This window comes from Bacteroides sp. AF34-31BH, assembly GCF_003602795.1.
GTDB lineage: Bacteria > Bacteroidota > Bacteroidia > Bacteroidales > Bacteroidaceae > Bacteroides > Bacteroides uniformis.
In genome coordinates, this window is record NZ_QTLV01000001.1 from 242,929 (window position 1) to 358,271 (window position 115,343).

Annotated in this window: 85 protein-coding genes and 1 pseudogene (2 of these 86 only partly in view); 44 read left to right on the forward strand and 42 right to left on the reverse strand. The window is 46.4% G+C overall.

The annotated features are described in order from the left end of the window. The 5 genes in view from DWZ67_RS01060 to DWZ67_RS01080 are tightly spaced (at most 45 nt apart) and all read right to left on the reverse strand, a layout consistent with a single transcriptional unit that may run on beyond the window. Positions 1 to 647 carry the 5' portion of a hemolysin family protein gene (locus DWZ67_RS01060; RefSeq protein ID WP_005831951.1) on the reverse strand. Its footprint begins 610 nt before the window's first position, so 647 of the gene's 1,257 nt are visible here — the first part of the coding sequence; it begins with the start codon at positions 645 to 647; the stop codon falls past the left edge of the window. A 4-nt stretch (positions 648 to 651) separates the two neighbouring features. Further along, a complete protein-coding gene (lptC, locus tag DWZ67_RS01065; protein ID WP_005831952.1) occupies positions 652 to 1,278 on the reverse strand; it encodes an LPS export ABC transporter periplasmic protein LptC in 627 nt (208 codons plus the stop codon). 4 nt (positions 1,279 to 1,282) lie between these two features. Then, on the reverse strand, positions 1,283 to 2,608 hold the full coding sequence (locus DWZ67_RS01070; RefSeq protein ID WP_005831953.1) for a tetratricopeptide repeat protein: 1,326 nt from the start codon (positions 2,606 to 2,608) through the stop codon (positions 1,283 to 1,285). 45 nt (positions 2,609 to 2,653) lie between these two features. Further along, positions 2,654 to 3,916 (reverse strand): hypothetical protein, encoded by a 1,263-nt coding sequence (locus DWZ67_RS01075; RefSeq protein WP_057089747.1) that lies wholly within the window; start codon positions 3,914 to 3,916, stop codon positions 2,654 to 2,656. Then, positions 3,903 to 4,634, reverse strand: coding sequence for a type III pantothenate kinase (locus DWZ67_RS01080; RefSeq protein ID WP_044468995.1), 732 nt, complete (start codon positions 4,632 to 4,634; stop codon positions 3,903 to 3,905). Before DWZ67_RS01080 ends, DWZ67_RS01075 begins: the two co-directional genes overlap by 14 nt. A 505-nt stretch (positions 4,635 to 5,139) precedes the next feature. Between DWZ67_RS01080 and DWZ67_RS01085 the strand changes: the two genes are divergently transcribed. From DWZ67_RS01085 to DWZ67_RS01105, 5 genes are all read left to right on the forward strand, one after another. Continuing rightward, complete coding sequence (locus tag DWZ67_RS01085; protein WP_044468557.1) at positions 5,140 to 6,360, forward strand: DUF4105 domain-containing protein; 1,221 nt, start codon at positions 5,140 to 5,142, stop codon at positions 6,358 to 6,360. Beyond that, a complete protein-coding gene (locus DWZ67_RS01090; protein WP_057089745.1) occupies positions 6,360 to 7,928 on the forward strand; it encodes an alkaline phosphatase family protein in 1,569 nt (522 codons plus the stop codon). Before DWZ67_RS01085 ends, DWZ67_RS01090 begins: the two co-directional genes overlap by 1 nt. Before the next feature lie 97 nt (positions 7,929 to 8,025). Then, entirely contained in the window at positions 8,026 to 11,361 is a 3,336-nt protein-coding gene (gene secA / locus DWZ67_RS01095; protein ID WP_005831963.1) for a preprotein translocase subunit SecA, read from the forward strand. Between the two features lie 170 nt (positions 11,362 to 11,531). Then, positions 11,532 to 12,632, forward strand: a complete 1,101-nt coding sequence (locus tag DWZ67_RS01100; RefSeq protein ID WP_016272897.1) for a DUF6340 family protein — start codon at positions 11,532 to 11,534, stop codon at positions 12,630 to 12,632. A 66-nt stretch (positions 12,633 to 12,698) separates the two neighbouring features. Further along, entirely contained in the window at positions 12,699 to 13,145 is a 447-nt protein-coding gene (locus DWZ67_RS01105; RefSeq protein WP_016272898.1) for a hypothetical protein, read from the forward strand. Positions 13,146 to 13,251: 106 nt separating this feature from the next. On the opposite strand, the gene DWZ67_RS01110 is transcribed toward DWZ67_RS01105, so the two are convergent. The 6 genes from DWZ67_RS01110 to DWZ67_RS01135 form a co-directional block, all read right to left on the reverse strand. Further along, the gene (locus DWZ67_RS01110; RefSeq protein WP_120137979.1) at positions 13,252 to 16,254 is read right to left on the reverse strand and encodes a glycoside hydrolase family 55 protein; all 3,003 of its coding nucleotides are present in this window, start codon (positions 16,252 to 16,254) and stop codon (positions 13,252 to 13,254) included. 29 nt (positions 16,255 to 16,283) lie between these two features. After that, positions 16,284 to 19,298 carry a glycosyl hydrolase family 28-related protein gene (locus tag DWZ67_RS01115; protein ID WP_057281665.1) on the reverse strand — a complete coding sequence of 1,005 codons (3,015 nt, stop codon included), beginning with the start codon at positions 19,296 to 19,298 and terminating at the stop codon, positions 16,284 to 16,286. Positions 19,299 to 19,369: 71 nt separating this feature from the next. Continuing rightward, positions 19,370 to 20,086, reverse strand: a complete 717-nt coding sequence (locus DWZ67_RS01120; RefSeq protein ID WP_005831972.1) for a DUF3823 domain-containing protein — start codon at positions 20,084 to 20,086, stop codon at positions 19,370 to 19,372. 25 nt (positions 20,087 to 20,111) lie between these two features. Then, complete coding sequence (locus DWZ67_RS01125; RefSeq protein WP_120137980.1) at positions 20,112 to 22,103, reverse strand: RagB/SusD family nutrient uptake outer membrane protein; 1,992 nt, start codon at positions 22,101 to 22,103, stop codon at positions 20,112 to 20,114. Positions 22,104 to 22,115: 12 nt separating this feature from the next. Further along, the gene (locus DWZ67_RS01130; protein WP_057281727.1) at positions 22,116 to 25,517 is read right to left on the reverse strand and encodes a TonB-dependent receptor; all 3,402 of its coding nucleotides are present in this window, start codon (positions 25,515 to 25,517) and stop codon (positions 22,116 to 22,118) included. Between the two features lie 235 nt (positions 25,518 to 25,752). Beyond that, entirely contained in the window at positions 25,753 to 26,766 is a 1,014-nt protein-coding gene (locus DWZ67_RS01135; RefSeq protein ID WP_057089738.1) for a FecR family protein, read from the reverse strand. 137 nt (positions 26,767 to 26,903) lie between these two features. On the opposite strand from DWZ67_RS01135, the gene DWZ67_RS01140 reads away from it, so the two are divergent. The 4 genes from DWZ67_RS01140 (at position 26,904) to DWZ67_RS01155 (ending at position 31,677) form a co-directional block, all read left to right on the forward strand. Continuing rightward, positions 26,904 to 27,482 carry an RNA polymerase sigma-70 factor gene (locus DWZ67_RS01140; protein WP_120138132.1) on the forward strand — a complete coding sequence of 193 codons (579 nt, stop codon included), beginning with the start codon at positions 26,904 to 26,906 and terminating at the stop codon, positions 27,480 to 27,482. A gap of 354 nt (positions 27,483 to 27,836) precedes the next feature. Then, positions 27,837 to 28,331, forward strand: coding sequence for a hypothetical protein (locus DWZ67_RS01145; protein WP_016272905.1), 495 nt, complete (start codon positions 27,837 to 27,839; stop codon positions 28,329 to 28,331). After that, entirely contained in the window at positions 28,328 to 29,257 is a 930-nt protein-coding gene (locus DWZ67_RS01150; RefSeq protein ID WP_039162911.1) for a ThuA domain-containing protein, read from the forward strand. Before DWZ67_RS01145 ends, DWZ67_RS01150 begins: the two co-directional genes overlap by 4 nt. Positions 29,258 to 29,262: 5 nt before the next feature. Then, positions 29,263 to 31,677 (forward strand): glycoside hydrolase family 9 protein, encoded by a 2,415-nt coding sequence (locus tag DWZ67_RS01155; protein ID WP_120137981.1) that lies wholly within the window; start codon positions 29,263 to 29,265, stop codon positions 31,675 to 31,677. 78 nt (positions 31,678 to 31,755) lie between these two features. On the opposite strand, the gene DWZ67_RS01160 is transcribed toward DWZ67_RS01155, so the two are convergent. Beyond that, complete coding sequence (locus tag DWZ67_RS01160; RefSeq protein WP_120137982.1) at positions 31,756 to 34,389, reverse strand: valine--tRNA ligase; 2,634 nt, start codon at positions 34,387 to 34,389, stop codon at positions 31,756 to 31,758. Positions 34,390 to 34,490: 101 nt separating this feature from the next. On the opposite strand from DWZ67_RS01160, the gene DWZ67_RS01165 reads away from it, so the two are divergent. Together DWZ67_RS01165 and mazG are read left to right on the forward strand one after the other, a co-directional pair. Further along, the gene (locus DWZ67_RS01165; protein ID WP_057281659.1) at positions 34,491 to 35,537 is read left to right on the forward strand and encodes a DUF3810 domain-containing protein; all 1,047 of its coding nucleotides are present in this window, start codon (positions 34,491 to 34,493) and stop codon (positions 35,535 to 35,537) included. Between the two features lie 11 nt (positions 35,538 to 35,548). Further along, entirely contained in the window at positions 35,549 to 36,370 is an 822-nt protein-coding gene (gene mazG / locus DWZ67_RS01170) for a nucleoside triphosphate pyrophosphohydrolase (protein ID WP_120137983.1), read from the forward strand. An 86-nt stretch (positions 36,371 to 36,456) separates the two neighbouring features. Here mazG and DWZ67_RS01175 read toward each other — a convergent pair whose 3' ends face one another. The 6 genes from DWZ67_RS01175 to rpsA form a co-directional block, all read right to left on the reverse strand. Next, entirely contained in the window at positions 36,457 to 36,930 is a 474-nt protein-coding gene (locus tag DWZ67_RS01175) for a hypothetical protein (protein WP_035449335.1), read from the reverse strand. Between the two features lie 25 nt (positions 36,931 to 36,955). Continuing rightward, the gene (locus DWZ67_RS01180) at positions 36,956 to 37,321 is read right to left on the reverse strand and encodes a hypothetical protein (protein WP_005831990.1); all 366 of its coding nucleotides are present in this window, start codon (positions 37,319 to 37,321) and stop codon (positions 36,956 to 36,958) included. A gap of 47 nt (positions 37,322 to 37,368) precedes the next feature. Then, positions 37,369 to 37,923 (reverse strand): RNA polymerase sigma factor, encoded by a 555-nt coding sequence (locus DWZ67_RS01185; protein WP_005831992.1) that lies wholly within the window; start codon positions 37,921 to 37,923, stop codon positions 37,369 to 37,371. A gap of 54 nt (positions 37,924 to 37,977) precedes the next feature. Further along, on the reverse strand, positions 37,978 to 38,892 hold the full coding sequence (locus tag DWZ67_RS01190; RefSeq protein WP_120137984.1) for a ribonuclease Z: 915 nt from the start codon (positions 38,890 to 38,892) through the stop codon (positions 37,978 to 37,980). A 34-nt stretch (positions 38,893 to 38,926) separates the two neighbouring features. Beyond that, entirely contained in the window at positions 38,927 to 39,718 is a 792-nt protein-coding gene (locus DWZ67_RS01195; RefSeq protein ID WP_005831995.1) for a hypothetical protein, read from the reverse strand. A 175-nt stretch (positions 39,719 to 39,893) separates the two neighbouring features. Then, complete coding sequence (gene rpsA / locus DWZ67_RS01200) at positions 39,894 to 41,690, reverse strand: 30S ribosomal protein S1 (RefSeq protein ID WP_005831997.1); 1,797 nt, start codon at positions 41,688 to 41,690, stop codon at positions 39,894 to 39,896. Between the two features lie 196 nt (positions 41,691 to 41,886). Between rpsA and DWZ67_RS01205 the strand changes: the two genes are divergently transcribed. Next, positions 41,887 to 42,708 carry an alpha/beta hydrolase gene (locus DWZ67_RS01205; protein WP_005832910.1) on the forward strand — a complete coding sequence of 274 codons (822 nt, stop codon included), beginning with the start codon at positions 41,887 to 41,889 and terminating at the stop codon, positions 42,706 to 42,708. A gap of 3 nt (positions 42,709 to 42,711) precedes the next feature. On the opposite strand, the gene coaW is transcribed toward DWZ67_RS01205, so the two are convergent. Both coaW and DWZ67_RS01215 read right to left on the reverse strand, forming a co-directional pair. Then, entirely contained in the window at positions 42,712 to 43,542 is an 831-nt protein-coding gene (gene coaW, locus DWZ67_RS01210; protein WP_005832001.1) for a type II pantothenate kinase, read from the reverse strand. A gap of 167 nt (positions 43,543 to 43,709) precedes the next feature. Then, positions 43,710 to 46,031: a DUF5686 family protein gene (locus DWZ67_RS01215; RefSeq protein WP_034522728.1), complete on the reverse strand. Its 2,322-nt coding sequence runs from the start codon at positions 46,029 to 46,031 to the stop codon at positions 43,710 to 43,712. A 416-nt stretch (positions 46,032 to 46,447) separates the two neighbouring features. On the opposite strand from DWZ67_RS01215, the gene DWZ67_RS01220 reads away from it, so the two are divergent. Beyond that, on the forward strand, positions 46,448 to 48,637 hold the full coding sequence (locus tag DWZ67_RS01220; protein WP_005832915.1) for a glutamine synthetase III: 2,190 nt from the start codon (positions 46,448 to 46,450) through the stop codon (positions 48,635 to 48,637). A gap of 292 nt (positions 48,638 to 48,929) precedes the next feature. Next, on the forward strand, positions 48,930 to 49,631 hold the full coding sequence (locus DWZ67_RS01225) for a Crp/Fnr family transcriptional regulator (RefSeq protein ID WP_005832010.1): 702 nt from the start codon (positions 48,930 to 48,932) through the stop codon (positions 49,629 to 49,631). A gap of 83 nt (positions 49,632 to 49,714) precedes the next feature. On the opposite strand, the gene trxB is transcribed toward DWZ67_RS01225, so the two are convergent. The 5 genes from trxB to DWZ67_RS01255 all read right to left on the reverse strand — a co-directional run bounded on the left by trxB (position 49,715) and on the right by DWZ67_RS01255 (position 56,415). Continuing rightward, a complete protein-coding gene (gene trxB / locus DWZ67_RS01230) occupies positions 49,715 to 50,665 on the reverse strand; it encodes a thioredoxin-disulfide reductase (RefSeq protein ID WP_120137985.1) in 951 nt (316 codons plus the stop codon). A gap of 37 nt (positions 50,666 to 50,702) precedes the next feature. Next, positions 50,703 to 51,353: a LolA-like putative outer membrane lipoprotein chaperone gene (locus tag DWZ67_RS01235; RefSeq protein WP_016272914.1), complete on the reverse strand. Its 651-nt coding sequence runs from the start codon at positions 51,351 to 51,353 to the stop codon at positions 50,703 to 50,705. Between the two features lie 3 nt (positions 51,354 to 51,356). After that, entirely contained in the window at positions 51,357 to 53,861 is a 2,505-nt protein-coding gene (locus DWZ67_RS01240) for an FtsK/SpoIIIE family DNA translocase (RefSeq protein WP_005832921.1), read from the reverse strand. Positions 53,862 to 54,132: 271 nt separating this feature from the next. Beyond that, the gene (locus DWZ67_RS01245) at positions 54,133 to 54,744 is read right to left on the reverse strand and encodes a winged helix-turn-helix transcriptional regulator (RefSeq protein ID WP_005832923.1); all 612 of its coding nucleotides are present in this window, start codon (positions 54,742 to 54,744) and stop codon (positions 54,133 to 54,135) included. Positions 54,745 to 55,071: 327 nt separating this feature from the next. Then, positions 55,072 to 56,415: an ATP-binding protein gene (locus tag DWZ67_RS01255; RefSeq protein ID WP_005832925.1), complete on the reverse strand. Its 1,344-nt coding sequence runs from the start codon at positions 56,413 to 56,415 to the stop codon at positions 55,072 to 55,074. 427 nt (positions 56,416 to 56,842) lie between these two features. Between DWZ67_RS01255 and DWZ67_RS01260 the strand changes: the two genes are divergently transcribed. The 13 genes from DWZ67_RS01260 to DWZ67_RS01320 all read left to right on the forward strand — a co-directional run bounded on the left by DWZ67_RS01260 (position 56,843) and on the right by DWZ67_RS01320 (position 75,524). Beyond that, positions 56,843 to 59,662 (forward strand): glycoside hydrolase, encoded by a 2,820-nt coding sequence (locus DWZ67_RS01260; RefSeq protein WP_117748919.1) that lies wholly within the window; start codon positions 56,843 to 56,845, stop codon positions 59,660 to 59,662. Between the two features lie 89 nt (positions 59,663 to 59,751). Next, positions 59,752 to 61,842 (forward strand): BT4734/BF3469 family protein, encoded by a 2,091-nt coding sequence (locus DWZ67_RS01265; protein WP_117748918.1) that lies wholly within the window; start codon positions 59,752 to 59,754, stop codon positions 61,840 to 61,842. A 64-nt stretch (positions 61,843 to 61,906) separates the two neighbouring features. Continuing rightward, positions 61,907 to 62,461: a DUF5063 domain-containing protein gene (locus DWZ67_RS01270; protein ID WP_008665189.1), complete on the forward strand. Its 555-nt coding sequence runs from the start codon at positions 61,907 to 61,909 to the stop codon at positions 62,459 to 62,461. A gap of 3 nt (positions 62,462 to 62,464) precedes the next feature. Beyond that, a complete protein-coding gene (locus DWZ67_RS01275) occupies positions 62,465 to 63,088 on the forward strand; it encodes a 3'-5' exonuclease (RefSeq protein WP_005826911.1) in 624 nt (207 codons plus the stop codon). A gap of 39 nt (positions 63,089 to 63,127) precedes the next feature. Continuing rightward, positions 63,128 to 64,309: a class I SAM-dependent rRNA methyltransferase gene (locus DWZ67_RS01280; protein WP_005826914.1), complete on the forward strand. Its 1,182-nt coding sequence runs from the start codon at positions 63,128 to 63,130 to the stop codon at positions 64,307 to 64,309. Positions 64,310 to 64,623: 314 nt separating this feature from the next. Next, the gene (locus DWZ67_RS01285; protein WP_009038063.1) at positions 64,624 to 65,880 is read left to right on the forward strand and encodes a nucleoside permease; all 1,257 of its coding nucleotides are present in this window, start codon (positions 64,624 to 64,626) and stop codon (positions 65,878 to 65,880) included. A 26-nt stretch (positions 65,881 to 65,906) separates the two neighbouring features. After that, entirely contained in the window at positions 65,907 to 66,491 is a 585-nt protein-coding gene (locus tag DWZ67_RS01290; RefSeq protein WP_005832936.1) for a bifunctional nuclease family protein, read from the forward strand. A 1-nt stretch (position 66,492) separates the two neighbouring features. Further along, positions 66,493 to 67,191, forward strand: coding sequence for a 16S rRNA (uracil(1498)-N(3))-methyltransferase (locus tag DWZ67_RS01295; RefSeq protein WP_120137986.1), 699 nt, complete (start codon positions 66,493 to 66,495; stop codon positions 67,189 to 67,191). A 22-nt stretch (positions 67,192 to 67,213) separates the two neighbouring features. Next, on the forward strand, positions 67,214 to 68,767 hold the full coding sequence (locus DWZ67_RS01300; RefSeq protein WP_120137987.1) for a DUF4836 family protein: 1,554 nt from the start codon (positions 67,214 to 67,216) through the stop codon (positions 68,765 to 68,767). Positions 68,768 to 68,808: 41 nt separating this feature from the next. Continuing rightward, positions 68,809 to 69,453, forward strand: coding sequence for an ATP-binding cassette domain-containing protein (locus DWZ67_RS01305; protein WP_120137988.1), 645 nt, complete (start codon positions 68,809 to 68,811; stop codon positions 69,451 to 69,453). Between the two features lie 119 nt (positions 69,454 to 69,572). After that, entirely contained in the window at positions 69,573 to 70,778 is a 1,206-nt protein-coding gene (locus DWZ67_RS01310; protein WP_117720859.1) for an ABC transporter permease, read from the forward strand. A 2-nt stretch (positions 70,779 to 70,780) separates the two neighbouring features. Next, positions 70,781 to 73,087, forward strand: coding sequence for an AraC family transcriptional regulator (locus DWZ67_RS01315; protein WP_410492074.1), 2,307 nt, complete (start codon positions 70,781 to 70,783; stop codon positions 73,085 to 73,087). 85 nt (positions 73,088 to 73,172) lie between these two features. After that, on the forward strand, positions 73,173 to 75,524 hold the full coding sequence (locus DWZ67_RS01320; protein ID WP_207888796.1) for a TIM-barrel domain-containing protein: 2,352 nt from the start codon (positions 73,173 to 73,175) through the stop codon (positions 75,522 to 75,524). 147 nt (positions 75,525 to 75,671) lie between these two features. On the opposite strand, the gene DWZ67_RS01325 is transcribed toward DWZ67_RS01320, so the two are convergent. Together DWZ67_RS01325 and DWZ67_RS01330 are read right to left on the reverse strand one after the other, a co-directional pair. Next, positions 75,672 to 77,531, reverse strand: a complete 1,860-nt coding sequence (locus DWZ67_RS01325; protein ID WP_005832990.1) for an SLC13 family permease — start codon at positions 77,529 to 77,531, stop codon at positions 75,672 to 75,674. A gap of 78 nt (positions 77,532 to 77,609) precedes the next feature. After that, positions 77,610 to 77,885: a putative quinol monooxygenase gene (locus DWZ67_RS01330; protein WP_120137990.1), complete on the reverse strand. Its 276-nt coding sequence runs from the start codon at positions 77,883 to 77,885 to the stop codon at positions 77,610 to 77,612. Positions 77,886 to 78,051: 166 nt separating this feature from the next. Here DWZ67_RS01330 and DWZ67_RS01335 point away from each other — a divergent pair, with 166 nt between their 5' ends. After that, positions 78,052 to 78,345: a YtxH domain-containing protein gene (locus DWZ67_RS01335; protein ID WP_005826938.1), complete on the forward strand. Its 294-nt coding sequence runs from the start codon at positions 78,052 to 78,054 to the stop codon at positions 78,343 to 78,345. 169 nt (positions 78,346 to 78,514) lie between these two features. Here DWZ67_RS01335 and DWZ67_RS01340 read toward each other — a convergent pair whose 3' ends face one another. Beyond that, complete coding sequence (locus DWZ67_RS01340) at positions 78,515 to 78,865, reverse strand: winged helix-turn-helix transcriptional regulator (RefSeq protein WP_005832992.1); 351 nt, start codon at positions 78,863 to 78,865, stop codon at positions 78,515 to 78,517. Positions 78,866 to 79,078: 213 nt separating this feature from the next. On the opposite strand from DWZ67_RS01340, the gene ung reads away from it, so the two are divergent. Beyond that, the gene (ung, locus tag DWZ67_RS01345; RefSeq protein WP_120137991.1) at positions 79,079 to 79,741 is read left to right on the forward strand and encodes a uracil-DNA glycosylase; all 663 of its coding nucleotides are present in this window, start codon (positions 79,079 to 79,081) and stop codon (positions 79,739 to 79,741) included. Positions 79,742 to 79,745: 4 nt separating this feature from the next. Here ung and DWZ67_RS01350 read toward each other — a convergent pair whose 3' ends face one another. After that, the gene (locus DWZ67_RS01350; protein WP_120137992.1) at positions 79,746 to 80,453 is read right to left on the reverse strand and encodes a TIGR02757 family protein; all 708 of its coding nucleotides are present in this window, start codon (positions 80,451 to 80,453) and stop codon (positions 79,746 to 79,748) included. Positions 80,454 to 80,646: 193 nt separating this feature from the next. Here DWZ67_RS01350 and DWZ67_RS01360 point away from each other — a divergent pair. Both DWZ67_RS01360 and DWZ67_RS01365 read left to right on the forward strand, forming a co-directional pair. Further along, positions 80,647 to 81,503 (forward strand): annotated as a pseudogene (locus DWZ67_RS01360) (GyrI-like domain-containing protein). Between the two features lie 342 nt (positions 81,504 to 81,845). Further along, positions 81,846 to 82,742 carry a DMT family transporter gene (locus DWZ67_RS01365; protein WP_009038040.1) on the forward strand — a complete coding sequence of 299 codons (897 nt, stop codon included), beginning with the start codon at positions 81,846 to 81,848 and terminating at the stop codon, positions 82,740 to 82,742. 6 nt (positions 82,743 to 82,748) lie between these two features. Here the strand turns inward: DWZ67_RS01365 and DWZ67_RS01370 are convergent, their stop codons facing one another. Further along, the gene (locus DWZ67_RS01370) at positions 82,749 to 83,765 is read right to left on the reverse strand and encodes an N-acetylmuramoyl-L-alanine amidase (RefSeq protein WP_120137993.1); all 1,017 of its coding nucleotides are present in this window, start codon (positions 83,763 to 83,765) and stop codon (positions 82,749 to 82,751) included. Between the two features lie 137 nt (positions 83,766 to 83,902). Between DWZ67_RS01370 and DWZ67_RS01375 the strand changes: the two genes are divergently transcribed. Beyond that, complete coding sequence (locus DWZ67_RS01375) at positions 83,903 to 85,183, forward strand: O-acetylhomoserine aminocarboxypropyltransferase/cysteine synthase family protein (protein ID WP_005826957.1); 1,281 nt, start codon at positions 83,903 to 83,905, stop codon at positions 85,181 to 85,183. Positions 85,184 to 85,247: 64 nt separating this feature from the next. Here DWZ67_RS01375 and DWZ67_RS01380 read toward each other — a convergent pair whose 3' ends face one another. Next, on the reverse strand, positions 85,248 to 87,752 hold the full coding sequence (locus DWZ67_RS01380) for a family 20 glycosylhydrolase (RefSeq protein WP_120137994.1): 2,505 nt from the start codon (positions 87,750 to 87,752) through the stop codon (positions 85,248 to 85,250). A 175-nt stretch (positions 87,753 to 87,927) separates the two neighbouring features. On the opposite strand from DWZ67_RS01380, the gene DWZ67_RS01385 reads away from it, so the two are divergent. The 3 genes from DWZ67_RS01385 to DWZ67_RS01405 all read left to right on the forward strand — a co-directional run bounded on the left by DWZ67_RS01385 (position 87,928) and on the right by DWZ67_RS01405 (position 93,285). After that, positions 87,928 to 90,216 carry an NADP-dependent malic enzyme gene (locus DWZ67_RS01385; RefSeq protein ID WP_034522738.1) on the forward strand — a complete coding sequence of 763 codons (2,289 nt, stop codon included), beginning with the start codon at positions 87,928 to 87,930 and terminating at the stop codon, positions 90,214 to 90,216. A 363-nt stretch (positions 90,217 to 90,579) separates the two neighbouring features. After that, positions 90,580 to 91,917 carry an NADP-specific glutamate dehydrogenase gene (locus DWZ67_RS01400; RefSeq protein ID WP_016272954.1) on the forward strand — a complete coding sequence of 446 codons (1,338 nt, stop codon included), beginning with the start codon at positions 90,580 to 90,582 and terminating at the stop codon, positions 91,915 to 91,917. Positions 91,918 to 92,103: 186 nt separating this feature from the next. After that, complete coding sequence (locus DWZ67_RS01405) at positions 92,104 to 93,285, forward strand: GTP-binding protein (RefSeq protein ID WP_005826968.1); 1,182 nt, start codon at positions 92,104 to 92,106, stop codon at positions 93,283 to 93,285. Positions 93,286 to 93,380: 95 nt separating this feature from the next. On the opposite strand, the gene DWZ67_RS01410 is transcribed toward DWZ67_RS01405, so the two are convergent. The 5 genes from DWZ67_RS01410 to DWZ67_RS01430 all read right to left on the reverse strand — a co-directional run bounded on the left by DWZ67_RS01410 (position 93,381) and on the right by DWZ67_RS01430 (position 98,024). Further along, positions 93,381 to 95,585 carry a beta-N-acetylglucosaminidase gene (locus DWZ67_RS01410; RefSeq protein WP_120137996.1) on the reverse strand — a complete coding sequence of 735 codons (2,205 nt, stop codon included), beginning with the start codon at positions 95,583 to 95,585 and terminating at the stop codon, positions 93,381 to 93,383. Between the two features lie 120 nt (positions 95,586 to 95,705). Continuing rightward, complete coding sequence (gene nadD / locus DWZ67_RS01415) at positions 95,706 to 96,284, reverse strand: nicotinate (nicotinamide) nucleotide adenylyltransferase (RefSeq protein ID WP_005826971.1); 579 nt, start codon at positions 96,282 to 96,284, stop codon at positions 95,706 to 95,708. A 22-nt stretch (positions 96,285 to 96,306) separates the two neighbouring features. Continuing rightward, positions 96,307 to 96,543: a hypothetical protein gene (locus DWZ67_RS01420; RefSeq protein WP_005826972.1), complete on the reverse strand. Its 237-nt coding sequence runs from the start codon at positions 96,541 to 96,543 to the stop codon at positions 96,307 to 96,309. Next, positions 96,540 to 97,103 (reverse strand): guanylate kinase, encoded by a 564-nt coding sequence (gene gmk, locus DWZ67_RS01425; protein ID WP_005826973.1) that lies wholly within the window; start codon positions 97,101 to 97,103, stop codon positions 96,540 to 96,542. Before gmk ends, DWZ67_RS01420 begins: the two co-directional genes overlap by 4 nt. A 36-nt stretch (positions 97,104 to 97,139) precedes the next feature. Continuing rightward, positions 97,140 to 98,024, reverse strand: coding sequence for a YicC/YloC family endoribonuclease (locus DWZ67_RS01430; RefSeq protein WP_008665165.1), 885 nt, complete (start codon positions 98,022 to 98,024; stop codon positions 97,140 to 97,142). 91 nt (positions 98,025 to 98,115) lie between these two features. Between DWZ67_RS01430 and tsaB the strand changes: the two genes are divergently transcribed. The 7 genes from tsaB to rseP all read left to right on the forward strand — a co-directional run bounded on the left by tsaB (position 98,116) and on the right by rseP (position 104,946). Next, a complete protein-coding gene (tsaB, locus tag DWZ67_RS01435) occupies positions 98,116 to 98,808 on the forward strand; it encodes a tRNA (adenosine(37)-N6)-threonylcarbamoyltransferase complex dimerization subunit type 1 TsaB (protein ID WP_005833019.1) in 693 nt (230 codons plus the stop codon). A gap of 100 nt (positions 98,809 to 98,908) precedes the next feature. Next, positions 98,909 to 99,529, forward strand: coding sequence for a DUF4290 domain-containing protein (locus DWZ67_RS01440; RefSeq protein ID WP_005826977.1), 621 nt, complete (start codon positions 98,909 to 98,911; stop codon positions 99,527 to 99,529). Between the two features lie 91 nt (positions 99,530 to 99,620). Beyond that, positions 99,621 to 100,928: a UDP-N-acetylglucosamine 1-carboxyvinyltransferase gene (gene murA, locus DWZ67_RS01445; protein WP_005833020.1), complete on the forward strand. Its 1,308-nt coding sequence runs from the start codon at positions 99,621 to 99,623 to the stop codon at positions 100,926 to 100,928. A 1-nt stretch (position 100,929) separates the two neighbouring features. Beyond that, positions 100,930 to 101,466 carry a ribosome maturation factor RimM gene (gene rimM, locus DWZ67_RS01450; protein WP_005833021.1) on the forward strand — a complete coding sequence of 179 codons (537 nt, stop codon included), beginning with the start codon at positions 100,930 to 100,932 and terminating at the stop codon, positions 101,464 to 101,466. Beyond that, entirely contained in the window at positions 101,463 to 102,320 is an 858-nt protein-coding gene (locus tag DWZ67_RS01455; RefSeq protein ID WP_005826982.1) for a M23 family metallopeptidase, read from the forward strand. The genes rimM and DWZ67_RS01455 overlap by 4 nt, the downstream gene beginning before the upstream one ends. A 36-nt stretch (positions 102,321 to 102,356) precedes the next feature. Continuing rightward, entirely contained in the window at positions 102,357 to 103,502 is a 1,146-nt protein-coding gene (locus tag DWZ67_RS01460) for a 1-deoxy-D-xylulose-5-phosphate reductoisomerase (RefSeq protein ID WP_005826984.1), read from the forward strand. A gap of 112 nt (positions 103,503 to 103,614) precedes the next feature. Then, complete coding sequence (rseP, locus tag DWZ67_RS01465) at positions 103,615 to 104,946, forward strand: RIP metalloprotease RseP (RefSeq protein ID WP_005826988.1); 1,332 nt, start codon at positions 103,615 to 103,617, stop codon at positions 104,944 to 104,946. 132 nt (positions 104,947 to 105,078) lie between these two features. On the opposite strand, the gene DWZ67_RS01470 is transcribed toward rseP, so the two are convergent. After that, positions 105,079 to 105,978, reverse strand: coding sequence for a diaminopimelate dehydrogenase (locus DWZ67_RS01470; protein WP_022401162.1), 900 nt, complete (start codon positions 105,976 to 105,978; stop codon positions 105,079 to 105,081). A gap of 195 nt (positions 105,979 to 106,173) precedes the next feature. Between DWZ67_RS01470 and ruvA the strand changes: the two genes are divergently transcribed. Then, on the forward strand, positions 106,174 to 106,776 hold the full coding sequence (ruvA, locus tag DWZ67_RS01480; RefSeq protein WP_005833022.1) for a Holliday junction branch migration protein RuvA: 603 nt from the start codon (positions 106,174 to 106,176) through the stop codon (positions 106,774 to 106,776). 23 nt (positions 106,777 to 106,799) lie between these two features. Further along, a complete protein-coding gene (locus tag DWZ67_RS01485; RefSeq protein ID WP_044467619.1) occupies positions 106,800 to 107,792 on the forward strand; it encodes a DUF3843 family protein in 993 nt (330 codons plus the stop codon). Between the two features lie 195 nt (positions 107,793 to 107,987). On the opposite strand, the gene DWZ67_RS01490 is transcribed toward DWZ67_RS01485, so the two are convergent. The 5 genes from DWZ67_RS01490 to DWZ67_RS01510 form a co-directional block, all read right to left on the reverse strand. After that, positions 107,988 to 109,151, reverse strand: a complete 1,164-nt coding sequence (locus tag DWZ67_RS01490; RefSeq protein WP_057255747.1) for a M24 family metallopeptidase — start codon at positions 109,149 to 109,151, stop codon at positions 107,988 to 107,990. Between the two features lie 137 nt (positions 109,152 to 109,288). After that, entirely contained in the window at positions 109,289 to 110,626 is a 1,338-nt protein-coding gene (gdhA, locus tag DWZ67_RS01495) for an NADP-specific glutamate dehydrogenase (protein WP_044467620.1), read from the reverse strand. Between the two features lie 377 nt (positions 110,627 to 111,003). Continuing rightward, positions 111,004 to 113,151 carry a glycoside hydrolase family 97 protein gene (locus DWZ67_RS01500; RefSeq protein WP_057097531.1) on the reverse strand — a complete coding sequence of 716 codons (2,148 nt, stop codon included), beginning with the start codon at positions 113,149 to 113,151 and terminating at the stop codon, positions 111,004 to 111,006. A 3-nt stretch (positions 113,152 to 113,154) separates the two neighbouring features. Further along, a complete protein-coding gene (locus DWZ67_RS01505; RefSeq protein ID WP_044468601.1) occupies positions 113,155 to 114,492 on the reverse strand; it encodes an alpha-amylase family glycosyl hydrolase in 1,338 nt (445 codons plus the stop codon). Positions 114,493 to 114,802: 310 nt separating this feature from the next. Continuing rightward, positions 114,803 to 115,343, reverse strand: partial view of a hypothetical protein gene (locus DWZ67_RS01510; RefSeq protein WP_005833032.1) — the end only. The gene runs 638 nt beyond the window's last position; 541 of the gene's 1,179 nt are visible here — the last part of the coding sequence; its start codon lies off the right edge, out of view; its stop codon occupies positions 114,803 to 114,805.

Consider the following 115,343-nt stretch of genomic DNA (forward strand, 5'->3'; position numbering starts at 1 on the left):
GGTACAATACAGTCGCGTATCTTTATATTCGAAAAGTCAAGCGCATTTTGGAATATCTTTACCTCTGCATCCAGTTCTTCTTCACTTTCCGCATTCTCTATGCTCGACTGGATGAAGTAATCCAAATCCACTTTGCCAAAAGCCTTGGCCGACGCCTCCTTGTTTACTTTCATCCCAAATATCCGAAGGAACAGATACGACAATCCCGATGCAAACTTTGAAACAGGAAACAGAATGACATAACATATGAATAAAGGAATGGCACATACCCTCAGCATCAGATTGGGATTGATTTTAAACAAAGTCTTCGGCAAGAACTCACCGGTTACCAAAATAATAAGAGTGGAAATTACAGTCTGCACCAACACCATTACAAAATGATTGGAAATAATTCCGGCAAGAAGATTCACCTCTATGATTTGTGCCATCAAGATACCATAAATGACAAGCGCGATGTTATTACCCACCAGCATGGTCGAGATGAAGTTATTCGGGTTGCGAAGGAAATAGGAAATGATACCGGAAGTGACGCCTGACTTCCTTTCCATCTCAAAGCGCAGTTTATCTACGGAAACAAAGGCAATCTCCATTCCTGAAAAGAAAGCAGAGAAAGCCATGGTTATCAATAAAAAAATAACGGTATCCATTTTATCAATTTATGGTATCAGTCTGCAAGCTGTCTGCTGCGGCAGTCTCCTCGTCAACATAGAAGATACCCTCCGGCTTGCGAATCGTGTAAACAGTCATCTGCTGATTGGATTCAAAGCCATGTCCCGTAATGATACGGTCAGGCTGCTCGATACGGATAAACTCATCCGAATAAATTCTTTGTGCCCGCTGGTCCCAATACAGCAGCTCTGTATCAAACTGCTCACCTTTCAAATTCTGTATATGCACATTCCCCATCAGTTTCCACAACTCCTCCTTATTAAAGAAGTAGGCTGTATCAGCCTTGATACTTGCCTCCACTTGGAAGATAGAGTCGAACTTCTCCAAATAGACCCCCTTTTCAAAAGCCCAGTAAGGAGGATTCTTCCGGTCAAAGACCAGCCACTCTTCCGTATTGATGCGGTAACGCGTTACACCGGAATCAGAAACCAGTGTAGTCACCCCGCGGGTATCCATCACTGCCATAGAGTCACGCTCGGTAATGGCATCTCCCAGCTCCTTCTTCTTCCCGGAACACGAAGAAAATAAAAGAAGCATAACCATTGCCCCAAGGACAATGGTTATGCTCGCATTTTTATGATAAACAATGTTGATGGGTTGTAGCAACATGATTTTATCTGATAGTTGTAGATTCACCTATCCATCCACCGATAGTGATACGGTCACCAGCTTTGTAACCCAACATAAAGAGGTCTTTAGCCTGGGGAGTGTGGCGGGAATAAGTACTAATCAATTCGTTAGCACGTTCTGTAACTGAAGGATCTACAGCTTTAGCTCTCTGCAGCTTGTCAATTACTACAAAGTAAGTACACTTATTCAGAGCAGGCTCATCGGTCCAGTTAGGATTGGAGCCGTAAAGCTGTGCCAGTAAAATATAAGGCTCTCCATAGTTCTCCTTAAAGCTCATAGCCTTTTGGCAGTAGCTTCTTGCCTGAGAGAGTTTCTTGGCCTGCATCAAGGCTGCGGCAGTAGCGTATGCCATTTCAGCCTTCTTGTCATTATCTGTTTCTTTAGCCAATGCTTCATCAAAATACTTCACGGCATTGTCATAGTCACCTTTCTTATAGTACATGTATGCTACACCTACAGCTGCATCGGCAGTCGGGTCAATCTGATACATGTACTCAGATGCCTTGAAGTAAACTTCGCTTTCGTTGCACTTCATCAATTTCAGGATGTTCAATGCCTTCTTCAAGAAAGCGGAGTCAGTCTTGCTTGCTTCCACCTTAGGACCATAGATATTCTGCAAAGATTCACAATCAGCTACACCACTCTGAATGAACATGGCCACGAGGTTATCCTTGATAGCTTGCAAGTTAGCCTTCTTAGCTTCCTTGGTTTCAGCAGCAAGTGCGTCATCTGCATACTTGGAAGCATCAATATAATCCTGGAAGAACTGGTCGGTATGATTATCATCAGCCTTTACCTTCTGCATGGAAGTATCCAGGAAATAGTGCAACACCGCACCTTTGGAACCACCCTTTTCAGCATGAACAGATTCTTTCAGCCAATTATAAGCCGTATTAAGGTCCGGAGCAGGAGCGAACTGAAGATAATCCACAGCTTTGGCACCCAAGGCATCAGCCACACTCGGCACGCCCTTCATTCCCTTACCAATGAATTCAGGAATGTACTTCATTCTCAAATCATATACATCCATCAACTCATCAAAATACTTCTTGTAATCAGCAGAATTTCTATCCTTAATCTGACTCAAGAAACCCACTAAAATCTTCTGAGCATCTGTAAATGTGTAATACCGCAGTGTAGGACAATCCTTCAATACAGCCATACAAGGAGCGTATGCATCCTTAAAGTTACCAGCTCTCACTGCTTCATGAGAGATACTACTGTTCGAATTACAATTTTCAGTCTGTGCGAAAGTGCTGGTCACTCCACCCGAAAGGAGCAAGACAGCCACAAGCGTCTTAATTTTCATTGTATTTAAATTTTAGTTGTTATATTTTTGTCTATTCAATTTCCATTAATCCACTTTACGCTTGAAGAACCAACGTTCGTTAAAGGTTACTCCGATACAAATGCGCAATGTATTTTCGTTCAAGAACGCTGCTTGGGTTCCTTTGGTTCGCACGTATTGCGCAGAAAGGCTCAATACAGAACGGGTTCTCGGTATGGGTAATCCAAAACCGGCAGTAACACCATATTCATCAGCGGCACGTACACCGTCTATCTTATAATAAGGTTTGGAATAATAAGCTCCCAAACGATACTTCACATGAGACAAATAACTTCTTCCCATAGGATTCGGCAGATACTCTGCACCAACGGATATTCTTCCACGGTCGCAAAACGCCTCGTCATTGTTCATATAGCTCACTTTGCTCCAATTCTGGAACATCACATCCGCTCCTACCGTCAGACGATTGTCGTACACGTACGTCACACCTGCGCCAAATGTTGTCGGAATGCCGCAAGTAACAATAGTATCCCTCGTTGCCGAAGTAGCTCCCGTATTGCTATCACCAGTCTGCGTAACTTCGTACGCATCGTTACTCAAATCATGCCCCGGAGAAAAGACGACTCCCAACGTTGCAACATGCTTTTTCCCAAACTGATGGGTGTACTGCGCTCCAAAATCCAACTTATAACTCTTTACAGCCACATTAGACTGTATTGTAATAGGAAATACACTTGAACTGGACGGAAAGGTTTCCGCAGCGGTTCTTGTTATATCTCCCCAAAGATACGAAAAATTCGCACCGACAGAAAGATTTTTAATTATTTTAAAGCCCGCACCTAAATAAAGCTGATGCAGACCTCCTTCTCCCGAATAGCTTACCGTCGTAGATTTGTCTGGGAATTCCGTATCTTCCCGGTACTCTCCCATGCTGTATCCCACATTCGAATAAGGCAACAATCCCAAGCTTATGGCAGCCCATTTACTTGCACGAAACTGCATCGTGATGTAATCAAAACTGGAATTCTTGGCATTTCGTTTCAGAGTACCGTTACTGAGGTTTGTATTCTGTAAAGAGACTGCTCCATCAAAGATAAAAGTCAGCGAATCTACCGCCGTATAGGATGCTGGATTAGCGAAGTTTGTCTGATACTTGTCTCGTAAACCATAGGCAATACCACCCATCGCCCTGCTGTTACTTGAGCCTTGTTCAGATAACTGTCCATATCCATATCGTGTATAGGGAGAATTTGTATTATTTTGAGCGACTGCCGCTCCTGATAATATCGTGAGCAAGAGCACTAACAGTGTTTGTCTATAGCCTGTCATTATTATAGTTTAAAATTCTATTTAATCCTTTCAACACTAAAAATCTGTCTGCAAAGATGATACTTTTTAAGTTTGTATCAAAAGAAAAATCATCCCCGCCCGTTAAAAAAACCAAAAGTTCAGGATATTTATGCTTCATAGCCGTAACGTAACCTGAAATTTCATATTCAATACCCTTCAGTACTCCGGCACGGATAGCTGTATCGGTATCCTTCCCCATGGGCACCATCCGCCCCTCAAGAGCCACCATTGGAAGCCGTCCGGTAAACTGATGAAGCGCCTTGAAACGCATCTGCAGGCCGGGAGAGATATTCCCGCCATGATAGCGGGCAGCAGCATCAACAAACTCATAAGTGATACAGGTACCGGCATCAATCACCAGTATATCCCTGCCAGGAAATTGCTCATTGGCTCCTACCACCGCCGCCATACGATCATACCCCAGCGTCCGGGGAGTTTCATAGAGGTTTTCTACCGGAAGAGAAGTCTTTTCATTGAGCCACAGAATGGGGACAGCCATATCTTCCAGTTGCGACAACACCTCTCTACTCAAATCAATGACAGTAGCCACTATCGCTTTTTCAATCGTATATGTACGGCATACTTCAGGCAACCGTTCCAACGTCAGATTGGAGTCATACACCACCTCCACGATACGTCCACCATCAAACACCGCCATCTTGGCGATTGTATTTCCTATATCAATAATGAGATTCACCGTATTGCATAAATTTAGCGGCGCAAAGATATAACATTAATATTGAAATTCAGCAGAAACCATCTCTTTATTAGAAGAACAACTGCACAAGAATTCTTATTCACATCCACACCAAACAACCACAATGCCACTTTTACATTCTGTTGAGATTTATTAAAGCCGCAACATCATACCACAACCACCTGATTATCAATACAACTAAATGCGCTACATTCAGTATACGACTGAGCCCTATTCAGTATACGATTGAATGGCATTCAGTATACGACTGAATCAGGTTCAATATACCACTATTTCTTGCACCCGTATCGTTTGTAAATAGAAAATACCTACCACTCGTACTCGACAGTTGATTCAAAACAACCAATAATGCGAATTAAGAATTGTATCAAGTTCATAATTAAAAAAGATTCTTCGGACACAGATGACCGGAATAACGCGAATAATCGCTTTAGTTCCTAATCACAAATTGGGATAATATTAGTTTTTTCCGTAAGTTTGCAGCATGAAACGAAGCCTACTTATACATATATATATAGTAATCTTTTTCTTCTGTTTGCCTTCAGCAAATGCCCAGGTGACACAACAGCAAAAGACTGCTGCAACAGACTCCGTACGCGTCAGCCTACTGACTTGCGCTGCAGGAGGAGAGATTTATTCCCTATTCGGACACACTGCCATACGGTACGAGAACTATACACGTGGCATTGACGCCGTCTTCAATTACGGCATGTTCAACTTCAACGCCCCTAACTTCATCTTCCGTTTTGCCTTGGGAGAAACGGATTATCAACTTGGAGTAACCGATTATGAGCATTTCGCCGCCGAATACAACTATCTGGGACGCGATGTCTGGCAACAAACGTTAAATCTAACAGAAGAGGAAAAAGAACGCCTGATAGCACTATTGACAGAGAACTACCGCCCTGAAAACCGAGTATACCGCTACAATTTTTTCTACGACAATTGTGCCACCCGCCCGCGGGACCAGATAGAGCGTGCCATCAACGGCACTCTGCAATACGCTGACAATATGACTGCTAACAGTACGGGAATCTCTTTCAGGGATTTGCTGCATAAATACAGTGAAGGCCATTTGTGGTCACGTTTCGGCATGGACCTATGCATGGGCAGCAAAGCAGACGAACCCATCAACCGGCGGCTGGCAATGTTCGTCCCCTTCTACATGCAGGAGTATTTCAATAAAGCGCAGATTGTGGACAAAGAAGGACAAGCACGGCCACTGGTTGCCAAAGAAGAAAAAATCGTAGTAACGGGTAAAACACCAGCCGACTTCGTCAGCAGAGGCATCACACCGATGCAGTCGGCTTCGCTATTACTGATACTTGTAGCAGGCATCAGCATTTACGGCATACGAAGAGGGAAAACTCTTTGGGGCATAGACCTCATACTCTTCTTGGTTGCCGGAATGGCTGGATGTATACTGGCATTTTTAGCACTATTCTCACAGCATCCGGCAGTAAGTCCCAATTATATATTATTTGTATTCCATCCATTTCACCTTTTCTGCCTTCCATTCATGCTATCCAGGGTACGAAAAAGGGAAATAAGCCGCTATATGCTGGTTGATTTTGTAGTTTTAACACTTTTTATAGGGCTTTGGACAATAATTCCGCAGAGAATTCCGCCAGCAGTATTACCTTTGGCACTGTGTTTGCTGATACGTTCTGCAAGCAACCTCATTCTAACATACAAACGAAAGTAATGAAAAAAGGACTGATAACTTCCATACTCGCACTTACATTCAGTGGTCTGCAAGCCCAACCGCTGCCTGCCTCCCCAAAGCTGGTGGTAACATTGACCATTGACCAGTTGCGTACAGACTATATGGAAGCATTTTCGTCCTTATACGGAGAAAAGGGGTTTAAGCGCTTACTGCGTGAAGGTAAAGTATTCCGTCAAGCAGAATTTCCTTTTTGCGGAACGGACCGAGCCTCGGCCATTGCCGCCATCTATACCGGGACAACACCGTCCATGAACGGCATCATTGCAGAGCAGTGGCTGGATGCAGGTACACTACGCCCCATAGACTGTGTAGAAGACCCCAACTTCATGGGCAACTATACCGACGAAAGCACTTCCCCCTCCCTATTACTGACCTCCACCATTGCCGACGAGCTGAAAATAGCTACCCGCAACAAAGGTCTGGTCTACGCCATCGCACCTTTCCGCGATGCCGCCATATTGGGTGCCGGGCACGCGGGGAACGGTGCTTTCTGGCTTAATAACAATACCGGAAAATGGTGCAGTACGACTTATTATAATGAATTTCCGTGGTGGCTGAGCCAATACAACGACCGAAAATCTCCTGACTACCGTATCAAGGATATGGTATGGACACCTGCACTTCCTTTTACCAACTATACATTTCTGCCCGAATGGCGCAACGAGCCATTCAAATACAAGCTGGATGGTGAACGGACAAACAAGTTCCGCCGCTTGATAACCAGCCCTTTCATCAATGAGGAAGTCAACCTGCTGACCGAAGAGCTGCTGAATAAGAGCACTATCGGACAAGATGACGTGCCCGACCTATTATCGCTGACTTACTACGCAGGAAATTATAACCACCGAAGTACGCAGGAATGTGCCATGGAAATGCAAGACACCTACGTGCGACTGGACCGTAGTATAGCTTCCTTATTAGAGCTCATAGAACGTAAAGTTGGGCTCCACAACGTACTTTTCTGCATCACCTCCACCGGCTATGCCGACCCGGAAGCAGCCGACCCGGGCGTATACCGGATACCGGGTGGTGAATTCTACCTGAACCGCTGTGCCGCCCTGCTAAACATGTACCTCATGGCATCCTATGGCGAGGGACAATATGTGGAAGCTTATTATGACCAACAAATCTATCTCAACCATAAACTTATTGAGAACAAGCAGTTGAGCCTGACTGAAATTCAAGAAAAATCTGCCGAATTTCTGGTTCAGTTTAGTGGCGTGAGCGAAGTATATTCAGCTCATCGCCTGCTTTTGGGCCCCTGGTCACCGCAAATAGAACGTATACGCAATAGTTTTCATCGCAAGCGCTCTGGCGATTTGCTCATTGAAATACTCCCGGGCTGGACTATCATGCAGGAAAATAGTACTGATAACCGTGTAGTACGTACGGCCGATATTCCTGCTCCCCTCATTTTATTGGGAGGAGGAATGAAGGCTGAAACCATCCGTACCCCCATCAGTATTGACCGCATTGCCCCTACCTTGGCAAGTGTAATGCGCATCCGCGCCCCTAATGCAAGTACAGCATCTCCCCTTGACTTTTGATTCTAAAATAATCTGTGCAAATCTGGATAATCTGTATAGAAATCAGTAACTTTGCACGCTCAACTAACTCAGCAATAATAATAAAAACAAATATATAATGGGATTTAATGAATTTTTAAGCTCGATTTTCGGCAACAAATCCACACGCGACATGAAAGAAATACAACCGTGGGTGGAGAAAATCAAAGCCGCTTACCCGGAAGTAGCCAAACTCGACAACGACGCCCTACGCGCCAAGACAGAAGAACTGAAAGCCTACATCCACGATTCGGCAGCCGAACAACGCGCCAAAGTGGAAGAACTGAAAGCCAGCGTTGAAGATACCGAACTGGAAAAACGCGAAGACCTCTTCAACCAAATCGACAAAATCGAGAAAGAGATATTGGAGATTTATGAAAAAGCGCTGGACGAAGTATTACCCACCGCTTTCTCTATTGTAAAGGAAACAGCCAAACGATTCTCTGAAAATGAAGAAATAGTGGTTACAGCTACCGATTTTGACCGCCAACTGGCTGCCACTAAAGACTTTGTACGCATCGAAGGCGATAAAGCCATCTACCAGAACCATTGGATAGCAGGTGGTAACGATACTGTATGGAACATGGTACATTATGATGTACAGCTATTCGGTGGTGTGGTTCTACATAAAGGTAAGATTGCCGAAATGGCAACCGGTGAAGGTAAGACATTGGTAGCTACCCTACCGGTATTCCTCAATGCCCTGACTGGTAACGGCGTGCACGTGGTAACAGTGAACGACTATCTGGCAAAACGTGACTCCGAATGGATGGGTCCTCTTTACATGTTCCACGGTTTGAGTGTAGATTGCATCGACAAGCACCAGCCCAACTCTGATGCCCGTCGCAAAGCTTATCTGGCAGATATCACGTTCGGTACAAACAATGAATTCGGTTTCGACTACCTGCGTGACAACATGGCTATCAGCCCCAAAGACCTGGTACAACGCCAACATAATTATGCCATTGTCGATGAGGTGGACTCAGTATTGATTGATGATGCCCGTACTCCGCTGATTATCTCCGGACCGGTTCCCAAAGGCGATGACCAACTCTTCGAACAGCTCCGCCCGCAAGTGGAACGTCTGGTAGAAGCTCAGAAAAAACTGGCTACCCAATACCTGGCCGATGCCAAGCGCCTGATTGCATCAAACGATAAGAAAGACCAGGAAGAAGGCTTCCTCGCTTTGTACCGCAGTCACAAGTGCCTGCCCAAGAACAAGGCACTCATCAAGTTCCTCAGCGAACAAGGCATCAAGGCCGGTATGCTGAAGACCGAAGAAATCTACATGGAGCAGAACAACAAGCGCATGCACGAGGTGACTGACCCGCTGTACTTCGTTATCGAAGAGAAAATGAACAGCGTGGATTTGACGGACAAGGGCGTAGACTTGATTAGTAGCAATGTAGAGGACCCCACTTTCTTCGTACTCCCCGATATCACAGCGCAACTCTCTGCCTTGGAAAACGAAACAGAGCTGACAGACGAACAGCGCCTTGAAAAGAAGGATGCCCTGATGACCAACTATGCCATCAAAAGCGAACGTGTGCATACCATCAACCAACTGTTGAAGGCATACACCATGTTCGAGAAAGATGACGAATATGTGGTAATTGACGGCCAAGTGAAGATTGTGGATGAGCAGACGGGACGTATCATGGAAGGACGTCGTTATTCTGACGGTTTGCACCAAGCCATCGAAGCCAAAGAAGGCGTGAAAGTAGAAGCTGCCACCCAGACTTTTGCCACCATTACATTACAGAACTATTTCCGTATGTACCACAAACTATCCGGTATGACCGGTACGGCAGAAACAGAAGCCGGCGAGTTGTGGGACATCTACAAACTGGATGTAGTGGTTATTCCGACTAACCGCCCCATTGCCCGTAATGACATGAATGACCGCGTTTACAAGACAAAACGTGAAAAATATAAAGCAGTCATCGAAGAGATAGAAAAAATGGTGGCAGCAGGACGCCCCGTACTGGTGGGTACCACTTCTGTTGAAATCTCTGAAATGTTGAGCAAAATGCTTACCATGCGTAAGATTGAACATAGTGTATTGAATGCCAAACTGCATCAGAAGGAAGCGGATATTGTGGCTACTGCCGGTTTGAAATGTGCTGTAACCATCGCTACCAATATGGCCGGCCGTGGTACCGACATCAAGCTGAGTCCGGAAGTGAAAGCTGCAGGCGGTCTTGCCATCATCGGTACAGAACGCCACGAATCACGCCGTGTGGACCGTCAGTTACGTGGTCGTGCAGGACGTCAAGGCGACCCGGGTTCTTCTGTATTCTTCGTATCTTTGGAAGATGACCTGATGCGTTTGTTCTCCAGTGACCGCATTGCCAGTGTAATGGACAAACTGGGTTTCAAAGAAGGTGAAATGATTGAACACGGCATGATTTCCAAATCCATTGAACGTGCGCAAAAGAAAGTTGAGGAAAACAACTTCGGCATCCGTAAGCGTCTGTTGGAATATGACGACGTGATGAACAAGCAACGTACAGTAGTCTACACCAAACGCCGCCACGCTTTGATGGGCGAACGTATCGGCATGGATATCGTGAACATGATTTGGGACCGTTGTGCCAATGCCATTGAAGCGCCCGACTACGAAAACTGCAAGATGGATGTGCTCCAGACACTTGCCATGGAAGTACCTTTCACCGAAGAGGAATTCCGTAATGAGAAGAAAGAAAAACTGGCAGACAGAACTTTTGACGCTGCCATGGAACTCTTCAAACGCAAGACAGAACGTATGGCACAGATAGCCTATCCGGTCATCAAACAAGTATACGAAACGCAGGGACACATGTACGAAAACATACTTATCCCCATCACAGACGGAAAACGTATGTACAACATCTCCTGCAACCTGAAGAGAGCTTATGAGACAGAATGTAAGGAGGTGGTGAAGTCATTCGAGAAATCCATCTTGCTGCACGTCATCGACGAAGCATGGAAAGAAAACCTGCGCGAGCTGGACGAGCTGAAACACTCCGTGCAGAATGCAAGTTACGAGCAGAAAGACCCGCTGCTGATTTACAAGCTGGAATCTGTGAACTTGTTTGATGCCATGGTGAATAAGATTAATAATCAGACTATCTCTATCTTAATGCGTGGACAAATCCCGGTACAAGAGGCTCCGGCTGAAGCCCCTGAGGCTCCCCAGGCTCCCCGCCAAGTAGAGGTGCGCCAGGCTGCTCCGGAACAACGCCAGGATATGAGCAAGTATCGCGAACAGAAGGTTGATTTGAATGACCCGAACCAGCAGGCCGCTGCGGCACAAGATACACGTGAACAACCAAGACGCGAACCTATCCGTGCCGAGAAGACCGTAGGACGCAATGATCCTTGTCCTTGCGGAAGCGGTAAGAAATACAAAAACTGCCACGGAAGGAATGCATAAAGCAAAGCTATAAAATGATAAGGCGATAGGGTGATAAGATGATACCGTCAGGTATCTTTTATCACCCTATCACTTTTTCTCCTACCACATTATCACATTTTTTATTCGTTCCAGCTTTTGAATATTCAGCTAAAAGAGTACTTTTGCTCCGAAGAACAAAACCAAAGACTATGACCAAATATCACTATTGTCTGTTATTGATGGGTTCTCTGCTGTTAGGCAGCTGTCAGAGTGTAGAACAACTGTCCATTGATTATATGCTTCCGGCAGAAGTCAGTTTCCCGGCAACACTGAAACGTGTGGCTGTTGTCAACAACATGCCAAACGTACCGGACAACAAACTCATCATCAGTGAGGAAGAACAGAAAAAAAGCGAGAATGAGGTGGCACGCCTCACCAACTACTACAATGGAGACGCCGCAATAACAACCGAATCCCTTGCAGAGGCCCTTGCCAACGAAAACTACTTTGAAGAGGTTGTGATATGCGACTCTGCCCTCCGGAGTAAAGACATCAATCCCCGCGAAAGCACATTATCGAGAGATGAAGTACTGGAACTTACACAGAATTTGGACGTAGATTTCCTGATAGCCCTGGAAAACATACAAATGCGTTCCAATCGCAAGATAAGTTATATGCCCGACTGGGGTGTGTTCCTCGGCACAGTGGATGTAAAGGTATATCCTACCGTCAGAATATATTTACCTAACCGCAAAGGTCCTATGGTGACCATCAACAGCAATGACAGTATTTTCTGGGAAGAGGCAGGAAATGGTGAAGCGTCAGTACGTTCCCGCCTCATCAGCGAAGAAGACATGGTGAAGCAAGCATCTGAATTTGCAGGAACGGTTCCGGTAAGACATCTACTCCCCTATTGGAAAACCAGTAACCGCTATCTCTTCAGTGGTGGTTCTGTAAATATGCGTGACGCAGCCGTATATGCCAAAGAAGAAAATTGGAGTAAAGCAGTAGAGCTCTGGAAGCAGACCTACGAAACAAAAAAAGGAAAACAGAAAATGTATGCAGCCTATAACACCGCTTTGGGCTACGAAATGCAAGACAGCATAGATACTGCCTTGGAATGGGCATTAAAAGCGCAAACCCTTGCCCGTGAGAAAAGCAAGACAGACAAAAAAGAGACAGGCGAAATACATGATGGAACCATCTCCTATTATATCTTTATCAGCATGTATGTAGACGAATTGGAGAAACGAAAAGAGGGAATGGCACGCCTGAACATGCAAATGAACAGATTTGATGATGATTTTTAGTCAAATGATGCAGAGATAACCGTTTTTTTTATACCTTTGAACAACCATTAAGAAAAGAAAGTTATTATGAAGCTCAGTCAATCGTCATTAGCACTCTTGGAGGACACTCTTAAAAAAGCAATCGGCAAATACACCTGCGGTTGCGAACAGACTATCGTTACAGACATTCATCTGCAACCGAATCAGAATTCGGGCGAACTGTCTATCTTTGATGATGAAGATGAAGAGCTTGCCAATACTTCCATTGAAGAATGGATGACATACGAGGGGGATGATTTCTACGAAAATGTAGAGCGTATCTTGTCCTCACTGCTCTGCAACATGAAAAATGAAGGAAAGTTCGACAAGCTGACTATCCTGAAACCATTCTCTTTTGTACTGGTGGATGATGATAAAGAAACAATAGCAGAACTGTTGCTGATGGATGATGATACTCTATTGGTCAATGAAGAGCTACTGAAAGGATTGGATGAGGAACTGGATTCTTTTCTGAAAGAGCTGCTGGAAAAATAATATTCCAAACAATCAGCCTATAAGGAAAAGAGACCTTCTTATAATAAATTAGCCCCTGCGATATAAAACGACCGCAGGGGCTAATTCTTTTTTACCTATACAATACCTAACGTATCTTAATTCCATAGAAAGAACTTGAGGTGGTAACAAAAAGCATATCCTTCTGCCTTCCACCAATTGCCAAGGAAATCGGGCGTTCTTCTATCTGAATACGTCTCTGCTCTTTACCATATTTGTCATAGACAAATATTTCACCATCAGCAACATAGACATTTCCGTCAGCATCGGTCACATTACTGTATTGGCCATAAGGACATATTATTCCTTGTTCTGTCAAACGGCCATCCCCACCAACGGAAAGTTGTACTGTCGTTTTATTCATCTCATTTACAATATAAACCGGTTCTGACTGACCGGGAACTGTAACAGTCAAAGCACAAGAACGTCCCAAATCATAGGTATCCGGAATAATTGTCACGCCATCCGGAGCGACAAAACTATACTCAGGCATACTGGCAACCACCTTGTCAAAGTCACCTCTCCAACGACTGGAAGGGTGAATGACTTTCTGTATATTCTTCATACCGGCTGTAACGACACGTGGCATAGGCTTCATCGTAGCATCCACGTTATCCGGATTAAAAGAATACCCCCAAGCACTCCAGCCACTGTTACCCCAACCACTGTACATCGGATTATCATCCGGCAAGCGCACTACCGTTTCCTGCTTGCCGTTCACCAGATAACCCGGCTGAGGGTCATAGCGGAAAATAACCAGCAGATTGTCTTGCGTATCAGTAGTCAATGTAAAAGGCTTCCAGGGATAATCGGCTATCAAAGTAATCTGCTCCGTGTCTGCCGACCATCTATAGATTTTCTTCAGACGGTTTTCACAGAAGTAGATATTTCCTTTACTGTCGGTAGTAGCTCCGGAGGCCAGTTCAAAACCGGTAGCCAGCTTCACAGGCTTGTCCATGACCGTGCAGGAAGGGCGAAGGCTCTTCTCGCTACCCGAAACAGTGAGACGGGCAAAGTCCCACGAATAAACGGGCAACTTCTTATTCATATCATATATAGGAAACTCTATGACTGGCAATATCTGCGTATAATTGTGCATATTACGGAAAGTGATATTCTTGCAATCCCATATGCGGAAACCTATCCTCTTCGGCATAAAGGCACGGATAACGCGATACATCCACACATTTACCATTTCGATATTTTGACAATTGGACATTTCTGCCATATAACAATCAGGCCCTTCACGACCTTCTTCCTCAAACTGGAAAGCATAAATTTTCCAGTTGGCCACATTATGGAAACGGGCTTCAGTACGGACATGATGCTCCAAAGACATGGCATAAATACGTCCCGGAGTCTTCGTTTCGCTAATATAAAGCCCACTGGCAGCATACGTACTGGCTGTCCAAACATCCTTAATTGTCCCGCCACCATTGTTTGTAATCCACAAACTCCAATACTGGTTGTCCCAAGCCATATCCTTACCGGTCTCCATGACCGGAGAAGACGGGGAACTAATTCGACGCTCGCCCCTGCGGTAAGACGACTGTCCGGAAACATTCGGAGCCGGTTTGCGCAAGGTGCCGTGCCCGCCTACAAACTTCACATCATTCAAGTACGAACGCTCACCCGCCATCCATTTACAGCCGACAGCACGGTAATTATACGCACCGGTATTAATACCTATACCATTCAGCATGTCGTCGCCGCCTTCGGAAGATTCAACCAAAGGCACAGGCACGCCGAAACCACTGAATGCAGGCTCGCTTTCCTTCAACAGAAATTGAGTCCCAAAAGGATGCAGCCCAATCAGCTTAGTACCGGGAGACAGCTTCAACGTTCTCGTCAGACGATACCAACCCTGGGGCACATAGATGTTTTTATGCAAAGAGACAGCTTTCTCAAAAACTTCCGTATCATCAGTCTCGCCATCACCTTTTGCCCCTAAGTCTCGGATATTGACCCATGTCTCCATTGCCGGAAGAACCGGAAGGTCCTTGCCAAGTGTAACCGGCAGTTTTGCCACCGGCTCTATTTCACATATTTCCCTGAAAGAAGAAGCATCATTCAAATCCTGATACACCAGACCGTAAGTAAACTCCTTGACTCTGTACATTTTTGCTTTTCCGGCAACTTTCTTTCCACTTTGAGCATAGCCCACCAGTACGGGAACATTCCTGCAATCCACATTCACCAGATTCAATTGCGAAAAAGTATTTCCCTCTACGCTCACCCTGACACCGGCTTCCGAAACATTCTCCCACAACGAATTCTCCACATGAAGACGGTCTGCCAGATTCTCTGCCATTTCAAAGGCAACGGGCGTATTCTTCACATGCATATTGACGATGGCAAACCCCACCTCTTTTGAATAGACAGCCGCCTTTCTCTGCCCCTCAAAGTAAGTATCGACCATCATCATAGGCCATCCCGGAGAAGTCCTGGAGGAAATTATCCCATATTCACCGCCATAAAACCTGACGTCTTCCAGTTCATTGCCAACATCATACATGCCGGCTTTCCCCGAACCAATCCGAATGTCGCAATGATTGATAAATCCATGCTGGGCAAAATGCGCACGAATGGCGACGGCTTGAGGATTACCTTTGTCTATACGGAAATCCACATTGGACACCGCACTATAGAAAGTACCTGCACCGGCATCCGAAGGCTTCCTGCCCTCTTGTGCCAGCCCTCCCGTAAACCATATCATATAATTTTGAGTAGTCTGGAAACCGGGTGTATCGGCTCCCAAATAAATCACCGGCCGTTTCTTCCCATAACCAATCAGCCGAATGGATGAGGGAATTTGAATCGTCTTGCTAATACGATAATTTCCTTCCGGCAGAAACAGTATCCCAAAGTTCTTTTCGCGCTTCACCTGATTGATTGCCTCTTGAAGTGCATCGGTCACGTCGGACTTTCCATCAGCCTTGAAGCCGTAATTCTCCGGGGTAAAGTAGAATGCTTCCGGATCGTCCGGTCTTTGCGTATAGGCGGAACCACCCTCTGCCGCCCACCCAGACGGCATATTACCGATAATCCAACAGACTATCAGCAGGTATCTCATTATTTGATAATTTCTCATTACACAGATTGTTTTAATATGGATTTTCCTTATTTAATACGTACACCAAAGAACTTGGAACGGCCTGTGACAAACAATGTATTGCCATCCTTACCGCCAAACTGTAATGTGGACGGACGTTCGGGAACACGAATCATCCCTTTCTTCTTGCCATCCTTATCAAATACATATATTTCTCCGTCAGCCACATACAAGTTCCCTTCCTTATCTACAGCAGAACCAAATTCGCCCTGCTCCACAAAATAGCTCAAGTTGGAGAGCGTGCCGTCATTGGCCACATCCATCTTCACCATTCTGCGGTCATATTCATCAGATGTATAGAAAGGCTTTCCCGGATAGGCTTCCAGCAGGGAAGAACTACGTGACAAGTCGAAATAATGAGGAATGATAGTTTTTCCATCCGGTGCCAGGAAGCACATTTCAGGAACATAGACCGACACCGCATTGAAATCGTGGAAGTCTCTCCAACGGTTAGAAGGATAAAGAGCCTTATACACGTTCTTCACTTGACCCATCGGAACACGCGGCAACAGTTTGATGGTCTCTTCCGGATTTTCCGGGTCAATGGAGTAGACTCTCATTGTATATGCGGAATTACCATATCCGCTGAAAGAAGTACCTTTTGTATCAGGCATTACCGGCATTTCCTCCGGCTTACCATTAATCAGATATCCCGGCTGCGCATCATATCTGAACAATACCAATAGATTATCTTCTGAATCAAAAGCCAGGTTGGAGGGTTTCCACGGGAAATCTGCCAGCAGCGACAAGCTGTTTGTCTCTACCGACCACTTAAAGATACGACGCATCCGATGGTCGCAGAAGTAAATGTTACCTTTACTGTCGCGCGCAATGCCTTCGGCAAATTCCAAATCGGAAGCCAATTGGTTCACCTTACCTATTTCATTGCCTAACGATTGCTGATGAGGTTCTTTTCCGGTTACAATCAAGCGAGAAAGTTCCCACGGGCGGATGTCAATGTCTTTGTTGACATCGAACACTGCAATGTTATTCGTATATTTAATCTGAGAATAGTTATGCAGGTTCAGAAATGCGATGTTCTCGCAATTGCGGATACGTACAGAACTGTGATACGGTTCATTGACACGGATAACGCGGAACATATACAAGTTTGCAAAGGTCACATCTTTGCAGTCGTCCATCTCTATCGGTTGGCAATCGGTACTTTCGCGGCTCTCTTCCTCGGTTTGCATGCAATACACCTTCCAGTTGGACACCTTGCTGAAACGTACTTCATTTCTTACATGATGCTCGATGGACATGGCATAGATACGCCCCGGAGTAGAAGTATTGTTGGCATAGAAACCATTGGTGGCATATGTGCTTGCTGTCCAGATATCTTTAAAGGTGCCACCACCGTTGTTGGTCACCCACAGACTCCAATACTGGTTGTCCCAAGCAAGGTCCATGCCCGAAGCCGCTACCGGATTATCGGGAGAACTGATACGAGCCGGTCTGTTCCACCGGCCACGTGGTTCCTCAACACCCGGTTTAGGTTTCCATAAACCGCCATGCCCGCCTACAAACTTCACGTCATTCATATAAGAATCTGCATTTGCCATCCACTTCACACCTACAGCACGATAGTTATAACCGCCGGTATTGATACCAATGCCCATCAGCATATTTGCACCGCCTTCCGAAGATTCCACCATCGCTTTCGGACCGCCAAAACCACTGAATGCAGCAGTACTTTCATCTAGCCGGAACTGAGTGCCAAAAGGATGCAGGCCTATCAACTTGGTATCGGGCTTCATCTTCAAAGTTTCGGTAATGCGATACCAGCCCTGGGGCACATAGATATTATCGTACTTGTCAATAGCCTCCTGGATGACCTTCGTATCATCCGTTTCCCCATCTCCCTTTGCACCGAATTCGCGCAGATTTACCCATGTTGCCATTGCAGGCAGTGCAGGGATGTCCATCAGTTGGGCAACCGGCATCTTCTGTATCGGTTCAATATCAACCAACGTTTCATATTCCGGCATATCCACCATGTTATCCATCTGCAAGCCGTGGTCGTATGACTTTACCTTATAGATTTTATGAGCAACATGGGTGGCCGTATTGCTACGGGTATATTTCGCCAAGGTCGGTACATTCTTACAATATACATTGCGAAAGGTTATCTGATTGTTGCTGTTGTTCTCGTTGGTAATCACCACTGCCGGACCACTTACATTTTCAAAATAGCTGTTTTCCAAAAATAACTTGTCGCAATAATTAGGGTCAATATCAAATACAGCCGGAACATTCTTGGCATACAGATTCACCATTGCCAAACCGGACTCCTGGCAACGAAGAGCAGCTACACGCTGTCCCTCAAAATAAGAGTCGACCATCATTACCGGCCATCCGGGAGAAGCTTTTGTCGTATAAATGCCATAATCTCCCCCGTAAAAAGCAACGTTTTCCAACTCATTGCCCACATCGAACAGACCAGCCTTGCCTTTACCTATGTATACGGCCACATAACTGATAAAACTGTGTTGGGCAAAGTGTGTGCGTAGCGCCACTGCATGCGGATTGCCATCTTCTATACGCAAGTTGATATTCGACATGGCACTGTAGAACGTACTGGCACCGGCATCACGGGGTTTCTCACCTTCCTTGACAACGGCTCCCGTAAACCAGAACATGTATTTAGCTTTTCCTTTATCATCAGCTACTTCCTCCTGAAAACCCGGAGAATTCTTAGCCAGAATAAATTCCGGGCGATTCTTTCCATAGCCAATCAAACGAATAGCCGTAGGAATATAAATGGTCTTGCTGATTTTATATTTACCTTCAGGGATAAAAAGGATTCCGAAATTCTTTTCTTTCTTCACTTGATTAATCGCTGCCTGCAAAGCATCCGATACATCCATCTTTCCATCCGCCTTTATAGGATAGTTCTCGGGAGTGAAATAAAAAGCTTCGGAGTCATTGGGTTTTAGAGGATATATCGAATTCAATTGTACAGCATACAACTGAGTACATATCATCCCCAGCAAAATTAAAATAATCGTGTTCAATTTCTTCATGGTCTTATTTTTAATGTATGGATAAAAAAAGACGTTCTGCCGTCAAGCAGAACGTCTCCCTCTGCTATAAATTACAATTTTATAACTACTACCGGCGCATAATTATGCCGTACAGTGCCCACACCCGAAACATCAGCCAGAGCGCCAATACGGAAATAATAATTCTTGCTGTATTTCAAGACATCAGCATTTTGTCCCAGATCGATGGACAATGTATAAATATCAGCGCTATTTATAGCAGTACTCGGACTAAACACTTGCTTATCAGTCCCTCCATTCAACGTCAATTTCACATTGTTACCTACCCACATATCTGAAAAAGCAAACAGCTGAATCTCTTTCAATTTCACTTCTTGTTTACCAGCTTCCAACGAGAATGTAGCAGTAATTACATTGCCATTCTTTTCTACTTTTGGACTTTTAACGCGAATATAAGGAATAACCTTGAAATCATACACATTATCCCCTGACTTAACAACAAAATCCTTCACTTCAAATGGATAAAAATTCCCATTTTCAAAACGGACATCATAAGTGGCAGCAAAAACCATATTGTTACGATATTCTCCAGTATTTGTGATGTACCAGGTTTGATCCGTAGCATTAGTAAATCCATGCTCCCTCACTTTAATTGCATTACCGTTTTCCATATCAGAACCTACAAGTTCACCAGTCTGTTCGTCAAGGATAGAACCATGTATGGAAGCATCCGGTCCCTCATAATTATCAATTTCACAAGATGTCAATGCGAATAAGAAGCATGACACAAATAACAATATCTTTTTCATAACTTTCTACTTAATATTATTCAAATTAATGACCTGGATTCTGAACTAAACCATTCGTGGCAATATTAGGTATGCCCCTATAGTAATTGATGTTCTGGAAAGTACGCCCTCCTCTTGTTTCGTCACCAAAGTAGTTCACCCTTGCAAAGACATATTTAGGCTCTGCACCACGCAAGTCAAGCATCGGCACCAAAGCTTTACGAATTCTATTATTGCTGAACTCAGTATGGAATTCCCTACGACGATTCATATCCCAAAAACGCTTTCCTTCAAACGCCATCTCCACACGACGTTCCTTCAGGACATTCTCCAATGTCAAAGATATCCGGTCGGTGTGTCCGGCTCTACGTCGCAAAGCATTCAAACAGTTCCCAGCCAATTCCTTATCGCCCAATCCACTACCATTTTCCACAACAGCCTCAGCATAATTCAGGTAGACTTCTGCCAAACGCATATCAATATAAGAGGTAGTGGACGAAAGACGGTCGGGAGACATGCTCTCGCCCTCGGGCATATACTTACGAACTCCAAAACCTGTAGCAGTCCAATTGGCATCCTCACCACTGTTCACATTATTAAATCCGGAGAACATGGTTTCACCTTCGGCTCCTAAAGCATAATATGTTGTTCCATTTTTCTGAGTAGACTCGTTTGAATAAGCCACATAGCTATTATTGTCCTTGATAAATCCGCCCTGGATAATAATCTCAGTGCCGGCATAAGATGAACCCGGCACAACCACACTTGCCAACAGACGTGCATCCTTGTTGGCAAACGGTTCATACAAATCGTTGTATTTAACAAAAGGTACCGACATCAAGGTGTTCACTACAGAAGCATTATTCATATTATGGAAATTAGCGATATAAGCATCTTCATTCCCATCCGTACGAGTTACAATCTTTGCACTTTTTCCCGTGCCGTCATCCGTATAATCTTCAAACAAATCAACGATTTCCAACATCGGATTGAAACGTCCATATTTCAGAGCGCCCGGATTGACTTGAGGAAGGATATTAAACTGAGCATAGCTATGTCCCTGATTAGTATTGGTTGTTCCATTAAGATACGCTTTACTGAAAATAATCTCTTCATTCTGGTCATTCAGGAACAAGGCCTGGAAGTTTGATGCAGCCTCCTTAACAGTAGCCGGAGCAGGCTTATAAAGAGATTTACCGGAATTCTCTATAAGGAACTTAGATGCTTCAATACATTCTTTATAGAATGCATCGGCATCGGCAGAAGTCATTCCACCCACCAGTTTCTGAGTGACAGCCTCACCAGCCAAAGGTGCCAGATTCCAATACTTGGCTACAGAAGCTGCATGAAGTGCAACTCTTGACTTCAACGCATAAGCTGCCCACTTGGTTACGCGATACAAATCCGAACCAGAAGTCGCATCGGGCAAAGTAGCAGCAGCAAGGGTACACTCATTCAATACAAATTTCCAAGTATCCAACTCTGTACTGCGGGGAACTGCCACAGCACCCGGTCCACCATTGGCATAATCATCGTCCTGCACTTTGTCAATCAGAGGAACACCGCCATATCTTTTTACAAGCCCATAATACATATAAGCACGTGCAAAATGGGCTTCACCAGTCATACGATCCGCATCTGCAACAGAAATTGTTCCGGCTTCCTTGGCTTTTTCTACATTCTGCATAAAGATATTCACCTGACGAATATCTCCATAGGGCCAATAATTGAATCCTTCATAACCTATACCCACTCCTCCGTCACTACGGGTAGCTTCGTCGGTGAGAAATGCCAAATTAGTAGTTTCATTCACACCATCATAACCGCGTTGATTAAAACCAGCATTCGGACGATAATTAAAATCTTCCATAGGAATCATGGTATATATGTTTGCCAATAGTGCCTTTACACCACCTTCTGTCTCCAATAACTGCTCGGGAGACACTTTATCCAGCGGTTCAAGTTCCAAGAAGGCATTACAACCGGACAATCCCATCAATGCACATAATGAGAATATCGATAAAATATTTTTTTTCATGGTATTTCAGAATTAAAAGTTTATGTTTAACCCAAAGTTATAAGTTCTCATCAACGGATATGCCAGGTTGGCTCCCCAATCCCTTTCCTCACGTTCGGGGTCAGCATCCTTCAAAGCCTTGTTACAGAACGTAAGCAGATTTGAACCATTGACAAAGATACGGGCACTGTTCAACCCGATTCTTTTCATAAATGATTTTGGCAGATTGTAACCGATCTCCATACTCTTCAAACGGAGATAAGTAGCTTGCGGAAGCCAAACGGAAATACCATAATTCCATCTACTACCATTATCCGAAGTATTGGAGAAATTGTGGCGTAATGCCGGATAATAACCGGCTACCCATTGTGTGGCAGGATTATACGGATCATCTGTTATATTTGCAGGATGCCAACGATCTACATACTTCGCAATTAAATAAGATTTATTTGTCTTGCCACCATATCCCCAAACATCATCATTGGCATATCCGATGGAGTAACCGGAAGCTCCTTGAAACAGCATATTGAGATCAAAATTCTTATAAGAAGCCGCCAAAGTCAACCCATACTGGATAGGAGGATTTGCACCGGTTGCCCAAAACTCCGGAACACGGTCACTGCTGTTAATCCTGCCATCACCATTCAAGTCAAGCAATCTGTAACTACCCGGAAGCATCTTAGAGTTACCCAAGTTTCCACCAATCAAAGGAGCCGTTTCATACTGTTCCAAAGAAGTATATTGGCCATCGTATTTATACAACCACATCACATTACTGTTACGGTTTTCCTTTCCATTCAGCCATCTATCCATAGAACTGGTATATTCTGCATGTTCCACATGCAGACTTCTTTCACGGGCATACGTAAAATTAGCACTTACTGAATATGAGAAGTCCTTACCGATTTGTCCTCTGTGTCCCAATTCAATCTCAAAACCCCGGTTCCGGTTAGAATTCAGATTTTCCTTCGGGAAACTTGCACCAAATGTATCAGGAGCAGATTGTGCACGGTCGGCCAAAATGCCTTCATTCTTACGATTGAACCACTCGATAGTACCACTCAACTTACCGTTCCATAAGTCAAAATCCAGACCTACATTGGAAATAGAAGATGTAACCCAAGAAAGCCGGTCAGTCACTACACCAGGAGCTACCATACCCATAATCTGGCTGGCACCATCAAAAACATAACCATTAGAAGCTGAATTATAAGCAGATACATATTGGAAAGGATCACCGGCATCATATCCACTTTGCCCAAAAGAGCCCCTGATTTTCAAATTAGTAATAAACGGCAAATTGTCCTTGATGAAACTTTCTTCCGAAAGTCGCCATCCGGCACTTACCGACGGGAAGAACGTCCAACGCTTAGAAGGAGCATAACGATAAGAACCATCATAACGTCCTACTACCTCCAACAAGTATTTACCGGCATAATCATAGTTCGCACGCATCAGATAGGCTGCCAAACGGCCAAAACTACGATACCCTGAATTGGTAGCTGTACCCGGACTTGCCTGATTCAAAATATCATTAGTAAACAACTCTGAATATTGCCGGGAACCGGATAATTCATCGCGTCGTGTACTGCTCAACTCTGCTACAGCTGTCACATTCAAATTGTGCTGATTGAAAGAACGCATATAATTAGCCTGCAACCTACCATAAATCTTCTGATATATTCTCATCGTATTGGAATAAGCATCAGTACTACCTCCCGTACCGGCAGGCGCATCTGTATAATAATCATACAACGGATAAGAACGATTTAAAGAAGAGTTGTTACGATTGTTACCGTCAAATGACCCCAAAAGACTCAATGCCAACCCTTTTACAAAAGGAACTTGCCAATTCAATTCCACATCGGCAGAATACGTCAGGCCTCTGTTCTTGCGATAACCGTCTATATCCGGATCAACCAACGCAAAAGGATTCTTGTTTTCAGGACCGATTGCAGACAAATGATTGGGATTATTAATCGTATGAGTACCGATACCACGGTCATTAACCATCAAAGTCTTAAAAGTCCACATAAAATCCTCTCTCGGCCTTTGGGTTTCATCCCAACGCCCGGACAGATTCACATTCAGTTTCAGCCCTTTCGTAAGCTCTGCAGTCAAGTTACTTCTCAGATTATATCTATGATAGTATTGGATACCACTCTTCAGCAAACCATTATCGCCATTATAGCCGAAGCTCACATAATATTTCACCTTATCCGTTCCGCCTCTCACAGAAACAGTATGCGATTGCTGGAACGCCAGTTTATTCATAAACATGTCAATCCAGTTATTGTCTGTATAACCCTTAGCCCCGGTTCTATACAGTTCCAGAATATCGTCAGTGTATTCAGGGGCAGCCTGGTCATTACGTGCCCTTTCATTGGCCAACATGCGATAAGTATAAGCATCTACCGTTTCTTCCATACCCGTGGCATTCTTCATACCGAACAATGCCGAGTAAGATACTCTGGTCTTTTCGGCCACACCTTTTTTGGTAGTAACAATGATTACGCCATTAGCCGCATTCATACCATAAATAGCGGCAGAAGCATCTTTCAAAATAGAGATACTTTCTATATCCTCAGAATTCAGCTGTGCAAGTTCTTCAGTACCTTCACGCGTGATACCATCAATTACCACCAACGGGTCACCATAACCGCGAATGCTCACCATATTGTCGAAAGTTCCCGGCTCTCCGGTTTTCTGGCGAATCAATAGTCCCGGCATCTTACCTTGAATATTGCTAATCAGATTCTCGGTCTTGGTCGTAGCTATTTCATCAGCACCAATGGCTGCAATGGCACCGGTCAGTGATTCTTTCTTCTGTACACCATATCCTACAACAACCACTTCATCCAATATCTCAGCATCTTCTACCAAAACTATCTTGAACGAATTTCGGCCTGCAACCTTTATGTTTTGTGTCTTATAACCTACATAGCTTATTATAAGAGTAGCATCAGAGCCCACATTGGTCAGAATGAAATTACCGTCAATGTCTGTTATGACACCGTTGGTAGTTCCCTGCACCAAGATACTGGCACCAATCACCGGTTCACCGGTTGCATCGACCACAGACCCTTTCACCGTCGCAGCCTGCAAAGCCATCTGTACCCCATCAGCTCCTACAGCTTTATCATAAAGGATTATATTACGGTCCAATATCTTATAGCCTATATTGGTTCCTTTGAATACATCGTTCAGAACCTTGAATATGGTTTTGTTATTTGCCCGGACCGATACACGGCGCTTAACGTCAATCTGCTTGTTGTTGTAGAAGAAAACAAATTCGGTACCTTGTTCCAGCTCCGTCAGTACTTCATCAACAGTCTTGTTCTCAAGAGCAATGTTTACCATTGTCTTTTGAGCATAACCTTCATTGGCAAAAGTCATACCAACCAAACAAAACAACATAAATAATGTGCATCTCATAGCAAGAGGAATTTTTTTCATGCATCTCATCAGGACACTTTTTGCCCTAAATGATTGGATACAATAGTGTTTTTTCATAATTTTGTATTGATTTCTAGTGAAAAAATAAAGTTACTTTATCTGTCGCCAAACAGATATTTAAAAGTTACTGTGTTTCATGCAGGAAAATGCGCCAACATTTTCCTGCATGTTTTTCTAAACGGACTTGTGTTTCATCATACTACTTTTTAAAGGGTTAATAAACTTCTATTACCTGTCTCTCGGCATCCACATCACCATCTTCAACAAACTTGAAATGAATATTCGAGGATATTCGGAAGTGCTCCAATATTCGCTCCAAACGTTGTTTGGTAAATGTAGCCGTAAAGGAATTCTGCTTCAATGAAGCCTTTTTCAGAATGAATTCCACATTATATCTTTTGCTCAAACTCTTCAATATATCTTCAAACGGAGTGTTCCTGAAAATCAAACGTCCGTCCTTCCAACATGTTTCCACGTCTACATTGACTTCTTTCACAACGACCTTTTCCCGCACTATATCATAAATAACCTTTTGCCCCGGTATCATCATTACATTATTTCTCCTGCCGTTATTCACATAGGAGAAACTGACTTTACCCGAAACCAAAGTGGTCTGTACTGTCCTGCTCCCTTTGTAAGCCTCTACGTTGAACTCCGTTCCATGTACCACTATCTTGGAATTGTTCAGCGTGCCGACAATGAACTTCTTTTCATCTTTTGCGACAGAAAAGAATGCTTCACCCACCAACTTCACTTCCCTTTTATCATCGGCAAATCGGGAAGGATAGCGCAACGACGACGACGAGTTCAGAACGACTTCCGTTCCATCCGGCAATTCGACAGAAGTAGTCATTCCCGGATTTGTCCTGACTTCCATCATATGTATCTCTTCTTTATCCTTGTCCCAATAAAGGATAGACCACGATACCATCAAAGGGATGAATAAAATGGCGGCCGCCCGTTGCATCCCTCTAAATAATACCTGATACCTATTGACCTTTTTCTGTTTCATCTTACGATGTACATCCTCCAAGGCCTTCTTTACATCCAGCCTGGATGAAATCTGCGCCATGTCCGCCGCCAGACCGAGTGTCTGAACCTGGCGGGCTGTCCTGCGGTTCTCTTCCGATGCTTCCAGCCACTCCTCTACCAGAGCAGTTTCATCCTCCGTTGTCTCTCCTTCATAATACCTGAGAAGCAGGTTCTCCATTCCCTCTCTTTTTACCATAATTTTTATTGCTAGCTTTAATCTAAAGACAAACGGGTGAAAAGAACTCCTAAACAAAAAGCTAAAAATATTTTATATACTTAGATTATAATAGGAAAAAAAGCTATTTTTGCCCAACAATAATGAACCCCCACCCTATGAGAAACATACCATTAGAAGATACATCTTTATTATCCGCCATACAAAAAGGAGATAGAAGTGCTTTTGATGTGTTATTTCAAAAGTACTATTCAGTGCTCTGCACCTACTGCTATCGTTTTGTCCGGTTGGAAGATGCAGAAGAGATTGTTCAGGACGTCATGCTATGGCTTTGGGAAAACCGAGAAAGACCCATTATCGAATATTCGCTCAAGCAATATCTGTTCAAGGCTGTCTACCATCGTTGCATGACCCGGATTGCCCAAAATGAAGTGAAGCAACGGGCAGACACCGCTTACTATGAACGAATGTTCGCCATGCTGCAGGAGGTGGATATCTATCAAATCAACGAATTAAGCAAGCATATACAAAAGGCCATCAACGAACTGCCGCCTACTTATAGGGAAGCTTTCATCATGCATCGTTTCCAGAATCTGAGTTACAAGGAAGCTGCCGAACTACTCAACGTTTCCCCAAAAACGGTAGACTACCGCATCCAGCAGGCTTTGAAGATTTTAAGGGTCAAGCTGAAAGATTATCTGCCACTGATATTGATGCACCTGCTCACCTCGCATTAAGACCATACATAAGCGGAACGTCCCCTATACCTTGTCGGCTACACACCGGGACTTAGCCCTAAAGAGTATAGAACTGAGAGGTCAAAACATCCGGATGTTTTACCCCAATACATGGGGATGTTTTCACCCAAAACACCCGGATGTATTACCCCAAAACATCCGGGTGTATTAATGGAAAGGATGCGGATGTTATGACCTCTCAGTATACGGGTCAGACCGGTTCAGTCCTGATGGGAGAGGCACTAAGTCCCTATACATCCCGTATTCATTAATTATTCTAAAAAAAGTTAGGGAAAACTCCGGGCCACCGGTCATATAAGCAAGAAGTACCCCTATTATTATCATAACCTCAAAATGCACGCAATGAGAAAACTGATTATCCTATTGTCGGCGCTGGTGTACGTCATCCATGCACAAGCGCAATTTTCAGTGACAGCCCATCAGGAAGGATGGGACAATATCCCTCCACAAGTACAAAAACCGGGATTTTCCTTTCAGCAATCCGTACTTGCCAATATGGACGGGGACGATGCCCTTGAAGAAGTAATGCTTTTCGGACGTGACAACGGGCACTACCCCACTTTCGACCTTTTCAAGGCCTACTATGCAATCGTAGACAACTATACCAAAGAAATACAATACATTTCCGACGAGATTTATGTCACCGACAAGTACAATCTCCTTGTAGAAGACCGCAACAAGGACGGCATCTCCGAGCTCTACATATCCTACTTCAAAGATGGAAAGTTCAGCGTAGACGAACAAGGTTACAATCTGCGCACCACACGCTGCTACGACCGTATAGAATGGAACCCTACTGGCAAAAACTTTAAATCTTCCGGAAAATGAAAACAAGACTGACACTTATCCTGGTACTCCTTATTTATATAGGAGCTGCCTCGCACACACACGCACAGCAAAAGAAAGTAATCAAAACCATGATGATAGCCGGGCAGGACGGCAGCCATTACTGGCAAGGCGCCTGCGAAGCCATGAAGCAGATATTGGAAAACAGCGGAATGTTCAAAGTGGACTTCGCCTTTACACCCGACTTTGGTGGAGACATCGCTACCTTCAAACCCGATTTCCACCAATATGATTTAATCGTCATCAACTACGGCGGAGCTACATGGACAGAGCCCGTACGCAAGAATTTCGAGAAATACGTTGCCGATGGAGGCGGTGTGGTAGTGATACATTCTTCCGTCGTCCCGATGGCCGACTGGAAAGAATACAACGAGATAATAGGCATGGGGGCATGGGACGGACGAAACGAAAAGGACGGTCCGTATCTGTACTGGAAAGACGGACAATACGTCTACGACTACTCTCCGGGGTATGCCGGCTACCACGGCTTGCAGCACGAAACCGTCATAGAACACCGCGCCCCCCATCATCCTATCCTGCAAGGATTGCCTCCTCAATGGAAACACTTCAAGGACGAGATATATACCCGCCTACGCGGTCCGGTAAGAAACATGGAAATATTGGCAACCGCCTACGAACGCGGACGGCATGAACCGTTGATGTGGACAGTAAGCTACGGGAAAGGGCGCATATTCGTCGACCTCCTGGGGCACTGCGGCAACGACCCGAACATGACTTATTCCATGCGCTGCACCGGTTTCCAGGTGACTTTACTCCGGGGATGCGAATGGGCTGCCACCGGCGCCGTCACCCAAGAAGTTCCCACAGATTTCCCACTGAAGGATACTTATACATTACGTCCGGAGTTCAAGGCTCCTTTTCATGCTTACCCTGAAACCAAACACTGAATACCATGAAATACATCATCCGAACACTGCTGCTGGCATGCTGCTGCATGCAGGCACAAGCACAAGCTCCGTGGAAACCCGATACGGAACTGGAGAAACAATTACAGCAAAGCAATCATGTGCACCGCATAATGAAAGCTAATCCCGCACACGCCGGACTGACGCGGTGGGAAAAGAAAAAGGTATTGAAAAGCAGGGTACTCCCCCTGGCCGAAGATTTCGGCGCTCTGCGCCACACCGGACCCGGAACCATACATGTGGACCGTAAAGTCACTGTCTCAGGCAAAGGAAGTGTCCGTCTGGACACTCCTGCCTCCCTGGGCAAGAAGAATCCAACAAACCGGAATTACGCCACCCCGGAGATTATCCGTCCCCTCGACCGGGAAGACTTGCGGGAATACAACCGCTTTTCCGTTTGGGTATATGTGGATGCACCGGGCGTTTATCTGACCTTTGCCGGATTCACCCTATACAATGAAGGAGAGAAAATCATGCCGACTCCCGGACGCTTTGAAGGACAACACTTCGAGACTGTCTATCCCAACAAATGGCAGCACATCATATGGGAGATACCGGACCTATACCGTGACTGTGTCACCGGCTTTTCGGTAAACATCATGCTGGCAGGTGCTCCTGCAGGAGCCAGCGAATGCATGAGCCTATACATAGACGACATGCGCATCGAAAAGGTAGAAGCGGAAAACAGCCGGGGATTCGACCTGCGAAAAGATGCAATGGCCTACTGCCACAGCGGATACAAGCCGGGAGCACGCAAGCAGGCTTTGGTGCAGCACATGCCGGAAAGGGCTTTCAGCCTGCACGATGCCGCCACGGGACAAACCGTTTATCAAGGTACGGCCAGTCCTCTGAATCAGGACAAGAAGCTGGACAAAGGATTTCTTGTACTGGACTTCAGCAGTTTCAATACGCCCGGACAATACTTCCTCTCCATCGGTGATGTACAATCAAAGCCTTTCCCCATCGGAAATGATGCCTACCTGTCTACCGCCTGGCACACGCTGAACTTCTTCTTTTCCGAACGTTGCGGTTTCGACCAGCCCGGCATTCATCAGGAATGCCATCAGGATGTATTCGCCTATCATCCCGACGGACGGAGCATGAGTATTGCCGGAGGATGGCACGATGCAGCCGACCTGACTCAAGGAACGGGAAATACAGCCGAATCGTGCATCGCCCTCCTCGAAATGGCCGGTGCCGTACAAGGCAAAGACAGTATCTTCTACGAACGCCTGCTGGAAGAGGCACGCTGGGGAGTGAACTGGATTCTGCGTACCCGCTTCGGTGACGGCTACCGACTGGGTGGACTGATTATCGGCATTTGGACAAAGAATATCCGTGGTGACAAAGACGACATGCAGACAGAAGCACGAAATACGCCTACGGACAATCTGAAAGCCGCTTCCAGTTGCGCACTCGCCGCCCCTCATTTTGAAAAGAAAGACCCAGTGTTTGCACGGTGGTGCCGGAACAGTGCCATTGAGGACTTCCAATTCGCCATCGACCTGCTGGATACGCAAAGGACGGAACAGAACGAAACCGAACTTTATGCCCTTGCCACCGTCACAGCCATGCGTTTGTACCGCCTTACACAAGATGTTTACTATCTGGACTGGGCAACCCGGCTGGCACGTACCGTCATGGCGGGCCAACAGTTGGAAAAGCGTACCGACTGGAAAATCCCCCTACGAGGTTTCTTCTATGAATCTTCCCGGAAAAAACGTATTCTGGCCTATTATCACCAAAGCCAAGAGCACTTGATGGCCGAAGGACTCTCGATGCTACTGACAGATGCCCCTACCCATCCGGACGTCCCGTTGTGGAAGGCATCCTGTGAAGCCTATGCAGACTATCTACGCGGGATTTCACAACTGATTGAGCCGTACGGCATACTGCCAAGCGCCGTATACGAGGTGGATAATACCGATTATAAGAATCTGTACCACGAAGGAGAGCAGGTAGGGCTTCCCAGCCTGGAAGAATACAATGCACAAGTGCGCAACGGCATCCCTCTCTCGAAGGATTTCTATCTGCGCCGTTTCCCCGTCGCCTATCAGTTCAGGGGATTCCACGCTGTTGTCATGGGCAAAGCCAAAGCTGCCTTTATTCTTGCACGCCTATTCAACGACAAAGCGTTAAGGGATATTGCAACCCGCCAGGTAGAGTATATATTGGGCTACAACCCGTTTGCCATGAGTACCGTTTATGGAGACGGATATGACTACCCGCCACTTTACGGAGCCTATGCCGGAGATGTGGTGGGAGCTGTACCCGTAGGAATCGAAACATTCGAAAATGAGGACGAACCCTACTTCCCGATGCAAAATAACTGCACTTACAAGGAAATCTGGACACACACCACCGCACGCCTAATGTGGTGTGTAGTAGAACTGTTCAAATAAACAGTTCATTATACCGCTAAAAAAAGCTCCGGAGTTGAAGGTTCCGGAGCTTTTTCTCTGTTTTTATGTGACGGACAGTTATGCCTTTTTCAATGCTGCAATACTTTCCTTGAGAGATTTGATGATACTTTCAGCATCTGCCTGCTTCTTGCGTTCCATCTCAAGAACGGCGGCAGGAGCATTATTCACAAACTTCTCGTTACCCAGTTTCTTCAGCACACCCTGCAAGAATCCTTCCTTATGCTTCAGTTCGGCCTCCATACGGGCTATCTCGGCTTCCACGTCAATCATATTACCCAAAGGTACGGCATATTCCGTAGTACCTACCATGAAGGAAGCAGCACCGTCGGCCTTGTTCTCCACTATATTGATGGAGGAAAGGTTACACATTTTCATGATAACCGCGTTGAATGCCACAACCGGATTCTCACCGATAACCTGCAACTCAAGTGCCTCTTTTTGGGCGATGTTCTTCTGCAAACGGATGGAACGGATATTGCTGATAACCTCTTTCACCACTTCAAACTCCCGGATGATATCCTCATCTACCAATGCCGACATTGACAACGGGCTTACCATCAAGCTCTCACCGTCTGTACGGTCGCAAAGATGCTGCCACAACTCCTCTGTAATAAATGGCATGAACGGATGGAGCAGATGCAACAAGTTATCAAAGAAACCGATAGTTGCTTCATACACTTTCCGGTTGATGGGCTGGCCGTATGCCGGTTTAATCATTTCCAGATACCAGGAAGAGAATTCGTCCCAGAACAGTTTGTAAACAGCCATCAGCGCTTCACTCAAACGGTACTTGCTGAACAAATCAGCCACTTCGGCAGCTACTTCATTCTGCTTGGCCTCAAACCAGCGTACTGCCAGTTCTGAAGCTTCCGGTACCGGAACTTCCGCACTGACTTCCCAACCTTTAATCAGACGGAAAGCGTTCCATATCTTATTATTGAAGTTACGTCCTTGCTCACACAATGCATCGTCAAAGAGGATGTCGTTTCCGGCAGGAGCTGAAAGCATCATGCCCATACGTACACCGTCGGCACCGTATTTCTCAATCAAATCCAGCGGGTCGGGAGAATTACCCAACGACTTGGACATCTTACGTCCCAGCTTGTCACGGACAATACCCGTAAAATAAACATTCTGGAACGGCATCTTACCTTCATATTCATAGCCTGCCATAATCATACGGGCTACCCAGAAGAAGATAATGTCCGGACCGGTCACCAAGTCGCTGGTAGGATAATAGTAGTTTATCTCCTCGTTACCCGGATTGTTGATACCGTCAAACAAAGAGATGGGCCACAACCAGGAGGAGAACCAAGTATCCAGGCAGTCCTCATCCTGACGAAGGTCTTCCAGTTTAAGGTCTGCATTACCCATTTTCTCTTTTGCCAATGCCAAGGCTTCTTCGGGAGTGGCAGCCACTACATAACCACCTTCCGGCAAAAAATAAGCAGGAATGCGATGCCCCCACCATAACTGGCGGCTGATACACCAGTCCTTGATATTTTCCAACCAGTTCTTGTACGTATTCTTATATTTGGCAGGATAGAACTTCAACTCATCATTCATCACCGGCGGCAAAGCCATGTCGGCAAAGTGCTGCATCTTCAAGAACCACTGCATGGAAAGTTTCGGTTCGATGGGCACGTTGGTACGTTCGGAGAAACCTACCTTGTTGGTATAGGCTTCCACTTTCTCCAACAGACCGGCAGCAGCCAGGTCCTTCTCAATCTGCTCGCGCACATCGAAACGGTCCATACCGATATACAGGCCGGCAGCTTCACTAAGCGTTCCGTTATCATTGAAGATGTCGATGCTCGGCAGATTGTACTTCTCACCCAGCATGTAGTCGTTCACATCGTGGGCAGGAGTTACCTTCAGACAACCGGTACCGAACTCTATATCTACGTAATCGTCCTCGATAACCGGAATAACACGTCCTACCAACGGAACAATCACCTTCTTACCCTTCAACCAGGTATTCTTGGGGTCATTCGGATTGATGCACATGGCTGTATCTCCCATGATGGTTTCAGGGCGGGTGGTAGCAACCACTGCATAACGTCCTTCGGGGTCACCTTCTACCATATACTTCAGATAGTACAGCTTGCTGTGCTCTTCTTTGTAGATTACTTCCTCGTCACTAAGTGCGGTCAGTGCCTTAGGGTCCCAGTTCACCATGCGGACACCACGATAAATCAGACCTTTGTTATACAAGTCAACAAAAACCTTGAGCACGCTTTCACTGCGTTTCTCATCCATAGTAAAAGCTGTACGATCCCAATCGCAAGAAGCACCCAGCTTGCGGAGCTGCTTCAAGATGATGCCGCCATGTTCGTCAGTCCATTCCCAGGCATGCTTCAAGAACTCGTCGCGGGTAAGGTCTGTCTTCTTGATGCCTTGTGCGGCAAGTTTGTTCACCACCTTGGCCTCGGTAGCAATGGATGCATGGTCGGTTCCCGGCACCCAGCAGGCATTCTTGCCTTCCATGCGGGCACGGCGTACCAGAATATCTTGTATGGTATTATTAAGCATGTGTCCCATGTGCAACACACCGGTGACGTTGGGGGGTGGAATGACGACGGTGTAAGGCTCACGACCATCGGGTTTCGAACTGAATAATTTGTGGTCCAACCAATACTGGTACCACTTTCCCTCCACGTCAGCGGGATTGTACTTACTTGCTAATTCCATGTTTTTAAATCTCTATAATTAATTTATTGCGAATAACGGGCGCAAAATTAATGAATTAAAATTTAAATATATATTTTTGTCCCTACAAAACAGTATATAAAATGAGGGGGAAGCTAAAAATCCGGTATGTCATATTAATCGTGTTACTGTCTGTCACATGGGCAACACAGCTCATACCAAGTTTGGGAGAAGTATATGCGCAGTCTGTATATCCGGTAATCTCCCATATTCTGTCCTCCTTTTCAAAACTCATACCTTTTGCCGTAGGCGACTTGTTTATTTTCCTCAGCATCATCGGACTCCTTTTCAATCCCATCAGGGCACGCTATATCCAGAAAAAGAAGTGGAAACAGATTCTGCTGAACGAGATGGAATACTTGCTGTGGATATACGTATGGTTCTATCTGGCATGGGGACTGAACTACTCACAGAAAGATTTCTACGGCAGGACAAACATACCTTATACTGCCTATACTCCCGAAATCTTCCGGACATTTGTAGACAACTATATAGACAAGCTAAACGCTTCTTATACGGACATCACCTCCATTGACGAGCCACTTGTCTGCCGGGAAAGCGTATACGGATACAACCAAATCAGTGATACGCTGGGGGTACACCGCCCTCCTCACTCTTCTCCACGTGTGAAAACCATGCTTTTCACCCCGTTCATTTCCATGGTAGGCGTCACGGGAAGCATGGGACCCTTCTTCTGCGAATTTACACTGAACGGTGATTTGCTCCCGTCGCAATATCCCGCTACTTATGCCCACGAGCTGGCCCACCTACTGGGCATCACCAGTGAGGCTGAAGCAAACTTTTACGCTTATCAAGTCTGTACCCGTTCGCAAGTGAAAGAGATTCGTTTCAGCGGGTATTTCTCTGTACTCTCACATGTGCTGGGTAACGCCCGCAGGCTGATGACCGAAGAAGAATACGCAGAGCTTTTCAGCCGGATACGTCCTGAAATCATAGAACTGGCCCAAAAGAATCAACAATACTGGATGGAGAAATACAGTCCACTCATCGGAAACATTCAGAACTGGGTGTATGACTTGTACCTGAAAGGAAACAAGATTCAAAGCGGACGCAAGAACTATTCGGAAGTAATAGGCTTGCTTATCTCATACGAAGAATGGAAAAACTAAATTTCAAAACCATGCATACAAGAAAAGAACAGATGGAGGCTTTCGGCCGCTTCCTCGACATACTCGACGAACTACGCGAGAAATGTCCCTGGGACCGCAAGCAGACCAATGAAAGTCTGCGCCCTAATACTATCGAAGAGACTTATGAACTTTGTGACGCCTTGATACGCGATGATAAGAATGACATCTGCAAAGAGTTGGGCGATGTGCTGCTGCATGTAGCTTTCTACGCAAAAATAGGCTCCGAAACCGGTGATTTCGATATGAAAGACGTATGCGACCGACTTTGTGAGAAACTTATCTTCCGCCATCCCCATGTATTCGGTGATGTAAAGGCCGAAACCGCAGGCCAGGTTTCTGAAAACTGGGAACAGTTGAAGTTAAAGGAAAAAGATGGAAACAAGACAGTATTGAGCGGTGTACCCGCCGCCCTACCCTCACTCATCAAGGCTTATCGTATCCAGGACAAGGCCCGCAATGTAGGATTTGACTGGGAGAAACGCGAGCAAGTGTGGGATAAGGTAAAAGAAGAAATCCAGGAATTCCAGGCTGAAGTCGCCCACATGGATAAAGAAAAGGCTGAAGCCGAATTCGGCGATGTCATGTTCAGCCTCATCAATGCTGCCCGCCTCTACAAAATCAATCCGGACAATGCACTGGAACGCACCAACCAGAAGTTCATCAACCGATTCAACTATGTAGAAGCACACAGCATCAAGGAGGGTAAAAATCTCCATGACATGACGCTGGAAGAAATGGATAAGCTATGGAATGAAGCGAAAGCATTGGAAAAAGAAAGCAAACAAGATGATTCTTCTAAAGGTCAGGTTTAGCTGGCTAAAGCGAGGTATCTATCATTAACAAAAGAAGGTTGCTCACATCATTGTGGCAACCTTCCTTATTTGTATTCATTCACTATTCATCTTTTTCCTTGTGTTTTTCGTGGAGAAGCATCCCCCTTTTTATGCATGCCTTTCAGTAATTCACGGTGGAAACGCATTTCAGCCCTTTGCACCAGATAAATCTTTTTACAAGGCAATATTTTCTTGAACTTATCAAAGTAGGTCTTGTCCAACCGGTCAGAAGCGATACGGGCATCATATACACCTTCCATAATTTCCTCATACTGGGCTTCGGTTGTTTTTTCATCTTTCCCTTGTCGAAGCAACTTCCAAGCCTCGTCATTTAGCTGCTTTTTCCGGTCCTGCAATTCAAAATACAATGGGAAGAACTTGGCTGCCTCCTCACTCGTCAGTCCGGCTTTCTCCGTTATAAACGCTTTTTGTTTGGCACGAAACTCTTCAGGTGACAGATGCTGGTCACATCCATCGCTAGCCCAAAGCAGAGGCATAATGCCACATATCATAACCAATAAAACAATTAGTTTCTTCATTTTTAAATAGTTGAGTGTTGTTACCTTATTCTGCATCAGAGTCTGCCAAATAAACATACAATGAATAATCATCCAGCATGGAATTCTCTACGGCCATATTAATATATTCCATTTCTGTTTCCGTATCATCAGCAGCCATACGCTCTACAGATGGAGTATGCTCCGAAGAAGCTACACGGATAATCAATGCCGCACCTATAAACATGGCGGTCATATACAACCAAGGCCTTACCTTCTGCCACATTGTAGGCTCTGTCTGCACAGCAATGAGTTTCTCTTTTTCGGGAAGCCGGTTCATTACCTCTGAAGTAAGATTCTCAAAGTAGCCTTCAGGAACGCGGAAAGGATTTTCCGTCCCTATCTTTTTCTGTATTTTATCTTCTTCTTTCATAAGCTTTCTCCTTTCTGTTTAATTAGACATTGTTTTGTGGCAAAGGTTTAATACTCCTCACCCAAAAACTTTTCTATTTTCTTCACGGCATGGTGATAGGAAGCCTTCAAGGCACCTACGGAAGTACCAAATATATCGGACATCTCTTCGTATTTCATTTCCTGGTAATACTTCAGGTTAAACACCATACGTTGTTTTTCCGGCAAGGCAAGCAAGGCTTTTTGCAAAGCCATCTCTGCTTTATCACCGGAGAAGTAAGGATCACTTTCAAGCTTTTGAAGTGCATCTGCCTCGGGGTCATCCAAAGAGACTGTGGAAGCAGCCCGTTGTTTGTTCAGAAAAGTGAGGCATTCATTCAAGGCTATGCGATAGAGCCAGGTAGAGAGTTTAGCCTCTGCCCTGAAATAATCTATATTAATCCATGCTTTAATGAAAGTATTCTGAAGTAAATCATTGGCATCTTCATGAGAGAGGACCATACGACGAATCTGCCAATACAACTGCTCGCTATATTGGGTAACAATCATCTCAAATCCCCGCTTTTGTGTGCTTTCTTCTTGTAGAAGAGCCAACACTTCGCGTTCATTATAGGAAGGGGTCATAAATTTCTATTCGCATTTGTTGTTTTAGACTGCCAAAGATACGAAAAGTTTAATTCATACCGATACACAAAGTGTTTCTTTGGCAAGCTGAGTATCCGGAAAAATAGCGGATGCTTCTTGAAGCAAGACATTTTCATCTTCGTATCGTGCCGAAAAATGTCCTATCAACAACTTCTTCACCTCAGCCCTCCTGGCTATTTCGGCCGCTTGTGTAGCAGTTGTATGAAATGTTTCTTTGGCACGCGGTGCATCCTCATTCGCAAATGTCGCCTCATGAAAAAGTAAATCAACCCCTTTTATCTGCTCCACGATAGAAGGAAGATAGATGGTATCCGAGCAATAAGCATAACTGCGGGACGGAGCAGAAGGACGGGTCAACAAGTTGTTGGAAACCGTTTTTCCCTCCGGTGTCACGTAATCGGCCCCATTCTTTATACGATTCAATTCGTATACCGGCACTTGGTAGAAATCGACCATTTCACGGATAATATGGTTAGGACGCCGCTTTTCTGCAAACAAAAAGCCACAACACGGCATACGATGACGCAAAGGAATAGTAGTAACCGTCAACGAACGGTCTTCATAAATCTGCATCGGTTCTTTCGTATCAAACTCATGGAAAAGGACCTTGTACGTCATCTGCCTATTAAAAAAATCCAGCATAGGTGTCAGCAATGTTTCCAGCCCTTTTGGAGAATGGATATGCAACTCGGCTGTACGTCCTAAAAGGTTAAGTGTAGAAATCAGTCCCAATAAGCCAAAACAATGGTCTCCATGCAAGTGAGAGATAAAGATATGATTCAAACGCGAAAACTTCAGATGTGATTTACGGAACTGCAACTGCGCCCCTTCCCCACAATCAATCATAAACAGCTTGTCGCGCACGTTCACAATTTGAGACGTAGGGAAATGACGCGTTGTGGGTAAAGCGGAACCACAACCAAGAATATGTAACTCAAATTTTTCCATTCCAAACCTTCCGAACTGATTTCTACTCCTTGATTTATAGAAGAGCCTTTATCTCTGAAACTCCAAAGGATATTTCAAAAGTTTCTCCGGATTTATTCCCTTTATACAGATAGCCCACCCCTTTATCACACTTCACACATACTTCCAAGAACATGTGCAAGGCTGGATCGGAGGAGTTCAAAGAGTTCTTCACATTTGCCTTCATCTGTTCGGCATTTTCCTTCAAAGCAGACATCTGTACTACAGATTCGTCAATCGTATAATGATAAAGCACCTTATCCGACTCGATTGTCAGTTTATTGAGCATAGTGGCTTCATCCACCTGCATCGGGCACGATACGTTGGTCATCTTCACTTGCTCTTCCAGTTTCTTCTTATCACTGCTTTCAGCAGTTGAACCGCCATTCAATATATCTTTCAAGTCCTGAGTAGTCAGATAACATTCCACTTCGTTACCGGATGTCTTTCCTTTATATATGAACTTTATACCGGAATCAGTACCGACAACCAAATCCAGCATCTCTTTAATGGACCCTTGTGGATTACCGAACATAACAGTCACAGCAGACTTCATTGCATCAGGATTCTCTTTCAAAGCGTCTATATTGAGGAAACTTTCATTCATAAGCAGTACATATACCACATCCGCCCCATCAAAAGTAATACTGGATATTTCGCCGGAAGCTCCCATATCCATGGGACATTGTTTGTTGGCAGCTGCGATAGCCAGCTTGAGTTTAGACTTCTGGCCGCATGCGGTTAGTAACATCAGCGACAGGCAAGTGAACAACACCATCTTCCCTGCATTTTTGAACATGTTTTTCATAATAAATGAAAATTAAATTATTGAATATTTCTATGATTGCAAAAGTAACCACCCTGCAAAGATAAACATTTATGGAAAAACCATCCTTAATTCCATAAAATTCTATTGACAAATCATAAAAAAGAAGGGCACTTGTTTGCGCAAGTACCCTTCCTTCATTTATAGAACGGAGTAATTATTTCTTTCCAGCTTCCATCTGTTCCTTCAAGGCAGCCAAAGCATCAATGTCACCCAGAGTAGTAGATGCAGCCTGGTTTTGGATAGCAGGAGCAACGTCTTCTCTCTTACCGGTTGACTTCTTAGTAGCAGCCTTCTTTTCAGCTCTTTCTTCTGCCTTTGCAGCATCTTCGAAGATACGGCTGTGAGAAAGGATGATACGCTTAGCGTCCTTGTTGAACTCAATTACCTTGAATTCAAGCTTCTCGTCCAACTGAGCTTGTGATCCGTCTTCCTTAACGAGGTGCTTCGGAGTAGCGAAGCCTTCTACACCATAAGGCAGAGCAACTACAGCACCCTTATCCAGCATTTCGATGATAGTACCTTCGTGTACAGAACCTACTGTAAATACAGTTTCGAATACATCCCAGGGATTTTCTTCGAGTTGCTTGTGGCCAAGGCTCAAGCGACGGTTTTCCTTGTCGATTTCCAGAACTTGTACGTCGATGTCTGCACCAATCTGAGTGAATTCAGACGGATGTTTAACCTTCTTCGTCCAAGACAGGTCAGAGATGTGAATCAAGCCGTCAACACCTTCTTCGATTTCAACGAATACACCGAAGTTAGTGAAGTTACGAACCTTTGCAGTGTGCTTGCTGCCGATAGGATACTTCTCTTCGATAGTTTCCCACGGGTCAGACTTCAGCTGCTTGATACCCAAAGACATCTTACGTTCTTCGCGGTCCAAAGTCAGGACTACTGCCTCTACTTCGTCACCTACCTTCATGAAGTCTTGTGCAGAACGCAAGTGTTGTGACCAAGACATTTCAGATACATGAATCAAACCTTCAACACCCGGAGCGATTTCGATGAATGCGCCGTAATCAGCCATAACAACAACTTTACCCTTCACGTGGTCGCCAACCTTCAGGTTAGCATCCAGTGCATCCCAAGGATGCGGAGTGAGTTGCTTCAAGCCGAGAGCGATACGCTTCTTCTCATCATCGAAGTCAAGGATAACGACGTTGAGTTTCTGGTCGAGTTCAACCACTTCTTTCGGATCGCTGACACGGCCCCAAGAAAGGTCTGTGATGTGAATCAAACCGTCTACGCCACCCAGGTCGATAAATACACCATAGGAAGTGATATTCTTAACGGTACCTTCGAGAACTTGTCCTTTTTCGAGTTTACCGATGATTTCCTTCTTCTGTTGTTCCAGTTCGGCTTCGATAAGAGCCTTGTGGGAAACAACCACATTCTTGAATTCCTGGTTAATCTTAACAACCTTGAATTCCATAGTTTTGCCAACGAATACATCGTAGTCGCGGATAGGCTTCACGTCGATTTGAGAACCCGGCAAGAAAGCTTCGATGCCGAATACGTCTACAATCATACCACCCTTTGTGCGGCACTTGATGTAACCCTTGATAATTTCTTCGTTTTCCAAAGCTGCGTTTACGCGATCCCAAGAACGGGTAGCACGAGCTTTACGGTGAGACAGAACGAGCTGTCCTTTCTTGTCTTCCTGATTTTCGATGTATACCTCAACAGTATCACCAACCTTCAGCTCAGGATTGTAACGGAATTCACTCATCGGAATGATACCGTCTGATTTGTAACCGATGTTCACAACTACTTCACGCTTGTTCATTGCGATTACGGTTCCATCAACTACCTCGCGGTCGTTAACCTTGTTCAACGTATTGTCATACGCCTTTTCCAGTTCTTCGTGGCTTGCACTGGCTACTGATTCGCCGTTCTCATAAGCATCCCAGTTGAAGTCTTCAATAGGAGCTACATTCTTTAAATTTTCCATTAATAAATAAATTGTTTAACTCGTTAATTAAGTGAGACTTTATGTTGACTCATTGTAAATCGGGCGCAAAGATAGAAGTATTTTCTTGAACTACAAAACAAAAAGCATTCAAAACAGCAGTGGAATAATCAATTAAAGAATAAAAAAAATGTTACCTTTGCATCGTTTCATTTATACATAATCTCAATAATTTATCATGAAAAAGATAATCGCATGCATTTCCATCATTTGCTATACATTGTTATGTTATAGCCAAAATCAGACAACGGACAACAACTACCGTACGCAAAAGAACATTTCCTATCTTCATCCCGGCGAAAAAGACAGTTATAAGCTGGAGCGTTGCAAGCTCGACCTCCATTATCCTACTGATAAAAAAGGATTTGCCACCCTTATCTGGTTCCACGGCGGAGGACTGGAAGCCGGAGAAAAACATTTTCCGAAGGAGTTCCTGGAGCAAGGCTACGCCGTGATAGCCGTAAACTACCGACTCAGCCCGCGTGCCCAAAATCCTGCCTACACGGAAGATGCCGCAGAGGCCGTTGCTTGGACTTTCGAGAATATAGAAGAATTCGGAGGAGATAAAGACAAAATATACATAGCCGGTCATTCAGCCGGTGGTTATCTCTGTCTGATGCTCAATCTGGACAAGAGTTACCTGGCAAAGTGGAATATTGATGCCAACAGCCTGGCAGGCGCTTTCCCCATCAGCGGACAGACCACCACTCATTATACCATCCGCAAAGAACGCGGACTGCCTTCCGACACTCCGATTATAGATAAATATGCCCCTTCCAATAACGTAAGAAAAGACGCTTCACCCATGATACTTATCACTGGCGACAAAGAGTTGGAGATGCTGGCACGCTATGAGGAAAACGCCCATTTATATGCCCTCCTCAAAGCATTGGGACAAAAAACCACCCTCTATCAGATGGAGGGATTTGACCACGGTACGGTGGCCGCTCCCGCATGTACCTTGATAAACAGCTATATGAAGAAGGCAGGCAAGAAGTAACCACTACCCTTGCCTTTCTTTTATATATGCCAATGCCGCTCCTATTGCTGTTCTATATTCAGCATAGGGCGGTATATGAAAATGTACATGATAGATGGCTTCCATTTTAGAAAACACCTCCCGGCACTGGGGCAGTTGGGTGAGATTTCCTATCAGAACGAAATCCTTGATAGGACTGTTCAAAGCTGACAGTACAGCAGCTCCTCCAATGGTTTGAAGTACCGTATAAATTATACCGCAGGCAATATCTTCTTGAGAAGCATTGCTATCCGCTTTCCCGAAAAGAGAGGCGGTAGCACTCACTGGCAAGTCAGGCAAAGCAGTGTTGCAAATATCACCTATCTGCAAGTTGACACGAGTTACATCCCCTTTCTCAGCCAACTCGGACACCTGATGAATATCATGAGTTTTCAACAGCAACCTCGATAATCCCTGCAAGGTACCTCCACCAATCCCCAAGCCGCCAATATGCTGCACCTTGTCTCCGTCTATTTTCACAAAAGAAGTGCCGGTACCCATGCTGACTACAATCAGTTGGTCTATATCCGTTGCATGTCTGGCTCCCAAACCATTGGCAATAAACTCATCCGTTTTGCGAGTAGGCAGTCCATATAGAGGGCTGTTGACAAATGCGCTTCCCACTCCCGTCAGCATCACCTGCTCCACATCGGCCAGCTGTATACCATTGTCATAAATATACTTACCGAATGCTCCGAATAAGGAAGTCACCGGGTCGGTAGCCGTAATAAACATTGGAGACTGTATCTGTTCTCCATTGATTCCAACGATTTTCGTGGTACTTCCACCCACATCTATTCCTATTACTATACCCATAGCTCCAAGTAATTTGCAGCAAAGTTACAAAAGAATCAATAATTGACAATTGATTAATGTGATAATGTGCCAATATGCTAATTGGCTAATTGGCTGCGCTATGTTTATGCTACGCCATCACGCCCTGGTCATTGACACATTGGCACATTAATCACATTACCACATTGCTATCTGTTAAACAGTTCGAAGGTAAATTTGCAACCTATTTCTTGATACTTCCAGTTTGCAAAGCTGGCAAACAAGCCAAAGTCAAATATATGTGTACCAATACCATACCCTACTTCCAGATAAGGTTTCAAGTGAGGAACCACCAATGCATTCAGATACAGACGTTCATTCAATACATATTGGGTATATTTCATCAGATGGCGGAGCAGGAGGAAAGGCGCTTCATAGGTAAGGTGTCCGCGGATATATTTACGGGAAGAGTTATACCAGCGGCCGTCCAGCAACTGGAACACCCCGCCAATATCATCACTCCAACCCATAGGAAGATTGGAACGCCGCAAATTGGCAAAGTCCACAAAGTACAGTTCCTTCTGATTGGTAAACTCTCCCCAACCAAAACGCCAATAAATATCACGCATCAAGCCCAAAGAAACCTGATGCTGCAAATCAATCTCTACACGCTCGTACGAACCACTGCTCTGCAACACTCCACTGAGTCCCCGCTCCCAATCTACTGAGATGGAAGGATACTTGGAATGAAGATTTACTTTACGGTCGCCATTCATATAATAGTATTGTCCCGGAGTCCAGGTGAGGCGGACGCGGGGAGCAAAACTATTATAGGTATGGCGGAACTTGTTCAGGATATTCGGGTCAAAATTCGGAAAGAAGGATGAACCTCCGGAACCGGCACGGGTGGCCGACTTGGTAGGCGGCATGCTCGGGTAGTTCAGTTCAAACCGGGAGCGGTTCACTTCCGTACGTCTGTGCATGGATACACCCACTTCCAGCGACAGACCGTTTACTATTTCCCAGCTATGACGCAGATTCAGATACAAATCCTTGAAATAATCCAAGTGTATCTGGTTGAAGTCAAAAATACTGTCGGGGATGGCTTTCAGGTCGTCCAGCACATCACTGCTGTAAATCCGGTTACCGTTACCAAACTCCAGATGCAATGCTGCACGCTTACGGGGCCAATAATCAAAATCGGACCTCACCCTCCAGTAAAACTCTTTTTCCTTAAAATTATAACCTATCCGGGGAACGATGCGCAGCAGGCGATCACCGGTAAAAATACGGTTGTACTTGAACTCCTGCCGATACGAAATTCCATGCTTGCCGCTATAGCTCAAAAGAAAAGGATTGATTAGTGGTGAACAGCGCACACTCCCCAATTTATCAAGGTCTACCGTATAGCGACTGATCAATGCATCTCCAATCTGCCCCCAAAACTCCAAGTTCTTATTCACCGGTTTCTTTTTCCGGGCGAGCGTATCCCGACGCAAGAAGAAATCCTGATACAGTGTCTCCTCATGCGGAGTCAAAGGAATGGGACGCAAAGTTTTAAAGTAAGCAGTATCACGTAGATAAGCATTCGTATCAGTACGCAACGTGTATGAATCGGACAAGTCATATTTACTTTTCTTCACCGACCTCCGTATATCACTGCCAGAAGTTTTCTGAATGATGTTCTTATAATCGAGTACAGCTTCATAAGTGCCATCTACCACATTTCCCAAAAAACGAAACGTTGCATCCACATCATACTGCAACGGAAGAAATTCGTCCGAATCGCCCACATTACCCATCTTCACCAGATTATTGAACCGCACCATCTCATTACGTCCGGAAAAACGCATCTCGCGTACACTCCACACGTTATCACTCACAATCAGATAACCGCCCACCAGCTGAAAGCTTTTGCTTTTTGGCATAAAACGGATTTTATACTGAAGGGCATGCCGTTCCCCCATCACCGTATCAATCCGATAGGTATAATATTTTTTGGCATTGGGTGCTAAAGGAGAGAGTAGTTTGTCATATAATAAGGTAGAAGAATAGATGTTGATGTGAAAATATTCCGGCAGCCGTCCGTCCATTTCCCAAAACTCGGAAGCAGTACCGACACTTGCCTTTACCTTCTGGTCATAGATGTCGGGAGCAGTAAAATGCAAATCGCTATAAGTTTCCATCATATATTCCCGCACCCCTTTCTTGGGCCGGAACATGGAAGGGATGTAGCGGAGAATATGATTCTTCTTACGGATATTCACCCAGCCCTTTATGTAAAGCTCAGCCTTGTAACTTTCAATAATACGTTCATAAAGGGGGGCAAAGAAGATGACTTTCTCCATGATGGAGTCTGCCGAACTCACATGTTTGTCAACCGGATAAGATACACGCTCCGCCCCTGCCTTCTGTACAAAAGAAAACAAGAAGCAAATCCAAATCCATATAAACAACAAACGTTTCAACCGCAATTTCTCCTTATAGAATCGGGACAAATATACGGAAGAATTTGTGTAATGCAAAAACATGTTCCATAAAGAAGCGGGAATGACACTTGTGACACCCTTTATTATAAAACATATGTTACGCGCGAGAGACAATAATACACAAGCACACATAGTTTGTGCGAGATAAATACGAACCTATATTAATTGTTATAAAAAGGGTGCCACAAGTGTCATGTACAGAATGATTCGTAATTGTGACACATGAAAATTACTAATCACGACGCACTAAGATTACTAATCGTGATGCGGAAAGATTACTAATCATGGCATGTAACAAACGCAAGCTTTGGGTCGTTTTTCCATAACAAGCAGGCTTTTTCAGGGGGTCTATTCTCAAAAAACACTAATATTTTCGAGAATACCCCCTAAAAAAGAGGGGGTAGTTCAGAAAAAACATGTATTTTTGCGCCCAACAACCAATAAAAGGAGAGACTTATATGTCAAAAATGCGATTTTTTGCTTTGCAAGAACTTGCCAATCGGCAACCTCTTGAAGTGACCACCCCTTCAAACAAACTGTCCGACTACTACGGCAGCCATGTCTTCGACCGTAAGAAAATGCAGGAATACCTGCCCCGTGAAGCCTACAAAGCCGTAACCGACGCCATTGAAAAAGGCACTCCCATCAACCGCGAAATGGCAGACTTGATTGCCAACGGCATGAAAAGTTGGGCAAAATCCCTCAACGTCACCCACTACACGCACTGGTTCCAACCCCTAACGGATGGAACTGCTGAAAAGCATGACGGCTTCATCGAATTCGGCGAAGGAACAGAAGTGATCGAACGTTTTTCCGGCAAACTGCTCATCCAGCAGGAACCGGATGCATCCTCTTTCCCCAACGGAGGTATCAGAAACACATTCGAAGCACGAGGATATACTGCTTGGGATGTTTCCTCACCTGCCTTTGTGGTAGATACCACACTTTGCATCCCCACTATCTTCATCTCTTATACCGGCGAAGCGCTCGACTACAAGACTCCATTGCTCAAAGCCTTGGCAGCCGTAGACAAAGCAGCGACAGACGTATGCCAGTTGTTCGACAAGAATATCACACGCGTTTATACCAATTTAGGCTGGGAACAAGAATATTTCCTCGTCGACTCGGCACTGTACAATGCCCGCCCGGACCTTTGTCTGACCGGACGTACCCTGATGGGACACTCCTCGGCCAAAGACCAGCAGCTGGAGGACCACTATTTCGGCTCCATCCCCCCACGTGTCACAGCTTTTATGAAAGAACTGGAAATCGAATGTCACAAACTGGGTATCCCGGTCAAGACCCGCCATAACGAAGTAGCTCCCAACCAGTTTGAGCTGGCGCCTATCTTTGAGAATGCCAACCTTGCCAACGACCACAACCAGCTTGTGATGGATCTGATGAAACGCATCGCACGCAAGCATCACTTCGCCGTACTGCTTCACGAAAAACCCTACAACGGCGTGAACGGCTCCGGCAAGCACAACAACTGGTCGCTTTGCACCGATACGGGTATCAATTTGTTTGCACCGGGCAAGAATCCGAAAGGGAACATGCTGTTCCTTACCTTCCTGGTAAACGTACTGATGATGGTATACAAAAACCAGAACTTGCTGCGCGCCTCCATCATGAGTGCCGGAAACAGCCACCGTCTGGGAGCCAATGAAGCGCCTCCCGCCATTCTGTCCATCTTCCTGGGCAAACAGCTGTCTTCCATCCTCGACGAGATAGCCCGCCAGATAAGCAGCAGCAAGATGACATCGGAAGAAAAGACAACACTGAAATTAGGCATCGGACGTATTCCCGAAATATTACTGGATACCACCGACCGTAACCGTACTTCCCCATTCGCCTTCACCGGCAACCGCTTTGAGTTCCGTGCCGCAGGTTCGTCCGCCAACTGTGCCGCCGCCATGATTGCCATCAATGCAGCTATGGCAAACCAGTTGAACGAATTCAAAGTCTCCATCGACAAACTGATGGAAGAAGGAGTCGGCAAGGATGAAGCCATCTTCCGCATTATGAAAGAGACCATCATCGCCTCCGAGCCTATCCGCTTTGAAGGTGACGGCTACTCCGAACAATGGAAGCAGGAAGCCGCCCGCCGTGGGCTGACCAACATCTGCCACGTTCCCGAAGCCTTGATGCACTACATGGATAACCAGTCCCGTTCCGTACTCATCGGCGAACGTATCTTCAACGAAACGGAGCTTGCCTGCCGCCTGGAAGTAGAACTGGAGAAATACACCATGAAGGTACAGATAGAAAGCCGTGTATTGGGTGATCTTGCCATCAACCACATCGTACCGACTGCCGTTATCTACCAAAACCGTCTGCTGGAAAATCTCCGTGGCCTGCGCGAGACCTTCTCTCCCGAAGAATACGAAGTCCTCAGTGCCGACCGGAAAGAGCTTGTACGCGAAATTTCCAAGCGCGTAACCGCCATCAAGGTACAAGTACGCGAAATGACCGAAGCCCGCAAAGTAGCCAACCACATGGATAACTACAAAGACAAGGCTTTCGCTTACGAAGAAACCGTACGCCCTTATCTGGAAAGTATCCGTGACCACATCGACCACCTTGAGATGGAAATTGATGATGAAATCTGGCCGCTTCCGAAATATAGGGAGCTGCTGTTTACAAAGTAGGCCTCTCCCTAGCCCCTCCCCCGTAGGGAGGGGGATAGAGATACTACGATAAACAATTAAGTTACTACGATTTACGATTTGACGGTTTACGGTTGGAGTTACTCATACAATCATAAACCCACCTGCTAATGAGCAGTTGTTTAACAATACAAACTTCAATCGTAAATCGTCTAATCGTAAATATATAGATTTTCCTTTATCTCCCCCCCTACGACATCTTTTTGTCATATTTGTGCAATATTTAATTTTTTCTTTTTACATTTGTGCTGTATAACACAGTTTTGCAGCAGTTATGGTAAAAGTAAACTTGTCTGATATTAATGTTCCGGAGTTGATTGCAGATATATGGTCTCCCTTGAATGACGAACAACGGGAATTCCTCGCCAACCACTTCACACTCCAGAACTACAAAAAAAACGAAGTCATCCATTGCGAAGGCGAGACACCTACGCATTTGATGTGTCTGCTGAGTGGAAAGGTCAAAATCTATAAAGACGGAGTCGGTGGTAGAAGCCAGATTATCCGTATGATTAAACCTGTCGAATATTTCGGTTACCGCCCTTACTTTGCAAAAACAGACTATGTCACGGCAGCATCTGCATTCGAGCCGTCTCTTGTTTGCCAAATCCCCATGACTGCCTTGATGACTCTGCTCACACAAAACAACGACCTTGCCATGTTCTTCATCAAGCAATTGTCCGTTGACTTGGGCATTGCCGATGAACGCACTGTAAACCTGACGCAGAAACATATCCGCGGAAGACTCGCAGAATCCCTACTATTCCTCAAAGAAAGTTATGGTTTGGAGGAAGACGGCTCCACCTTGAGTATCTATCTCTCGCGTGAAGATCTGGCCAATTTGTCAAACATGACCACTTCCAACGCCATACGTACGTTGTCACAGTTTGCCACAGAACGGTTAATCACCATCGACGGGCGTAAAATCAAAATCATAGACGAAGAAAAGCTGAAGAAAATCAGCAAGATAGGATAAGGAATAAGTGACAAGGGATAAGCGATTAGGGGTTAGCATAATAAAAACACATTGTTACCATCCTAACCCCTAATCACTAATCACTAAATCAGTCCTTTCGCAGACAAATATCTTTCCGCTTCAATGGCTGCCTGGCAACCAGTTCCGGCAGCGGTGATGGCTTGACGATAGTGAGAATCAGCAACGTCTCCGGCGGCGAATACGCCCGGCACTTTCGTACGCGGTGTTCCCGGCTCGGTGACGATATAACCTACTTCGTCCGTATCTACATAAGGTTTGAAAATATCTGAGTTGGGTTTATGGCCGATAGCCAGGAAGAAACCGTCAATAGCTACATCATAGCGCTTCTCATCAGGTTCACCCATACGCTGTACCAAATGTACACCTTCCACACCGTTCTCTCCAAACAAGCCTACGGCATTATGTTCGAACAGTACTTCAATCTTGTCATGCTTCATCACACGCTCCTGCATAATCTTGGAAGCGCGAAGATAAGGTTTGCGGACAATCAGATAAACCTTGGCAGCCAGTCCGGCAAGGTAAACAGCTTCCTCGCAGGCAGTATCTCCACCCCCTACAACAGCTACCGTTTTCTTGCGGTAGAAGAAACCATCACAAGTGGCACATGCGCTGACACCCATCCCCGCATATTTCTTTTCATCCTCCAGTCCCAGATACTTCGCTGCGGCACCCGTAGCAATAATCAGCGTTTCAGCCTCAATCACCTTTTCGTCATCAATTGTAATCTTGTAAGGTGCTTCAGCAAGATTGGCAGCAGTAGCGACTCCATAACGCAAATCTGCACCAAAACGTTCGGCTTGCTTCCGCAAGTCTTCCATTAATTCCGGACCAGCGATACCTTGGGGATAACCGGGAAAGTTCTCCACATCAGTGGTGGTCGTTAACTGGCCACCGGGCTGCAATCCTGCATAAAGCACCGGTGAAAGATTGGCACGGCCTGCATAAATAGCGGCAGTATAGCCGGCAGGACCCGAACCGATAATCAGACATTTTACTTTTTCTGTTTCCATCATTATATTATTTACTATTTGACTATTTACAATTTACTATTTAGCGCATGTCGATGACTTCAGCTGTGGGATAGGCTTTTTTGTCAAAGACAAAGAAACTATCCGGATAGGATTGTCCGGTCTGGTAGCTATCAATAAGGATAGTAGTCATATACTTACTTCCCCGTGGCGCCAAGTGCACTTGATGCAGACGATACGTATCCTTTGTCACAAACAGATAGACACTTTCAGGGTCTTTCCTCTTGTCGGCAGCAGTCATGATGACATAATAAACAGATTTGTCCCGCTTACCACCGACACTGCCCAACTTCAATCTGTATCCCTGCTTGTAGAGGGACAACCAGGCATACGGATTAAGAGTCTGCAATTCCTCCTGCGTAGGTTCCGATACATTCACCTCATCTGCCGAAGCCACATAACTCCACTGCGTATGTCCGTCAAACCAAGTCTTCATTCCCTCGGTCTCAACCACAAACTTCTCACCTTCCAGATAGAGAACTCCCGCATAAGAGCCTTGTTGTTCGTTCACGGTAAACGCCAGTTTCACCCCTCCCGCTTTCCGAAAGGCTTCGGCTGTACGCTCCAATATATTCTTGGCATCCGGTTGTTGTGCCGACATCGGCACAGCAAACAACAGCAATAGCACACCAAGTAAAAGCTTATCAAGTTTCATCATTCTATAAATAACCATTCCTTATTGCAAATTGTTTAACCGCATTTCCAGGTCGCTCTCATCTATACAGAACACCTCACGCGCCTTACTACCTTGCGCCGGTCCCACAATCCCCGCTTTCTCCAACTGGTCCATGATGCGGCCGGCACGATTATAACCGATGGCAAACTTACGCTGAATGAGCGATGTGGAACCCTGCTGGTGAATAACAACGAGACGGGCTGCATCCTCGAACAAAGGATCGAGACGTCCCATATCCACATCCCCCAAATCACCTCCTGCATTTTCATCCACATATTCGGGCAGATAGAAAGCAGTGGGGTAACTCTGCTGGCGGGCGATAAACTTCGTAATCTCCGCCACTTCGGGCGTATCGATAAAGGCACACTGCACACGCACCGGGTCAGCTCCCTGCAGGAATAACATATCACCGCGGCCTATCAGCTGGTTGGCTCCCGGACGGTCGAGGATGGTACGCGAATCGACCATTGCCGATACACGGAAGGCGATACGCGCCGGGAAGTTGGCCTTAATCGTACCCGTAATGATGTTTGTTGTCGGTCGCTGTGTAGCGATAATCATATGTATACCCACGGCACGCGCCAACTGGGCGATACGTGCGATGGGCAGTTCCACATCCTTACCGGCTGTCATAATCAAGTCACCGAACTCGTCGATAACGACTACGATGTAAGGCATGAACTTATGCCCCTTTTCCGGATTCAGACGACGGTTGATGAACTTCTCGTTATACTCCTTGATATTGCGCACATGGGCAGCTTTCAGCAAGTCATAGCGAGTATCCATCTCCACACAGATGGAGTTCAAAGTCTGCACCACCTTCGTGACGTCCGTAATGATGGCATCTTCCCCGTCGGGTAATTTCGCGAGGAAGTGATGCTCAATCACGGAGTAGATGCTGAATTCTACTTTTTTGGGGTCTACCAGCACAAACTTCAGCTCTGCCGGATGCTTCTTATATAATAAGGAGGTGATGATGGCATTCAACCCCACGGACTTACCCTGACCGGTAGCACCGGCAACGAGCACGTGCGGCATCTTGCACAAATCCACCATAAACACTTCATTCGTAATCGTCTTACCCAGTGCGATGGGCAAGTCGTAAGTAGACTCCTGGAACTTCTTGCTGCCGATAATGCTCTGACCGGATACAATCTTCGGATTGGAGTTGGGCACTTCGATACCAATCGTACCCTTTCCCGGAATGGGAGCGATGATACGGATGCCGAGCGCCGAAAGGCTGAGGGCAATATCATCTTCCAGACCGCGTATCTTCGAAATGCGGACGCCCTGCTCGGGAGTGATTTCATACAGCGTCACCGTAGGACCTACCGTCGCCTTAATGGTACTGATTTCTATACCGAAACTACGCAGAGTATTGATAATCTTATCCTTGTTCGCGTTCTGCTCTACCATGTCAATGGTCGGACCATTGTCATCGTAATGCTTCATCAAGTCTATTGTGGGGTAATGATAGTTTTCCAAATCCAGACGGGGATTGTACGGCTCCTTCTCCGTTCCCACATACTCCTCCTCTTCGGCCTTTTCAACCTGGAATGCCGGCTCCTTCTCTACCGGCTGTTCCCGAAAAGGGGGCACCGGCTCCGGTGCAGGAGTCTCAAAAGTCATGGTAACATCCTCATCCGCAGACTTGGCTGGCTTTACCTTTCCATCACTTCCACCCAAGTCAAGGGTGATTTCATTCAGCGGTTCGTCCTCTTCTTCCTCTGTAGCAACCTCCTCCTCCTTTTCAAGAACCTTTTCCGGCTCCGCAGCTTCCGGTGTCGGAGCAGTAGTCTTTTCCTTTGCACCCCAAGAGGTCTTGAACTCTTCCGGCGTTTCACCCTGCACGCTTTCCGCCTTCTCCTTACGCTTCAAGAAGCTGAGACTGAACAATCTGCGCAACCAGATGACAGTCCGTGCACTCAGATAGATGAGGAAGCAGATGGCAGTTACCAACAATAGCAGCCATACTCCCGGCACACCGACTTGAGACACAAGCCAGTTGCTGACATTGTATCCGTGCATACCGCCCAGATAGAGGAAAGAGTCCTTGTACTGGTCTACAAACACAAAACCGAAAAATACCGAGAACCACACCAGCATCAACGAACAGCCGATGAACCACTTCCACAAACGCACCACACGCACCCGCATCAGCTTCAATCCCGCCACAGCCAGGAACACGAGAATCAGGAAAGACGATACGCCGAAACAATCATTTATCAGATAGCTGGCCAACTGCGCACCGCGGCTACCGGCGTAGTTCTTCACCCCATTATTGGTGGAAATCAGCTCCTGCGCACTGCCTCCGTCAATGATGCTTTGGTCTGCCGCTCCCGTGAAAAAGAACGACGAAAAGGCGAGCAACAAATAAACCGAAAAGATTACCAGTACCAAGCCGATAACGAAATGAACAGTTTCACTTCTAAATAACGCTGCCACTTTCCCAAAAAACGAGAGTGACAGCTCCGTATCTTTAGCTGTTGAATTTTTCTTTGCCATATTTTTTAAATAACTATTGAGAATTGATTGCAAAAATAATAAAAACTATCCTTCTGCCGCGTTGTTTTCATTCTTTAATTTCTCGTCTGCCGATTATAGGTATTCCTAATCTACAACTGTAATTTTATCGCATGTTTTACTTACATACTTGCATGAAATGACATAGCGCACTAATTTACAACAGATTGCACCATGCAAGCAGACCTCATGCAAGCATGCAGGCAGATTTTGCCTACATGACGCAATCCATGCAAGCCCTATACGCATCAACCTACTCTTTTTCCTTCAAAAAATAAATCGGCTGTTTCTGCAACCCTTTGTTCACCAACACATTCTCCTCACAAAGACGACGAATCTGCCGCGTCGCAGTCGTGCGGGTCATGCCGCAAATCGACTGTACAACACTGCGGGTGATGAACTCATTCTTACGTAGATAGTTCACCACTTTTTGCTTCACCTCATCATCCGTCAGCCTCTTTTTCGTGAGATTCCGCAATTTCAGCGGCTTTACCTTCAATACTCCTATCTCACTGCGCAGCGCCTTGTCCGGTCTGAAAGTGATGTTTTTCAACTTCACCTTAGTACTTTTCCGCTTTGTCTCCAGTGTCACCGGTTCCGTGCAGGTCAGCGTGGGAACAAAGTAACCGATGCCGTCCAAATGTACCTGCCTGCCCTCCCCCAGCTCGCGTCCCACAAAATGCGACAAAGCATCGAGTACCGCCAGTACATCCGTCTCGGTCAGCGAGCAGTATTCTTGTATATGCCTGCGCAGCTCATCGGTCGTCGTGGAGCCGTTCAGTTTAATCCGGGGATGCAGGGTCAGTTCTTCCCCTTGTTTATCCTTCGTTTTCGGGTTTTCGTACCAATCAAATAAAATTGCCATATTCTTTCCTCCATTTTTAGATTCATTTCTGTTGCTGTCTGCAGGTTTCGCTCATGCAAAGTACCGGCTTTCATTAGGCAGAGCATGGGTCTTCCTTACGCAAAGAAGCGTTCTTCCTTCTGCTGAAAGCTTATCAAAAAAAGATGCGCACAGCTGTGGTTTACCTTCTTCATATTTGTGATACACCTTCTTCACAACTATGAGAAAGACATTCCACGACTGTGCGCAACTACAAACTACAGAGGCAAAGATAATGAAAAGCAGGGGGCCTGGCAAAGGAATGCTAATCTTTTTCAATAGCAAGCATTATTTTCCGAATAGAACACTTTACAGTCCCGATAAATCCACTTTATAAAAAGTCGGAGCAACATTGCTTTTCTCGAAGAACATCGCCATATAGATCGGGGCATAGATAATCTTACCTGCGACGCGCAGATTACCGTTGTTGAACACAACTGCTTCGGAGAAGTCGTATTCCTCGCAATCCATGATGTTGGACAAAGCGCGGTGTGTCTCGTAATCTTTACCTGATTTTACCTCAATAGGCAGTACCTTACCCTCAAGCTCAATAACAAAATCCAATTCACCGCGCTTCTTGTTGTTGTAATAGTAGGGAACAATGCCGTGAGCCACCAACTCCTGCGCTACGGCATTCTCGTAAATTGAACCGAAATTGATGTCCTTATCACCTTTTATAATCCGCATCTGAATGCCCTCGGCATATTGGCTGGCCAGCAGTCCGATATCACTTTGGAAGAGTTTGAACAGATTGCGTGAACGTGCAAGCAGGAGCGGCATTTTCGGCTCCTCCACATTATAGACGGGTAGCGCCACGCCCGCGTTCGTCAGCCATAAAAAACTGTTCTCGACCCGGTCGAACTTTGCGTGCTCATTCAATCGTTTCAGTATGAAGCGTTTGTTTTTAGCGTTTAGCTCAGGGGGAATAAGATTAAAAATCTCCTCGATGTAGAGTTTGTTATTAGGATCATACTGGGCGATGTCACGTTTGTACAGACGAATGATATCCTGCTGCACAGTCATCACCTCTTGCAGGTTGTTACTCTCGAGATATTTGCTCACGACCGCAGGCATACCGCCCACAACAAGATAGAGCCGGAACAGCTCCATAATTTTGCCGTGGACAAACTCATCGACGGCAGTGCGATTCCGCCATGCCTCATGCAATGCCCCGATAACGGCGTCATTTATACCCACACACGAAATAAACTCCTCGAAATCGAGTGGGAACATATCCTTTACACCCATGTAGCCAACCGGTTCCGAGCGCAGGTCTTTCAATTCTACGCCCAGCAACGAACCGCTCAAGATGTAACGATACGAACCGTCATCCACCAGAAACTTAATTGCCGTAACAATATCGGGACATTGCTGTACTTCGTCGAAAAAGACGAGCGTTTCACCCTTGATGAGCGGCACGGAGGTGATTGCCGATAGACGGAGCAGAATATCACCGCTGCTCTTTGCTCCCTTGAACAAATCCACCGCTTCGGGCATCTCGACGAAATTGACTTCAATGAAACTTTTAAACGTCTTACCGAACTGACGAATGGAATATGTCTTACCTATTTGTCGTGCTCCGGTAATAAGCAGGGCGTTACGGTTAGTTTCGTAGTAATTGCGAATGTAATCATCTATCTTTCTTTTTATCATAACCTATTCTTGTTTATTCGATTATTAAATGCAATAATCACACTATGCCTCTTTTCCATTGCAAATATAAAGGATTTATGCCACTTTTCCAAGATTTACGCCTACACAAATTGCCGTTTTTCCAATTTAGTAACAGTATCCAAATGCATGCTTTATATGCCCACCGAAGAGGAACTGCAGAACAAGATTGAAAGACAGAAAAACTTTTACCGGTTGCAGCACACGGAAAAATCAATAGAGTAACGACGTATGGTGAAAAGATTGGTTATAATGACGAACACTCAACAACACTAATATCAAGCATGAAGATAGCAATAAAAAACATCCCGTCACATAATTGGAAACATTTTGTATACAGAGAGACGGGAGCAATGCCCTATATTTGCAACCGGTCAATCAATCACCGGCCATGAAAAACAGGTAGTTTATGAGAAATTTCATTGTATTATGCTTATTGGCATGTCTGGCATCATGTACAGACAAAAAAGAATTCCAGACAATAAGAGAACGAATCGATTTATCAGGAAATTGGAACAGTTCATTAGGGAACTGCACATTGCCCGGTACGACGGATGAAAACAAGTTGGGAGACGGCAGGCATCCCACCAATGTAACCTCCCAGTTGACACGGACTTATCCCTACTCCGGCATCGTAGAATATGAAAAAGATGTTGAAATTCCCGTACAGATGGAAGGGAAACGCCTGATACTTTTCATGGAGCGTACAAAACCCAGCACTCTCTGGATAGATGGAGACAGTATAGGCACGTTGGGACATATCTATGCACCTCACTGCTATAGCCTGCCGGCCTTGGCACCCGGCAGCCACCATATAAAGATACGCATTGACAATTCCCCCAGCTCCGTACCAGCCGAAATCCAAAGCTCGCATGCCTGGACCGACGGCACACAAACCAACTGGAACGGCATTCTGGGCGATTTCTACATCGAAGCGACCCCACACACCTATCTCGAGCAGGTACAAGTCTACCCATCTGTAAAGGAGAAAAAGGCCCGCATCCATGTAAACATATACAGCGATTCAGAGCAATCGGGCATAGTGACCCTTTCTGCCAAGACGTGGAACACCCAACAAGAACACCAGTTGCCGGACATGGAAAAACAAGTCGGCTTGAGCAAAGGTGAAAATAAGATAGAACTGGTGCTCGACATGGGCAACCGGATGCAGACATGGAGCGAATTCCACCCCACACTTTATGCACTGAACGTGACCCTTGCCACAAACGAGGGTAAAGACAATATAATAACAGATTTCGGTATGCGCGACTTTGCCACCGAAGGTACTCAGTTCACCATAAACGGCTTCAAGACCTTCTTGCGCGGCAAACACGACGCTTGCGTATTCCCACTTACCGGATATGCGCCGATGGATGTAAAGTCCTGGCGAAAAGTTTTTCAAACAGCCAAGAGTTATGGCATCAACTACTACCGTTGCCATTCCTACACCCCGCCCCGCGCCGCTTTTGCCGCTGCCGACATCGAGGGTATCTATTTCCAGGCCGAGTTGCCTTTATGGGGAAGCATTTCACCGGACAACCATCGCCTGAATGACTTCTTGCTGAACGAAGCCTATATGACCCTCGGCTACATGGGCAATCACCCCTCATTCACCATGTTGGGACTGGGCAACGAGTTGGGTGGCGACGTTGACCTGATGCGCAATTGGCTGGACGGATTCAGAAAACATGACAACCGCCATCTCTATTCGTTCGGTTCCAACAACTTCCTGGGTTGGGGAGGTGCCATAGACGGTGAAGATTATCTGACAACCTGCCGGGTAGGAGGGGGCGAAGGCTATACAACGCACGTACGCAGTTCGTTTGCCTTTGTCGATGCCGAAAAGGGAGGTATCTTGAACAACACCCGTCCCAATACCCGTGCGGATTATACTGCTGCCATAGCGAAATCTCCCCGACCGGTCATCAGTCACGAAACCGGACAGTTCCAAATTTATCCCGACTACAAGGAGTTGGAGAAATACACCGGCGTATTGCATCCATATAACTTGGAGATATTCCGTGACCGGCTCAATGAAAATGGACTGCAGAACCAGATTGACGCATTCCATCAGGCCACCGGCCGGTTTGCCGTCGAATGCTACAAGGCTGATATTGAATACGGCCTGCGCACTGCCGGTTTAGGCGGATTCCAGATGCTCGACCTTCAAGACTTTCCCGGACAAGGCTCGGCACTGGTAGGCATTCTGGATGCTTTCATGGACAGCAAAGGCATTGTCACTCCCGAAACATTCCGCGGCTTTTGTGCTCCGGTGGTACCGCTGGCGCTTATGGACACCTACTGTTACAGCAACAAAGAAGAGCTGAACATAGGACTCGCCCTGACAAATTACGAAGAGCAACCATGGTCTGATGCATTATGCTGGCGTCTGGAAAGCCTGAGTGACAGCGTAACTTTTGTTCGCGAAGGCAAAGTCCCCGCCCATGTAGAGCAAGGAAAAGTAATGCAGGTGGGCGAGTTGAAAAGCACCCTTACCGAAATAGACAAGCCTGCCCAATTGCGACTGACACTGACCACCGGGAATTATCATAACTATTATAACTTATGGGTATACCCCGACCGGACACCGGAAAGCGAAGCGGACATCTTCATCTGTCAGTCCTTGGATGACGAGGCGCGAAAGAGACTGAGCCAAGGAGGGAAGATACTGCTTATACCCGACCACAAAGCCATTGAAGAACAGAGTGTAGGCGGACTTTTTACTCCTGACTACTGGAACTATGCCATGTTCAAAAGCATTTCGGAAAACGCCGGCCGCGAAGTTTCGCCGGGCACCCTCTCCTTGCTGATGGACGAGAAACATCCCTTGTTCCGGCAGTTCCCCACCGAGTGCCATAGCAACTGGCAATGGTGGAGCATCGTACGCCATGCCCGCCCCTTTATTCTGAACGCTACACGCCACGAATACAAGCCGCTTATCCAAGTAGTAGACAATGTGGAGCGGAACCACAAGTTAGGCTTGCTGTTCGAATTTGCCGTAGACAACGGTAAGGTATTGGTTTGTATGAGCAATCTCGAAGCAATTCGCCACACTCCGGAAGGAGGTCAGCTGCGCAATGCCATTTTAAGCTATATGAAGTCGGCTGAGTTCTCTCCCACCGAGACGCTGACCTCACAGCAGTTGCAGCACATATTAACAACCGAGGTGAGGAAGCAAGACATTGTCGGCGTGAAAAACCAGTCGGATTACGACGTACAGCCGGAATAAATATGAGAAGTTTCATCATAATTCCACTTTTCCTCGGCTGTCCCGTCATTTTTCAGTAGCTTTGCGGACTTTAATACAGCAAGCACCCCATGAAACTTACCCTTATACGCACCGCTCGTGAAACCGGCAAAGAGACATTCAGCACATGGCCCAGCGGCACCTTGATGGAGAAGATGAAAACCGAGAACAAAGCCGGACACATATCCGCCTTGCGCAGCCTCATTCCTCACATCACCGGAAGCAACGGACACTACCCCTGCATAGACAAACTGCCACGCATCTGCCCTGCCGCAGAATATGCCCGCAGCAAAGAGGGGGAAAGATACCTGAAAACCTACAACGGACTGGTACAGATTGAAGTCAACCACCTGGCCAATGCCGTGGAAGTGGAGCAAGTAAAGCGCCAGGCGGCCCTGCTGCCGCAAACTTTTGCCGCCTTTTGCGGAAGTAGCGGACGAAGCGTAAAAATATGGGTACTGTTTGCCACCCCCGACGGTTCGCGCCCCAGGCAGGAAGAAAAAATCAGGCTGTTTCATACCGCTGCCTACCGGCTCGCCGTAAACTGTTACCAGCCCCTGCTCCCCTACCCCGTCACACTGAAAGAACCTGCCGTGGAGCAAAGCTGCCGCATGACGCTCGATGACCGTCCCTATTACAATCCGTCTGCCGTCCCTTTCTGTCTGGAACAGCCTTTGTCCGTGCCCGACGAGCCCACCTTCGGCCAACGGAAACAGACCGAAGCAAACCCGCTGATGCGTATTGCCCCCGGCTATCCGGCCTCCCAAACCTTCTCCATCCTCTTCGAAGCCGCCCTGAACCGTACCTTCGAAGAGCTGGAAAACTGGAAACGGGGCGATGACCTTCGCCCCCTGCTCTACCTGCTTGCCGGGCATTGCTACAAAGCCGGCATTCCCGAAGAAGAGGCAGTACGTCAAGTCATGATGCACTACTACCGCGAAGCGGATGAACAACTGGTGCGCATGACCCTGCACAACCTCTACCGCGAATGCAAAGGCTTCGGCACCCGCAGCAGCATGACCCGCGACCAAATCACCGCCTTCCGCCTGGAAGAATTCATGAACAGACGCTATGAGTTCCGCTGGAACACCGTGCTGGGAGAATTGGAATTCCGCCAACGGGACTCCATACACTTCCATTTCCGCCCTGCCGACCAGCGGGTAAGAAGCAGTATCGGACAGAATGCCCTGAAAGAAGGAATCAGCGTATGGGACAGAGATGTGGCACGCTACCTCAACTCGGACGCCATTCCCTTGTACAACCCCATCGAAGAATATCTGAACAGCACCGGACATTGGGACGGCAAGGACCGTATCCGCGCATTGGCCGACCTCGTCCCCTGCAACAATCCGTACTGGCGGGAACTCTTCTACCGCTGGTTTCTCAGCATGACGGCGCACTGGCAAAACATCGACCGTCAGCATGGAAACAACACGTCTCCCCTACTGGTCGGAGCCCAAGGCTATCGTAAAAGTACCTTCTGCCGCATCCTGCTGCCACCCGAACTGCGCTTCGGATATACCGACAGTATCGACTTCAAAAGCAAGCAGGACGCAGAGCGGAGCCTCGGCCGCTTTTTCCTGATAAACATCGACGAATTCGACCAAATCAGCGTCAATCAGCAAGGTTTTCTAAAGCATCTGCTGCAGAAACCCGTGGTAAACCTGCGCAAGCCTTACGGCACCGCCATCCAGGAAATAAGACGCTACGCCTCCTTTATAGCCACCAGCAACCAGAAAGACCTGCTGACAGACCCCAGCGGCAGCCGCCGTTTCATCTGCATCGAAGTCACCGGCCCCATCCATACCAATGTCACCATCAACTACCGGCAACTCTACGCACAAGCCATGGATGCCATAGCCAAAGGTGAACGCTACTGGCTGGACGATTCCGACGAAGCCATCTTGAAACAGACCAACCGGGAGTTTGAACAGCCCACACCGTTGGAACAGCTCTTCCTCTGCCACTTCCATCCCGCCGAAAATGAAGAGGAAGGAGACTGGATGACCCCTATGGAGATTCTCTCCTTCTTGCAAACCAAGACCAAAGACCGGCTGTCCATCAATAAAGTGGCTCTGTTCGGACGTGCACTCCACAAACTGGGCATCAGCAGCCGCCGGAAGACAAGAGGAACAGAATATCATGTAGTGAAAAAAGAATAATCCTGCCAATTAATTTGCTTCTACTTTCGGTTTGCGCTATCTTTGCGTTTCAAATCAAGAAGATATGAAAAAAGAAAGTCAAGTGATATTCGACCGGAATGCCGTAGAGTTTGTGACCGTAGCCGCCGAGTTCTGCAAGTTTCTGGAACAAGCGGAAGGGGTGAAACGTTCCGCGTTCGTCGATACCTCCTTAAAAATACTTCCGCTGCTCTACCTGAAGGCCTCCATGCTGCCCGAGTGCGAAACCATAGGAGACGAGGCGCCGGAAACATTCGTCACCGAAGAGACCTATGAGGTACTCCGCATGAATCTCGCCAATATCCTGGCCGAGAAAGACGACTACCTGGACGTATTCGTATCTGACATGAAGTATAGCGACCAGCCCATCACCAGGAACATTTCCGAAGACTTGGCCGACATATACCAGGACATCAAGGACTTTATCTTCGTATTCCAGCTGGGTTTCAACGAGACGATGAACGATTCGCTTGCCATCTGCCAGGAAAACTTCCGCCTCCATTGGGGACAGAAGCTTGTCAACACCCTGCGTGCCCTGCACGAGGTGAAGTATGCGCAAGGCGAGGATGAAGAGGAGGAAACCGCAGACTTTGAATATTAAATTATGGTTATCAAAAGAACAATAGATAAAGAAACAGTGAAAGACCTGCCCAAAGCCGCCTTTCCGGGACAGATACATGTCGTACAGACACCGTGGGAAGCGGAAAAGGCAGTCGCCTATCTGAAGTCCTGCCCGTTGCTGGGCATAGACAGTGAAACCCGTCCATCGTTCACAAAAGGACAGATACACAAGGTGGCCCTGCTACAGATTTCCTCAGAGGAACATTGCTTTCTGTTCCGCCTCAACCTGACGGGACTGACTCTGCCGGTTATCACATTGCTGGAAAACCCAAGCGTAACGAAAGTAGGCCTTTCCTTGCGGGATGACTTCATGATGCTGCACAAACGCGCGCCCTTCGAACAGCATGCCTGCATCGAATTGCAGGAATATGTCCGCGCTTTCGGCATCCAGGACAAAAGCCTGCAGAAGATATACGCCATCCTCTTCGGGGAAAAGATTTCGAAAAGCCAGCGCCTTTCCAACTGGGAAGCCGAAACCTTGACCGAACCGCAGAAACTGTATGCCGCCACCGATGCCTGGGCATGCCTCAACATCTACAACAAGCTGCAAGAACTGAAACGGACAGGAGATTTTGAGATAGAAGCCAATAATAATGTGGTAATGTGATGCACATTATCACATTACCACATTAATCACATTATATATATGTACAAAGTATACCTTAAACCCAATAAAGAGGAGTCATTAAAGCGTTTTCACCCGTGGGTGTTTTCCGGCGCCATCGCACATTTCGACGGAGAGCCCGAAGAAGGGGAAGTTGTTGAAATCTACACGTCCAAAAAGGAATTCATAGCCAAAGGGCATTTTCAGATTGGCAGTATCGCCGTACGCGTACTGACCTTCCGTCAAGAAGAAGAAATCAATGCGGACTTCTGGAAACGCAAACTCAGCATAGCATACGACATGCGCCGCAGTATCGGCATAGCCGGAAACCCGACAAACAACACCTATCGCCTGGTGCACGGGGAGGGAGACAACCTGCCGGGGCTGGTTATCGACATTTATGCCCGTACCGCAGTGATGCAGGCACATTCTGCCGGCATGCACCTCGACCGCATGGCCATTGCCGATGCCCTTACCGAAGTGATGGGCAGCCAGATTGACAATATCTATTACAAATCGGAGACGACCCTTCCCTTCAAGGCCGACCTCTATCCGGAGAATGGTTTCTTGAAAGGCGGCAGCACGGACAATGTAGCCATGGAGTACGGCCTGAAGTTCCACATCGACTGGCTGAAAGGCCAAAAAACCGGTTTCTTCGTAGACCAACGCGAGAACCGTTCGCTACTAGAACGTTATGCCAAAGGCCGCAGCGTACTGAATATGTTCTGCTATACCGGCGGCTTCTCCGTATATGCTATGCGTGGAGACGCCAAACTGGTGCATTCCGTGGACAGCTCCGCCAAAGCCATCGACTTGACCAACAAGAACATTGAACTGAACTTCCCGGGTGACACCCGCCATGCCGCCTATGCAGAAGATGCCTTCAAATACCTTGACCGCATGGGCGACCAATACGACCTGATAGTTCTTGACCCTCCTGCTTTTGCCAAGCACCGCGATGCTCTGCGCAATGCCCTGCAAGGCTACCGCAAACTCAATGTCAAGGCTTTCGAAAAAATCAAGCCCGGAGGTATTCTTTTCACTTTCTCGTGCTCGCAAGCCGTCAGCAAAGAAAACTTCCGCACCGCCGTGTTCACAGCCGCTGCCATGTCCGGCCGCAGCGTACGCATCCTGCACCAACTGACGCAACCTGCCGACCACCCGGTCAGCATCTATCATCCGGAAGGGGAATACCTGAAAGGACTGGTTCTATATGTAGAATAAAGGAAAAAGCAGGCTTTGTTAGCCTGCTTTTCTTAAATAGAGTTAATAAAAAGCAGAAATACGCCAAAACAGCATGTTATATAACATAAACCGTGTATATTTGCACTGTGTTTTTCATGGTATTAGATTTAAGGTTAATAAAGATTGGGTGTCTGGGATAGATACCCTTCTTTTTTTATAATACATTCCTTCCCAAAACCCATCCCTCATTAATCTCTTTCGTTGAAGAAAAAGCCGTACAGAACTTGTTTTTCTCCTAGTCTCATTGTACATTTGCATCTATTACATAATTCAAAACATAAAAAGCTAATATTATGAGCATCAAATTCCGACTCACTGCCATGCAATTCCTGCAATTCTTCGTTTGGGGAGCATGGCTGATTTCATTAGGTGGTTACATGGGCGGTACGTTACATTTTGAAGGCGGACAAATCGGAGCAATCTTTGCAACCATGGGTATAGCCTCACTGATAATGCCCGGACTGACCGGTATCATCGCCGACAAATGGATAAACGCCGAACGCCTTTATGGCATACTCCACCTCATCGGTGCCGGTGCTCTGATTTATGCTTCAACTGCCACCACATACAACCACATGTACTGGGCCATGCTGCTCAACATGCTTGTTTACATGCCTACACTATCTCTGGCCAACACCGTATCCTACAATGCATTGGAAAAATATAAGATGGATTTGATAAAAGACTTCCCTCCCATCCGTGTATGGGGAACGGTAGGCTTTATCTGTGCCATGTGGGCTGTGGACCTCACCGGGTTCAAGGCAAGTTCGGCACAGCTCTATGTGGCAGCCATATCGGCAGCCATGCTGGGACTTTATGCTTTCACTTTGCCAGCCTGCCCCCCCATGCGCAGCGAAGGAAAAACGATGCTCTCCGCTTTCGGACTGGACGCACTGGTGCTGTTCAAGCGCAAGAAGATGGCTATCTTCTTCTTGTTCTCCATGCTGCTGGGAGCCGCCCTTCAAATAACAAACACATACGGCGACCTTTTCCTGGGTTCGTTTGCTTCCATACCCGAATATGCAGATTCGTTCGGTGTAAAACACTCCGTCATCCTGCTCTCCATCTCGCAAATGAGTGAGACGCTGTTTATCCTTGCCATCCCCTTCTTCCTGAAACATTTCGGAATCAAGCGTGTTATGTTAATAAGTATGTTTGCATGGGTATTCCGTTTCGGGCTCTTTGCCCTCGGAGACCCGGGAAGCGGACTCTGGATGCTCATTCTCTCGATGATTGTCTACGGCATGGCATTTGACTTTTTCAATGTATCGGGCTCGCTGTTTACAGAAATGGAGGCACATCCCAGTATCCGTGCCAGCGCACAAGGCTTGTTCTTCATGATGACGAACGGTGTGGGAGCCATCATCGGAGGTTATGCCAGCGGAGCCGTGGTGGATGCCTTCTCGGTATATGCCGAAGGCGGAGGACTGGTAAGCCGCGACTGGACACCGGTATGGCTTATCTTTGCAGGATATGCTTTAGTCATTGGTCTGCTATTTGGAATGGTGTTCCGCTATAAACATAATCCGGAAAAAATAGAGAAAAACTGATTGAGAGTCAGGTTGATTTAATAGGTATGAATAAGAAAAAGATAGAACTACAAGTACTAAACATTTCCAACAGCCAGGCGCAAGCGGGTGCCTATGCCCTGGTACTGGGTGAAGTGGGTGGCAAACGCCAGCTTCCGATTATTATAGGTGCCACCGAAGCACAAGCTATGGTCATCGAGATGAAAGGTATTGTACCGCCCCGTCCGCTGACCCATAACCTATTTGCTTCCGTTCTTGAGGTGCTGGGTGTAAAACTGATGCGTATTCTTATCTATAAAGTAGACAACGGAGTATTCTACTCCTACCTTTACATGAAAGCCGAAGAGACTATTCTCCGGATTGATGCCCGTACCAGCGATGCCGTCGCCCTGGCATTGCGCATGAATGCTCCTATCTTTGTCTACGAAGAGATTCTCGAAACAGAATGTCTGAAAACCGGCGAAAGCACCACCGACCCTATGGGAGGCAGCGAGCCGGACAAAGACGAACTGTTGCAGGAAGACACAATAGGCATATTGAAAACAGCCCTGCAGAAAGCAATCGAAGAAGAGGATTACGAACGAGCCGCACAGATAAGAGACCAAATCAACCAACTCAAAAACAATTTGTAACATGCACGTATTCTATACTCCCGACATACAGACCCACGCAGAACTGCCCGAAGAGGAAGCAGCACATGCCGTACGGGTCTTACGCCTGCAAGCAGGCGACGAGGTTATGCTGACAGACGGAAAGGGCTGCTTCTATCGCGCCGAAATCAGTACGGCTACCAACAAACGCTGCCTGGTGAATATTCTGGAAACCCTTCCGCAAGCCCCCTTGTGGAAAGGTCATCTGCACATTGCCATGGCACCTACCAAGAACATGGACCGTACAGAGTGGTTTGCCGAGAAAGCGACGGAAATAGGGTTTGATGAACTGACATTCCTGAACTGCCGTTTCTCGGAACGGAAAGTCATCAAGACGGAGCGCATCTCCAAAATTCTGGTTTCTGCCATCAAGCAGTCGCTCAAGGCACGCCTGCCCCAACTGAATGAAATGACAGACTTCAACAAGTTCATCACACAGCCTTTTCCGGGTCAGAAATTCATCGCCCACTGTTATGAAGGCGAAAAACCGTTTTTGAAGGATATGGTACATCCCGGAGAGGACGCTCTCGTACTAATCGGTCCTGAAGGAGACTTCAGCGAAGAGGAAGTCCGGAAGGCGACGGAAAACGGGTTTATCCCCATCAGCCTGGGAAAATCAAGGCTGCGCACAGAGACGGCGGCACTGGTTGCCTGCCACATCCTCAACTTACAGAATCAATGATACTCACTAAAACAAAAACTATATGAAAAAGAACCTATTCTTCCACTTCTCAGTACTGGCAATGCTCATCGTGCTGATAAGCGCTTGTTCGTCCAAAAAGTCGGAATATACCAATGTGATTCCCTCCGATGCCTCGCAAGTCATCGCTGTCAATTTAAAATCATTGGCAGACAAGGCCGGTACCAAAGATAAAGAGACTAAAGAAGCACTGCAAAAGCTGACAGATGCCTTGAAAAGCGATATGAATGCAGCCACTTTCCAACAAATGGAGGCTGTACTGAAAGACCCTGCCAAATCGGGAGTGGACGTTCATGCGCCCATCTATATCTTCAATGCTCCCTCGTTCCCCTACACAACAATGGTAGCCAAGGTTCAGAACGAGGATGACTTGCTGAAACTACTGGAAGTTACGGAGAAAGAACAGATAAGCAGCCACGTGGCAGAAGCGGACGGTTACAGCTTTGTACAAATCAACAAGCAGGCACTGCTCGCTTTCACTCCTACCACGCTTATGGTGGTGAACTACACCGGCACATCGCAACTGGAAAAAGTCAAGGAGGGAATTCCCGCCCTACTGAAACAGACGGAAGAAAACAGTATCAACAGCAATACTGCTTTCAAGAAGATGCAAAAGCAGAACGGAGACATTAACATGCTCATTACTCCCTCCAGTCTGCTGAGTGCCTATGCCAATCCGCTGAATTACGGAATATCCAAGAGTATTGATTTGAAAGACTTGAAGATGCTGGGAAGCCTCTCTTTCGAAAAAGGAAAAATTGAGCTGAAGATAGATAACTATACAGAGAATGCAGAACTGAAAGCCCTCTTCGAAAAGCAGGCCAAAAGCACTTGCCCCATCGAAAACACATTCCTGAAATATTTCCCCAAATCTACGCTGGCGCTGTTCAGCATAGGTATCAATGGAGAAAAGTTCTACAATGTGCTGCAAGAGAATGAGCAGTTCCGCAACGATTTCTCCATTACCAAAGCTGCCGAAGTGAAGGACTTGTTCAGTGCTTTCCAAAATGACCTGACCGTAGGACTTATCAATGTAACCATGAACAGCAACCCCTCTTTCCTGGCCTATGCCAGCGTAAAGAATGATGCTCCAATGAAAGCCCTTTATGAGAAAAAGTCCGAACTGGGACTGAAACGCGGCGAAGACATCGTGAAACTGAATGAGAATGAATATGTCTATAAATCACGCGCTATCAACATATTCTTCGGTATACGAGACAAACAGATGTACGCCACCAATGACGAACTGCTGTATAAAAACGTCTGCAAGGCTGTTGACCCGTCTGTTAAAGAAACGAACTTCGCTTCCGGTCTGAAAGGAAAGCGCACAGCCTTTGTCATCAATGCGGAAGCCGTACTCGACCTGCCCATTGTAAAAATGCTTGTTGGATTCGGCGGACAAGAGTATAGCACCTATTACTCGCTGCTCGGCAATATCTCGTATCTGGAAGCTGTCGGCACCGAGGACAAGGCAACCGTTACCCTGCAACTGAAAAATAAGGATGTAAATGCGTTGAAACAGATTGTGGACTTCATCAAACAGTTTGCAGGAATGTAATTTAAGGATTAAGGATTAGAGATTAAGGATTAATACCACTCATGAATAGGATTCACCTACGGCAAACACTACCTCAAGTGTTTGCCGACCGTGATGCCATTACCTCAGACGTATGGCATCGGGACATTACGTTCCACAAAGGGAAACGTTATCTCATAGAAGCCGCTTCGGGTACCGGAAAGTCATCGCTCTGCAGCTATATTTACGGCTATCGGCACGATTATCAGGGAATCATCAACTTTGATGAACGCAATATCCGTTCACTCTCCGTCAATGACTGGATAGATATACGCAAACACTCTCTCAGCATTCTTTTTCAGGAGTTGCGTATCTTTCCCGAACTTACCGCCATCGAGAACATACAACTGAAGAACCGGCTTACCAATTTCAAAAAAAGGAAAGAAGTCCTTACCCTCTTCGAAGCCATCGGCATTGCCGACAAGGTAAACGAAAAAGCCGGAAAGCTATCTTTCGGCCAGCAACAAAGAGTCGCCTTTATCCGCAGCCTCTGCCAGCCTTTCGACTTCATCTTCCTGGACGAACCCATCAGCCATCTGGATGACGAGAACGGAACAATCATGGGCAGACTGCTGACAGAAGAAGCCAGCCGCCAAGAAGCGGGAATCATAGTGACTTCCATAGGTAAGCATCTGGAACTAGAGTATGACGAAATTTATCAATTATAAATGTGTTAATGTGCTAATATGCCAATGTGCTAATAACCTGCGGCGTGACAGCACAATGTAAATACAGCGCAGCCCATTGGCATATTAGCACATTAACCACATTAGCACATTAAAATAATATGAACCGACTTGTTTGGAAACTTCTCCGCCAGCACATCAGTGTCGGACAGTTGGCAGGCTTTTTCCTCGCCAACCTCTTCGGCATGATGATTGTATTGCTGAGCGTGCAATTCTATCGTGACGTCCTTCCCGTTTTTACGGAAGGGGACAGTTTCATGAAGAAGGATTATATCATTGCTACCAAGAAAATCAGTACTCTGGGCAGCTTTGCCGGGAAAAGCAATACCTTTTCCAAAGATGAGATAAAAGATCTGAAAGCCCAACCTTTCACCAAAGCGGTAGGCGCGTTCACTCCTTCCTTGTTCAAAGTCTCTGCCGGACTCGGTATGCAGGAAGCCGGTATCCGCTTGTCGACAGAGATGTTTTTCGAGTCTGTACCCGACGAATATGTGGATGTCAGTCTGGACAAATGGCATTTTGAAGAAGATATCCGGGTAATTCCCATCATCGTTCCGCGCAATTATCTGAACCTCTATAACTTTGGCTTTGCACAAAGCCGGAGTCTGCCGAAACTCTCCGAAGGTTTGATGAGTCTGGTACAGATGGATATCATGATGCGGGGCAACGGACGTGTGGAACAATATAAAGGCAACATTGTAGGATTCTCCAACCGGCTGAATACCATTCTCGTTCCCCAATCCTTCATGGACTGGGCCAACAAGAATTTTGCACCGGAGAAAGAAGCTGAACCGTCCCGACTTATTGTGGAAGTGAAGAATCCTACCGACACAGCCATCACCGACTATTTCCAGCAAAAGAATTACGAAACCGAAGGCAACAATCTGGATGCCGGAAAGACAACTTATTTCCTGCGCCTCATTACGGCTATCGTCGTGGGCGTAGGATTGTTCATCAGCATTCTGTCATTCTACATCCTGATGCTGAGTATCTTCCTGCTTCTCCAGAAGAATACGGTAAAACTGGAAAACCTGCTGCTGATAGGATATAGCCCGACGCGGGTAGCCACGCCTTATTATATACTGACAGTAGGGCTGAATGTACTGGTACTGTTCCTCTCCATCGGTTGTGTGATATGGGTACGCAGTTACTATATAGAAGTAGTCCAAAACCTCTTCCCGCAACTGGAGAGCGGTTCACTGCTTCCATGTATATTGACCGGTTGCCTATTATTTTTTGCTGTATCACTGCTGAATATTTTGGCAATAGGCAAAAAAATTATCAGTATCTGGAAAGGGGGAAAATAAAGATGGGAAAAATCCATCCAACAGATATAAAGTTCATGGTATTGTTGGTATTATGCCTCAGCATGGCATTTCCCAGCTCTGCCAATAACTTTCTATTCACTACCATTGACACCTCGCACGGTCTGAGTGATAACCAGATACGCTATATCCTCCAACTTCCGGACGGAAGAATGGTATTTACCACCACCCGGAACGTCAATCTGTATGATGGAGCCAACTTCACCTCCCTGCAGCCCACCCCCGAAGATATATATCCGCTGAAACAATACAAGGGCTTCTACCATGTCTATCTGAGCGGTGATTCCCTCTTGTGGATAAAGGATTACCAACGGCTGATGTGCATCAATCTCCATAACGAGCGATACATTGCCAACCTGGACTCCGTCTTTCAACAGAAAGGTATGCAGCATCCCATAGAGGATTTGTTTGCGGACGAACGGGGGCTCGTCTGGGTAATCAGCCATGGCGAACTGTTACAGCCGGAACTTTCCTTCCGATTGAAACTGTCTGAAGACCGAGGAACAATACAAGACCTGACTGCAGACGAAGAATCTCTGTATCTGTTCCATGACACGGGAGAAATCGTGTGCTATGATGTAAAAAACGGAAAACAACAGTATGACATTGCCGCATATCCCCAAACGGAACAAGAAAAATTCCAAAACACCTCCCTCATACTCAGAGGAAAAAACGGATTCTATCAGCTGCGCAACGGCTCTAAAGGAGGATTTTTCCATTTCGACCTCCATAAGCGAGCATGGGAGAAGCTGATGGAAACAGAGTATACCCTCAATACACTGATGATCTCCGCAGATGAGAAAGCATACATCAGCTGCATCCGTGGCTTTTGGATTATTGACCCCGAAAAGAGGACACGCCACTACATGCCCACCTTGAGGACCCGAAAGGGCAACGTCCTTGCTACAGAAATCAGTACGATTTTCCAGGACCGGCAAGGAGCTTTATGGCTCGGAACATTCAACAGAGGATTGCTGTACTACCATCCGGCCTTATATAAGCACATCCACATAGACAAGAAGGATTTCCCCCTATCACTTGAAAGAAATACAGCCGTAGCAAACTTTACGGAAGACCGGGACGGCAACATATTCATAAAGGACCGGACAGCTATCTATAAGCTCGACCTGCAGGAAGACGGCAACCGGATACTCATACCGGTAGAAGCATCCACCCTGCCCAAAGAGCTACAAGGGGAGTACGGTTCGGAAGCGGCATTCGTGTCACATGACGGAACGCTCTATTTCGGAGACGCCGACGGATGCAACATCTTTTCCCCCAATCCGGAGCCCCCATCTTCCAGTCTGCCCTATCCACCGGTTTTCACGGCAATCCATGTGCATGGAGAATGCATCCTCCCAGGCAGAAGCTATGAAAACCGGACTATACTACCCGAAGCCTCTCCTTATGTGAAAGATATATCATTGAGCCACAACCAGAACTTCCTTACTCTCGAGTTCTCCGCATTGAATTACTTCAACCGCGAGCACACCCATTACCGCTATCAGCTGGAAGGTATCGACGCACAATGGGTAACCGCCGGCAACATGAAGCAGAGCAACGGCATTCTCCAAGCTCCCTATACCAACTTGCCACCGGGAAGCTACACCTTCAAGGTAATGGCCTCTAACGATGGAAAGCATTGGAATGAAGAGCAAACGACCCGGATAAGCCTGACAGTCCATGCCCCCTGGTGGAAAACCGGTGTTGCATACGTCATCTATATAGTCTTGTCAATCGCCATCATTGCGGCAAGCATCCACCTCTACATACACCGCACCCGGAAGGAGATGGAACGGAAACACAAAGAAGAAATCCTTTTGCTCCGCATCCGCAACTTGATAGAGCAGTGCAACCGTTATGAAGCGGAACAAAAGAAATCACCGGAAGGACAAAACATAACTTGTGTACATAGCCATACCGAACCTCCCCAAACAGAAAACAAGCAAGACGCATCCGAATCTGTTTTCCTGACAAAAGCTATCGAACTGGTGGAAAAAAACCTGCATGTACCCGGCTACTCCGTAGAGCAGCTAAGCCGCGACTTGTGTATGGAACGCACCGGACTTTACCGGAAACTGGTAGCCATGCTCGACCAGTCCCCCAGCCTCTTCATCCGCAACATCCGCTTGCAACGTGCGGCACAACTCATCCTGGAAGGCAGCCTCAGCATTACGGAAATCGCAGAGCGTACCGGCTTCAGCAGTTCCAGCTATCTCAGCAAATGTTTCCAGGAAATGTACGGCTGCCGTCCCTCGGAATATGCGGAGAAAATGCAGAAATCAACCTGAGTATTGTTCCGTTTCAACAAGATTGTTGCCACCTAAAGGGGATTCAAGGCTACTTTTGCAGCATAATTTTAAAAGAACCATGAAAATGAATTTTATGAAAAGAGCCGGCTTCGTGCTGACTTGTGCAACCATGCTTGCAAACTTGTGTGCCGCCCAGAACACAGAGCGCACACCTCAAGGAATGAAATGCACCACACAAGGAATGGACATCCGTGTGGAATTCTATTCGCCTTCCATTGTGCGGGTTTACAAAACTCCCGAAGGCAAACCCTACAACAAAGAAAGTCTGGTAGTGGTCAAATCACCCGAAACGGTCAAAGTGGACTTTTCGGAGGAAGCAGGACAAACCGTGCTGAAATCTTCCACATTGAAAATTCTTATCAATCCGGCAACCGGAGGCATCAGTTTCCATACCATCGCCGGCAATGAGCTGCTGAAAGACAAGGACTACGGCACCTCTTTTGCCGATAAGAATGATGCCGGCACTCCCTCCTATCAAGTAAGGGGCTCTTTCCTATTGGATAAAAACGAACCCATCTACGGAGTAGGACAAGTGATGGACGGCAAATTCAACCGCCGCAACTCCATGCACCACATGCAGAACGAGAACATGTTCACCTATTCTCCTTATTTCATGTCGCCTGTGAAAGGCTATGCCGTATATTGGGACAACTACTCCATTTCAGAATTCATGGATACTCCGCAGGAACTCGCTTTCCAGAGCCTGGGACACTGTGCGGACTATTATTTCATGTATGGCAGAAACGCCGACGGCATCATCGCCCAGGTGCGCGACTTGACGGGACACTCCCCCATGCTTCCGTTGTGGGCCTATGGTTTCTTCCAAAGCAAGGAGCGCTATCATACGCAGGAAGAAAGCCTGAATGTCTTGAAGAAGTATCGCGAGCTGCAAATTCCCATTGACTGTATGATTCAAGACTGGCGCTACTGGCCCGAATATCAGAAGACGGACAGTGCGTGGAACTCACACAGCTTTGACCCTGAGCGCTTTCCCAATCCCAAGAAGTGGGCCGACGAAATACACAAACTGAATGCCAAGCTGATGATTGTGGCATGGCCCGGCTTTGGTACCCACACAGAGCAGCGCAAGGAGCTGAATGCCAAAGGCATGATTATCAATTTTGATACCTGGCCTCCACAAAGTGGCGCACGCCCCTACGACGTCTACAATCCCGAAGCAAGGGACATTTATTGGAAATATCTGAATAAAGGCATTTTCAGTTACATCGGCAACGACGGCTGGTGGCTCGATTCTACAGAGCCCGACCATATCAACCGACAAGAATCGGACTATGACCTCCCCACTCACTTGGGATCTTACCGGAGTGTAAAAAATGCCTACTCACTGATGCACAACAACGGAATAGCCTCGCATCAAAAGGCTTTGAGCAAAGACAAACGCGTTGTCATCCTGACCCGTTCCGGATTTATCGGACAACAACGTTACGGCTGCAACACCTGGAGTGGTGACGTGACCTCCACTTGGGACATGCTGGAGAAACAGATTCCTGCCGCACTGAACTACACCTTAATGGGCATTCCGAACTGGAACAGTGACATAGGCGGCTTCTTTGCCGGACGCTGGAACAAGGAGGGAGGAGCCAAGAACCCCAAATACCAGGAACTGTATGTACGCTGGATGCAGTTCGGCACTTTCTGCCCGATGATGCGTTCACATGGTACGGAGTTGCCCCGTGAAATCTGGAACTTCGGCAAGCGTGGCGAGTGGTGTTTCGATGCCCAGGAGAAGATGATTAATCTGCGCTATCACCTTCTGCCCTACATTTACAGCACTTCCTGGGATGTGTCCCACAATGACGGTACATTCATGCGTCCTTTAGTGATGGATTTTGCAGCGGACTCTAAAACACATGAAGTTGGCGGCGAATTTCTTTTCGGACGCTCCCTACTGGTAGCACCGGTCACCCGACCGGAAGTGACGGAATGGCCGGTTTACCTCCCTCAAGGCGCAGACTGGTGGGACTTCTGGAGTAACGAAAAACAGCAGGGCGGACAGACCTTGAACCGCAGTGTATCGAAAGAGATTCTGCCCGTCTATGTAAAAGCCGGCAGTATCCTGCCGTTCGGTCCCAAAGTACAGTATTCCACCGAAAAGAATTGGGACAATCTGGAGATACGCATCTATCCGGGTGCCGACGGCACATTCACCCTCTACGAGGACGAAAATGACAACTACAACTACGAAAAGGGAGCTTATTCCATCATCCGCTTCCATTGGGACGACAAGGCCCGTCGTCTGACAATAGAAGAGCGAGAAGGTAGTTTTCCGGGTATGCTGAAAAGCCGCAAGTTCAAGGTTGTCCTGGTCGGTCAGGACTCCGGTACGGGAGACCGGCCGATGAAAGGTGGAAAAACAATAAGCTATGCAGGAAAGAAAAAGAGTATAAAGCTGTAACAGTAAAAAGGAGGAACGTGTCAAAACTACCTTACTATTTTTTAGGCGCGGATTACGCAAATTTCAAGAATTCAATTTGCATAGTCCGCGTTATTCCGCGTAATCCGCGCCCAATATTACAGCATAATGAAGTGGTCATATACTTTGCTAAAAAGGAAACAGCAACGGCAACACAAATACCATCACCACTCCCATAATAATCTGCAACGGGAGCCCCACTTTTATATAATCCATGAATGTATATTGTCCTGCCGGCATCACCAGTGCATTGGGCGGCGTAGAGAACGGAGAAGCGAAACACATGCTTGCCGCAACCGTCACGGCAAACAAGAACGGAACGGGACTTACTCCAATCTGAATCGCACTTTGAAGAGCAATAGGGGCCATCAGCACTGCCGTCACCGTATTGCTGATAAACATGGTCATCAATGAAGTGGTGAAATAGATACCTGCCATCAACACAATAGGACCATAACTGCCCAATCCACTTACAAGACTGTTGGATATATATTCCGAGGCACCGGTTTTTTCGAGTGCAAGAGACATGGGGAGCATGGCTGCAAAGAGTACAATCGTTTCCCAGTTTATCGTTTTATAGGCGGCTTCCACATTCCTGAAACATCCCGTCAGCACCATCAGCAAGCCGGCAATCATCACCGCTGTCACCGGGGCCACGGGAATAAAGTCGAAGACCATCATGGCAACCATCAGCACCATGATAGCGGCAGCTATGGGCGCTTTATAATCCAGCGTCACTTTGGCGGCTTCTGCCAAAGGCTGCCCCAATACCACCCAATCGGAATCTTCCCTGCTTATCCGTGCGATGTCCTGCCACGCACCCTGCACCAGCAAAACATCGCCACTATGCATACGCTCACGTCCCAATTCACGTAATATATATTCCTTCTTACGACGGATGCCCAATACATTTACATTAAATTTATCACGGAACCCCGCTTCCTTCACCGTCCGGTTCACGATATTGGAAGAGGGCATCAACACGATTTCGGCGATTCCGATGTCATAAAAGTCAAGGGACTTGTCGGCTTTGGAGGCTTCTTCAGTGGTATGCCCGTCGAGCATTTCCATTAAAAAGTCTTCAGCAAAACGATTTACGTTCGACACCTCTCCCGTAATGTAAAGCACGTCGCCCACCCAAATAGTCGTATCGGGTGATGCCAATTTCTGGGTAATAGTTTTCAGGAATCTATGTTGGGAAGAGTCTACACGCCGTACTTCAATGATATTCAGACCATACTTGCGGCGTACATCCAGGTCTATGATGGTTTTTCCTATCAGACGGGAGTCATTGACAGCCCTCAAACGGAACAGGTTGCTGGAAAGTCCGTACTCCTGTACCAGTTGGTCCAATGATTTACCCGACAATGTTCCGTCATTCTTTTTGCCTTTCTTGGAGAGAAACCATTTGGTCAGAGGCATTAAAACCAAAGTTCCCACTATCACGCACACAATGCCCACCGGCAAGAAGGAGAAGAAAGACAGCGGTTCAAAGCCCGCTCCCGTCAATGTATTCTGAATGACCAAGTTAGGAGGCGTACCGATAAGTGTCATCATACCGCCCATGCTGCTGGCAAAAGCCAAAGGCATCAATAGACGGCTAGGATTCATTCCGGCACTCAGTGCCAAGCTCACCACGATAGGCAGCATCAAAGCCACCGTTCCCGTATTGCTCACAAAAGCACCAATGGCAGAGGTAACCAGCATAACCAGCAAGAAGAGTTTCAGCTCGCTTTTGCCTGCCAGCTTTAAAATGCGCGAACTTATCATTTTAGCCAGCCCGGTCTGAAAAATGGCGCCGCCCACAACGAACAAGCCCACCATCATAATCACCACCGAGTTGGAGAAGCCGGAAAGGGCCTCTTCAGGAGTAAGAATCTGAAATATCAATAAACCAATCAGCGCACAAAGCGCCACAATGTCCGAACGGACTTTGCCTGCTACAAAAAAGGCAGCGGAGAGAACAAGGATAATAAGGGTAATCAGCATAAATATGTATATTAAGAATGCACAAATATACTTATTTACGCATGATCACACAACCCCTTACTACCTCAAATTACTGATTCAGAACTCGAATTTTTCCAACTTCATGGCAGCCAGCCCCTGGATTTTGGGCACCAGGGCCACAAAATGGTCCGCTTTTTCATGGGCAGACAATGACTCTGCATCTTTCCATGTTTCACAAATCATAAGAACATCGCTGCGAGTGGCGCTCTCAAACACATCATAAGCAATGCATCCATTGTCCTTCAAGGAATATGCGACCAGTTCTTTGGCAGATTCCAATACTACGGCACGGTTCTCCGCACTTACCTGAATAAAAACATTTAATCTAATCATACTTGTATAAATTTTAAGTGCATCGCAAATTTAAGCAGAATAAATATCTCCACCAACAAAAGTAAATTGTTATTAATTCCTTTCCCGCCGGATGAACCAATCTTTGGCAAGTATGTTGTCTCATCAGAATTGATTCTAACTTTAACTATTAAAAACTGACTTGATTATGAAATGTAAAGATTCTAATTTCTGGATCGGACTGGGAATAGGTTCGGTTGCCGGTGCATTGGCCTACCACTTCTCCCGTACGGAGAAAGCTAAAAAGCTGGAAGATGCCATATGCCGTGCCATCCACAAAGCAAATGGCGAAGCCAAGGAGTTCATCAACACTGCTGAAGAAGAAGCATTGCACGTTGGCACCAAAGTAGCAGACAAGATGGCCCATGAGGCCCATGAGGCCGCAGAGAAAGCTGACAATCTGAAAAACAAGGTTCACAATTTTGCCGATGCTAAGAAATAAAACAAGCACTTGGAAACTTCTGAAGGGGTGTGTCAAAATTCACCACAGATTACACGGATTAACACAGAATGAGCTTAATCTACTGATAATCAAAGATGCTTATCTGTGCAAATCTGTGTAATCTGTGGTGAATACCAGTTTCGACACACCCTCTTTGCATATCGACCCATCAGTTCTGCAGACTGCGCCGATTCAAAATATCATTCATATGCTCCAATGCCCATCCTACCAAAGATTCAATATGCGGCATCAGGCTACATCCGATTTCTGTAAGGTTATACTCCACACGGGGAGGAACTTCCGCATAGACTTTCCTAACAATCAGCCCGTCCGTCTCCAATGAGCGCAATGTAACCGTCAGCATCCGCTGGGAAATATCCCCTATGGTTTTCTGTATATCGCAAAAACGCATCGTTCCATTCGCTTTCAGTGTGACCAGCACAAGCATTGTCCATTTGTCTCCCAACCTGCTCAGTACATCCCGTACCGGACAAGCATCCATACGATGAAAATTTTCCATTCCTTTATTTTACCAATCAGTTTAACCTCAGCAATGGCGGCTCTATGCTTAGTGTCCGGCATTACACCACAAAAGTAATAAACTTACTCAAAATAACTATCGTTTCATACAATAATTAAAACATTCTTTATACTCGTAAATGCATCCGCCTCATCCGGATTATTTGTATTTTTGCAACATCGTTTCCTATTCATATGTAACTGCAAGACTCTTATGAACGTAAAAATAGAAGAAAGCTGGAGAAAACACCTGCAAGAGGAGTTTGACAAACCTTATTTTGAGAAGCTGGTAGCATTTGTAAAAAGTGAATACGGGCATGCCAACGTGCTGCCTCCCGGCCATCAGATTTTCCACGTCTTCAACTCTTGCCCGTTCGAGAAAGTGAAAGTCGTCATACTCGGACAAGACCCTTATCCTAATCCCGGTCAGTATTATGGAGTCTGTTTTTCCGTACCGAAAGGAATAGCCATTCCCGGTTCTCTGGCAAACATATTCAAGGAAATACATCAGGACCTGGGAAAGCCCATTCCGACTTCCGGAAATCTGGACCGTTGGGTAGCGCAAGGCGTGTTTCCTATGAATTCCGTCCTCACAGTACGTGCCCACGAAACTGGCTCGCACCGGAACATGGGATGGGAAATCTTCACAGACGCTGTTATCAAGAAACTGAGTGATGAACGGGAGAATCTTGTATTCATGCTTTGGGGAGCATACGCCAAAGAAAAAACCGCTTTAATCAATAGCAGCAGACACTTGATTCTGACTACCGTCCATCCGTCCCCACGTTCTGCCGAATACGGATTCTTCGGTTGCAGGCACTTCAGTAAAGCCAACGATTTCTTACGGAGCAGAGGGATACAAAAAATTGACTGGTAACACGCTACAATACTCCGCTGACTCCGCTTCCAAACAAAGCAAAGTCCCCCAGGCACGGGTCGTCCGGAAAGGCCTCTGCCAGAGCTTCAGTAATCCGGCGGGCATTCTTCAAAGAAAATGTTTCTGTCTCGGTGAGTCCCAAAGCATAAGCCACACGGCAGACATGCGTGTCCAAAGGCACAATCAGGTCCCTGCAATCAAATCTCTCCCAAATACCAAAATCCACTTCCGGACCTTTCCTTATCATCCAGCGCAAAAACATGTTCAGTTTCTTTTGGGGACTCTTCGCCGAGACTTCCAAAAATGCACATAACCTTTCCATCGGATTACCGGCATACGTACATAAGGCATCCTCCAGACTGTCAAAAGCAGAATAAGCTGCATGCAAACGTCTGAAATAGGAATGAAAGTCAGCATAAGAAAGCATCCGGTAAAAACTGCTTCTGTCCGCAGCAGGAAAGTCATTCTTCCATCGGCAGGACAACACGTATTGATGAGGTGATGCCCCCATCAACCTATGCAACTCTTCAGCCTTTTTCAATATCTGTTTACGGTTGCCGAAACTCATGATAGCAGTCAGCAGCCCACTGATTTCAATATCCTGCCTCCGTTCATAGCGATGTGGAAACTGTACGGGGTCGTTCTGAATGAAGCCGGCGCAATGATAGGCCGCCGCCCACTCCCAAAGTTGTCTTTTAATCTCCTCGGTCATCTGCAAGCATTTGTTTTTTCATCTGAAATGCAAAGATATTGCAAATCGAATGCAAAACTTTCATGCTTGCACGAAAAAGTTGTGCCGGGATATAGTTTATCTTATTTAAAGATATTGCATTTATAGCAACATCGGACAAGTAACCTATTTCTTTTCCTCCTATTTTTGCAACATGAAAAAGCCCAATAGAACCATGCAACAGAAAAAGACAACCCAGGAGGAATACCAAAAGTGCGTGAACGCAGTAGTGGATTATATAAATCTGCACCTCGGAGAAGAAATTGACCTGAAATCTTTGGCCAGGATTTCCCATTTCTCTCCCTTCTACTTCCACCGCATCATGAAAGCTTTCCTGGGTGAACCCGTCGGTACGTTCATTGTCCGGACGCGTACCGAAGCCGCTGCCCGGTTGCTTCGTTACTCGGACATGCCGATAGCGGACATAGCCTACCGTATAGGCTACTCTTCGCCCTCGTCACTGTCAAAAGTATTCAAGCAGTTCTATGGCATTTCACCATTAGAGTATCGTAACAATAAAAACTTTGTAATTATGAAACCAGCCATTATTCGTCCGGAACTGGAACTGAAACACGAAATCAAAGAAGTTCCTGCCCGAAATGTAATTTAATCCGCCTCTTTGGCGACTATAAACTGAACGACTATTGCAGCGCATGGATGCGCCTTTGCCAGTTCATCCAGGAAGAAAAACTGCCTATGGGAGAAGTGATGCCCTACTGTATCTATCACGATGACCCCAAAGTGACGCCCGCTGAAAAGCTGCGTACCGATGTATGTATAGTCCTACCCTCATCTGCAACGGCCAAAGGAGACATAGGATTTAAACAGCTCGCGGCAGGCCGCTATGCCATATTCCTATACAAAGGCCCATATGAACATCTGCAGGCCGTATACGATACCATCTACGGGAAGTATATCCCCGAAATGGAATGTAGCTTACGGGATGAGTCCAGTGCGGAACGTTACTTGAACAACCCCGCAGATACGGCGCCGGAGGAACTGTTGACAGAGATTTATATTCCGGTAGAGTAGGCAAACTGTTCTGCCGGAGCTATCAGACTTTCTCCCCGGAAGAGTTTAGGAGCCGGACAGCGAACAAGTATTCGTTCCTCCATGGAGTAAAAATCGTTCCACCATGGTGGAACGATTTTTACTCCGCGGTGGAATGATTTTTACCTCATGATGGAACGAATAAATATCAGGCAAGCTGGTCGATACTATATTAGATACCCATATCTATACTGTATTGTAAAAAAGGGACACTCCCTTGTCTGTATGCTTGTTTTTATTCATTAATTTTGCACGACGCAATGCGAATCAAGCAATTGACGCAAACAGATAATTTTAAAATCTCCATTAAAATCAAGATAAAAAATGCAAAATGTTTCCATAAAAGGGTTTATATATGCGGCTCTCTCCTCTGCCACCTTCGGGCTGGCTCCTTTCTTCACCATTTCATTACTCCTTGCGGGCTTCTCCTCTTTCGAAGTATTGGCCTACCGATGGGGAATAGCTTCACTTACCTTGGTCGTTTTCGGCATTATGCTGGGCGAGACATTCCGCATCAGCAGGAAAGACTGGGGAACGGTGTTCATCCTCAGCCTGCTCCGAGCAGCTACCTCCTTCAGTCTGGTCATCGCCTATCAGAACATATCCAGCGGAGTGGCATCCACCATTCATTTCATGTATCCGCTGGCCGTGGCACTGGCCATGATGGGCTTTTTCGGAGAAAAGAGGTCATTCGCCATTCTGTTTGCCGTGTTGGTGTCACTAAGCGGAGCTGGACTTTTGTCATCCGGCAAAATAGACTTTGAAGGAGGAAACACGACCATCGGGCTGATTGCTGCCGGTCTGTCCGTATTCTTTTATGGAGGATATATCGTAGGAGTAAGGAAGAGCCGTGCCGTGCAGATTCCCTCCACTGCATTGACATGCTACGTAATGGGGCTGGGAGCCTTGTTCTTTATTATAGGAGGATATCTGACCGGAGGCATCCGGCTGGCCAATGATACCTACACATGGCTGAATATTCTCGGACTGGCGCTGCCGGCAACAGCTATATCCAACATCACCCTGGTAAAAGCCATTAAATACATAGGGCCTACACTGACTTCCATTTTCGGGGCCTTGGAACCTCTGACAGCCGTAGTTATCGGTTGCCTGATATTCAATGAAAGCTTCACACCGGCCAGCGCCATCGGCATGGCGCTGATAATAACGGCCGTTACAGTCGTGGTGGTACACGAAAAGAAAAAGGAGAGTGAGAGTTGATTGTCCTTATTTCGCCTTTTTATAATCCGTGATGAAACCCTCCATCATCCACTTGGCCAAGGCCTGGCGGTTCGAACTGATTACAAAACGGCGCTGGTCAAAAGTGTTCTGGATATTTCCCAATTCCACGAATACGGAAGCGGGAGAAGTATTGGCTAACACATAAAGATTGCGTGCGCTGACAGTTCCGGTAAACCCACGGTTGGGCTGGTGCTTGTCATATTTCGATTCGAAAGTTTTCTTCATGGTCTTAGCCAGACGCTTGCTGTCGGGCTTGCTTTTAGAGTGGTAAAAGAACACATCGGTCTGATGGCTCTTACTGCGACTGTCCACATGAAGAAAAATGGCACGGCAATATTTATAGTTCTTGCGGTCCTTCTTGTAAAACTCATTGATTTTGGCGCAACGTTGCCGGAGACGTGCCACTTGGTTCAAGGGTATGGGAGCTCCCATGCACGTCTCACGTTTGCTGTTGGAAAGGTACTTGTCATCACGGATTCCGTCTTTAGCATCCTGGATAATGATACGGACTTCCGCCCCCTCTTGCATCAAGTTACGGGCAAGGCGCAAAGCCACATCATACGCATACTCATCTTCATGCAGTTCTATTTTGCCGATTCTGCCGATAGCTCCGGGGTCGGGGCCTCCATGTCCGCTCACTACATAAAAACAAGCGCCCTGCAAACGGTTGGATGTCACTTTTACACTGGCAAGCGCTTTCCCGAACAAAGGTTCATTGATTGTCTTCTTCCCATTGCCAACCGGCTTTGATAATGGGGGCAGTACATACTTCACTCCCAGCCGCAATTCCTCCTTCCCTTTAAGAAGTTTCTTGTTCAGCTCCAAAAACTCCTTATAATAGGCTCTCCCCGGGCGCTTGTTACGTTCCAGGAAAACAGAGATTCCTTCTCCACGTCTCGGACTATCCCGCTCTTCCTGAGCCGAAGCATTAAAAACAAACAAAGTACAAAAGAGGATGGTCAGTAAACAAAATATGCGTTTCATATTCCAATTATTCATCATTTATTCGGTTCGCTACAAATTTCCAGCCGCTAATTTATAGCATTTTACCATACTTAAGCACAAAATTATAATTTTTTCCCTACTTTTGCGACAACTTACGCGATAATAGATAAGAAACTTTTAAAACAGATAACATTATGGCAAAGCAATTCAAGCCGGAGACGCTGTGCGTACAAGCCGGATGGACTCCTAAAAAGGGCGAGCCCCGTGTACTCCCCATCTATCAAAGTACAACTTTCAAATATGATACCAGCGAACAGATGGCACGCTTGTTTGACCTTGAAGACAGCGGCTATTTCTATACCCGCCTGCAGAACCCTACGAACGATGCAGTAGCCGCCAAGATTGCCGCCCTCGAAGGTGGTGTGGCCGCTATGCTGACATCCAGCGGACAAGCAGCCAACTTCTATGCCATTTTCAATATCTGCCAGGCAGGAGACCATTTTGTTTGCTCCTCTACCATCTATGGCGGAACATTCAACCTCTTCGGAGTAACTTTGAAGAAATTGGGCATCGACGTCACTTTCGTCAACCCGGATGCCAGCGAGGAAGAAATTTCCGCTGCTTTCCGCCCCAATACCAAGGCCCTATTCGGCGAAACCATCTCCAACCCTACGCTCGAAGTGCTCGATATAGAGAAGTTTGCCCGCATTGCCCACAGCCACGGCGTGCCCTTGATTGTGGACAACACCTTCCCTACCCCCATCAACTGCCGTCCGTTTGAGTGGGGTGCCGACATCGTAGTACACTCTACCACCAAATACATGGACGGACATGCCACCAGCGTAGGTGGAGCCATTGTAGACAGCGGTAACTTCGATTGGGATGCACACGCCGACAAATTCCCCGGACTGTGCACCCCGGACGAGTCTTACCACGGACTGACTTATACGAAAGCCTTCGGCAAAATGGCTTACATCACCAAGGCTACAGCCCAACTGATGCGCGACCTGGGCAGCATCCAGTCTCCACAAAACGCATTCCTGCTGAACCTGGGTCTGGAAACACTGCACCTACGTATGCCCCAACATTGCAAGAATGCACAAGCGGTAGCCGAGTATCTTGCCCAGAACGACAAAGTGGCTTGGGTGAATTATTGTGGTCTGCCGGGCGACAAATACTACGAGCAGGCACAGAAGTACATGCCGAACGGCTCTTGCGGCGTTGTCACCTTCGGCTTGAAGGGCGGACGGGAAGAGTCTATCAAGTTTATGGATTCACTGAAACTGGCGGCCATTGTGACTCATGTGGCCGATGCACGTACTTGCGTGCTACACCCAGCCAGCCATACACACCGCCAGTTGACAGACGAGCAACTGATGGAGGCAGGTGTACGCCCCGACCTGATTCGCTTCTCGGTAGGTATAGAGAATGCAGAGGATATTATTGCCGACATCGAACAAGCGCTGAACGCCTAAAGGAATAAACAAAAGGGAGTGCATTTTCGGACAATGCACTCCCTTTTCATTTCAATATTCTCTATTACTCAACATTCAATATAATCGTCAAACTTTCCTTGCCTTGGTAGAAGGTCTTTGCTTTCACTACCAGGGAACCACACTTCACCGGTTCTTTCCATAAGGTTGACTGGGCAGTAGGTTCCGAACCATCAGTTGTGTAACGTACTTCAGCACCATCAATGGCCACATTAGCATACAGATTTCCATCTTTTACCAATAATCCCGGCTGAGGCAAGCGGAAGTTAATCCCATTCTTTGCCCAATAAGGCATTTCACTCTTGCTGATTTTCTCATAATAAAGTGCCAAAGCCTGATTGAAAGCCTGCTCCTCCCGTATATCGGATAAATTTTCCCATGCCGGATGGGCATTCCAGCCACGTTCTGCCAGCCCTAATATTTTTGGGAAAAGAAGATATTCCACGCCATCAAAACTACGGATAGTTTCGGCGAACAATTGCCCTTGTACACCCATAATATGCTTCTTGCCTATCTCTGTCAAAGCAGTCTTCCCCTTTTCCGCATTATTCAAATCAATGGGATTGCCTGCCATATCCACACGCAGCGAACGATAAATGCTGAAAGGAAGCATAGAGAAAGAGACAGACTCATCCACATAACCTCCCCAATCGAGTCCACGCTCGTCCGGATGACCATTGTAAGCCATATCCATATAGAAATTGCCCACGTTGCAAAGGATGACCGGGTAACCGTTATTGGCTGTCTGATAAACCACTTCATCAGAGCCCGGTACAGTATTCCAGCAATACACACCGGCAGCCTGGCTCCTCAACTGTTGATGAGCCTCTTCGGTATGCCCCAAAGCAACTTCCTGCCAACCACTGAATTTCAGTCCGTTCTTCTGCATCACATCCGCCATTTGCGTAATGAAATACTCTGACAAATCATGAGCTTTCGTCATGCCTTTTTCCTTCATCAGTTCCTGGCATTTCGGAGAGCCCATCCACACGCCGCGAGGCACTTCGTCACCACCCAAATGCACTGTGTACAGTGAAAGACCGGCTTCCTGATACATCGCATTAAGTTCCTGAATCACCTTCTCCATAAAACGGTAAGTAGAAGGCAAGGCGACATTCATCACATTGTCCGTATAATATTGTACAGAAACATAACGTGAAGTATCTTCCGGTTCACTCAACATATATTCTGTAGCTTTCCCCGGATCAGTTTCAAAATATTTGTTATAGCGTGCCTTCATGGAGACAATGGCAGCGCGGGCATGCCCCGGAGATTCTATTTCCGGAACAATGCGGACATGTCTTTCGGCAGCATACTTCAGCAAATCAATAAATTCCTCGCGGCTATAATATCCATTGCCTACAGTCTTTGCATCAGGGTCATAGCCACCGTCATAACATGGGTAGAGGCACTGGCTTTCGTCAGTGGTATGCCCGCGACGGCTACCCACAGCAGTCAGTTCCTCCAAACCGGGAATCTCCAAACGCCAGGCTTCATCATCACAAAAATGGAAATGCAGGACATTCAATTTATAAGATGCAAAAATATCCACCAGTTTCTTCAAGTTCTCCGGAGCGGTGAAATTACGGGCAATATCTATCATTTGTCCACGATATGCCAAGTCCGGATAATCCCGGATGGAGACTGCCTCCAGCAAATAAGGTGTCTGCTTGTCCTTCAACATTGACAAAAGTGTCTGTGTACCATTAAAAATGCCATGAGGAGTGGCAGCACTGATTTTTATCAGGTTGTCACCTATATTGATAGTATAATATTCATCATTTACGGCCTCCTTCCTATCAAGCAGTTCTTCCAGCACAATCTTCACGGAAGCATTTCCGACAACTTCCAAACCATACAAACCAGTCAGTTTCTCTTTCAGCAACTTGGCTTCACCGGCAAAGTTCTCCGGAAATGCCAAAGCTACCTTACCTTCCAATACGACATTATCGCCTTCAATGGCTACCGCTTTCTTTACAGACGGAAGAATGTCTGACTGCACCAAAGCAGGAGCACCAGCCAAGCGAAGATTGGATTCATAAATCTTAGTCGCATCCGGATAGCCGCTCATTGACTCGGGAGAAGGAAGCGGCAGCGCCTTCAAAGCCACGGGCAACGGACTGCCCTCTTTACCATCCACAGTCTCCACCCAATAAGTTCCTTCCGGTACATGGGAGTTCCGGTCCAGCTTGTAAGTGCAAAGGAAAGTAATCCGCATGGAATCACCGGGAGCCAGCGAAGCAAATTCGTCTGTCGGATACATTTTGAAAAAATTACCGTTCACTACCTCTACCTTCACTTCAGAGGCTCCTTCCTGCTTCACCCCTCGGGGAAACTGTGAATAGTAAATCGTCCAGTTCTTTTTTAGAGGTTTTTGAGAGATATTCTTGAGAATAAAGGTATTCTCATAATATCCGGGTTCGATGTCACTTGCACCCATTTCCCAGGTCAGAGCAACCGGTGCCTTAGGTTCATTACTCGTTTTACATCCAGCAAATAGTGCCATTACACAAAATAATAATCCTGCCAGAGGAAGTTTCAAAATTCTCATGCAACTCATGTGTTAAGTTAATAAATGGGGGTAATTTCTAAAATCTGATGCCAAAAATAAGCATTTTAAGCTAATTAACTGATAAAAGTAATAGATTTTATTGACAGCGAGCTACAATTTAGAACTTTTATACCTACATTTGCAGCCAAATTATAACCAATTTAACTATTCTACCATGGCTAAAATAACCAAAGAAGCAGCCTTGCTCTACCATTCGCAAGGCAAACCGGGTAAGATTGAAGTAGTACCCACCAAGCCTTACAGTACACAAACCGATCTTTCTCTCGCCTACTCTCCGGGCGTTGCAGAACCGTGCCTCGAAATTGAGAAAAACCCGCAAGATGCATATAAATATACAGCAAAAGGCAATCTGGTAGCTGTCATCTCCAACGGAACCGCCGTGCTCGGCCTGGGCGATATTGGCGCCCTCAGCGGCAAACCCGTCATGGAGGGTAAAGGTCTGTTGTTCAAAATTTATGCAGGTATCGACGTATTCGACATCGAAGTAAATGAAAAAGACCCCGACAAGTTCATCGAAGCTGTCAAGGCTATTGCCCCAACATTCGGAGGTATCAACTTGGAAGACATCAAAGCACCCGAATGTTTCGAAATAGAACGCCGCCTGAAAGAGGAATTGGACATCCCCGTGATGCACGACGACCAGCACGGCACCGCCATCATCTCCAGCGCAGGATTGCTGAACGCCCTGGAAGTGGCAGGCAAGAAGATAGAGGAAGTGAAAATCGTCGTAAACGGTGCCGGGGCTTCCGCCACCTCATGCACCAAACTGTATGAAGCGCTCGGCGCACGCCGTGAAAATATCCTAATGCTGGACAGTAAGGGAGTCATCACCAGCGACCGCGAGAATCTGACCGAGCAGAAACGTTACTTTGCCACCGACCGTCGCGATGTACATACTCTGGCAGAAGCCATCAAAGGCGCCGATGTATTCCTCGGACTGTCAAAAGGTAATGTGTTGACCCAGGACATGGTTCGCAGCATGGCAGACCATCCCATCGTGTTTGCCCTTGCCAACCCTACTCCGGAAATCTCTTACGAAGACGCCATGGCGGCACGTCCGGACGTACTGATGTCCACCGGTCGTTCCGACTATCCTAACCAGATTAATAATGTAATCGGTTTCCCCTACATCTTCCGCGGTGCCCTCGACACGCAGGCAAAAGCCATCAACGAAGCCATGAAAATTGCTGCCGTACACGCCATTGCCAACCTTGCCAAGCAGCCCGTGCCCGATGTTGTGAATGAAGCATACCATGTAAACAACTTCACCTTCGGTCCCGAATACTTCATCCCGAAACCGGTTGACCCGCGCCTCATCACCGAAGTGTCCTGCGCTGTGGCCAAAGCCGCCATGGAAAGCGGTGTAGCCCGCAAAGACATCGAAGACTGGGATGCCTACCGCCTGCAACTGCGCGAGCTGATGGGTTACGAAAGCAAACTGACCCGCCAACTCTACGACACCGCCCGCCGCAACCCGCAACGTGTGGTATTTGCCGAAGGCATCCACCCCAATATGCTGAAAGCTGCTGTGGAAGCCAAGGCTGAAGGTATCTGTCATCCTATTATATTGGGCAACGACGAAGCTATCGAGAAGCTGGCAAAAGAACTAGACCTTAGCCTTGAAGGTATTGAGATAGTAAATCTGCGTCATCCGGATGAAGCGCCGCGCCGTGAACGCTATGCCCGCATTCTATCCGAAAAACGTGCCCGCGAAGGCGTCACTTACGAAGAAGCCAATGACAAAATGTTCGAACGTAACTACTTTGGTATGATGATGGTGGAAACGGGTGAAGCAGACGCTTTCATCACAGGTCTTTACACCAAATACAGCAATACCATCAAGGTTGCCAAGGAAGTCATCGGCATCCGTCCGGAATACAAGCATTTCGGCACCATGCATATCCTGAACTCCAAAAAAGGTACATACTTCCTGGCCGATACGCTGATTAACCGTCATCCCAATGCCGAAACGCTAATCGATATTGCCAAGCTGTCGGAATATACCGTCCGCTTCTTCAATCATACACCGGTAATGGCCATGTTGAGTTACTCCAACTTCGGTGCGGATAAGGAAGGTAGCCCGGTAAGTGTACACGAAGCAGTGGATTATATGCAACAAAACTATCCTGACCTTGCCATTGACGGAGAAATGCAGGTGAATTTCGCCATGAACCGCGAAATGCGTGATGCCAAGTACCCGTTTACACGCCTGAAAGGAAAAGACGTAAACACACTGATTTTCCCGAACTTGAGTTCTGCAAACTCTGCTTACAAGCTGTTGCAGGCGATGGATACGGACTCCGAACTGATTGGTCCTATCCAAATGGGATTGAACAAGCCTATCCACTTTACCGATTTTGAGAGCTCCGTGCGCGATATCGTTAACATCACTGCAGTAGCAGTTATCGATGCTATCGTAGACAAAAAGAAGGCTGCCAAATGAGACGACCGTTATCAAAATTCCAAATAGTTTGCATTGTGCTGCTTTGGGCAGCACAATGCTACATTGTTTTGATATCTGTCGAACGAATTGACGGTCCAATTATCCTAACGCTTGCCATTTCGGCGGCTTTAGTATTTATTCCCGTCATAAAGTCTCTAAAAAGAGGATAAATAATATCTTTTTATTCCATTTTGCGGTATAAAACAATAAAATTGTTGTTTTATACCGCATTTTCTTTATAAAATGTTTGCTCGTTTCATTTTTATGTGTACTTTTGCAACCGCAATGAGAGGAAAAGGAAACAAACCGAAAATCGAATTGTTTTAGGTAACATATAGTAGCAACCAATAAAAGAAATAGATTATGAATGCAGCTAAGGTATTAGAAGACCTGAAAAGACGGTTCCCCAACGAACCGGAGTATCATCAAGCAGTAGAAGAAGTTCTTTCTACGATTGAAGAAGAGTATAACAAGCATCCGGAGTTTGACAAAGCCAATCTGATTGAACGTCTTTGCATCCCCGATCGCGTTTACCAATTCCGTGTTACTTGGGTAGACGATAAAGGTAACGTACAAACCAACATGGGCTATCGTGTGCAGCACAACAACGCTATCGGCCCATATAAAGGCGGTGTTCGTTTCCACTCTTCTGTAAACCTGAGCATCCTGAAATTCCTTGCTTTCGAGCAGACATTTAAAAACTCATTGACAACTCTGCCTATGGGTGGCGGTAAAGGCGGTTCGGACTTCTCTCCGCGCGGCAAGTCAAATGCTGAGGTCATGCGTTTTGTTCAGGCTTTCATGCTGGAGTTATGGCGTCATATCGGCCCTGAAACAGACGTACCTGCTGGTGATATCGGTGTAGGTGGTCGCGAAGTAGGTTTCATGTTCGGTATGTATAAGAAGCTGGCTCATGAATTTACGGGTACTTTCACCGGTAAGGGCCGTGAGTTCGGCGGTTCGCTGATTCGTCCGGAAGCTACCGGCTACGGTAACATCTACTTCCTGATGGAAATGTTAAAGACTAAGGGTACTGACTTGAAAGGCAAAACTTGTCTGATTTCCGGTTCCGGTAACGTAGCTCAATATACGGCCGAGAAAGTATTGGAATTGGGTGGTAAGGTATTGACCATGTCTGATTCTGACGGTTATGTATACGATCCGGACGGCATTGACCGCGAAAAGTTGGATTACATCATGGAGCTGAAAAACCTCTATCGTGGACGTATCCGCGAATATGCTGAACAATATCCGGGTGTCAAGTACGTAGAAGGTGCACGTCCTTGGGGTGAAAAGGCAGACATCGCCCTGCCTTCTGCAACTCAGAATGAAATAAATGGAGATGATGCCAAAAAACTAATTGCTAATGGTGTCATGGCTGTGTCCGAAGGTGCAAACATGCCTTCTACCCCTGAAGCAATCCGCGTATTCCAAGATGCAAAGATTCTGTATGCTCCGGGTAAGGCAGCCAATGCCGGCGGTGTATCAGTATCCGGTCTCGAAATGACTCAGAACTCCATCAAGTTGAGCTGGAGTGCAGAGGAAGTGGACGAGAAATTGAAGAGCATCATGAAGAACATTCACGAAGCTTGCGTGCAATATGGTACGGAAGCCGACGGTTATGTAAATTACGTGAAGGGTGCCAATGTGGCCGGATTTATGAAGGTGGCAAAGGCGATGATGGCGCAAGGGATTCTGTAAGAACTAAAGCCATAGTACAACTACAACAGAAGAAAGGTGAGGGGCTCAAAGCTTTTCACCTTTTTTCTGTTTAATAATATAGAAGAAACAAAATTTTGTTTTTTTCAATCCATTATCACATAAATCAGATAACTTTGCGGAAGTTAATAAGAGAAGACCATTATCATTGAAGCAAACCAAACGATTATGAATACAATAGAAATCCCCGTACTGCTGTTGACCGGTTATCTAGGCAGTGGCAAAACGACGTTGGTAAATCACATTCTTTCTAATAAACGTGGCATTAAGTTTGCCGTTATCGTCAATGACATAGGCGAAGTGAACATTGATGCAGACCTTATACAGAAAGGTGGCGTGGTGGGAAAGAAAGACGACAGCCTGGTAGCTCTGCAGAATGGCTGTATCTGCTGTACGCTGAAGACAGACTTGATAGAGCAGATGTTCGAAATCATGAAGATGCAACGCTTCGACTACATCGTGATTGAAGCGAGTGGCATCTGTGAACCGGAGCCTATTGCCCAAACACTCTGCTCCATTCCTCATATGGGAGGAGCGTATACTAAATACGGTATTTGCCGCTTAGACTGCATTACCACCGTGGTGGACGCCTTACGTCTGCAAAGTGAATTTTCTTGCGGAGATGATTTGACACGCAAAGGCATTGATGAGGAAGATATAGAAAACCTCATCATTCAGCAGATTGAGTTCTGCAATATTATCCTGCTGAACAAAGCAGCAGAAGTACAGCCCGAGGAATTAAAACGTATCAGGCAGATTATCCACACCTTGCAACCCGGTGCCCAAATTATAGAGTGCAACTATGCAGATGTAGACCTGGATAAGATTATCCATACCCACCTCTTTAACTTTGAACGTGCCGCAACTTCCGCCGGATGGATTCGTGGCATAGAGCAACAAGTAAGCGAAGAGGAGGAAAAAGAGGCGCATTACCATCATGAAGAGGGTCATCATCACCACCATCATGAAGGAGGTGAAGTAGAAGAATACGGTATTGGCACATTTGTCTACTACCGCCGTCCTGCATTCGACATTCATAAGTTCGACCACTATGTCGCTACCAAATGGCCCCGCAGCGTTATCCGCGCCAAGGGTGTCTGCTACTTCAGCCACAACCGCGACATGTCCTTCCTCTTTGAACAAGCAGGTATACAGAAGAAAATAACTGAAGCCGGACAATGGTATGCCACCGCTCCCGAAGAAGACATGATAGAACTGATGCGCCAAGAACCGGGATTGCTAAGAGACTGGGACGAACAATACGGCGACCGCATGCTGAAGATAGTATTCATCGGACAAAATATGGATAAAGAGCAAATCATCCGCGACTTGGACAAATGCCTTGAATAACTTCCTAAAAAAGTGCTCCCCGTCATTCCGATCTTAAGAACAACGGGGAGCATCGTCCCAGGCGCGTAACTCTATTTTAAGAATCAGGAACCATATCAATTCTCCGTAAAACGGAACATTTTGAAATACACCTTCTGCTCTGTGTCGGATACATTCACCAGCCTCATCTTCGCAACGCTCAAATCTTTGAGAGATGCCTTCACCTGCGTTCTGTATCCCGGCTTCAAATCCACCGCCTGCCAGTTTGTGCCATCCGAAGTTACTTCCAGTTTAAACTTCGAATCAGCAACCTCCGCATCTCCCAAATCGATAAGCACCGAACTCAACTGGCGGGCATAATCCATCGAAATGGTCAGCACACCGCCTGCCTGCCAGTTGATGACTTCATTGGACGGAATAATTGTATTCACCTTTCCCTTCTGCTGAATAGGAAGCGAAGCCAACTGATTCACGTCGCTCTTCAACGTGTAGGGAGAATAAACAGCCTTTGTATCAAGCCCGGCATGGAACGCTGCATTATAGCCCGTTGTCGCCGCTTCGAACAAAGCATTGAAAGTAGGCATCAGATGCAGGCTGCCGCTCTTTATGCCCGCTTTATATTGGGCATCCGTCTCACCCATCAGCACCAGCAGGGCGCGGGCGTGTTCGTAGCTACCTATAAATGCATCCTTCTGCTGGCGCAGGCGTATCATGTTCAGCACCTCCGCACCATACTCTCCCACTTGTTTGAACTGAATGAGCCAAGGCCTTATTTCAGTTATCAACGGACGATTCTCATTTCCCGACGCAAGCAATCCATCAGCGGCAACGATTATCTTCCGGCATTCCTCAGCTACCTGCCGATAGGCATCTTCATCTATCTCGTTTTTCTCTTGATAGGCTTTCAACAAGGCAGAGAGAGCAGGCTGAATGGCAACGGACTCTTCACGACGGAAGCGATGTCCATTCTGTCCCGGGTCGGAATTATGAGCAGCGAAGATTTCCAAATATTCGGCATGAAGTGGCATAAGGTCTCTGACTGCATGTTTCCAAGAAGTTTCACTATCATAATTCTCCATATTCCAAGTATAATCAGCTACACTGTACAGAGAGATTTTGGAAGCCTCGGCATGTTCCATCGGATTGGAAACAAAAGCAGACATATCATCTTTTATATCAAGCCCGTTTCCATAAACCGGCCCTAGCAGCAAATGGTCTTGTACATAATCCGAAACGGGGAAATTCCACCAAATGTACGCCTTACGTTTCAGCAGCGGATTGACGAAGTCCAGCGTAGACTTATCTATAGTAGCAACTACCATATCACCGGTCCACATCACCTTGATACCCTCGTTCAACTTATCACCAAGCGTAGTGAGATAGCCTCCCTCCACATCGGTCCATGACTTGTTGTACTCTGTGGGACACAATATCAATGGTGCAACATCCCGCTTGACTTTTACAAAATGGTCGTCAATATAGTTCAACAGTTCAGCCTGCTTGTCCGCCTTTGTCCCCTCACCCGAAATATCATCAAAGAAAACGGCAAAACCACGCACACCCAACTGGTACATGCTTTCGAACTTCTGCAACAATAACGAGCGGTCTTCTTCATTCCAGCGAATATCCTGGCCCGGATGAATGGCCCAATAGAAAATGACATTGTTCTCCTTCGCCCTATTCACCAATACTTTCAACTCTTCTCCTTCTCGAGCAGGATAAGGCTTGCGCCAGTTGGGAGTCCGGTGATAAGGATCGTCTTTCGGTCCATAGATATAGACATTCATTTTGTTCCGACCATAAAAATCAAGCTGGCGTATACGCGCCTCCTGACTCCAGGGAGCACCGTAAAACCCTTCTACCACACCCCGATAGGGAACATCAGGATAGTCCGTCACTTCAGCCAAAGGCAGCTTGTCTAAAGCAAGCAACTGCGCAAGAGTCTGTACACCATAGTACGCTCCCCGTTCGTCAGCACCGGCTATGACGATGCAGTCTTTTTCTATTTTCAGGAAATAACCTTCGGATTTGCGTGGAATCCGATGTTGGTATTTCTTAATAATCTTATCTCCTTTCACTCCTATATATACACGGAAAGAAGCGCCAAGCACCTCTTCCGGCATCAATGAACAGAGTAAAGGCAACGCAGGTCCGTCCTGCACGGAATTGCCGGAAAGGATCTGGTATTGTCGGGGAATATCAACAGAATCTTTTTGCGTAATATATTCTTGGGGAGTAGGTTGCAAATGAAACTCTTGCGCACAAAGCGTCGCTGTCGTCAGCATACCGAATGCTCCCAGTAACAGTAGTTCTTTTCTCATAAGCGGATTATTAAATTAAGGAATATCTATGTATTAAGAAAACTCTTCCATGCATTCAAGGTTGATACGTTCAAAAATAAGAAATAAATATGAAAACACGTACAAATACAGACATTTATTTCAGTTTAAAGATTCATTCTGCATCCGTTTGAGTTCATCGCACACTGCCGGATGCAGGAAGTAGCGTACGTCTTTTCCCTCCTCTATGGCCCGACGGATAAAAGTGGAGCTGATTTCGAATACCGGAGAAGAAACTGTCCGCACATTCTGCGGTAAAAAGGTGGCCTCTACCGGATAGCCGGGACGGGGATAAACCAGAAGATGATTTTCGGCAATAATGCGTTCCGACTCGTACCAACGGTGGAACAGCCTCCAGTTGTCCGAACCAATGACAAGATGGAAAGTGTGTTGGGGATAAGTCCGTTTCAGTGCGTCCAACGTATGAACAGTATAAGAAGGCCGAGGCAGATGGAATTCAAAATCGGAAGCGCGAAACTTGGGATAACCCTCAGTGGCTAGCTGCACCAGCTTCAAACGTAACTTGTCATCCATCAGTTCGTTTTCTTCCTTCAGCGGATTGTGGGGGGTGACCATAAACCACACTTCGTCCAGGTCCCCGTATTCGCAAAGATAGTTGGCGAGGGCCAAATGTCCGATGTGTATCGGGTTGAACGAGCCGCTGAAGATTCCTATATTCATTTATTCTTATTCATATACAACCTTACAAAGGACGTCTTTGCAACGCACGCCAGGCAGCCCAAGCATTGAAAATCGTCACTACAGAGATAAGAAACATTGAAATACTGGAACGAGGCTCGCCATGATGTATATACAATACACCCACAACAAGGGAGCAGACGAACAGAACGCTATTAATAATTAGCAATGCCTTGTTCAGCTTCGGGCTATTCTTCCTCCTCGGTGCCAACTGGTTGTACACTCCTCCACGTTGTTTCATTCGTTCAAGAATTGAGAGATTACTTTCAATGCTTCCGCTTTGGCTGTCTCCAGGTCATCGTTCACAATCACGGTATCGAACTTCGGTGCAAAGCCCAGTTCGTATTCGGCTTTCGCCACGCGGCTCTCTATCACTTCGGGAGCATCTGTTCCGCGCCCCACCAAGCGTTTGCGCAATTCCTCCACTGAAGGTGGCTGAATGAAAACAGACAAAGCACGCTCACCATAGAATTTCTTGATATTGCAACCACCCACTACATCCACATCGAACACTACATTCTGTCCGGCAGCCAATTGCTTTTCCACCTGCTCCTTCAGTGTTCCGTAAAAACGGTCCTGATATACCTCTTCATACTCCAGGAATTCATCATTGGCTATGCGACGACGGAACTCGTCAGGAGTCAGAAAGAAATACTCCACTCCATCTTTCTCCGTTCCGCGGGGCGGGCGGCTGGTCGCTGAGATGGAGAATGCCAAGTTCAGATTTTGAGTCAGCAGATAGTTGATAATCGTTGACTTGCCAGAGCCCGAAGGGGCTGAAAATATGATAAGTTTTGCCATCGAATTATTTACGATTTGACGATTTACTATTTGATACTACATGACGTTCAATACTTGTTCCTTGATTTGCTCCAATTCATCTTTCATCTGAACGACAATCTTCTGCATCTCCGCATGATTGGACTTACTGCCCAAGGTATTGATTTCACGTCCCATCTCCTGGGCGATGAACCCTAACTTCTTGCCTTGTCCGGTTCCGGTTTCCAGCGTATTGATAAAATATTTCAGATGATTGCCAAGACGCTGTTTCTCTTCGTTCACATCCAGTTTTTCGATGTAGTAGATGAGTTCCTGCTCCAGGCGGTTCTTGTCATAATCCACACTTAAGGTCTTTTCCAGTGCATCTGTAATACGTTCCTTCACTTTGGCTACACGCTCTTTCTCATAGGGAGCGATAGTCTCCAACAGATGGGAGATGTTGGAGATCTTCTCACGGAACTTCTTTTCAAGGGCAGCTCCTTCCTGCTTACGGAAGTCCACCAGCGCACCAACAGCCTTTTCCACAGCCGAATAAACCACAGCCCATTCCTCCTCACTCAGTTCCTGCGTATCATTCTTAGTCATCACATCCGGCATACGGAGTAACGTGGCAAACCAGTCCGTCGCATCCGGCACAGGTATTCCTAGATTTTCTGATATAGCACAAATCTGCTTGTAATATCCCTCCACCAATGTCTGGTTGATGGGAGTGACGCTTTCCGCACTCTCTTTCTTTTCTATCCAAAGGCTGAAATCCACCTTTCCGCGCTCCAGTTTCCGTGATATTTCATTACGGATTTCCATCTCCTTCTCACGATAAAGCGGAGCAATGCGGGCAGATAGGTCCATTGCCTTACTATTGAGCGACTTTATTTCAACGTTGATTTTCTTATCAGGCAGTTCGACGGTTGCTTTGCCGTAGCCTGTCATAGATTGTATCATAATGTTATAGTTTTGCGCAAAATTACACGATTATTTTAATTAGTGAAAATAATCACGTAAATTTGCCACAATAAAATCAAGAATAAAAGTTATGTCATGTATCTTGCATATTGAAACGTCCACTTCTGCCTGCTCCGTAGCCGTGAGCGAGGATGGACAGAACGTTTTCAAGAAAGAGGACCTGAATGGCCCTTCACACGCCGTTTCATTGGGAATCTTTGTGGACGAGGCGCTATCCTTTGCCGATAGCCATGCCATGCCGTTGGATGCAGTCGCCGTGAGCTGCGGCCCTGGTTCGTATACCGGGTTGCGTATCGGCGTGTCGATGGCAAAAGGTGTCTGCTATGGACGTAACCTGCCACTTATCGGGCTGGAAACCCTGAAAGTCCAGTGTGTACCGGTATTGCTCTACCACGATGAGTTACCCGACGACGCATTACTCTGCCCGATGATTGACGCCCGCCGTATGGAAGTCTATGCTGCCATCTACGACCGTGCCTTGAAATCGGTGCGCGACATTGCAGCCGATATTGTGGACGAAAACTCCTACCTGGAATTTTTAGAGCAACATCCCGTCTATTTCTTCGGTGACGGTGCAGCCAAATGCAAAGAGAAAATCACGCATCCCAATGCACACTTCATCGACGGCATCCGCCCGCTTGCCGGCATGATGTTCCCGTTGGCAGAAAAGGCAATAGCCGAACAAGATTTCAAGGATGTGGCCTATTTCGAACCCTTCTATTTGAAGGAATTCGTAGCCGGCACGCCAAAGAAACTTATTTAGGGTTTAGCGATTAGGGATGAATACCATGCGGTATCACTACGTAGCCCATTAATCACTAATCACTAACCACTAATCGTTGAACATTAATCACTAATTAAAGATGCAATATAACACTCAACAAAAACGGATGCCTCTGCCCGAATATGGTCGCAGCATCCAGAATATGGTAGACCACGCGCTGACAATCGAAGACCGTGCAGAACGCCAGCGTTGCGCAAACACAATCATCAACATCATGGGAAACATGTTTCCCCATCTGCGCGATGTGCCCGACTTCAAACATAAGCTATGGGACCACCTTGCCATCATGGCCAACTTCCAATTGGATATAGATTATCCGTACGAAATTATCCGCAAGGACAATCTGAATACCAAGCCGGAGAGCATCCCCTACCCCAGTACCAAAATCCGCTACCGCCACTATGGCCGTACACTGGAAGTACTGATAAAGAAAGCCATCGAATTTCCGGAAGGAGAAGAGAAGCAGAACTTGATAGCGCTCATTTGTAACCACATGAAGAAAGACTACATGGCATGGAACAAAGATACCGTCGATGACCGTAAGATTTCAGATGACCTCACCGAACTCTCTGACGGAAAACTGCAAATGACAGACAGTATCGTCCGTCTCATGGCCGAACGTATTGACCAGAACTACCGTCCGAAAGTGAACAACCAGAATAACCGGAACAACAACCGGAACAATAAACGGAAATACTAAAATTGAATGATTAGTGGTTAGTGATTAATGCCATGCGGCATCACCATGCAGACCACTAATCACTAATCACCAACCCCTAATCACTAATTTCATGGCATCATTTGTAATCGAAGGAGGACACAGACTTTCCGGTGACATTTACCCCCAAGGAGCAAAAAACGAGGTGTTGCAAATTATCTGCGCCACATTGCTCACTGCCGAAGAGGTGACTGTGCACAATATCCCGGACATACTGGACGTCAACAACCTTATCCAATTGATGCGGGATATGGGAGTCAGCGTATCTAAAAAAGGCATTGACACTTACAGCTTTCAAGCTGCCAACATTGATTTCGCCTATCTGGAAAGTGACGCGTTCCTGAAAAAATGTTCCAGCCTGCGCGGTTCCGTCATGCTGGTGGGGCCGATGGTGGCACGTTTCGGCAAGGCCATGATTTCCAAGCCGGGCGGAGACAAGATAGGACGCCGCCGTCTGGATACACACTTTATCGGTATCCAGAATTTAGGAGCCGACTTTGTCTATAATGAGGAGCGTGGCATCTACGAAATCTCAGCCAAACAACTGCATGGCAGTTATATGCTACTCGACGAGGCATCTGTTACGGGAACTGCCAATATCGTAATGGCAGCCGTCCTTGCCAAAGGCAAGACCACCATCTACAACGCCGCCTGCGAACCCTACGTGCAGCAACTTTGCAGAATGCTGAACCGGATGGGAGCTAAGATAGAAGGCATCGCCTCCAACCTCCTGACTATCGAAGGAGTAGACGAGCTGCACGGAACCGAGCATACCATCCTCCCCGACATGATTGAAGTGGGCAGTTTCATTGGCATGGCAGCCATGACCCGTAGCGAACTGACCATCAAGAATGTCTCCTACGAGAACTTGGGAATTATCCCCGACAGTTTCCGTCGACTCGGCATCAAGATGGAGCAGTGGGAAGACGACATTTACGTGCCCGCACAAGAGACGTACCAGATAGAGTCCTTTATCGACGGCTCCATCATGACCATTGCCGACGCACCCTGGCCCGGACTGACACCAGACTTGCTCAGTGTGCTGCTGGTGGTTGCCACCCAGGCAAAAGGCAGTGTACTCATTCATCAGAAAATGTTCGAAAGCCGTTTGTTCTTTGTGGACAAGCTGATAGATATGGGAGCGCAAATTATCCTCTGCGACCCGCACCGCGCCGTTGTCATCGGTCACGACCACGGCTTTAAACTACGTGGCGGCAACATGACCTCGCCCGATATCCGTGCGGGCATCGCCCTGCTGATAGCTGCCATGAGTGCGGACGGCATCAGCCGCATCCACAACATAGAGCAGATAGACCGTGGGTATCAGAACATCGAAGGGCGACTGAATGCGCTCGGAGCAAGAATAACAAGAATAGAATAAGATGATAAAGAGAGAAGAAGTATATAAGATAGGTATATTCAACAAGCCCCACGGCATTCACGGAGAACTATCGTTCACTTTTACGGATGACATCTTCGACCGGGTGGAAGCCGAATACCTAATCTGCCTGCTGGATGGTATACTGGTGCCTTTCTTCTTGGAAGAATACCGTTTCCGCTCCGACACCACCGCCCTTGTCAAACTGGAAGGCGTGGACACGGCAGAACGCGCCCGCATGTTCACTAATATTGAGGTCTACTTCCCCGTAAAGCATGCAGAAGAGGCAGGACCAGGTGAACTGAGTTGGGACTTCTTCGTCGGTTTTCGTATGGAGGAAGTACATCACGGCACGCTGGGAGAAGTGACGGACGTGGACACATCGACCATCAACACACTGTTTGTGGTAGATTATCAGGGAGAAGAACTGCTGGTGCCGGCACAAGAAGAGTTTATCATAGACATTGACCAGAAGCACAAGGTCATCACCGTAGACCTGCCGGAAGGTTTGATAGCTTTGGACAAAACAGAAGAGGTATGAAAAAGAAACGAAGAAAAGCATTTTGGAGTAACATCAAGTTCAAGTACAGACTGACGATTACGAACGAGAATACCCTTGAGGATATCATCACGTTGCGCGTATCCAAGCTGAACGGACTGTCCGTATTGCTCTCCGTGCTGTTCGTATTGTTTCTCATCGCCTCCCTGATCGTAGCCTTCACCCCGCTGCGCAACTACCTGCCGGGATATATGAACAGTGAAATCCGTGCCCAGGTAGTGGAGAATGCCTTGCGCGTAGATTCCCTCCAGCAACTGGTGAACAGACAGAACCTCTATATCATGAATATCCAGGACATCTTCCAGGGCAAGATAAAGGCAGATACCATACATTCCATCGACTCGTTGACCCACCTGCGCGAAGATTCGCTCATGGAACGTACACAACGGGAAGCCGAATTCCGCAAACAGTACGAGGAGACAGAAAAGTACAACCTGACGAGCATCACCGCTCGCCCCGAAATAGACGGACTGATTTTCTACCGCCCCACACGCGGCATGATTTCATCTCCCTTCAATGCCGAAACAAAACACTTCGGCACGGACATTGCCGCCAATCCGGGCGAAAGCGTATTGGCCACCTTAGACGGTACCGTCATACTGAGTACCTACACTGCCGAGACGGGTTATCTGATAGAAATACAGCACAACCAGGACTTCGTGTCAGTCTACAAGCATTGCGGCTCTCTGCTGAAACGGGAAGGCGATGCGGTGAAAGGGGGTGAAGCCATCGCACTGGTAGGAAACACCGGCGAGCTGTCCACCGGTCCCCACCTTCACTTCGAGCTGTGGCATAAGGGCAGGGCCGTAAATCCCGAGCTTTACATCGTATTTTAGTCTCCAAATAGTAAATTGTAAATAGCATAATAGTAAATGAAACAGATTGCCATACTCGGTTCTACCGGTTCCATCGGTACACAAGCGTTGCAGGTCATCGAAGAACATCCCGACCAGTACGAAGCATACGTATTGACCGCCAATAACCGCGTAGAGGAACTCATAGCCCAGGCACGCAGATTCAAGCCTGAGGCAGTGGTAATAGCCAACGAATCGAAATACACGCAACTGAAAGAAGCGCTTGCCGACCTACCTATCAAGGTATATGCCGGCGCAGATGCCCTCTGCCAGATTGTGACCGAAAATCCCATTGATATGGTATTGACCGCCATGGTGGGATATGCAGGGCTGAAGCCCACCATGAATGCCATCCGAGCCCGTAAGCCGATAGCCCTTGCCAACAAAGAGACGCTGGTGGTGGCGGGAGAGCTCATCAATGACCTGGCACGCTTCAGCGGTGTCCCCATCCTACCCGTCGACTCCGAGCACTCCGCCGTTTTCCAGTGCCTGGCCGGTGAGATAGGCAACCAAATAGAAAAAGTGATACTGACTGCCTCCGGAGGTCCGTTCCGCACCTGCACTATGGAGCAACTAACAACCGTCACCAAAGCGCAAGCACTGAAACACCCCAACTGGGACATGGGCGCCAAAATCACGATAGACTCTGCTTCCATGATGAACAAAGGGTTCGAGGTAATCGAAGCCAAATGGCTGTTCGGTGTACGTCCCGACCAGATAGAAGTCGTGGTACACCCGCAATCCGTCATCCACTCCATGGTACAGTTTGAGGACGGTGCCGTGAAAGCACAACTGGGAATGCCGGACATGCGCCTGCCCATCCAATATGCCTTCTCCTATCCCGACCGGTTGAAAGCCTCTTTCCCGCGCCTGGACTTCAAGCTGTGCACGGAACTGACGTTCGAGCAACCGGACACCACCCGTTTCCGTAACCTCGCCCTGGCCTACGAAGCGCTACATCGTGCAGGCAATATGCCTTGCATTGTCAATGCCGCCAATGAAGTGGTGGTAGCTGCCTTCCTGCAGGACAAAATTTCGTTCCTTGGCATGAGTGAAGTAATAGAAAAGACCATGTCGCGCGTATCCTACTTACAGAAGCCCACCTATGAAGACTATGTGGCTACGGATGCCGAAGCCCGACGGATAGCAGAAGAGCTGATTTGATAGATACACCGGAATGAAAAGAATTATAAAAAACATCTACTCATTTGATACGTTAAATAAGAAAACGTACCTTTGCGAAAATTATAAAAATCGTAAAACAGCAAATAATTAGATGGAAACATTCTTGATTCGTGCCCTGCAACTCATTATGAGCCTCTCGTTGCTCGTTATTGTTCATGAGGGGGGGCACTTCCTTTTTGCGCGTCTGTTCAAGACGCGGGTAGAAAAGTTCTGCTTATTCTTTGACCCTTGGTTCACATTATTCAAGTTCAAGCCCAAACACAGTGACACGGAATATGGTATCGGGTGGCTACCCTTAGGTGGTTATGTAAAAATAGCAGGTATGATAGACGAATCTATGGATACCGAACAGATGAAGCAACCCATGCAGCCATGGGAGTTCCGTGCCAAGCCGGCATGGCAGCGCCTGCTAATTATGGTAGGCGGTGTATTGTTCAACTTCCTGCTCGCATTGTTCATCTATTCCATGATACTTTTTACTTGGGGCGACGAATATATACCAGTACAAAAAGCCCCATTGGGTATGGATTTTAACGAAACAGCCAAAGCCATAGGCTTCCGCGACGGCGATATCCTAATATCTGCCGACGGGGTACCATTCGAACGCTATGACGGCGACCTGCTGACCAGTATTGTCGATGCCCGCCAGGTAAGCGTATTGCGTGACGGGGAAGCTGCTTCAGTCTACATCCCCGAAGACATGATGAACCGCTTGCTGGCAGACAGCGTGCGTTTCGCCAGTTTCCGTTTCCCTTATGTAGTCGACAGCCTGATTGTAGGATACCCTGCCGCTTCCGCCGGTCTGCAAGTAGGTGACAGCATCACCCACTTGGATGGAAAGTCAATAGCCTACTACGACTTCAAAGAAGAGATGCTGAAGCGCAAGAAAGCCAACGCATCCCATGAGGTAACCTTGACATACGTCCGTAACGGTGTGACAGACACCTTGAGCATGATGACCAATGCCGACTATGAAATAGGCGTAGCAGCACGTACGGCAACCGACAAACTGCTGCCCGTTGTCCGCAAGGAATACAGTTTCCTTTCCTCTTTCCCTGCCGGCGTATCTTTGGGGGTAAAGACTCTGAAAGGCTACGTAGGCCAGATGAAATATCTTTTCTCCAAGGAAGGAGCCAAGCAACTCGGAGGTTTCGGAACCATCGGCAGTATTTTCCCCGCCACGTGGGACTGGCACCAGTTCTGGTACATGACGGCATTCCTCTCCATCATCCTTGCCTTTATGAATATTCTGCCCATCCCTGCACTGGACGGTGGACACGTGTTATTCCTCATTTACGAAATCATTGCACGCCGCAAGCCCAGCGACAAGTTTATGGAACGTGCGCAGATGGTGGGCATGTTCCTCTTGTTCGGTTTGCTGATTTGGGCAAACTTCAATGATATACTGAGGTATTTCTTTTAAAGAACAAGACATAAAAAAACGCATCATCCATTCGCAGTAGAACGGATGATGCATTTACATCAAACAGATGATGTGTTCGGGGCAAGCAGACGATGCGTTTGAGCCAAACACATCATCTGTTTTTTCTGTGTCTTATACCAAATGGCCGATCCACTCTTCTCTATCGCCCGGAAGCAGGTCTATTACCGGAACTTCAACCATTGTATAGCAACCCGGCTGCTGACGCATAGCGGCACGCGCCACACATACCAGCACTTGTGCCGTGAGGGCAGGATTGTTGATACGCATGTTGAACTCAAATAGCTGGTTCTGCGTCTTGCCGGACACACCCTTACGGGTCAAGTTTACCCCATGCCCCATATCGAGCAGTGCATCCACACTCGGAACCAATTTTACATGTGTTTCGTCATTCACGAAGTACGGGTCGGCTTTGATGGCTGCAGCCACCTTATCAAATTCGTAACCATCCTTCAACTCAATGTACACCATACGACGGTGAATGCCGGTTCCTGTAGGAATAGTCATGGAAAGAGCGGCTTTCACACCTTCGATGGCCTTTACAGCCACGGTGTGTCCCATGCTCATACCCGGACCAAAATTAGTATAGGTAATGCCTTTCGGAGCAATGGCTTCCAGCATAGTGCGGACAATGGAGTCACTACCCGGATCCCAGCCGGCAGAAATGATGGATACCGTATTATGCTTTTTAGCCTCTGCATCCAGTGTGCGGCGCAAGGCAGTGATACCCGTATGGATATCGAAACTGTCCACAGTATGAATGCCTAAAGCAAGGATCTCCTTTGCATACTCTTCCACTTTGCGGGTAGGCGTACAAAGGATAGCAACATCCACGCCTTTCAGTTCCTTGATATTCTTCACAACGGGATATGCACTCAGTTCCGCAGGACAGTTTTCAGCTCCGGCACGGCGTACTACACCGGCAATTTCGAAATCGGGAGCTGCTTGCAGGGCTTCGAGCACATAATGCCCGATATTACCATAGCCAACGATGGCCGCTCTTACTTTTTTCATTCTTTTTATGAATTTATTTATCAGTTTTCTACTTTATCGGCGCAAAAGTAAGCATTTTAATTTATTATATCGGCAGAACTCCCTGCTGTTTCACACAGTTTTTCTTTTTTTAGTGAGTGAAAGTCCAATAATAATTCATACATTCGCAGATGATATGTACGCAAGGCACATTTGGGGCCAACAAGCAAAAGAATTATGATAGAATACATCAGAGGCGGAATTGCCGAACTAAGTCCGGCAACCGCAATAATAGACTGCAACGGACTGGGATACGGCGTCAATATTTCATTGAATACGTATGCCGCCATCCAGGGCAAGAAAGAATGCAAACTATATATATATGAAGCTATCCGTGAAGACGCCTATGTCCTCTACGGGTTCGCTGACAAGCAGGAACGCGAACTATTCCTGTTGCTCATCTCCGTTTCAGGCATCGGCGGAAATACAGCTCGCATGATTCTCTCGGCACTCTCGCCATCCGAACTGATAAATGTCATCAGCACGGAAAACGCCACTCTACTGAAAACAGTCAAGGGTATCGGGCTGAAAACAGCCCAACGGATAATTGTGGATTTAAAAGACAAAATCAAGACCGGCAGCGTTGTAGCCGGCAACGCAGGGACCATAGGTACACTGGTATCGGCAGCCAACGCACAAGTACAAGAAGAAGCCGTAGCCGCCCTTACCATGCTGGGCTTTGCACAAGCCCCCTCACAAAAAGTAGTGCTTGCCATTTTGAAGGAAGAACCAAGCGCACCGGTGGAACAAGTCATCAAATTGGCATTAAAAAGACTATAATATTTATCTAAAACAAACAAATCATGACAACAATCAACATGCAATATTGGTTGGGGGCCAATGAACGCACCCACGTACTGCCAACGGACAAATGGTACCTCGACTTTGCCACAAGCATCCTGCCCCTCGTCAAGACCTCTCCCTTGTTCAACAAGGAAGACCTGCGTACCCAAATTGACGCAGCCATCTCTCTCGGCATGTACTTTCAAGATACCATTGCCCAAAGCGGAGGCTGGAAACTTTTCTCCGAAGCCTTTCAGGGAGTATACGGAACTTACCTGCCGTTCTATCCACTGGGTGACGATTATACGCCCGATGAAATAAATCAGGAAGACATTGCATTCGTACTGTGGACATTGAAATCACAATTCAGTATTTTTGACAAGGAATACACCTTGTTCAGTCCTTATGACAAAGACCTGCTTGCATTAAGCCAAAGCGCCTATGAACTGATGGATGCACGTTTCGAAGAAGCTCCCATCAGCGAGGGAGAATCTTCCTTCCTTTGGGTAATGGGACTTGATTTACTGGATATGCCCATTACTCCGCTGCCGGAAGTCACTCCGGAAACCAAACTGAGCAAAGATGCCGCCCGCTGTCTGGAATACAGCCAGGGGAAACCGCTGCTATACTTCACCGATTACAAGGAGCTTTGCACTTTCTTTGTCGATGTCTTGGGATGGGAAAACAAACGGTCCGCATTATTGCCCGACCTGGAATACCAAAAAGAGTTCGTGATTTATGCCAACGCCAAAGGTATGCTCGTAGCCCACAACGTGGCCGCCTATTTCTGTGAAGAACATAACCCGATGTACGATGCCAAACGCGCTGCTGCAGAGGGTTACAAGATGTTCTGCCAACCCGGAGAGTGTCCGTTCGACCTGCTGAAATACGGAATGGCCAAAGGAATTCTACCCGATGTGGAACTTCCCTTCCTGAAAGGAAAAGAAACACTGCATCAATATTGGGACTTTATAGCCCGCTACTACTTATGTGAATATTATGAAGGCGAGTAACCATTCCGGCATAAAGCCCAAACGGAGCAACAAGGCCAAGCCAACCGGAAAACGGATTGGTAAATCCAAACCTTCGAAAGCGAATAATCAGCTTAACAGAAGGGTAAAATAATTGAAAATGGATAATGGAAAAATAAACAGTGCAGCGTATTTATTGAAACCGCATGGCAATTTTCCATTATCCATTATCAATTTTCAAAGTTCCACAATCTCTTCCTTACACAACGTCAGTTTCTCCACTCCTTCCGCTGTTACAACCCAAGAGTTTTCGATACCGACGGGACCAATGCCTGGCAAAACAATCTTCGGTTCCAAAGCAAAGACCATGCCCGGTTCCAGCTCCTGCTTCATGCGTGGAGCCAGCACCGGCATTTCATTGATTTCCAGTCCGATGCCATGACCGATAAACTTGGCTTTTTGAGTGGCTCCCATAAAGTTGTCGGCAAAGCCCGCTTTGGTGACAATATCGATAGCGAGATTGTAAAGGTCCTCACAAACAGCACCCGGTTTCGCTTTTTCTACAACAGCCTCTTGTATGTCCAGGCAAACTTGATGGGCAACATATGCCTTTTCCGGCAGCTTTCCGATAGAGAATACACGGCTCATGTCTCCCATATAGCCATAGAAGTTACCCCCCATATCAACCATAAAGCTCTGACCGGGCTGCAACAGTGCACCGTTCACACTGATAGGCAGTGACGGGTCAAGTCCCTCGCCTCCCAGAGCAAAATCATAGGGGGCAGGCGCAGTGGCATTGTCTCCTGCCAGCAGACTTCCCATAAAAATCTCCATACTTTGTCCGAAGGTACGAAAAATGCCCAGACAACCTTCCAGACGCATCAGGCGCTCTATTTCGATGGATAACTGGCGGTCTGTCATTCCTGGTCTATAAACCGAGGGTATTTGTTCGTAAGCTTTAGCATGTGCAATGCCTGAACGACGGAACATCTCAATCTCTATTTCAGTCTTGACACTTCGGGCCTTCCGGATAAGTGCCGTACCACAAGGAAGCACCTCCGTTTCAGGGAAACACGCAGCCAAACGGTTATATTCCGTAAAAGACAACTCATCCCCCTCCAGCATCAACCTCGCAGGTATGGGCAAACCACATTCCTTTAGTAAGTCAGGCAGTTGTTCCGGTTTACGGATAGGATGAATATGTTCCCCTTCAATATTGTTGGGACGTTTGATGAATAAACGAGCGGGAGCATGCAACGGCAGATACAAGTAACCGCTGACGACACGTCCGTACGTATAGATTAAATTTACATTGCAAGCGATAAGAGCGGCATCAATCTCTTGTTGAGCCATGAGAGAGCGTATTTTATCACGTCTCAGTTTCAATTCAGGTAGTAACATCTCTTTGTCATTTATGGTTTCTCGGATACAAAGATACAACTTTTTTAATTGAGAATAAAAAAGTACTGCCCCATACCTTCACAGGCGTAGGGCAGCACAAACCACAAATACAAATACAACTAAACAAAGTTTCTCTCTTAGATAATTCCCTGACCCATCATGGCATGAGCCACCTTCATGAAGCCGGCGATATTCGCTCCCTTCACGTAGTTGATGTAGCCATCAGGTTCTGTCCCATATTTTACGCATTGAGCATGAATTCCGTGCATGATGGCGTGGAGTTTTTCATCCACTTCGGCTGCACTCCAGCTGAGGTGCATGGCGTTCTGCGACATTTCCAGTCCGCTGGTAGCCACACCACCTGCATTGACAGCCTTACCCGGTGCATACATAATTTTGTTGTCAATGAAAAGGTCGATAGCTTCGGGCGTACATCCCATATTGGAGATTTCGCCTACACATGTCACCTTGTTGTCAATGAGGTGTTGTGCATCTTCGCCGTTCAGCTCGTTCTGGGTAGCGCAAGGCAGAGCGATGTCCGCTTTCACTTCCCACGGGCGTTTGCCTGCCACGAAAGTAGAGCCGGGGAATTCGTCGGCATACGGTGCCACAATATCGTTGCCCGATGACCGGAGTTCCAGCATATAATCTATCTTTTCGCCACTGATACCGTTCGGGTCGTAAATGTAACCGTCGGGACCGGAGATGGTAACCACCTTGGCACCCAATTCGGTAGCCTTGGTAGCAGCACCCCAAGCCACATTTCCAAAACCGGAGATAGCCACGGTCTTGCCCTTGATGTCAATGCCTTTTGTCTGTAACATTTGGTTTACGAAATACAAGCCACCAAATCCTGTTGCTTCAGGACGAATCAGCGAACCGCCAAATTCCAATCCTTTACCGGTAAATGTGCCCGTAAATTCGCGAGTCAACTTCTTATACATACCGAACATATAGCCCACTTCGCGACCGCCTACACCGATATCACCGGCAGGAACATCCATATCCGGACCGAGGTGACGCCACAATTCCAGCATGAAGGCCTGACAGAAACGCATGATTTCAGCATCGCTCTTTCCGCGCGGAGAGAAGTCGGAACCACCCTTACCACCGCCCATAGGCAATGTAGTCAAGGCATTCTTGAAAGTCTGCTCAAATCCCAGGAATTTGAGGATAGAAAGATTTACGGAAGCATGGAAACGAATACCGCCTTTGTACGGGCCAATGGCATTGTTGAACTGCACACGATAACCGAGGTTCGTCTGAACTTCACCTTTATCATCCACCCACGTTACGCGGAAAGTAAAGATACGGTCAGGTTCAACCAGACGTTCTATAATTTTCGCTTTCTCGAACTCGGGATGTTGGTTATAGATATCTTCGATGGAAAGAAGAACTTCCTTTACGGCTTGAAGATACTCAGACTCGCCGGGGTGCTTTGCCTCTAAAGAGGTCATGATACGTTCGATATTCATAATATTACGTTTTAAAGGTTATTACCTTGTTGACTTTACGCTATTCAAACAAAATGTCAATGAATAACACCGCAAATATAAGAAAACTTTTCAAAACAGCTAAATTTTACGGTTATATTTTGATTAAAGAATGATAAAATGTCAAATCCCCAGCATTCTCTATTCATACCTAAATGGTCTATTCTTTTCCTATTCTGTCAACAATTCGCCATAACGGCATAAATATAGAAAAATTATAATAAAGAAAATAAGAAATGACGAATAATTTACGAAAAAAGACACAATCCTCACGGACTATGCCTTTCCAATTGCTAACTTTAATTCTTAAATGCTTGTATTAAATCCGCAACATAATAATTACTATGTACGGACAAGCTTCATAATTTCTTCAATCCTTTTACCTCTTCTTTTGTTGCTTCTCGAACACTGATAGCCACCCCTCCACTACTTGCCAGAGGTTGACGCAGCACACTCTTTGACGTTACTATGCCACGACGGATGTCATAGCTCTGCGGATTATCTTTCCAGTCTGCATCCCGACCATCTGCATAAACGGTAACAATATATTTCCTTCCTTCGGGTAAGAAAGAGAAAGGAATAGTTGCCGTACGAGGATGTTCGTCGGTAATAGCACCTACATACCACTCTTGTTTTCCTTTGGCTTGACGAGCCACTGTGATATAATCACCCGGTTCGGCTTCCAAATACCAAGAATTGCTCCAATCCACCGCTACATCCTTAATAAATTGAAACGCATCGGGAAAACGGCGATAATTATCCGGCAGGTCTGCTGCCATCTGTAACGGAGAGGGCATCGTTACATATAGAGCCAATTGTTTTACCAATGTAGTACCCGCCTGACCTTTAGGTTTCGAACCATTATAATACGAAAGTTTTGTCTGGAAAATACCAGGAGTGTAATCCATCGGACCACCCTTCAACCGAGTAAACGGCAAGATACAAGTATGATCCGGATCATTGCCCCCCATAGATTCAAACTCACCACCACGGGCAGATTCTTGCGCTACCCAGTTGGGCCAGGTACGGCACAAGCCGGTGGGACGAACAGCCTCGTGACTATCTACCATAATCTTATAATCAGCAGCACGCTTCACCACATGTATATAATGATTGTTCATCCATTGTGAGGAATGATATTCACTACGGGGAATGATTGAGCCCACATATCCGGTCTTTACAGAATTATAGCCATTATCTACCATAAATTGAAAGGCTACATCCAGCTGCCGCTCATAGTCGGCAGCATTAGCAGCCGTCTCATGATGCATGATAATCTTTACTCCCTTTGATTTGGCATAGGCATGTAGTACCGCAACATCAAAGTCCGGATAAGGTTTGTCAAAAAGGAACTGACGATCCTTACGATAGGATGCCCAATCTTCCCAACCTTCATTCCAGCCCTCAACCAATACCGCATCAATACCATTCTCCGCCGCAAAGTCTATGTACTCTTTCACATGTTCAGTATTGGCCGGATGATGTCCATTAGGAGTTAACTTTGAATAGTCGGTTATGCCGGGTTTAGCCTTATAATAGTCGCTATATGCCCATGTACCTCCTCCACCAGTAAACATCTCCCACCAGACACCGATAAATTTCTGTGGCTTAATCCAAGAAGTATCTTCCAGCTTACAAGGTTCATTCAGATTAAGAATCAACTGAGAAGCAAGGATGCTACGTGCATCGTCACTAACCATAATTGTACGCCACGGGGTATGCAACGGTAATTGCAGATATCCTTTCTTTCCTAATTTATCGGGAGTAAGATGAGCAGAAAAGTTAAACTCTTTATCATCCACATTCAGCAACATGGCAGAATAATCTACCAAGGCAGCTTCATGAATATTGATATAAAGTCCTTCGGTAGTCTTTATCATAAGGGGTGTTTGTACTGTGAATGAAGTCGCTTTAGCTTCATATCCTTTTTTACGTAGATTACGTTCCATAGCTTCGCGCACTTCGGAAATGGCCGCAGTAGTATAGGCAAACTCATTCGTATCATAATCACCGGGAATGCAATAGAGTGTATGATTACCGGTCAGATTGAATTCCGTCAGTTCGTCTTTTACCGTCAGATAATTCATGGTTTTCTGCTCCGGCAACTCATAACGGAATCCGAGTCCATCGTCAAACAATCGAAAACGTACAATCATCGTACGGTCGTGCTTTGCCGGTTGTGAGAAAGTGACAGTAAGTTCATTGTAATGGTTACGGACTTTTTCATACTCTCCCCATACAGGCATCCAAGTTTCATCAAAAGTAGAATTTGTTGCATCAAGAATCCGGAAGCCATTTGACAAATCCGCTTCTTCCATAAGTATTCCCAAGGCAGAAGGTTCTACAACCGGCTCTCCTTTGTAATATAAGCTATAGACCGGCCCCCCCTCGGAATCAAGCACAACATTGAGTTTCAGATTCCCATTGGGAGATAACAATTCGTGTGCCATCGCCACACAAGCAATTCCCAGAAATACAACTGTTAATAATACATGTTTCATATACATCCGTTATTGTTGATATATAAAATATTGATAAGGTTCCATCGTCATTACTGTAGGCAACTCCACATCCACACCGGCAATCACATCGGTCATGGTCTTGCCAGCATGCTCCATAGGTACTTTCACTTGTACAGACTCATTGGCGGTATTCACCATGACCAACATGCCATGACTGCCTGCTGCCCGATAAAATGAAGCGGCATCTCCGGTAGTATAAACTTCCAGTTCACCACCACGTACACTGCTCGTAGCTTTATAGGCTCTGATGATTTCTGCCATCTCTTGCGCAAAGACTTCATTGGACTTCAAGTCTATAACTCCGTAATTGAAAAAGTTAAGTGACCGCGGATAGGCTACTTCCTGCGAACTATAAATAAGAGGTATCCCCTCGAGCATAGTCGTCAATACAAAAGCAGACATGGCACCACGCTCACCGCCATAACATTCTATCGGTGAAGCCTCACTTGCCTGGTCATGATTAGTAGAATAGCGTAACCGTAACGTACCCTTCGGCATTCCCTCCAATTCGGAAGTATTCATAGCATAAAGGTCAGTAAGTGAGCATTTACCGGCATAATAGTCTTTCAGTTTACTATGGAAGTTCCAGCCGTAGAGCAGATTGAAACCATTGTTCATTAAAGACGTTTTTCCGCCTTCGGCAAGCATCAGCAAATTATTGTCAAGTGTACGGAGCTCGGCGATTGCTTTCTTCCAGAAAGCATCTGGTACCCCCTCGGCATAATCACAACGGTATCCATCAATACCAATTTCTGTTACCCAATACTTCATGGCATCAATCATGGCTTGCTGCATGATTTCGTTGTCAAAATTCAAGTCAGCAACATCCGCCCAAGGCTGTTCTTGAGGTTGTACCACATTGCCATTTGCATCCTGTGTATACCAATCCGGATGCTCAGTCACCCAAGCATTGTCCCACGAAGTATGGTTGGCAACCCAGTCAAGAATCACTTTCATTCCTTTGGCATGGGCAGCATCTACCAGTTCTTTCAAGTCTTTTTTTGTTCCGTAACGTGTATTCAGCTTTTTATAATCCTTTATACAATAAGGTGAATTCACACTTTTCAGTACTCCCGGCTCATTTACAGGCATCAGCCAAAGCACGGTAGTCCCCAGGCTTTGAATACGGTCAAGCTCTGCTTTGATGGCAGAGAACGCATTTTCTTCGGCAAAAATGCGGGGATTTGCCTCATAAATCACCATATCCGAAGCCATGTATTCTTCCTGTGGGACGGGAATCGGTTCCATGTCACTCTGACTATCACTACACCCCATACAAGAATGTAGCATCGTAAAGAGCAGTGTCGCAATTATTACTTTTTTCATATTTCTACTTTTTATCTATACTTATACTCATTGGCGGAACTGATATCTGCAAAAGGAGCATCCAAACTCTCCAGTAATGGGCATTGGCAGAAAAGATACTAAGCCTTAATACTAAAAATCCCGGAAGCCAATACTAAAAAACAAAAGAGCTAAGAGATAACTTCTTCCCAAGGCTTGGTTTTTCTATCCCAAGACTTGGGATAGAAAAACCAAGCCTTGGGACATATATCCGCAAGATTGAAAAGAGATATCCTATCCCCAATCTCATTCCACCAATAGGTCATTTAACATCTTCATTACTATACAAAACTCATTTCAAGAAATTATTCTGATTAGAAACAAAAGCCGCTTCAGATTCCGGTTCAGAGTCTCCGTCCGGATTGTTAGGGTCAATCTCCTCACCAGCTATGTCCGTAATACGGAAATAATAATCTCGATCAAGCGTCACTGCTGCGAGGTCAAATTGTGAGCCTCCATTGTTATTATTCATTATCAGATTGTAAGTCAATCCCTTATTTGCTTCACCTGTATCGTAATAATTATACGTGACACCTTTTATCTCAACACTACCGGTTGGTAATATTCCTGGCCAACTGCCAAAGAGTTCCGGTATATCATTTCCCCACGCATATATGGTTGTTTCTGCCCATCCGGACTGGTCTTCAATAAAAATGGTATAACCATCATGGATGACCACTGCATCCGGATCTATTTCCGTCCAACCGCTTTCTGTGATTTCCAAATATATGTCACGGTCAAGAGTAAAGTTCTGTGGTCCATCAAATTGTGAACCTACTCCATTATCGTTAAATATCAAATTGTAAACCAATCCCTTATTTGCTTCACCTGTA

What these genes read in the sequence shown, in the direction of transcription:
- DWZ67_RS01285 (WP_009038063.1), top strand. Translation starts at nt 64,624, where the DNA reads ATGAGCATCAAATTCCGACTCACTGCCATGCAATTCCTGCAATTCTTC.
- DWZ67_RS01335 (WP_005826938.1), top strand. Translation starts at nt 78,052, where the DNA reads ATGAAATGTAAAGATTCTAATTTCTGGATCGGACTGGGAATAGGTTCG.
- DWZ67_RS01310 (WP_117720859.1), top strand. Translation starts at nt 69,573, where the DNA reads ATGAACCGACTTGTTTGGAAACTTCTCCGCCAGCACATCAGTGTCGGA.
- DWZ67_RS01235 (WP_016272914.1), bottom strand. Translation starts at nt 51,353, where the DNA reads ATGGTTATTTATAGAATGATGAAACTTGATAAGCTTTTACTTGGTGTG.
- DWZ67_RS01490 (WP_057255747.1), bottom strand. Translation starts at nt 109,151, where the DNA reads ATGTTACTACCTGAATTGAAACTGAGACGTGATAAAATACGCTCTCTC.
- DWZ67_RS01180 (WP_005831990.1), bottom strand. Translation starts at nt 37,321, where the DNA reads ATGAAAGAAGAAGATAAAATACAGAAAAAGATAGGGACGGAAAATCCT.
- DWZ67_RS01085 (WP_044468557.1), top strand. Translation starts at nt 5,140, where the DNA reads ATGAAACGAAGCCTACTTATACATATATATATAGTAATCTTTTTCTTC.
- DWZ67_RS01410 (WP_120137996.1), bottom strand. Translation starts at nt 95,585, where the DNA reads ATGAGAAAAGAACTACTGTTACTGGGAGCATTCGGTATGCTGACGACA.
- rimM (WP_005833021.1), top strand. Translation starts at nt 100,930, where the DNA reads ATGATAAAGAGAGAAGAAGTATATAAGATAGGTATATTCAACAAGCCC.
- DWZ67_RS01370 (WP_120137993.1), bottom strand. Translation starts at nt 83,765, where the DNA reads ATGATGAATAATTGGAATATGAAACGCATATTTTGTTTACTGACCATC.
- DWZ67_RS01205 (WP_005832910.1), top strand. Translation starts at nt 41,887, where the DNA reads ATGAAAAAGATAATCGCATGCATTTCCATCATTTGCTATACATTGTTA.
- DWZ67_RS01175 (WP_035449335.1), bottom strand. Translation starts at nt 36,930, where the DNA reads ATGAAGAAACTAATTGTTTTATTGGTTATGATATGTGGCATTATGCCT.
- DWZ67_RS01270 (WP_008665189.1), top strand. Translation starts at nt 61,907, where the DNA reads ATGAAAAAAGAAAGTCAAGTGATATTCGACCGGAATGCCGTAGAGTTT.
- DWZ67_RS01140 (WP_120138132.1), top strand. Translation starts at nt 26,904, where the DNA reads ATGAGAAACATACCATTAGAAGATACATCTTTATTATCCGCCATACAA.
- gmk (WP_005826973.1), bottom strand. Translation starts at nt 97,103, where the DNA reads ATGGCAAAACTTATCATATTTTCAGCCCCTTCGGGCTCTGGCAAGTCA.
- lptC (WP_005831952.1), bottom strand. Translation starts at nt 1,278, where the DNA reads ATGTTGCTACAACCCATCAACATTGTTTATCATAAAAATGCGAGCATA.
- DWZ67_RS01125 (WP_120137980.1), bottom strand. Translation starts at nt 22,103, where the DNA reads ATGAAAAAAAATATTTTATCGATATTCTCATTATGTGCATTGATGGGA.
- DWZ67_RS01380 (WP_120137994.1), bottom strand. Translation starts at nt 87,752, where the DNA reads ATGAGAATTTTGAAACTTCCTCTGGCAGGATTATTATTTTGTGTAATG.
- DWZ67_RS01130 (WP_057281727.1), bottom strand. Translation starts at nt 25,517, where the DNA reads ATGAGATGCACATTATTTATGTTGTTTTGTTTGGTTGGTATGACTTTT.
- rseP (WP_005826988.1), top strand. Translation starts at nt 103,615, where the DNA reads ATGGAAACATTCTTGATTCGTGCCCTGCAACTCATTATGAGCCTCTCG.
- DWZ67_RS01315 (WP_410492074.1), top strand. Translation starts at nt 70,781, where the DNA reads ATGGGAAAAATCCATCCAACAGATATAAAGTTCATGGTATTGTTGGTA.
- DWZ67_RS01255 (WP_005832925.1), bottom strand. Translation starts at nt 56,415, where the DNA reads ATGATAAAAAGAAAGATAGATGATTACATTCGCAATTACTACGAAACT.
- DWZ67_RS01470 (WP_022401162.1), bottom strand. Translation starts at nt 105,978, where the DNA reads ATGAAAAAAGTAAGAGCGGCCATCGTTGGCTATGGTAATATCGGGCAT.
- DWZ67_RS01160 (WP_120137982.1), bottom strand. Translation starts at nt 34,389, where the DNA reads ATGGAATTAGCAAGTAAGTACAATCCCGCTGACGTGGAGGGAAAGTGG.
- DWZ67_RS01505 (WP_044468601.1), bottom strand. Translation starts at nt 114,492, where the DNA reads ATGAAAAAAGTAATAATTGCGACACTGCTCTTTACGATGCTACATTCT.
- DWZ67_RS01420 (WP_005826972.1), bottom strand. Translation starts at nt 96,543, where the DNA reads ATGAAACAACGTGGAGGAGTGTACAACCAGTTGGCACCGAGGAGGAAG.
- secA (WP_005831963.1), top strand. Translation starts at nt 8,026, where the DNA reads ATGGGATTTAATGAATTTTTAAGCTCGATTTTCGGCAACAAATCCACA.
- DWZ67_RS01260 (WP_117748919.1), top strand. Translation starts at nt 56,843, where the DNA reads ATGAGAAATTTCATTGTATTATGCTTATTGGCATGTCTGGCATCATGT.
- DWZ67_RS01340 (WP_005832992.1), bottom strand. Translation starts at nt 78,865, where the DNA reads ATGGAAAATTTTCATCGTATGGATGCTTGTCCGGTACGGGATGTACTG.
- DWZ67_RS01400 (WP_016272954.1), top strand. Translation starts at nt 90,580, where the DNA reads ATGAATGCAGCTAAGGTATTAGAAGACCTGAAAAGACGGTTCCCCAAC.
- DWZ67_RS01275 (WP_005826911.1), top strand. Translation starts at nt 62,465, where the DNA reads ATGGTTATCAAAAGAACAATAGATAAAGAAACAGTGAAAGACCTGCCC.
- tsaB (WP_005833019.1), top strand. Translation starts at nt 98,116, where the DNA reads ATGTCATGTATCTTGCATATTGAAACGTCCACTTCTGCCTGCTCCGTA.
- DWZ67_RS01330 (WP_120137990.1), bottom strand. Translation starts at nt 77,885, where the DNA reads ATGATTAGATTAAATGTTTTTATTCAGGTAAGTGCGGAGAACCGTGCC.
- ruvA (WP_005833022.1), top strand. Translation starts at nt 106,174, where the DNA reads ATGATAGAATACATCAGAGGCGGAATTGCCGAACTAAGTCCGGCAACC.
- DWZ67_RS01155 (WP_120137981.1), top strand. Translation starts at nt 29,263, where the DNA reads ATGAAATACATCATCCGAACACTGCTGCTGGCATGCTGCTGCATGCAG.
- DWZ67_RS01300 (WP_120137987.1), top strand. Translation starts at nt 67,214, where the DNA reads ATGAAAAAGAACCTATTCTTCCACTTCTCAGTACTGGCAATGCTCATC.
- DWZ67_RS01280 (WP_005826914.1), top strand. Translation starts at nt 63,128, where the DNA reads ATGTACAAAGTATACCTTAAACCCAATAAAGAGGAGTCATTAAAGCGT.
- DWZ67_RS01385 (WP_034522738.1), top strand. Translation starts at nt 87,928, where the DNA reads ATGGCTAAAATAACCAAAGAAGCAGCCTTGCTCTACCATTCGCAAGGC.
- DWZ67_RS01485 (WP_044467619.1), top strand. Translation starts at nt 106,800, where the DNA reads ATGACAACAATCAACATGCAATATTGGTTGGGGGCCAATGAACGCACC.
- DWZ67_RS01430 (WP_008665165.1), bottom strand. Translation starts at nt 98,024, where the DNA reads ATGATACAATCTATGACAGGCTACGGCAAAGCAACCGTCGAACTGCCT.
- DWZ67_RS01115 (WP_057281665.1), bottom strand. Translation starts at nt 19,298, where the DNA reads ATGAAGAAATTGAACACGATTATTTTAATTTTGCTGGGGATGATATGT.
- rpsA (WP_005831997.1), bottom strand. Translation starts at nt 41,690, where the DNA reads ATGGAAAATTTAAAGAATGTAGCTCCTATTGAAGACTTCAACTGGGAT.
- DWZ67_RS01290 (WP_005832936.1), top strand. Translation starts at nt 65,907, where the DNA reads ATGAATAAGAAAAAGATAGAACTACAAGTACTAAACATTTCCAACAGC.
- DWZ67_RS01135 (WP_057089738.1), bottom strand. Translation starts at nt 26,766, where the DNA reads ATGGTAAAAAGAGAGGGAATGGAGAACCTGCTTCTCAGGTATTATGAA.
- DWZ67_RS01075 (WP_057089747.1), bottom strand. Translation starts at nt 3,916, where the DNA reads ATGACAGGCTATAGACAAACACTGTTAGTGCTCTTGCTCACGATATTA.
- DWZ67_RS01455 (WP_005826982.1), top strand. Translation starts at nt 101,463, where the DNA reads ATGAAAAAGAAACGAAGAAAAGCATTTTGGAGTAACATCAAGTTCAAG.
- DWZ67_RS01245 (WP_005832923.1), bottom strand. Translation starts at nt 54,744, where the DNA reads ATGGCAATTTTATTTGATTGGTACGAAAACCCGAAAACGAAGGATAAA.
- DWZ67_RS01105 (WP_016272898.1), top strand. Translation starts at nt 12,699, where the DNA reads ATGAAGCTCAGTCAATCGTCATTAGCACTCTTGGAGGACACTCTTAAA.
- trxB (WP_120137985.1), bottom strand. Translation starts at nt 50,665, where the DNA reads ATGATGGAAACAGAAAAAGTAAAATGTCTGATTATCGGTTCGGGTCCT.
- DWZ67_RS01295 (WP_120137986.1), top strand. Translation starts at nt 66,493, where the DNA reads ATGCACGTATTCTATACTCCCGACATACAGACCCACGCAGAACTGCCC.
- DWZ67_RS01500 (WP_057097531.1), bottom strand. Translation starts at nt 113,151, where the DNA reads ATGTATATGAAACATGTATTATTAACAGTTGTATTTCTGGGAATTGCT.
- DWZ67_RS01150 (WP_039162911.1), top strand. Translation starts at nt 28,328, where the DNA reads ATGAAAACAAGACTGACACTTATCCTGGTACTCCTTATTTATATAGGA.
- DWZ67_RS01185 (WP_005831992.1), bottom strand. Translation starts at nt 37,923, where the DNA reads ATGACCCCTTCCTATAATGAACGCGAAGTGTTGGCTCTTCTACAAGAA.
- DWZ67_RS01405 (WP_005826968.1), top strand. Translation starts at nt 92,104, where the DNA reads ATGAATACAATAGAAATCCCCGTACTGCTGTTGACCGGTTATCTAGGC.
- DWZ67_RS01305 (WP_120137988.1), top strand. Translation starts at nt 68,809, where the DNA reads ATGAATAGGATTCACCTACGGCAAACACTACCTCAAGTGTTTGCCGAC.
- murA (WP_005833020.1), top strand. Translation starts at nt 99,621, where the DNA reads ATGGCATCATTTGTAATCGAAGGAGGACACAGACTTTCCGGTGACATT.
- DWZ67_RS01165 (WP_057281659.1), top strand. Translation starts at nt 34,491, where the DNA reads ATGAGGGGGAAGCTAAAAATCCGGTATGTCATATTAATCGTGTTACTG.
- DWZ67_RS01325 (WP_005832990.1), bottom strand. Translation starts at nt 77,531, where the DNA reads ATGCTGATTACCCTTATTATCCTTGTTCTCTCCGCTGCCTTTTTTGTA.
- DWZ67_RS01215 (WP_034522728.1), bottom strand. Translation starts at nt 46,031, where the DNA reads ATGTTTTTGCATTACACAAATTCTTCCGTATATTTGTCCCGATTCTAT.
- DWZ67_RS01195 (WP_005831995.1), bottom strand. Translation starts at nt 39,718, where the DNA reads ATGAAAAACATGTTCAAAAATGCAGGGAAGATGGTGTTGTTCACTTGC.
- DWZ67_RS01220 (WP_005832915.1), top strand. Translation starts at nt 46,448, where the DNA reads ATGTCAAAAATGCGATTTTTTGCTTTGCAAGAACTTGCCAATCGGCAA.
- DWZ67_RS01240 (WP_005832921.1), bottom strand. Translation starts at nt 53,861, where the DNA reads ATGGCAAAGAAAAATTCAACAGCTAAAGATACGGAGCTGTCACTCTCG.
- gdhA (WP_044467620.1), bottom strand. Translation starts at nt 110,626, where the DNA reads ATGAATATCGAACGTATCATGACCTCTTTAGAGGCAAAGCACCCCGGC.
- DWZ67_RS01350 (WP_120137992.1), bottom strand. Translation starts at nt 80,453, where the DNA reads ATGACCGAGGAGATTAAAAGACAACTTTGGGAGTGGGCGGCGGCCTAT.
- DWZ67_RS01145 (WP_016272905.1), top strand. Translation starts at nt 27,837, where the DNA reads ATGCACGCAATGAGAAAACTGATTATCCTATTGTCGGCGCTGGTGTAC.
- DWZ67_RS01190 (WP_120137984.1), bottom strand. Translation starts at nt 38,892, where the DNA reads ATGGAAAAATTTGAGTTACATATTCTTGGTTGTGGTTCCGCTTTACCC.
- DWZ67_RS01440 (WP_005826977.1), top strand. Translation starts at nt 98,909, where the DNA reads ATGCAATATAACACTCAACAAAAACGGATGCCTCTGCCCGAATATGGT.
- DWZ67_RS01365 (WP_009038040.1), top strand. Translation starts at nt 81,846, where the DNA reads ATGCAAAATGTTTCCATAAAAGGGTTTATATATGCGGCTCTCTCCTCT.
- DWZ67_RS01460 (WP_005826984.1), top strand. Translation starts at nt 102,357, where the DNA reads ATGAAACAGATTGCCATACTCGGTTCTACCGGTTCCATCGGTACACAA.
- coaW (WP_005832001.1), bottom strand. Translation starts at nt 43,542, where the DNA reads ATGGGTATAGTAATAGGAATAGATGTGGGTGGAAGTACCACGAAAATC.
- DWZ67_RS01100 (WP_016272897.1), top strand. Translation starts at nt 11,532, where the DNA reads ATGACCAAATATCACTATTGTCTGTTATTGATGGGTTCTCTGCTGTTA.
- DWZ67_RS01070 (WP_005831953.1), bottom strand. Translation starts at nt 2,608, where the DNA reads ATGAAAATTAAGACGCTTGTGGCTGTCTTGCTCCTTTCGGGTGGAGTG.
- DWZ67_RS01225 (WP_005832010.1), top strand. Translation starts at nt 48,930, where the DNA reads ATGGTAAAAGTAAACTTGTCTGATATTAATGTTCCGGAGTTGATTGCA.
- DWZ67_RS01110 (WP_120137979.1), bottom strand. Translation starts at nt 16,254, where the DNA reads ATGAGAAATTATCAAATAATGAGATACCTGCTGATAGTCTGTTGGATT.
- nadD (WP_005826971.1), bottom strand. Translation starts at nt 96,284, where the DNA reads ATGAATATAGGAATCTTCAGCGGCTCGTTCAACCCGATACACATCGGA.
- DWZ67_RS01090 (WP_057089745.1), top strand. Translation starts at nt 6,360, where the DNA reads ATGAAAAAAGGACTGATAACTTCCATACTCGCACTTACATTCAGTGGT.
- DWZ67_RS01375 (WP_005826957.1), top strand. Translation starts at nt 83,903, where the DNA reads ATGGCAAAGCAATTCAAGCCGGAGACGCTGTGCGTACAAGCCGGATGG.
- DWZ67_RS01265 (WP_117748918.1), top strand. Translation starts at nt 59,752, where the DNA reads ATGAAACTTACCCTTATACGCACCGCTCGTGAAACCGGCAAAGAGACA.
- DWZ67_RS01120 (WP_005831972.1), bottom strand. Translation starts at nt 20,086, where the DNA reads ATGAAAAAGATATTGTTATTTGTGTCATGCTTCTTATTCGCATTGACA.
- ung (WP_120137991.1), top strand. Translation starts at nt 79,079, where the DNA reads ATGAACGTAAAAATAGAAGAAAGCTGGAGAAAACACCTGCAAGAGGAG.
- DWZ67_RS01320 (WP_207888796.1), top strand. Translation starts at nt 73,173, where the DNA reads ATGAATTTTATGAAAAGAGCCGGCTTCGTGCTGACTTGTGCAACCATG.
- mazG (WP_120137983.1), top strand. Translation starts at nt 35,549, where the DNA reads ATGCATACAAGAAAAGAACAGATGGAGGCTTTCGGCCGCTTCCTCGAC.